Origin of the sequence: Sulfitobacter sp. 1A13679 (assembly GCF_043557115.1) — a bacterium.
Lineage (GTDB): Bacteria > Pseudomonadota > Alphaproteobacteria > Rhodobacterales > Rhodobacteraceae > Sulfitobacter > Sulfitobacter faviae.
The window spans coordinates 1-106911 of sequence record NZ_JBIFFO010000004.1; the positions used below are offsets into that span (position 1 = coordinate 1).

Here is a 106911-nt window from a genome sequence, read left to right on the forward strand (position 1 = left end):
CCCGTCACCACGTTGAACTTGGCCGTGGCATGGCCGCGATCCCGCGCGGCTTCGGCGGGGCCATAGCCCTTGCCCTTCTGCGTCTGGATGTGGACCAGGATCGGCCCGATCGCGCGTTGATGGACGGTGCGCAGCACCGGCAGCAACTGGTCCATGTCATGCCCGTTGATCGGCCCGAGGTAGGAAAACCCGAGGTTCTCGAAGAGCGTGCCGCCCACGGCCATGCCTTTGAGCATATCCTTGGCCCGTTTGGCCCCCTCGCGGAAGGGCTCGGGCAGCAGGCTCACCGCGCCTTTGGCGGCGGCTTTGAAGTCCTGAAACGGCGCTTCGGCGTAGAGGCGGCTCAGGTAGCTCGACATCGCGCCGACGGGCGGGGCGATGGACATCTCGTTGTCGTTGAGGATGACGATCAGGCGTTTCTTTAGGTCGCCCGCGTTGTTGAGCGCCTCATAGGCCATGCCCGCGCTCATCGCGCCATCGCCGATCACGGCAATCGCGTCGCCCAGCCCTTCGGGGATCACGCCGCCCAGATCGCGGCCCACCGCAAAGCCGAGCGCGGCTGAGATCGATGTCGAGCTATGCGCCGCGCCAAAGGGGTCGTAGGGGGATTCGCTGCGTTTGGTGAAGCCCGACAGCCCGTCCTTCATGCGCAGGCTGCGGATACGGTCGCGGCGTTCGGTGAGGATCTTGTGGGGGTAGCATTGGTGACTCACGTCCCAGATGATCTTGTCGCGCGGGGTGTCGAAGACCGCATGCAAAGCGACGGTCAGTTCGACCACGCCAAGCCCCGCGCCCAGATGTCCGCCGGTTTCCGACACGGCCGAGATCGTCTCGGCCCGCAATTCGCGCGCGACTTGGGTCAGTTCGGCATCGGACAGGTGTTTCAGGTCCGCAGGGCGGGTGACCTGATCAAGCAGGGGTGTGGCGGGTTTGTCACTCATCGGGGCCTCTCTGGTGCCGCATTGGCGCATGTGCCGCCCGGCTAGCTGTCGCGGGCAATAACGAAGGCGGCAGCGGCTCGCAAGCTCTGCGCCTCTGGTCCATATTCAGATAGGGCGTCGCAGGCCATGTCCACCAATTCGGCGGCGCGGGTCTTGGCTCCGGCCAGCCCGAGGTGGGACACGAAAGTGGCCTTGCCCGCCGCGTCGTCCTTGCCGACCGCCTTGCCGACCGTTTCGGCGTCGCCTTCGACATCAAGGATGTCATCCGCGATCTGAAAGGCGAGGCCGAGGTGTTTGGCGTAAGTCCCAAGGGCGGTGGCATCAGCACCGGCCATCCGTGGCCCGGCCATGGCGGACCATTCGATCAAGGCACCGGTCTTGCCTGCCTGAAGCGCCGTGATCTCGGCCAGCGACAGCGGCGCGGGGGCGGTTTCGGCGGCAATGTCCAACGCCTGTCCGCCGACCATGCCACCGACGCCTGCCGCTTGGGCGAGGCTGGTCATCAAGGTCAGACGCGCCTCTGCAGGGCAGGGCGCTTGGCCAAGGAGTTCAAAGGCCAGCGTTTGCAGCGCGTCACCGGCCAGAACGGCAGTGGCCTCATCCCATTTGCGGTGCACTGTGGGCTGGCCCCGGCGCAGATCGTCGTCATCCATGCAGGGCAGGTCGTCATGCACCAGCGAATAGGCATGCAGCGCCTCGATGGCTGCCGCCGCAGGGGCGGCCATGCCGGGGGCTTTGCCATGCAGCCGGGCGGATTCGATCACCAGAAAGCCGCGCAGCCCCTTGCCGCCGCCGCAGGCATAGCGCATCGCCTCGGCCACGGGGCCGTCATAGGCGCCGAGTGCTGTGTCGATCTGCGCTTGCGCCAGATCGCGGGCATGGGCGAGCGCCTCTGCCAGGGGACGGGGGGTGGTCTCTTGCATGTGGGCGGTCAAAGCCCTTCGACGGGTTTCAGCCCATTCGGGTTGCCGTCGCCGTCAAGCGTGATCGCGGCGACCTTCTCTTCGGCCTCTTTCAGCTTGGTCTCGCAGCGCGCCTTAAGCTTGGCCCCGCGTTCGTAAAGCGCGATGCTTTCGTCCAATGCGACATTGCCGTTTTCAAGCTGGCCCAAGACTTTCTCAAGCTCGGCCATGGCGGTCTCAAAGTTCATCTCTTCTACGGGTGTGTCGGACATTGCGCGCCTCGTTTTCGGAATTTCGCGCGACAATAGAACTTCGCGCCGCGCATTGCCAGCGGGCTTGCGTGATGAATTTTACCGGCCCGTTTCGGCAGGCGGGGCGGGGTCAGTCCGGGGCCAGCATATAGCCCGCGCCGCGCACGGTTTGCAGGTATTGCGGCTGTTTCGGATCGCTCTCGATCTTGCGGCGCAGGCGGGTGATTTGAACATCGACCGCGCGTTCCTGCGCCTGCCCCCGGTCGCGGCCCAATTCCTCGACCAATTTGGCACGGCTCAGCGCGACACCGGGCTGGGCGGCGAAGATCTTCATCAGCTGCACTTCGGTCGCGGTGAGGCGCACCAGATCGTCGCCCTGCCACATCTCGCCCCGCTCCATGTCATAGCGGATCACGCCGAGTGACAGCACCTTTGGCGCGGCGTCGGCAGCAGAGGTGTCGGGCATCCGGCGTAGGATGGCGTTAATGCGCAGCAGCAGTTCCTTCGGCTCGAAGGGTTTGGGCAGGTAATCATCCGCGCCGGCCTCAAGACCTTCAATGCGGTTGTCGGTCTCGCCCTTGGCGGTCAGCAACAGGATCGGCGTTTGCAGGGTTTCGCGCAAAGCGCGGGTCAGGGCCATGCCGTCTTCGCCGGGCATCATCACGTCAAGCACGATGAGGTCGAACTCCAATCCCGCCAGCACCCGTCGCGCATGGGCAGCGTCGCGTGCGGTGCTGACCAGAAAACCGTTCCGCATCAGGAACTTCTTCAACAGGCTGCGGATCCGCTCATCGTCGTCGACGACCAGCAGGTGCGGGTCGAGATCGTTCATGGGGCGCTTTCGCGCAGCCGGTCAAAGCTTTGGCGCATTTCGGGGTCCATCATGGCCTCCAATACCGTTCTGAAACCGGCCACGGCTTCGGGTCCGGCGGTGCGAAAGGCCAGACGCATCCGCGCGCGCTGCGCGTCCGATAGCTCCTGTTCCAGCTTGCGACCCTCGTCGGTCAGGAACAGATGCCGCTCGCGCTTGTCATTGCGGCCAACCTTGCTCTGCACCAGACCATCGGCGATCAGCGTGCGCAAGACACGGTTGAGCGATTGTTTCGTGACCCCAAGGATATTGAGCAGGTTGTTCACCGTCGTACCGGGGGCGCGGTTGATGAAGTGGATGGCGCGGTGATGCGCGCGGCCATAGGCCATATCGGCCAGAATCCGATCGGGATCGGCAGTGAAACCGCGATAGGCAAAGAACATCGCCTCGATCCCCTGCCGCAGTTGTTCGTCCGTCAAAAACAGCAGGCTGTCGCCGCTGCTAGGGGCCATCATGCGCCCGTCAGCCATAGTATGTCTCATTCTCTCTCGGGCCTGTTGGGGATCAGTTTACGTCAGCGTTGTTGACATTCCAATAGTGAAAGGCTATCGAATCTCGTGTTTTGCGCAATTAAATGTCTGCATCTGCCGATTGTTGCGCAATTTTTGAAAAGATAGCGCGTCATTTGGAGGGGAAACACCATGGCAGGCGGATATGACAACCGGGATGGGCACATCTGGATGGATGGCGAAATGGTGGATTGGCGCGAGGCCAATGTCCATATCCTGACCCATGCGATGCACTATGCGTCTTCGGTGTTTGAGGGCGAGCGTGCCTACAACGGCAAGATCTTCAAAAGCCGCGAGCACTCTGAGCGTCTCAAGCGGTCGGCGGAGATGATCGATTTCGAGATCCCCTACACGATTGATGAAATCGAAGCCGCCAAGGCCGAAGTCCTCGCCGCCTCTGGTCTGCAAGACGCCTATGTGCGTGCGGTCGCTTGGCGTGGTGTGGGCGAAGACATGGGTGTCGCCTCGGCCCGCAACCCGGTCCGCATGGCCATCGCGGCTTGGGAATGGGGTGCCTATTACGGCGACGCCAAGATGAAGGGCGCCAAGCTCGACATCTCCAAATGGAAGCGCCCCTCGCCCGAGACGATCCCGAGCCATGCCAAAGCGGCGGGTCTCTATATGATCTGCACCATGTCCAAACATGCGGCCGAGGCGAAGGGCTGCTCGGACGCGATGATGTATGACTACCGCGGCTATGTGGCCGAAGCGACAGGCGCGAATATCTTCTTCGTCAAGGATGGCGAAGTGCACACGCCGACGCCCGATTGCTTCCTCAACGGCATCACCCGGCAGACCGTGATCGACATGCTGCGCGAGAAAAACATCAAGGTCCACGAGCGCCACATCATGCCCGAGGAACTGGAAGGTTTCGAGCAGTGCTGGCTGACCGGCACCGCCGCCGAAGTGACCCCGGTCGGCCAGATCGGCGACTGGCATTTCGAGGTCGGCGCGCTGACGCGTGAGATCGCCTTGGACTATGAAAAGCTGGTGCGCAGCTAAACGCTGCCGCTGAACTTTGCCAAAGTTACGCCGCCGTCCTGCAAACCCTTGCGGACGGCGGTTGCAATTTGAACGGCCTCTGCGGTGTCGCCATGGAGGCAGATCGTGTCGATCCGGGTGGGAATGTGCTTGCCGCTCTCGGTGATGATCGCGCCTGCCTTGACCATCTCCACCATCCGCGCCGCTGCCGTTTCCGCATCATGGATCACCGCACCGGGCTTGCTGCGGTCGACCAGCGTCGCATCGTCGTTATAGGCGCGGTCGGCGAAAATCTCTCCGGCCCATTTGCAGCCCAGTGATTTCACCGCCCGTTCCTGCGCCGTGGCGGCCAGCACCATGACGATGAGGTCGGGCGCCACGCTCAGCGCCGCCTCATAGAGGTCGCGGGCCAGTTCCTCATCCTCAGACGCCATATTCGCCAGCGCCCCGTGCAGTTTCAGGTGGCGTACCTCAGCGCCGACGCTGCGTGCCATGCCGACGCTCGCGGCGACCTGATAGCGGATCTGGTTCTGCAAGGTGCCGCGCGGCACCGAGAGGCGGTTGCGGCCAAAACCGGCGAGGTCCATGAACCCCGGATGCGCGCCGATGCCGACGCCGTTTTCATCGGCCATGCGCATCGTCCCCGCCATGACGTCGGCGTCGCCCGCATGCCCGCCACAGGCGATATTGGCCGAGGTCACGACGCGCAGAAGCGCCGCGTCGTCGCCCATTTTCCAAGGGCCAAAGCTTTCGCCCATGTCGGCGTTGAGATCGACGGTTGTCATGTCTGCTCCTTCTCGAAGGGGTCGGCGGTGGCCGAAACCACGCCGGAGATCAGTTGATAGCCCAAGAGGTCACGGATGCGCGCCGGATCGCGCAACAGCGGTTGGCGGCGCTTGGGCAGGGCAGCAAGGTCAGCGCGGTGGCGCGTCTCGGCGGCCAGCGCTTCGTCGAGGTCGACGAACGCGAAGTGCAGCGCAGCACCCGGCTGCGCCTGCGCCACGATCGGCAGGTCGCAGGGGATCACCGTGCCGATGCGGGGGTAGCCGCCGGTGGTCTGGCATTCGCACATCAGCACGAAAGGGGCGCCGTCGCCGGTGATCTGGATGTCACCGGGGGTGATGACTTCGGACACGATGGTCAACTGCCCGCCGGTGGCGAAACCTTCGCCGTCATGATCCATCCGTGCGCCCATCCGGTTGGCGCGCGGATCACGGCGAAAGGTGGTTTCGGTGAACCGCTGGCGGGTTGCCTCGTCGAAGGCATCGGTCTGCATGGAGGCCACGATGCGCACCCGCTCGGCCCCGAATCGGCTGTCGCGGGGCAGGGTGAGGTTCGCCTCGCCGCCCTTATCGACCCCTAGCGGCAGGGTCTCACCACTTTGCAGCAGCGCGCCGATGCCAGCGGCCAGATGGCTGGCGCGGGCATTCATCACCGGCGCCACGTCAAACCCGCCGCCGACATGGAGGTAGCCATAGGCCCCGTCCCGCGCGCCGCCGATGGTCAGCTTGGCCCTGGCGGGCAGGAGGTGGCTGGCGTTCCAGGCGACCGGCTCGCCGTCGATGCTCACCTGCATCTGCGCCCCGGTCAGGGCGATGCGGGTGTCCTGATCGACCTCGAAACTGCCGCCGCTCCCGGCCATCTCAAGCGCGGCGCTGTCGGGATCTTGCCCCAGCAGGGCGGCCCCTTCGTGCAGGGAGGTCGGGTCCGCCGCGCCGCCATGGGTTAGGCCAACGGCGCGATAGCCGGTGCGACCAAGGTCTTGGATGGTCATGGCCGGACCGGCTTGAAGGATGGTCAGCGTGCCGCTCATGTCAGCGCCTCCCGCTCCGCGCCGCCGGTGGGGTCGTCGGCGATGCGGTCGAACTCTTGCCGGGTGATGGATGGGAAGATCAACTCATCGCCCGGGGACAGCGGAAAGGGCATATCGCTGCCGGGGCGGAAGGTGCGAAAGGCGGTTTGCCCGATGTGCCGCCAGCCGGTGGGGGAGGCATTGGTGAAGATGATCAACTGCCGGATCGCCGCGACCAGCGACCCCGGCGGCACCGATTTGGTCAGCCCCTGCTGGCGCGGAATGTCCCAATGCGGGGGCAGTTCGCCCATATAGGGCTGGCCGGGGGCGAAGCCGATGGTCAGCACCCGGACCCGCGCCTGTGACAGTTCCGCAATGGCCGCGTCGGGGTCGAGGCCCGCGGCCGCGGCGGCCTCCTCCAACTGCGGGGCGAGGTCGGTGCCATAGACCGTGGGCACATGCCACAGGCTGCGCCCGGCGGGAAGGGCTTCGGCGAACCAGTCGCGGGTTTCGAGCAGGTCGCGCAAGCGGTCGGTCATGGTGGCGATGGCCTCTTGAGAGACTTCGAACTGCACGAAGGTCGACACCAGCGAGGTGCTCGTCTCACTCACCTCGGGCCAGTCCTGTTCCTCCACCGCCGCGCGAAAGGCGAGGGCGGCGCGGTTGGCGGGTTCGGACATCTTCTCGGCAAAGGTGACCAATAGGCCGGAGAGGCCGACACTGCGGATGCGGGGCCAGTCAGTCATTGCGAAGCATCCTTTCGTAAAGGCGCGGCAGCAGCACCGGGGTCAGATACATCGGCAGTTGCCAGCAGCCGATAAAGATCATCAGCGGCGCGATGACCTCCGCAGGCAGCGCCACGAGAAACAGCGCGATATTGCGGTTGCCCGCACCGATCGCCAGTGGTCCGGCCACGGCGCGCAGCGGGCCGCGCCGGGTCAGCAGCAATGTGCCCGCCTGCAACAGATAGCTTAGGGCGAAGGCCAGCAGCGTCCAGCCCGCCACGGCCCATGGATCGCTGCGCAGCGCCGGGTCCAGCGCCGCCATCAACCCCACCACGATGACCGAGAAGGCGAGCACCGATGCGCCATCCAGCGCCTCGGTCTGGCGCGGGGTGGGATGGGGCAGTAAGACATGGCGCAGGGCAAAGCCCAGCCCCGTCGCGCCAAGGATCACCGCCAAGAGCCGCAGGGCGGCGAGGGCGATTTCCGAGGCCGGGCCGAGTTGCGGCAGGGCCGCCAGCACCGGCAGGACGGTCAGCGGAAAAGCAGCGGTGCCCAGCACCATGAGCTGCATCATCCGCCCCGCGTCGAGCCGCATGAGCAGCGCGAGGTTCACGCTGCCCGTCAGCGCCGGGGCCGCCGCGGCAAGCGTCACGGCCAATGCCGCAGGGGTCTGCCCCAGCCCGGCCAGCACGAAGCCCGCCAGCAGCAACAGAGGCAGCAGCGTCTGCAAGGCCAGCACCGAGGCCAGCCCCCAGATGAGATCGCGCACTGCACCAAGGGCCGCGCGGTGCCCGATCCTGAGCGCGGTGATCGTCAGAAGGGCCGCCACCATCTGCGGCAACCACCCGGCCAGCGCCGCCGCAAGGCTGGGCAGGGCCAGCCCCGCCAGCAGCCCGACGATCAGGCAGGCCCGCGCATGGCGCGAGGCCAGTCTCAGCATATAGCGCATGGCCCTTCACCGCTAAACCGGTGCGCTGCGCAGGTTTTCGGGCAGCCATGTCGCCACCTCGGGGAACCAGATCAGCACGAAGACCATAAAGACCATGATCGCGAACATCGGCAGCGCGGCCTTGGTGATATAGCCCATCTCGTGATTGGTCATGCCTTGCAGCACGAAGAGGTTGAAGCCAATCGGCGGGGTGATCTGCGCCATTTCGACGACCACGACCACGAAGATACCGAACCAAATCAGATCGATGCCCGCGCCGCGCACCATTGGCTCGACCACCGCCATGGTCAGCACGACCGAGGAGATGCCGTCGAGGAACATGCCCAGCACGATGTAGAAGACCAAGAGCGCCATCAGAAGCTCGAAGCGCGACAGCTCCATCGCCGCGATCCCGTCGGCCAGCGCGCGGGGCAGACCGGTGAAGCCCATCGACAGTTTCAGGAAGGCCGCGCCCGCAAGGATCAGTGCGATCATCGCAGAGGTGCGCATCGCCCCCATCAGGCTCTCGCGGAAGCTGTGCCAGTTCAGCGAGCCTTGGAACAGCGCCAGCGTGAGGGAGCCGATGACGCCGATGGCCGCCGCCTCGGTCGCCGTGGCAAAGCCGAGGTACATGGACCCGATCACGACCGTGATCAGCGCAAAGACCGGCAGCAAGAAACGCGAGTTGCGCAGCTTTTCGCCAAAGCTCATCCCGGTCTCTGCATCGGGGTTCCAGTCCTTCGACAGCATGCTGGTGACGGCGACATAACCCATGAACATCAGCGCCAGCAGCAGCCCCGGCAGCACGCCCGCGAAGAACAGTTTGGTGATGCTTTCGTTCACCGTCACGCCGTAGACGATCAGCGCCAGCGACGGCGGGATCATCAGCCCCAGCGTTGCCGCACCCGCCAGCGTGCCGATGATCATCTTTTCAGGATAGTTGCGCGCGCGCAGTTCGGGGATCGACATCTTGCCCACGGTGGTCAGCGTCGCGGCGGAGGAGCCGGACACGGCAGCAAAGACCGTGCAGCCGACGATATTGGTATGCACCAGCCCGCCCGGCAGTTTGGCCAGCCACGGCGATAGCCCGCGAAACATGTCTTGCGACAGGCGCGTGCGGTAAAGGATTTCGCCCATCCAGACAAAGAGCGGCAGCGCGGTCAGCGTCCAGCTTGAGGAACTGGCCCAGATCGTGGTGATCATGGCGTCGCCCACGGGGCGGGTGGTGAAAAGCTCCATCCCGACCCAAGCCACGCCCATCAGGGCGAGGCCAACCCAGACACCGGTGCCGAGCAGGAAGAAGAGAACGATCAGAAACAGGGTAATGGCATAGATCTCGGTCATGGCGTCATTCCCCGAAGCTTTGATCGACTAGGTCACGGGTGACGCGGTGGTCGCCCTTGAAGATGAGGTGCAAAAGATTGTCGGTCAGCGCGATGGCAAGGATGCCGCCGCCGATGACCATGACGGATTGCGGTATCCAGAGTGCGGTGGCGTCTTGGTCTTGGCTGACTTCGTTGAACTTCCACGACCAGTAGACGAACCAATAGGCGTAGTAAGTGAAATACCACGCGACCGCAGCCGCCACGGCGAAACACCAGATATCCAGCAGCCGCTTCCCGCCCGCGCTCAGCGCGTTAAGCAGGATCGACACGCGGATATGCGAGCCGCGGTTGAGCGCATTGGCGAAGGCAAGGAAACTGGCCCCGGCCATGGCATAGCCCGCATAGCTGGCAGCGCCCGGAAAGACATTGCCGGTCCAGCGGGCGACCATCTGGGCCACGATCAAGGTAAGGATGGCCACCAGACAGAGCGCGGCAAGCGCCCCCGCCCCGGTATATAGCCCGTCCAATAGTCTGCGCAGCGCCTTCATGCGGCTCTCCCTCCGTCAAATCATGCCCGGGCACGAGAACGGCGGCCCGAGTGACGGGCCGCCGCAGGTTTCGTGATTACTGCATCGCCTTGTAGTCGTCGACGATCGCCTGACCGTCTTCGCCCGCGGCTTCGAGCCACTCTTGCGTCATGGTCTCACCCACTTCGCGCAGGCCCGACATCAGCTCTTCGCTGGCCGGTTCCACGTTCATGCCGCCTTCGCGCAGCCCATCATAGGTGAACTGGGTGTAGTCCTTGGACGCTTGCAGGCCACGCTCTTCGGCCTCGGTCGCGCAGGTGGTGATCGCCTCTTTGTTCGCGTCCGAGACTTCGGCCCAGACATCGGCGTTGATCATCACATAGTTGCGCGGCAGCCATGCGTCGACTTCGTAGAAATGCGTCAGGCTCTCCCAGACCTTCTGGTCGTAGCCGGTGGCGCCCGAGGAAATCATCGACTCGGCCACGCCGGTGGCGAAGGCTTGGCTGACTTCGGCAGCTTCGATGGTCACCGGCGACATGCCGGTCAGTTCCGCCAGACGCGCGGTGGTGTTGTTGTAAGAGCGGAACTTCACGCCCTTCATGTCCTCGACCGAGTCGACTTCTTTTTTGAAGTAGAGCCCTTGGGGCGGCCATGGCACGTTATAAAGCAAGACGAGGTTCTGCTCTTCCAACACGGATTCAACCTTGGGCTTGGCGGCTTCCCAAAGCTGAGCGCTGGCCTCGAAAGAGGGCGCGAGGAAGGGGATGGAGTCAAAGCCGAAGACCGCGTTCTCGTTCTGGTGGCCTGAGAGCAGACGCTCGCCCAGTTGGACCTGCCCGGTCTGGATCGCGCGCTTGATGTCCGCGCCAGCAAAGAGGGCGCCGCCCGGGTGCACGGTGATCTCGATCTCGCCGCCGGTCTTCTCGCCCACGCATTCGGCGAATTGCACGCCGTTCTCGGAGTGGAAGTTCGAGGCCGAATAGGCCATCGGCATGTCCCATTTCTCGGCCGCGAAGGCGGGCATGGCGGTGCCCAGCGTCAGGGCGGTCATCGCCGCGCCGGCCATCAGTCTTGCTGTCAGTGTCATGTGGTTTCTCCCTTGTTGTTGCAGTCCCACGCTTGGCGTCATCCGTCGAAGCGTTGGGGGTGATACGGGGTCAGATCGGTGTTTGGCGTCTGCCCCGTGATCAATCCGGCGATCAGTCGGCCCGTTTTCGGCCCGCCCGTCAACCCGATGTGATGATGCCCGAAGGCAGTGTAGACCCGGCTCGTCCCGATCTGCCCGATCAGGGGCAGCGAGTCGCTGGGGGCGGGTCGGTGCCCCAGCCATTCGATCTCTTCCGTGGCGGTGAGATGGGGGAAGGCGGCCTTGGCCTGTCGGCGCAGCAGCGCCAGTGGCGCTTTGGACGCGCCCGCCTGCAGCCCGCCGAACTCGACGATCCCGGCACAGCGCAGCCCTTCGGCCATGGGCGTGGCGACAAATTTGCCCGCCGCCATCATGGTGGGGCGCGATGGGCCGCCCTCGGCATCCTTGAAGACGATGTGGTAGCCGCGTTCGGATTCCAGCGGCACGTTGATCCCCAGTTTGCGCATGAGCGGTTTCGACCAGACACCAGTCGCCAGCAGCACGTCATCGCAGGGCAGGGGGCCTTGGTCGGTGAGGACCGAAGTGACTTCTTCGTCGGTGATCGCCACGTCCTGCACCTCGGCCTGCCGGATGGTGCCGCCCATCCCCTCGAAAGCCTTGGCCAAAGCCCGGACATAGCCGCCGGGGTCGGCGATGAAACCGTGGTCGGCCAGCCGTGCGATGCAGGTGATCTGCGGGCCATAGGCCGGGTCGAATTCCCTGACCGCGCCGCCTTCGATGATTTCCGGCTCGAAACCCGCCTCGCGGCGCAGCGCCCATGTGTAGGCTTCAGCCTCGAAGGCCGCGCGGTTGGTATAGGCAAAGCAATAGTCACTGTCGCGGACCCAGTCCTCCAGCCCCAGATCGGCGCAGAGAGCTTTGTGCTGCGCCACGCTGTCGCTCACGATGGGCACCAACCCGGCAGAGATGCGGCGGGTATCGCGGTCATTGGCGTGGGCCATGTAGCGGCGCAGCCATGGCAGCAGGCGGGGCAGATAGGGCCAGCGCAGGAACAGCGGAAACTCAGGGTCGCGCAGCATCCCCGGTGATTTGCGCAGCAGGCCCGGGCCGGTCACCGGCGCGACGCCCGCCGCCGCCAGCACGCCACCATTGCCATGCGAGGTGCCGCGCCCCGGCTCGGCCCGGTCGACGAGCGTTACCTCCGCCCCGGCGCGGCGCAGCCAGATCGCGGCAGAGACGCCGACAATCCCGGCGCCGATAACGACGACATGCTGGCTCATAGGTGGCGGCTTTCGATTTCGCGTTGGGTCATGGCTTGTTTCCTTTGGGGCATCTTTTACACAAAAAATCACCACGTCAACAAAATGCTGATAAAATGTCATCGTTAGGGTTTCGCTTGTCTCGCCCTGCCCGCAAAGGCACCCTGCGCCCAAACGGAGGGCATATGACAAACGAGACGGGCGCGCGGCTGGGAATCCTCATGCTGGACACGCGGTTTCCCCGCATTCTGGGGGATGTCGGCCATGCGGGCAGCTGGGATTTCCCGGTGCGCTATGCGGTGGTGCCGGGGGCCACGCCTGAAGCGATCGTGTGCGACGATATCGACCCCTTCGTGCAGGCCTTCATCGCGGTGGGGCGCGACTTGATCGCCGAAGGCTGCACCGGCATTGCCACCACCTGCGGGTTCTTGGCGCTGATCCGGCCTCGCCTCGCCGAAGCGCTGGGCGTGCCCGTTGCCGCCTCTGCGTTGGAGCAGGCGGGGCAGATCGCCGCCTGCCTGCCGCCGGGGCAAAGGGTGGGCATCTTGACGATCTCCGCCGCAACGCTTTCGCCCGCCCATCTGCGCGCGGCGGGGGTGCCCGAGGGCAGCCCGGTGGTGGGGATGGAGGGCAGCGGCTTCGCCCGAACGATCCTCGGCAATCTGCCCGACCTCGACGTGGCGCAGGCGCGGGCCGAGATGGTGCAGGCAGCGCAGCAGTTGGTGGAGGCCCACGCGGATGTCGGCGCGATCCTTTTGGAATGCACGAATATGGTGCCATATGCCTCCGACATCGCGGCGGCGACCGGGCGGCCCGTGCATTCGATCCACAGCTATCTCAACTGGTTTCACGCAGGGCTGCTGCCGCCCCGTTTCGGCTAATGTGGCAGGCGCAGCCAACCGTCGGTGACGCTGATCCGGCTCACCCCGGCCAGCGGGAGGAGGCGGTGCAGCTCTGCCTCGAAGGCCGCTTGCCGGCCCTTGCCCCAGCGAACCCCGCGTTCCGGCCAGAGCGCGGTAACGCGCAAGACGTCCAGATCGCGATGCGCCTTCATATCGACCCGTCCCACCAGCCTGTCGCCCTGTAGCAGCGGAAAGACATAATAGCCGTATTCGCGCTGCGCCTCGGGCACGAAGACCTCGATCCGGTAGTCGAAACCGAAAAGCCGGGCGGCGCGTTTGCGGTCGCGCAGGGCGGGGTCGAAGGGGCTAAGCACCCGGAGCCGTTTGGGCGGTTCGCGGGTCAGGGCGGGGTCATCGGCCCAGCCGGGGCGGGCAAAGGCGGGGCGCAGGCTGCCGTCGGCGGCCTCAATGTCGATCTCCTCCAGCCGCCCCGCGCCTTGTTCTGCCGCGCACCAGCCGCGCGCCTCGGCGGGGGAGATATGGGCCCAGAAGGCGGCCAATTCCCCTGCCGTGGCAAAACCCAAGCGCGCCAGCGCCTGATCGCAGCACCAGTCGATCGTCTGCTCTATGTCGGGGGCATGCGCCGGGTCGCGCAGCGCGGCGGGGACCACCCGCTCGGTCAGGTCATAGCGCTTGCGAAACCCCTCGCGCCCGGTCACAGCCAGCGCGCCGCTGCGCCACAGATACTCCAGCGCGGTTTTCGACGGATGCCATTGCCACCAGCCCCCGCTGCTACGCGGCTCGTCCCGGCCCACGTCGGATGAGGTGACACTGCCCTCGGCCCGGACCTGCGCGAGCACGTTTTGCATCTGTGTTTCGAAGTCGTGCCGCTGCCAATCCTTCCAGCGGCCCAGCAGCTTGGCCGCATCGCGGGTTCGGCGCAGATGCCATTGCGGGTAGAATTCCATCGGGATGACGGCGGCGTCATGGGTCCAATGCTCAAACAGCGCCCGGTCTTTTTCATAAAGCCGCTTGAGCGCAGCGGGGCGATAGCGCGGACGGCGGGCGAACAGGATCAGATCATGCGCCCGCGCCACCGTGTTGATGCTGTCGAGTTGCACAAAGCCCAGATCATGGATCAGCTTGAGCAGTGCCGCGCCCTTGGCCGGGCCCTGCGGCGGATCGGACAGCAGGTGACGCGCCAGAAACAACCGCCGCGCGGCGGCATTGCCGAGCCTTGGGCGGCTCACCCCTGACGGCGGCGGCGCAGGGTATCGCCGAGTGACAGCGTCGGGGTCAGGGTGACCTGGGTTTGCATCTCGAGGTCCGGCTCGGGCTGGGTCTGGTTGAGGATGATCCGCGCCGCCGCCTGGCCGATCTCGTTCCGGCAAGCATCCATCGTTGCCAATTGACGCGGCAGGCCCTGTAGCAATTCGACATTGTTGAACCCGGCAAGGCCTATCTGGCCAGGAATGTCGATGCCTTGGTCGATCAGATGCAGCAGACCGCCCGCACCGATCATGTCGTTGGAGTAATAGAGGAAATCAAGGTCGGGCGAGCGTTCGAGCATCTCTTGCGTCATCTCGCGCCCCTTGGCCAGCGCGGAGCCGCCGGAGTAAAAGGCCCGGTCTTCGATCTCGACCCCCGCTTTGGCGAGCCCTTCGGTGAAACCTTCAAACCGTTTGCGCGCGCGGTGGTCGAGGGGCATTTTCGTGCCCATGAAGCCAATCCGCTCATAGCCCTCGCGCAGGATCGCCTGCGCCATCTCGCGCCCGGCGCGGCGGTGGGAGATCCCCACCATCGCATCGACGGGTTTGCCATCGGTGTCCATGATCTCGACCACCGGAATGCCCGCATTGCGCAGCATGGCGCGGGTGGCGTCGGAATGCTCCAACCCCGCAATGATCACCCCAGAGGGCCGCCATGAGAGCATCTCATAAAGCACCCGCTCTTCCTTCTCGGGCAGGTAGTCCGTCACCCCCACGACTGGCTGCAGCGGCGTGTCTTCGAGCACTTGGTTGATGCCGTTCAGGACTTCGGGGAACACCATATTGCCCAGTGAAGGGATCACGACCGCCACAAGGTTCACGCGCTGGCTGGCCAGCGATCCGGCGATCTGATTGGGCACATAGCCAAGCGCCTTGGCGGCGGCGAGAACACGGTTGCGGGTGGCTTCCGACACGTCACCGCGCTTGCGCAGGACGCGGCTGACCGTCATCTCGGAAACGCCGCAAGCATCGGACACATCACGCAGGGTCAACGGGCGTTTGGGGGGTGTGGTCAATTTGGTTTTCCTGTTTGCCTCACCCATAGGTAGCGCGAAGCGGGAGGCGCGATCAAGCATTGCCGCAGCCCTGCTGCGAGGCGCAGTCATTGGGTTGCTAATCTGCCGATGACATCGCCAGACGCTTGCGCTAAACCCAAGTCTGTCGGCCCCGTGGCTCAACTGGATAGAGCAGCCCCCTCCTAAGGGGCAGGTTGCAGGTTCGAATCCTGCCGGGGTCGCCAGACTTTCATTTTTTCCCTTTCTTTACAGTTGGTTGCAGGGTGAATTTGTCCAACCCATCTGGAGCGTTGGACAAATTATTGAGGTCGAGAAGCGCCAACCCATCGGAAACCATCTTTTCGCGATTGGCCGCTTGCACATAGCGGCGGGCTTCACGGGGATCTTTGTGGGCTAGGAAGGCCATGATCTGAAATTCAGATGCGCCGCGCTCGGCTAAGCGGGTAGCCCCATATTTGCGTAGGCCATGGGCGCGACAAACTTCCGGTAGCTCTGCCGCTACACATTGGTCACGAAACCAATTGCCAAAGCTCTCCACGGTGAAGGGCTTGCCCTTGCTGTGAATGAAAAACTGGGATTGTTCCGCAGGGACCAACAGCAATTCGTCGCGCAGTTCTGGCAGCAAGCAAAGGGGCAGCGATACATCTTGCCCGGTTTTGCCGCGGCGATACCATATCTTTGGCCCTTTGATGTTCTGCCGCCCCATGGCGCAAGCATCCTGACGCGCTGCGCCTGTTCCCAAGATCACCTCGAAGGCCAGCCGCGCCAACGTGCCGGATGCGTGATGAGCACGGAACTGTTCGACTTCTTCAGCGGTCCAAGTGTGAAACCCGGTGGTTTTGGTCTTGCGGCGCTCGACCTGTTCCGCCGGATGCGGCCCTTTGTAGCCCAGCTTCTTCTGAGCATAGCGGTAGAGTTCACCAATTTCTTTATGCAGACGGTTTGCCGCTTCAGGGCCGCCCTTGCGGTCCATCAGGTTTTCGACGTGGTGTGGCTCAAGATCGGCCAAACGGGCGGCCCCGATCAATGCGCGGATCGCATCAAGCCTGCCGCGTTTTGGCTTGCGCGTGCTGGCGCTAAGGCTCTTGAACCCCGTGTTGCTGAGATAGTGGGTGATCACATGGTCGAAGGTGCCGGTAACCGTGCCAGAGGCCGGTGACAGGGCAGGCGGATTGATCGCGGCGTCATAGTCGGCACGGAATGCCTCAGAGCCGTATGGGCCGCGCAGATACACGTCGATCTTACGGCCCTTCACAGTTTTCCGCAGACGCCACCGCTTGCACCCGTGACGGTCAATTGTCGGCTGATTGCCTACGCCGGGAAAGGGGTTTCTGCGCTTGCTCATCCAATCCCCAGCATCTTGTCGATGTTGCTTTTCGCGCTGGTGACAGCCTCACCCTTCGCAAAAACGATGATGTTTCCTTGGCGGTCGATGTAGGCCGCTCCCACTTCCATGTTAGCAGCTACCGCGCCCTTAATGGCGCGGGTCACATCAACCTGTTTGAATGAAGCGGGTGTGTTTGCCATTAGACTTTTGCATCCTCGGGATAGGCCGCGTCCAGCACCTCAATCGGGCTGCACTGCATGCGGTCGCAGACCTCGTTAAAGATCTTCGTCGCGTTGACTGTCAGGAAATGGTCAGCCCCCAGATGGTGCCGCAATTTCGCATAGGTGTCGCGGTCGGAACCCGGCATCCAGATTTCTTCGAATGTCCGCTCACCAGCTACGCCAAAGATGGTATAGCCATGGCTGGGGTGAAACGGCAGCGCCGCCAGACGCAGGGGAAGGCCAGCAATTGGACCTCTCCCGCCATGTGCGAATTGAGCCGCTGCCGCGAATGCTTCTTTTGCACCCATGTGCATTTCCATCAGGGCTTGGGACATGGAAATTTCCATCACATTGAAGAAGGTGAAACGGCGGTGCTTGCCTTGGCTCCCGCCGCCTTCGATCTTGCGATGACCGACGATCAGCTTGCGTTTGACCCAGTTCTGGATGCTCTCAGGGCGAGCGCCGGTGAGGTTCGAAACCTCGGAGGCGCTGAAGATGCCGTTCAGTGTGCTGTCGATAATCGGGTTCATAGCTACGCCTCTAAAGTTCCTTTGACCCTTTATCGCTTAACTCAGATAAAAGGTCAAGAGACTTTATCGAGCTTTTCCGGCCATGCCGCTCATTGCACCACGTCCAATCCATTGATGATTTCACGTGCCATGCTGATCGCCATATCAATGAGGCTTCCGCCGCCATTGTCGGCGAAGGATGTGGCGCTAATCTGCTCGGCTTCGATAGCCATCGACATGATACGCAAGAGGTTTTCCAGCGTGTTGGCCCGGTCTATTGCCGCTTCAATGTGGTCGGGGTGGTTCATCAGTTGGCCTCCTTCTCTGAAAGTTCTGCCTGATGCTCCTTCAGGCCGGTCTGTGCCAGCGCCAGAAAATCCAGCGCGATCTTGGTGCCGGTTGCCAGCGCGTTCTGTTCGGCATCCGGCATTGATCGCGTTGTCATGGACAGCAGTTCGAGCATGTCCCGAACCCGCGAAAGATCGTCCATGGCTTCTAAGAGTGTTTCGTTCGCGCTCATGCCCGCACCCCCTGCGCTACTTTGTAGCTATCGCGGATCATCGCGCGAACATCGCCGAGGAAAATCCAATCCAGTGATGCGCCCGTGTCGATGCAGAAGTTCAGCAGTTCGCGGGCCGGTGCTTCATCATCGCCGATGAGCCTTGCCGGAGCTTCTACTCCAACAACGTCAGCAAAGAACTGCACCCGCGCTTCAGCTTCTACATAATCAATCGGCATAGCCTCTCCGTTCGCCTGAGCGGCGTTATAGTCGGTCATAACTCTGTCTCCTTGGTTTGGGGTTAGGTGGGCGCTATTCGCCCATGCCTTCGGCTTCGAGCGCGTCCGCATGGGCCTGTATCGCGTTGGCCTCCGCCCTGATCGCCTCGATGCTCTCCCGCTGCATCCGCTCACGGATCGCGCGGACAATCTCAGAATTTTGGGAAGCCGCGTTGGCTTCGGCCTGATCCTCGATCCAAGATTTCAGATCGGGCGGTAGCCGTAATTGTAACTGCTTGGTCTTCGACCTCACGTTCACCTCCATAATATCACAACGCGATTATCGCCACTTGCGATCATTGCGTCAAGAGAAAAATCATATCAGATGGCGATGATAGCGAAGGGATAGGCCATGAGTGACGCGCCAAGCCGCAAACAGGAGCAGTTCATCGTTCGGTTTCCAGATGGGATGCGGGACCAAATTAAGGCGGCGGCAGAAGCCAATAACCGCAGTATGAACGCTGAAATTGTACATCGGTTGGAGCTGTCGTTGACAACACAGTCACTGCATGGCGGGCTGGAAAACGTCCCTACAGAACGGTTCATTGAGCTTCTTGGAGAAATGCAGGAAAGGCTTAGAAAGGCCTACGAAGATGAAAAGTAAAATGGGGTGCGACGAGAATGAAGAAGACCGTTACGTTTGATGAACCTATGGAAGCCATCCAATTTCTGGCGGACAGCTTTTACCAACTACAATTGCAGGTACAATCTCTTGAGGAACAGGTGTTTGCTCAGAACTGCATTATTGATCTCCTCCAGAAAGGTGGAACTGACTGCCTAGAATCAAATGAATACTGGATTGATTTACTAGAACGATATGCAAATGAGCTTAGGGACTTCGGACTAAATGCCGGGGAGGCGGAGTATGCCGAAAGAGTCGCAACATTGATTGAGAAATTTGGCGTCGTTCCTCCCAAAGAAAGGCTTAATCTAAAGGTAGTAAAGGGCGGAAAATCGGAGGAATAACCGACCTGTCGATTACCCCCCCCAAGAAAAGTTTCTTTCGCTTTACAGGTATACTGCGATTTAGCGGCCACCTCTTAGGTACTTGGTATCTGCCTGTGAACGGCTGTTAGCTCTCATTTTTGCATCGGTGACTTTCGCCGAGACATTGCCGCTGATCTGCTCAACCTTGGCTTGCCAGCTGCCGTTTTCATCGACGTAAACCCGCACATCCATCTGCCCGCCACCTGTGGAGCCTCGCAAAGCCGCCTGTGCCTGCGGCACGTTGAGGATGCCGCCAGACTGCGAAGGCACGAACACCTCACTATTCGGCGTGTTTTCATTCACCAGATACGCGCCACCAGAGCGCACCGGGCCACCATTCGCCCGCGCCCCGCTGAACGCGCTGATGATGCCGCCGAGTAGACCACCGCCCCCGCCCTTGCCAGCGAATATGCCTTCACCAAAGAGCAGGTATTCCAGCGCAGCCCGCTTGAGGCTATTCGTGAAAGCGTCCATCGCATCTGCGCCGCCCATAGCCGCGTCAATTATGCTGTCTTTCCATTCGCCCTGTATCTTCTCCATCTGGGCCATCTTATCGCGGGCGTTCTCGTACTCACCCGCCAGCTTGCCCACATTGGCCGCTTCGGCGTCGATCTTTTGCAGCAGTTCGTCGGTGATATCCAAGCCGCGCTTCTTGGCCTCATCCAGCAGCTTGTGCTTGACGGTCAGCGCCGCGACTTCTTCTTTCGACTTGCCCAGCATTTCGATAGAACGTTGCAGATTTTCCAGTTCCTTTTCAGCAATGCTGAACAACGGTTCTTGCTCACGTCCACCACGACCACCGCCCGAACGGGACCGACCACCGCCGGACGATCCGCTGCCGCTCTCCAAACCACTCACATCGCCCGAACCGGAAAGGTTAGGCACATCGAAGCGCGTCCGCGATGGCCCCCTGTTGATGAGGTTGCCAAAGCCGAGATTGGCGTTTGTCACGTCATTGGGGATCGGGTTGCGACCACTGCCCTCTAGATTGTAGCCAAGCTTGGGCTTTTCCGGCCCTGCCTGTTCTTTTGCAATCTGCCGCGCGAAGCTAAGCGCGATGCCGAAGTTTTTCGCCAGCTTCGCCGCCTCATCGACCCCTGCTGAAATGCCCCCGGCGAGGTCAACACGGGCGATTTCTTCTGCCGCATCTTGTCCTTCTTGCAGTCGGGCAGCCATTTCGCGGGCCTTCTCCTGCGCCTGCGTGACGCCATCAACAACGTCTTGCGAAACTGTGTCGCCAGCTTCGACTAGCAGATCACGGATTAGGCCAAGCTGAGTTGCCATTGCAGAGAAGTCGCCAGCATCACGCGCAGCCTCTAGCCCCGACTGAGCCTGAGAAATTTGGTTCAGCAGGTCCGGCGATATGTTGATTTCCTGCGCCAGCGAACCGATGTTCGCGAAGTCGCCTTCTACCGCCGCAAGTTCTTCGCGCAGTTCGGCCAATTGGGAAAAAAGGGCAGCAGGAACAGGTTGCCCGGTATTCTCAAACATCGAGATATCGGTCTGTAGCATATCAATCTGGCGTCGAACTTCTTCAGCAGCCTTTCGCCCCGCGTCTGTGTTTGCAGCAGCCATCGCAGCGGCAACAACGCCCGCCGATGCTTCGGACGCCTTCGCAATTTCGCTGGTTACGTCCTCAATGATCCCGCTGACCTTCTCCAAGGCTTCGCGCTTGTCGATCTCAAACAGCGCCAGCGCCATATCCCGAACTTCTTCGGTCAACTCGCCGTATTTTTTGCGCAGCGCCTCAAGGTCAGACACGTCTGCCGCAGTCGCGGACATTGCTGCAAGCGCCGCGTCCGCTTCGCCCACACGGTCAGCGAAGGTCTTGGCCTTTTCTTTGGTTTCCTCGGTTGCATCACCAAGGTTCCAAAGAACAGCGGCCAGCGGCGCTCCTACGGCCAATACAGCGCCCATGATAGCGCCCCAAGGGCCGAAGATGCCCAGAAACTGCGAACCCTGTTGCGTGAAGGCTGTCAGGGCCGATGTGCCGCCCTGCACCTGCACAGCGAAGTCACCGACCTGCCAGCCTGCTTGCTGGAACATGTTGCGGTTGCGGGCCATGAAACCCGTCTGCGCCGCAACCGTGCTATTCATGGCGAGGACCTTGCTTCTCGTGCGCTCGATCTTATCGACGGTCTGGTCATACTCGCGCTGCAAAAGGTCCATGCCCTTGGCGTGACGCGCCGTGGTCAGCGTCCCGGCCTCTAATGCCGCGTTAAGCTGATCCTGCTTGCGCCTCATGCGCTCCTCTGCCGCAGCAAGCGGATTGAACTTGCGCTCAAGGCGGTCAATCTGAGCGGCTGCTGTTTTGGCGTTCTTTTTGAATTCTTCGTTCTTAAGTTCCAGCAGGATCGCGATACGCTCAGTCTGCTCAGTCATGATTTGTCTCGCTTCTGCTGGTGAAAGTTTCGTGCCGCGCCCCGCCTTTGGAGTAGGGCCGCACGATGTCAGGGTTTACCCACTCACTGACTAACGGGCCTGCGTTTTGGGAAACCGTACAAGGCTGCAGGCTGCCGATCTGGCGCTTGGGGGCGAGGTAGGGGACACCCCTGCTTTCGCCACCAGATATTGCGCACGGAGGAGCCGTAGACGGTAAGCGAATTCCGCCCCTCCATTTTTTTATCGGGCGGTACCCCTTAGAAGGTGCCATAGACCAGCGCGTCACCATTCTTGACCGCAAGTGCCAGACGGTTTTCAGCCCGTATCGTGATCAAGTTGCGTGTGAAGTCGTCGTTCTCGAAACCAACCTCGACGCGCGGTGCCCACCGGTCATAGAGCGTCCCTGCCGACATGAAGTCACCGACAAGGAACGACCCTGCTGTCATGCTCTTGGTGACAATGACGGGCAGCCCGAACAGGCTAGGCGCAACAACTGTCTGCGGATCGCCCAACAGATATTTGTTATCATTGTCTTTGAGCAAGCGCATAGCCCACCAGTCAGACGGGTGCAGGACCATGCCTGTGGGCATATAGTCGGCAAGGGTGCATTGCAGGATACCAACGCCAATGGTGTCGATATTGGTCGCGGGTGTGTAGCCTGCCAGCGTGGTCGCATCATAAGCCGTTGCGTTGGGCGTAAGGCCATCGAGGTTCGAGCCTGTGTTGTTGCCAAACAGAAGCTGCTGTTCCTCGACCAATGTCAGACCATATCGCAGCTCACTGTCGATCATGCCCTGCACCTGTGGCGCGTCAGACATGATCTGGTTGCTGGCCTTGGTGAAGTGGGCAATGACCCGCGTGGGGATGTTCTTCAGTTCCCACTCGTATGTGCTTTCAGGCTTGGCCGCGCCCTCTGCTACCGTTGCAGCGTTATTCGTGCGCGTGGTCTGCGAGGCATATTCAACAGTGCCGCTGTCTGTGGCGATGACGTTGAGCAGCGCCCGAACCGGCAGCCGTGTCTGGGGCAGCATGTTCGTCTGATCGCGCATAGGCACGTCGATAGCCCCGCCAGACGTTGCGCCGGTGGTCAGGGCTTTGACGTTCATCTGAACGCTGCCAGAGTTGCGCTGCGAAAGGTCGCTCAGGTCTTCACCCTTGGTCGCAATGAACTGTTGGCCCCATGATTGCGGTGTAGGGTCACCGCCACCGCGCCGGAGCATCTTCTTTTCAACATCGTCCAGGGTGTTGCTCAGCCCCTTGGTGTCCTTCTCAATGCCTTCTAGCCGCGAATTGGTAGCGTCCATCATATCGCCCAGCTTTTGCGCCAGCATGTCGATGGGGTCTTGATCGCCGGATTTGGTGCGCAGGTGTTCGATTGCCTTGCCTGCGGGTGTGATGTGCTTGTCGTGTTTCATGCTCGTGTCCTCATGATGTTGGTTGCCGCGTCGATTGAATCCGCCAGCCGCTTAAGTTTCTGTTCGTCGTAACCGTCTGCCAGCGCAGACCAGCCGCCAGCGGCAAAACGGGCCGCTGCTTTCTTGGACAGGCCACATTCGCGCAGCATGTCGATTGCCTCTGATTTGCTTTCGAGAGATTTGAAGCCTTCGATACGGGCTGCCGGGTTCGCCGGGACCGTAACGATTGAGACTTCGTAAAGCTCGACTTCGACCAGATGGAAGATGCCCCCGCCCGCGTACTTCCGTCCGTCCTTCGATGCCTTGTAGCCGATGGAAAGCCCGCCAGCGTCCCGCGCTTTGATATGCTCGTAAGCGTCACGCCCGCGCTCAGTCTTGAGGTTCAGGAACCCTTCGACCCGCAAGCCCTTGCTGTCCTCGCTCATAGAGGTCCAACGCCCGATTGGCTGTTCCTGCATATGCGACCAGAGCATTACCGGCATTTCGCCGCGCTGCTTTAGGTCTGCCAGCGACTTGGCGAACGCGCCGCGCTGGACAACTTCGCCGTGCCGGTCGGTGTTGCCGAAGATCGAGCCATAGCCCGAAATGCGGCCTTCACTGTCAGCCTTGAGATCAAGCTGAGTTGCCGTGGCGGTGTTTAGATCGTGGTGGAGTTTGATGCTCATAGTTCGACCCGCTGAATACGAAAATTGGAAGGCCGAAGCCCGTCCGTCTGTGTTTTTCGCTTCGTGCGCGGTGTGGTAGCCGCTGCGGTCGAAGGTGAGTTGGCGGTAAGGTGGCCGCTCAATTCACTCAGATAGTAGCATTTGTAACCATCCATAGTCAATGCCCTTTCCCTTCTGGGGCAGGCTCAAGATGGGCAAAAACGCCGCCTTCAATCTGGTCTGCGATGCTGCGGAATGCTTGGGCTGCATGGAATGCGCCATCCACTTTGCAGGCTTGTCCGGCTGAGAATGTCAGCATCCGATCCAGCATCATGCCCATACTCGCCCCTTGTTCGAGCATCAGTTCTGCCGACCGGTGAATGATCTGATCACATGCTTTGCGGGTTTCCTTCGATGCATCCGTCATTGGTCGTCGCCCTCCCGGTGTTTCTTCCCTTCTTTGGCTGCGATCTGATTGAGGTCGATCAGCGTCCGAGTGGCGTTAGCCTGTTGCTGGTACCACTCGGCTTTGCGCCGTAGTGCTTCGATCATGAACTGCTGAAGCTCTGGCGAGTCCTCCGCCATGTTCGCTAGGATTTCGATGAACAGCAGCGGAAACTCTTCGTTTTCCTCGACCATGGGCTGAATGAAGTGCCTCTGGAATTCTGTTAGATCGTTGTCATGCATTTAGGTCATCCTTTTGTTATATTGTAACGTTCTTAATTTTGGACACAGCCGGCCCCCGCATCTGTCCCCCGACATACGCAAAGGATTTTCCTTCGCTTGGGGACAGCCCTACACTTCCATGATCTGTATCCACGCGATGCCCGTGTCGTGGGCCAGCCGCTGTCCCGCTGGGTTTTCTCCAGCCCCGCCCTTCGCAGCTTTGCTCCGGTGCGGTCCCCGCTCTAGGCGGTGGGTTCCTTAGTCGCGCTTCTGAGCCAGACCAGTAGGGGTCGCATTGGCTCGGAGTGGGGTAGTTCCCAGATCATCATCCCCGCCGATATCGCTCGACGGTCAAAAGCTAAGAGCGTGACCCGCGTCCTGTGATTTGCCCCGTATGGGTATGCTCACTATGAACGCAGGCCGATGCTTCACCCGTTACGCCACCGCCGCTCAACAGCAGCGCAACGGGCGGTTAGCTTTCGATCGGGTTGAATTCTCCTTCGCCATCGCTGGCACGGGTGAACAGGTCATTTACCAGCCCGCGCATGACGGGCAGTTGCTTCGCGGAAGGGGTCCAGCCCTTGCGGCGGGACTGCTTCAAAACGGATTGAGCAAACCCCTTAGCCCAAGCTTCCTCAGACCATTGTGCAACGGTTGGCATATGGTGCAGCAGACGCTCTATCTCAGCCCCTGACGCGGCCTTCTGGAACGGTTGGCGGGTATGGTAGGTCATTGCACGGCCTCCCCGTGCAGGGTGCCGAAGATCGCCGCTGAGGCTGTGAGATACGCCTGATCTTCGTCCAACGCCTTCAATGCAGCATAGGCCAGCGCCACGCGCTCAGGAACGCTGAGACGCGCCGCCCATACCGCCGATGCGCTCAACCATGCGTCAGACGTTCCGAGGGTGAGGGCATGACCGGCCACCCGCATAGCCCGCATGTGATCGGGATCGCCCCAATTCAACATTGCGTCGAAGCGGTGTTTCAGGCTATCTTGAGCGGGTAGAATGTCGCGTTTTACAAGATCATTTGCGCCGTTGCGGGGTCCAGCCGCAGCGGCGTTTTCTTTTGGCGGATTGATCCGCTGTCGGTTGGACAACGCGGTATTTTCCGCAATGATATCAATGGGGGGGATTGGTCGGGTTGGACAATCTACAGGGTTGATTTCACAGGGGCTGTTTGCCTCCTGCCGGGGTCGCCATTCGGCGCGTAGGGCGCTGCCGACCACCTCACCCCCTTGTGCCTTGAAATCCCCATCCGGTCTGTCAGATTGCCCCAGATATAATCAGGAATGGCAGAGGCTTTGATGAAAACAGGAACTTTTGTGATCGGTGCGGTCTTGCTGGCCGTTGCCGGATGTACGGTACCGGCGAGTGGGCCGCAGGGCGGCTCGGCCCGTGTGGGCAATCTGCCGGAGGCGGTGGTGAGCCTTGCCGCGCCGAACCAAGATCTGTCGACGGCGCGGTTGCTGCCGGAGGATGGCTGCTATTGGTATCAGCACAACGGCCCGGTCGAGACGACGCTGGTGCCGCTGCGGGCGGTAGGCGGCAATCCGATCTGCACCAAACGCCAAGCCTAACATAGAAACGGGGGCCGCCAAGCGGCCCCCGTTATTCGTTCCAACTTAGCTGCTGGCAACAACGCTTTCTTCCGCCGAATAGAGATAGGCCGTCGAGCCGGTCTGCACATTCGGGTAGAGTTGGTTGATATGTGCCATGATCATCCGCACACAGCCTGAGCTTGCCCGGCCCCCAATGCTTTGTGGCTGCGGGGTGCCGTGGATGCGCAGATAGGTGTCGCGGTTCCCTTCAAAGAGGTAAAGCGCCCGCGAGCCGAGGGGGTTTTCCGGGCCGGGCGGCACGCCGTCTTCAAGGCCCGCGTAAAGCTCGGGATCGCGCTTGATCATGTTTTGGGTGGGCGTCCAATGGGGCCATTGCACCTTGCGCTTGATCGTATAGGTGCCCGGCTCATAAAGATTGCCACGCGCGATCGCCACGCCGTAGCGCATGGCGGTGCCGCCCTCTTCGATATGATAGATATAGCGTGCCACCGCATCGACGTGGATGTCACCGACGCGCAGGTTGTCATTCGCCACGACCCGCTGCGGCAGGAACCGCGGGTGGACGCCCCAAGGGTTGCTGGTCGCCGGATCAAAGCCCGCCGGGGTGACTTGTGCGTCCCAAGCGGCCTTTTCTGCCGCGCTCGGGCGGGTGCGTGCCATCAAGGGGGTGGCAATCGCGCTGGAAAAAAGCGCCGTGGTGGTTTGAATGAAATGACGTCTTGTCAGCATGTGGTCGCTCCGTGGTTGACCTCTCTGCGCAGGGCAGGGTCGTATGCGTGTATGGGAGACTAACGGCCTTTCCTCGCTGGAGGTTCAAGGAAGAAGGCGGTTGCTGAAGAGATTGTGATCTAAAACACACGGTTTTCACGGAAGTACGGGCGCGGGCGGGTGGGCGCGCGCCCCGAATGCTGCGGGGTAGGAGATAGGGAAGGCCCGGTCAGCCGCGCCCGCGGTAGGGCGGCACCCCTTGATCGGGGATCCAGACGCCCTCGGGCAGGGGGCCGGTTTGCCAGAAGACATCGATGGGAATGCCGCCGCGTGGATACCAATAGCCGCCGATCCGCAGCCACTGCGGGTCAAGGAACTCGGCCAACCGTCGGGCGATGGAGATGGTGCAATCCTCATGAAAGGCGCCGTGATTGCGGAAGGAGGTCAGAAACAGCTTGAGCGATTTCGATTCCACCAGCCACGGGCCGGGCACATAGTCGATCACCAGATGGGCAAAGTCGGGCTGGCCGGTCATCGGGCAAAGCGAGGTGAACTCCGGCGCGGTGAAGCGCACGTTATAGGCCACATCGGCCTGTGGGTTCGGCACCCGCTCCAGTTCGGCTTCTTCGGGGCTGGCGGGAATGCGGGTCTCACCGCCGAGTTGTTTGAGATTGCTGTAGATGTCGTCGGACATGGGTGTCTCCATCGGTCAGACGCCGCGCTTGTTGCCCCAGATCAGGACATGAAGCTGCGGCAGGATACGGGGGGCGAACCAGTGATCGGTCATGGCAAGGTCGGTCAGCCAGCCCAAACGGTCGGCCAGCGTCTGCGGGTCCACCGGTGTGGCGGGGTCGACCTCGGGGTTCCCGGGTTGAAGGTAGAGTGGGATATCGAGGTGATGGGCATGCACTTCGCGCGCCCAATGGTAGTCGATCTCGTCAAAGATCACGATCTTCATCACCTGCTGCCGCGCCTGCGCGCCGAGGGTCCGGCAGGCGTCGAATGCGTCCCAGTCGACACGCTCACCGCTTGATGGCGGCTTGGGGGAGAGCACAAGCGTATCGAGATCGGCAAACCATGGCCGCGCGATGGAGCCTTGGGTCTCACAGGCGAAGCGATAGCCCGCGGCCTTGCCCATGCGGATCAGCGGGCCGAAATCCTGTATCGCCGGGTTGCCGCCCGAGAGGGAGACGGTCAGCGGTTGGTCCTTGGAAAGCTTGCGGATCCGGCGCCAGATGTCCTCGGTCGACATGGGGGTCCAGCTATGGCGGTACTGGCTGTCGACGGCATGCAGGCTGTCGCACCAGCTGCACCGATAGTCACAGCCGCCCGCGCGGACGAATACCGTCGGCTCCCCGATCAGCGCGCCTTCGCCCTGAATGGTGGGGCCGAAAATCTCGGCAATGCGCAGGGTCATGGCCGGTATTCCGCCCATGTTTTCGGGGTCTCGCTGACCAGCACGGCAGAGGTCTCGGGCCAGCGGGCGGCGCACCAGTCGTGGAAATGTTTCGCCATGTTCTCGGCGGTGGAGGGGCCGTCCAGCACATCGTTCAGATGCCGGTGGTCGAAGTGATCGTCGATATAGGTCTTGAGCGGTTTCAAGTCGTGGTAATCGCGCACGAAACCATCGGTATTGAGCGTCTCCGCGGCCAGTTCGACCACAACGATGTAGTTGTGCCCATGCAGCCGCGCGCATTGATGATCGTCGGGCAGGTGGCCCAACTGGTGGCTGGCGGAGAAGTGGAATTCCTTGCGAATACGGAACATCAGCCTTTCCCCTGCGCGGCAAGGGCCGTGGTCCAATAGTCGGGGTCGGCGTAGACGGTCGGGTCTGTGACCTCGGCCAGATGAAAGGCTTCGCGCCGCTCGACACAGGTGCCGCAGCGCCCGCAATGGACCGCGCCGCCCTTGTAGCAGGACCACGTCTCAGCGAAGGGCGTGCCATGCTGCGCGCCTTGGCGGACGATCTCGGCCTTGCTGTGCTCGACAAAGGGCGTGTGCAGCCGCACATCGGCATAGCCGTCGAGCGCGGCCTGCTGCATCGCATCGAAGGCGCGGGTGAAACTGGGGCGGCAGTCGGGATAGATGAAGTGATCGCCGCCATGCACGGCGGTGGCCACGGCCTCATCCCCCTGCGCGGCGGCAATGCCAAAGCCGATGGACAGCATGATCGCATTGCGGTTCGGCACGACGGTGATCTTCATCGTGTCTTCGGCGTAATGCCCATCGGGCACGTCGATATCGTCGGTCAGGGCGGAACCCGATAGCGCCGCACCGATCCCGCGCATGTCGATCAGGTGAAACGGCACGCCCAGCCGTTCGGCCGCCGCCCGGGCGAAATCGACCTCTTTGCGGTGACGCTGGCCATAGTCGAAGGAGACGAGCCGGGTGAGGTGATGCACCTCGGCGGTGATATGCGCAAGCGACACGGAATCGAGTCCGCCTGAGCAGATGACAAGTGTTTTCATTTTGGGGCCCTTGTTTTGATGTCCGGGTAGGCTGCGACCGGATGGCGGGGCTTATTTCAGAATTTGCGCGGATTGCAAGCCTCACGCGCGGGCGGGCAGCCGCCGCAGAGGCAGGAGGGTTTCCGCCAAAACCCGATAAAATAAGGATTTTGGCCTTAACGATTAAACCTAAGTTAACTTTAGACAATGCCGAATTCGCGCTATGGTGGGGCTATGTTGAAAAGCACCCAAAGCGTCACGCTCGACGCCAGCCATTATGAATTGATCGAGGCGATGACCGATGAGGTGGTCATTCTTGACGCCACCGGCAAGATTGTCGCGGTCAATATGGCGTGGAAACTGTTTTGCGAAGAGAACGGCGGCGACGCGGGAACGCATTACGTCGGGGCCAATTACTTTGACATCTGCGAAGCGGCGGCCATGGGTGCCGTGGTGCAGGCGGAAACGGTTCTGGAGGGGCTGCGCCAAGCGCTGAAAACCGGGACTTCCTTCGAGGGGGAATACCCCTGCGATGGGCCGGGGGTGCGGCGCTGGTTTCAACTCAACGCCAACCGCTTGACGATCCAAGGCGCGCCTTGCCTGCTGTTGCAGCACCGCAATGTCACGACGCGCCGCATGGCGCATGACGATATCGAACGTGCCCATGTGCAGGCGGAAACCTTTGCCGCCCTCGTGGCCACCACGGGCGAAGCGATCCTGACCTATGACATGGAAGGCCGCATCATCAGCTGGAATCCAGCAGCCGAGCGGCTCTACGGCTATACGGAAGAGGAAGCTTTGGGCCAGTCGGTCGAGCTGTTGTATCCACCGGATTGGCCGACGCGGGTGCTTGAGTATCGCGATCAGATCATGGCCGGCAAGCTGCGCCAGTTCAATGCGGTGCGCGTGGCCAAGGACGGCACCGAGCGCCATGTCACCATCGCCTGCACGCCCATTCGGACACTTTCGGGGGATATCGTCTCGATCTCGAACATCCACCATGATGTGACTGCGACGCGCAAGGCCGAAGAGGTGCGCGATCTCGTCTCGCGTGAGGTCATCCACCGGGCCAAGAACATGCTTTCTCTGGTCACCGCGATGCAGCGTCAAACGGCGAGTTCGGCGGCCTCTCTCGCGGAGTTCAACAAGTCCTTCGGGGCCCGTATTCAGGCGCTGGCCCGCTCCACCGATTTGCTGGTCGATGGCGGCTGGTCTTCGGTGGACCTGGCCGAATTGGTGCGCGCGCAGTTGGACCCGTTTTTGCATTTGCAGGCCAAGGCGGTGGATGTGGATGGCCCCTCTGTCGCTTTGGGACCGCAGGCGTTGCAACTGATCGGCATGGCGCTGCATGAGCTGGCGACGAATTCCACGAAATACGGGGTGATGAGCGACGGCTGCGGCGATATCCAATGCCACTGGTCCCATACCGAAAAGGGGGGGCTGCGTTTTCAATGGATCGAGACCGGCATTACCTTTGACCCTTCTGCCAAAAAAGCCACCGGTTTCGGCAGCAAGGTTCTATCCGTATTGGCCCCCGCCATGGTCAATGGCGCGGCTGAAACGGTGACCAGCGAGAACGCCCTGACCTGGACAGTCACGATTCCCGCCGCGCATTTGGGCAAACTGGCCTGAGCGACGCCGCGCCTGCCGTGCTGCGCAGATGGCCGGTTCACCTAAATCGCCCCTTGGCGGAACTCTCCTACGCTGGAAACTTGTTCCTCCTTTGAGACGTCGTTCGAAAAGCTAAAAGGAGGCTAGGATGGCCGAAGGACAGGGCAAGACCGCGAAACTCTACCGGATGGTGATGGAACAACACCTCTGTCCCTTCGGGTTGAAATCGAAAGACCTGCTGGAGCGGCAGGGCTACCACGTCGAAGATCACCACCTCACGACCCGCGAAGAGACCGATGCCTTCATGGCGAAAGAGGGTGTGGAGACCACGCCGCAGACTTTCATCGAGGGGGAGCGGATCGGCGGCTACGACGATCTGCGCGTGCATTTCGGTTTGGACAAGCCCAAGGAAGAGCAATCGGACACCAGCTATCAGCCCGTCATTGCCATTTTCGGCGTGGCGTTCCTGATGGCACTGGGGCTCTCTTGGTATGCATTCGGCAGCATCTTCACACTTCGGGCTTTCGAGTGGTTCATCTCAATCTCCATGTGTTTCCTCGCCGTTCAGAAGTTGCAGGATATCGAAAGCTTCTCGACGATGTTTCTGAACTACGACCTGCTGGCGCAGCGGTGGGTGCCCTATGGCAAGGTCTATCCGTTCGGGGAGGCGCTGGCGGGTATTCTGATGACCGCTGGCGCGCTGACCTGGCTCTCGGCCCCCGTGGCGATCGTGATCGGCGCAATTGGCGCGGTTTCGGTGATCAAGGCGGTCTATGTCGACAAACGCGAGCTGAAATGCGCCTGCGTCGGCGGGTCGAGCAATGTGCCGCTTGGGTTCGTCTCGCTTACCGAGAACGTCATGATGCTGGGCATGGGGGTCTGGATGCTGCTCAAGGTCTACGGCTGAGTGGAGCAGAGCGATCCGAGTTTCTGGCTTTGGGAGCTGTGGGGGGGGGGGGGTATCTGGTCGGGCTGAGAGGATTCGAACCTCCGACCCCCTGCTCCCGAAGCAGGTGCGCTACCAGGCTGCGCTACAGCCCGACCGATGTGCAGCGCAATAGCGCAGCTTGGCGGGTTTGGCAATTGGTCAGTTGCAGGGATTTTGCGTGGCGTTTGGGGGAAGCGGGGGGAATTGGGGGCGCTGCCCCCGCAGCCTGCGGCTGCTCCCCCGAGGGTATTTGAGAAAGGATGAAGGGGAAGGGGCGGGGCGTGAGACCCCGCCTTAGTTTCTTATAGGCTGGCGTCGAGGGCTTTGAGGATGGCGTCGCCCATTCCCTCGGTCGTGATGGGGGTGCCGCCTTCGGGGCCCATCAAGTCGGGGGTGCGGGCGCCTTCGGCCAGCGCGCGTTCGACGGCTTTTTCCAGACGGGCGGCTTCTTCGCCTTGGTCGAAGGAGTAGCGCAGCGCCATGGCGAAACTGAGGATACAGGCGATCGGGTTGGCTTTGCCTTGGCCCGCAATGTCGGGGGCGGAGCCGTGGACGGGCTCGTAGAGGGCCTTTGGGCGGCCATCGGCATTGGGTGCGCCAAGGCTGGCCGAGGGCAGCATGCCGAGGCTGCCGGTCAGCATGGCGGCGCAGTCACTGAGGATGTCGCCGAAGAGGTTGTCGGTGACGATCACGTCGAACTGTTTGGGTGCGCGCACGAGCTGCATGGCGCCGTTGTCGGCATACATGTGGCTGAGTTCGACATCCGGGTATTCGGCGTCGCGGACCCGTTGGGTGACTTCGCGCCACAGGATGCCGCTTTCCATGACGTTGGCTTTCTCCATGGAGCAGACTTTGTTGCCGCGGCGGCGGGCGAGTTCAAAAGCGGAGCGGGCGACGCGCTCGATCTCGCTTTCGGTGTAGCGCTGCGTGTTGATGCCGACGCGTTCGTTGCCTTCCTCGAAGATGCCGCGCGGCTCCCCGAAATAGACGCCGGAGGTGAGTTCGCGCACGATCATGATGTCGAGGCCCGCGACCACGTCTTTTTTCAGCGAAGAGAAATCGGCCAGCGCGTCAAAGCATTGTGCCGGGCGCAGGTTGGAGAAGAGGTCCATTTCCTTGCGCAGACGCAAAAGGCCACGCTCGGGTTTCACGGAGAAGTCGAGGTCGTCGTATTTCGGGCCGCCCACGGCGCCCAAGAGCACGGCGTCGACTTCGAGGGCGCGGGCCATCGTGTCATCATGCAGCGGGGTGCCGTGTTTGTCATAGGCCGCGCCGCCGACCAGATCATGCTCTACGTCGAAGGCCAGATCGCGCTTTTCGCCGAACCAGTCGATGATGCGCGTGACCTGCGCCATGACCTCGGGGCCGATGCCGTCGCCGGGGAGGATGAGCAAGGATGGGTTGGCCATGGGAAACTCCTGAAAATACGGTTGGAGATTGGGTAGCCTGCGGGTTCCGGAGGGTCAAGATAGGGGGCGTCAGCGGGTGAGGTCGACCCAGACGAGGGCATGGCGGCTGGCGCTTTCGCCCTTGGGCCAGATGAGGCCAGCATCACTGGTTTCCCAGTCGCGCGAGGGCAGGATGTAGTCGACGCGCATCGGGCCGGTTTGGGGCCAGTTGACCGTGGGGCGGTGCGGCAGAGGGTCTTGCAGCGCGGGATGGGAGAGGAGGGCAGCAATGGCTTCGCCGCGCCCGTCGCCGCGCTGCGGGTCGAGATTGGCGTCGCCCAGCAGGACGAAGAGGGGTGTCGGGGGCGTCCCGATCTTTCCGGCGAGGTGGTGGAGCCAGAAGACGGTTTCGTCATGGTTGCGGCGGCCATTGCGGTCTTCGGGGCCGTCGAAGACCGGCGGGGTGGCGTGGTATGTCAGCAGCGTGACGGGGCCCTCCGGGGTTTGGATCGGCAGGGACCAGTGGCCGTTGGAGGAGACGCGCTGTGTGGCATGGGCTTCGGCGCCCGCGAAGGGGGTACCGTCGATCATCGGGTAAAGTGTGTCGGGGAGGTCGCGCCAGAGGAGGGTGCTGAAGTCTTGAAACTCGCCCTCTTGGATCGGGTGGCGTGAGAGGATCGCCATGGCGCCTTGGCCGAAGAAACGGCCATAGCCTTGGGCGTCACGGGGGGTGCCGAGCCTGCCGTCACCGTCGAGGTCGACCCCGCTTTGGCGGCCTGCATTGGGCGTCGCGGCGAAGCGGTGGGGATAGGGCGCGCCCGCGGCGGAGAGGGCATCGGCGAGGGCATTGAGGGCGGCCTGTTCGAGATCGTAGTCGATGCCTTGTAGCGCGATGATATCGGGATCGGCGCTGGCGATGGTTTCGATCACGGAGGCGACGGCAGGGTCATTCCCGCGCAGGATGTCGCGCAGGAGCAGGCCCGGCCCCTTGCGCGACAATTCGGTGTTGAAGGTGGCAATGCGCAGCGGTTCGGCTTGCGCGGTGCCGGTCAGCAGGAGCAGCGCCAGCAGGAAGCGGGTCAGGCGGCCTGCATATGCGCTTCGGCGTAGGCGCGGCGGCGTTTGTCGTGAATCATCTCGGCCACCCGCCCCATGGCGATGCCGCGCATGATCATACTGGCCGGAAGGAATGCCCATGCGCTTATTGTCCAGATCATGGTTTGATGATTGCTCAGTGAGATCGGATCTAGCAGATCGGCGGTGGCCTTGACCACTGCAGGGATGAAGAAGGGCAGAAGGAAGCCAAGCGCGATGTTGATCCGCGCGTCCCGTTGCAGCCGGTAGAGCACATCGCCCCCAGCGGTTGGATCGAAAAGTGGCAGGTTCACCCAGACGTTAAAAGCGCCTTGGCGTGCGGGCCAGCCCATGACACGCACCAGCACCACGAAGGTCGCCAATGCGATGAGCGAGACCAGATAGGCCAGTCCCGCCGCCGTGCGGATCAGGTTGACCGCCTCGAGAGGGGCGTCGGCGGGCATCATCAGCACCACGAGGCGCACCGGGGAATAGGGAAAATCAAGCGCATTGCCCAGTATCGTGCCAAGCGCGGTGAGCGCGCCGGTCAGTAGGGTCGGGGCCGTTTGGCCCCGCGCGATAAGCGAGAGGACGAGGATCGTGAAGAGCAGGCTGATGAAGCGGAGCCGATTGAAAGGCGGCGCGTCGCGAAATTCGACGATGCCGGGCTGGCGGGCGTTGTATTCCATGAAGGTCAGGATCGCCGCGATACAGGCGAGCAGCACGGTGATCTGGCTGGATTCCGCATCGGCCCCCGGCAAGAGAAGCGCCGGGATGGCAATCAATAGCGCCACCAATAGGCCACGCGTCGCCGCGCCTGTCATTCGTCCGATCACTGCTCTGCCCTTTCAAACTGGCCAGCCGCGATACGATGCCGCGTGCTTGTTCCAACTTGATGCCCCCGGTTGATGGGGTGTGCCTCATTCTGGTCCAATTTTTGCCTTCTTTCCGCACATGCCTCAAGGCTCCGCGAAGAGAAGAGCAGGATACTGGGGTATTTTGAGGGAGGGGGTGGTGCCTTCTTGCATCAATTCCGTGGCGGTTTGATGGCAGGCAGCAACATCTTGTGGGCGCGCAGTTTGCGCCCACAAGTTTGATCATGCAGGCCGGGCGTTAGACCCAAGGGCGGCTTTGGCCCAGCGAATCCTCATAGCTGTCGATCGCGGCACCTTTTTCGAGCGTAAGGCCGATGTCGTCCAGCCCGTTGAGAAGGCAGTGCTTTTTGAAGGCGTCCACTTCGAAGGGGAATGTCTCACCATCTGAGGTGGTCACGGTCTGGCCTTCCAGATCGATGGTCATCCGCGCGTTCGATCCCTTTTCGGCGTCTTTCATCAGCACGTCGACCTGCTCTTGCGGCAGGGCGATGGGCAGGATGCCGTTCTTGAAGCAGTTGTTGTAAAAGATGTCGGCAAAGCTGGGTGCGATGACGCAGCGTATGCCGAAATCGAGGATCGCCCAAGGCGCGTGTTCGCGCGAGGAGCCGCAGCCGAAGTTGTCGCCCGCGACGAGGATCTGCGCGTCGCGATATTGCGGTTGGTTCAGCACGAAATCGGGGATTTCGTTGCCTTCGCGGTCATAGCGCATTTCGTCGAACAGGTTCACGCCAAGGCCGGAGCGTTTGATCGTCTTGAGAAAGACCTTGGGGATGATCATGTCGGTGTCGATGTTCACCAGCGGCATGGGAGCCGCGGTGCCGGTGATTTCTGTAAACTTATCCATCGGGGTATCCTTCGGAGAGTGCGGGAACCGCGCCGCCTGACGGCGCGTTCTAGGCAAATGGTGTATCAGGAGGGCATGGCATGTCGTACCAAGCTGGCACGAAAGTGGAATGGGACTGGGGCAATGGCACCGGGACCGGCAAGATCGTCAAGAAATACACGCAGAAGATCACGCTGAAGCTGCAGGGCAGCGAGGTGACCCGCAAGGCGAGCGATGACGAACCGGCCTATAAGATCGAACAGGACGACGGCGGCGAAGTGCTGAAGTCCGGCAGCGAGCTGCGCAAGGCCGACTAAGCTCTGCGCAACGCGCCCGGTATCCATACCCCGGTCGCTCACGCCAGTTCGCGCAGGTCGGTCAGGTGACCGGTGAGTGCGGCGGCGGCGGCCATGCCAGGGGACACGAGATGCGTGCGGCCCTTATAGCCCTGACGCCCCTCGAAGTTGCGGTTCGACGTGGCCGCGCAGCGTTCGCCGGGGGCAAGCTGGTCGGGGTTCATCGCCAGACACATGGAGCAGCCCGCCAGACGCCATTCGAAACCGGCCTCGCGGAAGATGTCCGCCAGCCCTTCCTCCTCGGCCTGCGCCCGGACGAGGCCGGAGCCGGGCACGACCATGGCACGCAGACCGTCCTTGATCTTCTTGCCCTTCAGCACTTCGGCAGCGGCGCGCAGGTCTTCGATGCGGCCGTTGGTGCAGGAGCCGATGAAGACGGTGTCGATCTCGATATCGGTGAGCTTTTGACCCGGTTTCAGGTCCATATACTCCAGCGCACGTTTCACCGCGTCGACTTTGCCGCCCTTGAAGTCTTCGGGCGAGGGGACCGTCGCGTCGATCGGCAGCACGTCTTCGGGCGAGGTGCCCCATGTGACGACCGGTGCGATGTCTTCGCCCTTGAGCGTCACGACCTTGTCCCAATGGGCGTCCTCGTCAGAGAAGAGGGTTTTCCACCAGTCCATCGCCGCTTCCCACTGTGCGCCTTTCGGAGCGTGGGGGCGGCCCTTGCAGTATTCGAATGTCTTTTCGTCCGGCGCGATGAGGCCAGCGCGTGCGCCGCCTTCGATCGCCATGTTGCAGACGGTCATGCGGCCTTCCATCGACAGGTCGCGGATCGCCTCGCCGCAGTATTCGATGACATAGCCGGTGCCGCCCGCGGTGCCGGTGGCGCCAATGACCGACAGGGTGATGTCCTTGGCCGTGACGCCGGGGCGCAGCTTGCCGGTGATCTCGACCTTCATGTTCTTGCCCTTGCGCTGGATCAGCGTCTGGGTGGCCAGAACATGTTCGACCTCCGAGGTGCCGATGCCGTGGGCCAGCGCGCCGAAGGCGCCATGGGTCGCGGTGTGGCTGTCGCCGCAGACCACGGTCATGCCGGGCAGGGTCCAGCCTTGCTCGGGGCCGACGATATGCACGATGCCTTGGCGCACGTCCGAGACGGGGTAGTAATGCACGCCGAATTCACGCGCGTTCTTGTCGAGGGCGGAGACCTGAATGCGGCTGTCCTCGGTCATGGCTTCGGGGTCTTCGCGGCCCTCGGTGGTCGGCACGTTGTGGTCCGGCACGGCGATGGTCTTGTCCGGGGCGCGCACGGTGCGGCCCGACATGCGCAGCCCTTCAAAGGCCTGCGGGCTGGTCACTTCGTGCACCAGATGGCGATCGATATAGAGCAGGCAGGTGCCGTCATCGGCTTCGTGGACGACATGGGCGTCCCAGATTTTATCGTAAAGCGTCTTGGGGGACATGATGGTCCTCTCCCGTGGTTTGGAATGGCTATGGGTGTGGCTGAGAGGGGGTGGCTTATAGTCGCGCCAGAACGCTATGCGTCGCGCCGAAAAAGCGTTCGCGCAGACGCGCACGGTCGCAAAGATCAAACACCAGTATCATGGGGCAAGGGATATAGCGCCTGAGCGAGTCTCGCAAGGTGTCGTGATCGTCTTGGAGGCAGGGGGTGGGCTGCGGGTCATCTTGCCCCGGCGCAAAGCCTGTGCGACCGTGATCCTCCCTAGCTGCAAAGGCCGACCATGATCCCTGAAAGCCACCCGTTTTCGAACTTCCTGCTGTCGCTTCAGGCTCTGTTCGACGGGGTGCTCGGCTTTGGGGAAAGCATTCTGAGCCCCGGCTGGCGGCAAAACCAAATCCTGATCCTGCTGGTGCTGGTGGCGTTGGCGTGGGTGCTGCACCGGGTCAGCGGCGTGATGCTGCAAAACTGGGTCCGCTCGCGCGAGGGGTGGTCCAAGTGGCAGTTGCGGGTGGTGGTGCAGGTCAAACGACGCTTGGGGTTGATCTGGTTCGCGCTGCTGGCGGGGCTTTTGTATCAGGTGATGCAGAACGTGACTTGGCCGTCACGGTCCTATCTCATCGGTTTGGCGGCGACGTTGGCGGCGATCTATGTGGGCATCGCTTTCGCCGCGCGTTTGGTGCGCAACCGTCCCTTGCGCCGCATGGTGACATGGGGGCTGTGGATCTATGCCACGCTCTACATGCTGAACGTCGCCGATGATGTGGCCTTGTTTCTGGACGGCGTCGCGCTGACTGTGGGCGAATTCCGCCTTTCGGTGCTGACCATTCTGACCGCGCTGGTGGTTGTCGGCGCGCTTTTGACCATGGCGCGGCTGGTCAGCACGACCACCGCCGCGACGATCCGCAAGAACGAAGACATCAGCCCCTCCATGCAGGTGCTGGCCGTGAAGGGGGTGCAAATCCTGCTCTACGGGCTCGCGTTCTTTATCGGAGTGCGGGCGGTGGGGATTGACTTGACCGGGCTTGCGGTACTCTCGGGCGCAATCGGTGTGGGCCTTGGTTTCGGTCTGCAAAAGGTGGTGTCAAACCTCGTCTCTGGCGTGATCATCCTGCTCGACAAGTCGATCAAGCCCGGCGATGTGATCAGTCTGGGAGAGACCTTTGGCTGGATCCAAACGCTCGGCGCGCGCTATGCGTCTGTGGTGACGCGGGATGGCAAGGAATACCTGATCCCGAACGAAGATCTGATCACCGGGCAGGTGGTGAACTGGTCCCACTCCAATGACTTTGTGCGGCTCGATATCTATTTCGGCACGGCCTATTCCGACGATCCGCATATGGTGCGCAAACTGGCGGTGGAGGCGGCCAAGGGCGTCGACCGGGTGCTGAGCTACAAGGCCCCGGTTTGCCATATCGTGGGCTTTGGCGATTCGTCGGTGGATTACATCCTGCGCTTCTGGATCAAGGATCCGACCGGCGGGCTGACCAACATTCGCGGCAATGTCTATCTGGCGCTTTGGGATGCTTTCAAGGAACACGGCATCTCCATCCCCTTCCCGCAGCGTGAGGTAAAAGTCATCGAAGACAGTCAACTGGCCCTGTCGCGCGCCGCGGCATCGCGGGATATGCCCGAGTAAGCGGGGATTTGCGCCGTGGTTAACGCTATGGCTACGCGATCCATTGAAAAATAAACCCCGGGTCGCTAAATTGGGGCTGCTCGGCACCGGGGCAAGCGTTCAGCATTGATGGTGCTATTTACGAAGGAGGACAATGTCCTGTCTCTTAACGTTGACGCAGCGCAGGCTGCTGACCATGGGGCTGCAATGACTGCCGCCTCGCAAATCGCAACCAGCGACGACCTGCTGGCGCTTATCCTTTCCTCGCTGAATGACGACAAGGCCGAAGATATCGTGCAGATCGATCTGCGCGGCAAGACGGCCATCGGCGACTATATGGTGATCTGCTCGGGCCGCTCCACGCGGCAGGTTTCGGCGATCTCGGAAAAGCTGGCGCAGGCCGTCAAAGACGCCACTGGACGTACGTCCAAGATGGAAGGCCGCGAAACCGGCGACTGGGTCTTGATCGACACAGGCGACGTTGTCGTGCATGTCTTCCGGCCCGAAGTGCGTGAATTCTACCAGCTTGAAAAGATGTGGCTGGGCGGCGACGACGCGGCCACAGCGGCACCGCACTGATCCCGCTTTGCGGGCCTAGGTCATGCGAGTTCACATCTGTGCCATGGGCCGGCTTCGCGCCGGTCCGGAAAAATCCCTTGTCGATGATTATCTGACCCGGTTCGACCGGACCGGGCGCGGTCTGGGCCTTGGTCCCGCGCGCGTGGTCGAGATGGAAGACAAGAAGAACGGCGGCATGGCCGCCGAAGCCGTGCTGCTACGGCGGGCGATCCCCCAAGGGGCGGTGATCTGCGTCTTGGATGAACGTGGCAAGGTCGAAACCTCCCCCGCATTCGCCGAACGGCTTGGCAATTGGCGTGACGCCGGGCGGGGGGATTTGGCTTTTGTCATCGGCGGGGCCGATGGCATCGACCCCAGCCTGCGGGCAGAGGCGGATCATGCCCTCTCTTTTGGCAAGATGGTCTGGCCGCATATGCTGGTGCGGGTCATGCTGGCCGAACAGCTTTACCGCGCCGCCGCGATCCTCTCGGGCGGGCCTTATCACCGGGTCTGAAAGGGCGCAGGTCAGGGCAGCGGGATCGTCACCAATTCCGAAGACCAGCCGCTGACACTGTCGCGCGCTTGAATGCTGACCTCCGTCATCCCTTCGGGGATGCGCACGCCAGAAAGCGAGCGGGTGAAGGGCTGCTCTTTCACATGCGGATGTGCCAGATTGCGGGTGCCCAAGGGTTTCCCATCGGGGTCCAGAATGCGCCAAGCGTCGGCATAGTGGTCCCAGCCACTGTCGTTGTGCCGGATGGTGACGTCAAACTTCCACAAATCGCCCTGTCGATCGACCGTGACATTCAGAATGGCGGGCGGATCGGCGAAACCCGGCGCGGCAAAGGCCAAGAAGGCGAGAATGAGGCTACGTTTGAACATGAGACACCAATAAAACAACGAACTGAATATAGCGCATTTCGGAAAGGTTCCAAGGTAGGCGGAAGTTGGGCCCGGTGCAATTCACCCTGAAGCCGCAATTTAGTGGTGCAATTGCACCAGGCGCGCGGCAAACTGGCCAAACCCGCGCCATAGGCTCTATGCTGCGGGCCAGAGGAGGGACCGCAATGCAGATGCCAACACCCGATGCCGGGATCATTGCGCGCAAGGCGCGTGTCGTGGCGCGGCTGCGTGCGGCGCTGCCCCGCGATGCCGTGATCGACGATGCGCATGAGACCCGCGCCTATGAATGTGACGCGCTGACGGCCTATAAATGCCCTCCTCTGGCCGTGACCCTGCCTGCCAGTACCGAAGAAGTCTCGTCAATTCTGGCAATCTGCCATGAGGAGGGCGTGCCGGTGGTGCCGCGCGGCTCGGGCACCTCGCTTGCCGGAGGAGCCTTGCCCACCGCTGATAGCGTGGTGCTGGGGGTGGCGCGCATGGCCGAGGTGCTTGAGGTCGATTACGACAACCGTCTGATGCGCGTGCAGACCGGGCGCACCAACCTCAGCGTCACCGGCGCGGTGGAGGAAGACGGCTTTTTCTACGCGCCTGACCCTTCCAGCCAGTTGGCCTGTGCCATCGCGGGCAATATCGCGATGAACTCGGGCGGGGCGCATTGTCTGAAATACGGGGTCACCACCAACAACCTCTTGGGCGTCACCATGGTCATGATGGGCGGCGAAGTGGTCGAGATCGGCGGCGGTTATATGGACGCGGGCAGGCTGGACCTTTTGGGCGTGATCTGCGGCTCCGAGGGGCAGTTGGGCGTGGTGACCGAAGCCACCCTGCGCATCCTGCCCAAACCCGAAGGCGCGCGGCCCGTGCTCATGGGCTTCGACGACAACGCCGTCGCCGGGGCCTGTGTCAGCGATATCATCAAGGCCGGCGTCTTGCCCGTGGCGATCGAATTCATGGACCGCCCCTGCATCGAGGCGACGGAGGCTTTTGCCCATGCGGGCTACCCGATGTGCGAGGCGCTGCTGATTGTCGAGGTCGAAGGCTCCGACGCCGAGATCGACCACCAGCTTGCCCTGATCACCGAGATTGCCCGCCGTCACAACCCGGTGGAACTGCGCGAAAGCAACAGCGCCGAGGAAAGCGCCGCGATCTGGCTGGGCCGCAAGTCCGCCTTTGGCGCCATGGGGCAGATCAACGACTACATGTGCCTTGATGGCACCATCCCGGTGAACGAATTGCCCATGGTGCTGCGCCGCATCGGTGAGATGTCCGATGACTATGGCCTTAAGGTCGGCAATGTCTTTCACGCGGGCGACGGCAATATGCACCCGCTGATCCTGTTTGATGCCAACAAACCCGGCGATCTGGAGAAATGCGAGGCCTTTGGCGCCGACATCCTGCGGCTCTGCGTCGAAGCGGGCGGTTGCCTGACCGGGGAGCATGGGGTTGGGATCGAAAAGCGCGATCTGATGCATGAGCAATACGCCCCCGCGGATCTTGAGGCGCAATTGATGGTGAAGGATGTCTTTGACCCGGCATGGCTGTTGAACCCGGCCAAGGTTTTCCCCCTCGATGTGACGGAAGGGCGGCGCGGCAGCGGCGCGTCGGTGGCGGCGTGACGGTGACTTCCGAGGCGGAGCTGGCCGAGGCGATCCGTGGCGCAGAGGCGCCCCTGTCCCTGCGGGGTGGCGATACGCGCGGCATGGCGGGGCCGGGCGCGGCGCTGTCGCTTGCCGGTCTGCGGGGGATCACACTTTACGAGCCGGGCGCGCTGACGCTGGTCGCGCAGGCGGGCACGCCGGTCTCCGAGATCGAGGCCGATTTGGCCGCCGAGGGGCAGCGGTTGGCCTTTGAGCCGATGGATCACCGCGCGCTCATGGGCCGCAGCGGCACGCCGACCATCGGCGGGGTCTTTGCCGCCAATGTCAGCGGCCCGCGGCGGCTTGCTGTTGGGGCGGCGCGGGATTTTCTCTTGGGGGTGCGGTTCGTCGATGGGCAGGGGGTCATCATCAAGAATGGGGGCCGGGTGATGAAGAACGTCACCGGCTATGATCTGGTCAAGCTGATGGCCGGGTCGCAGGGCACCTTGGGCGCGCTGACCGAAGTCTCGCTGAAGGTGCTCCCTAAACCTGAAACCAGCGCGACGCTCGTGCTGTCCGGGCTGGATGATCCCGCCGCCATCGCCGCAATGGCGCTGGCCATGCGCAGCCCCTTCGAGGTGACCGGCGCGGCCCATGACCCGGCGCAGGGGCTGACGGTCTTGCGGTTGGAGGGGTTCGAGACCTCGGTCGCCTACCGGATCGGGCGGCTGAAGGATTTGCTCGCCGCCACGGGGGGCGAGATCGAGGTGCTTGCAGAAGACCCCTCGGAGACCCTCTGGCGTGACCTGCGAGATGTGGCGCCCTTCCATGGGGCGGCGGGCGATGTCTGGCGCCTGCACTGCCGCCCGACCGAGGCCCCGGCGCTTGCGGCAAAAGCCGGAGCGGAGGCGCGGCTCTATGATTGGGCCGGGGGGCTGCTATGGCTGCGTATGGCCCCCGACACGGACCTGCGCGCCCGCTTGGGGCGGTATGACGGCCACGCGACCTTGTTGCGGGCCGAGGCGTCGGGGACGCTGCCACGACAGGAACCCGAAGCGCCGGGGGTGGCGCGGTTGACGGCGGGGCTCAGGGCCAAGTTCGATCCCCGTGGCCTGTTCAACGCCGAAGCCTTGGCCCGCAGCTCATGACTTTGGTGCTCGTCTTCCTCATCGTCTTTCTGATCGGCCCCTTTCTGTTCAAGGCGCTGATCGCCGTGCCGCCTTCGCTTCGGGCCATCCGCGCGTTGGCGGCGATGGTGCTGGTGACCTTTCTCATCGCGCTCGCCCTGCGCTATGGTCTGCTGCGCTATTGGGGTGACAGCGCTTGGATGTTGGGGGTCATCGCCTTGGCGCTCTGGGCCGCTTGGATCGGGGTGATTGCGCTGGTGGTCCAAGCGCTGCGCCGGGCCGATCCGCGCCCGGCGATGCGCCGGTGGAGCGGGGTGCTGGGGGCCGTTGGCACGACGGTGCCGTGGTTCGGCCTCGTCCTCGCCAATCTGATGCGCAGCACATAGGAACGGAGCCGCCATGCAAACCACCTTTACCCCCGCGCAGTTGCAGGAGCCTGACACGCAGCGCAGCAATGAGATTCTGCGCGCCTGTGTGCACTGCGGCTTCTGCACGGCGACCTGCCCGACCTATCAGGTCTTGGGCGATGAGTTGGACAGCCCGCGCGGTCGCATCTACCTGATCAAGGACATGCTGGAGAACGACCGCGACCCGGATCCAAAGACGGTTCAGCATATCGACCGCTGCCTGTCTTGCCTCGCCTGTATGACGACCTGCCCCTCGGGGGTGCATTACATGCATCTGGTCGATCACGCCCGTGCTTATATCGAGGAACGCTACAAACGTCCCATGGGCGAACGCGCCCTTCGCTGGATGCTGGCGCGGATTCTGCCCTATCCCACACGCTTTCGGCTGGCGCTGCTCGGGGCCAAAATCGGCCGGCCCTTTGCCCGGCTGATGCCCGACGCGCGGCTGCGGGCCATGCTGGAGATTGCGCCCAAGACGGTCCCTCCGGTCAGCCGCAACGACGATCCGCAGAGCTTTCCGGCTAAGGGCAAGCCGCTGCGCCGGGTGGCCCTGATGACCGGCTGCGCCCAAAAGGCGCTGAACACCGATATCAACGACGCCACGATCCGGCTGCTGACCCGCGCGGGCTGTGAGGTGGTGGTGGCCCAAGGGGCGGGCTGTTGCGGCGCGCTGACCCATCACATGGGCAAGACCGATGAGAGCCACGCCCACGCCGCCCGCAACATCTGCGCATGGCGGGCCGAGATGGACGGCGAGGGGCTGGATGCCATTGTGATCAACACCTCGGGCTGCGGTACCACGGTCAAGGATTACGGCCATATGTTCCGCAATGACCCGCTGGCAGAGGATGCGGCGCGGGTCTCGGCCCTTGCAAAGGATGTGACGGAACTGCTGGCAGAGCTCGACTTGCCCTTTGCCGAACCGGCAGAGCCGGGCATGGTCGTCGCCTATCACGCGGCCTGCTCGCTGCAGCATGGGCAACAGATCAAGGCCACGCCGAAGACTCTGCTGAAACAGGCGGGATACACGGTGGTGGAACCGGCGGACAGTCACCTCTGCTGTGGCTCGGCGGGCACCTATAACCTGATGCAGCCCGAGATTTCGGCCAAGCTGAAAGAGCGCAAGATCAAGACCTTGGAGGCCAAATCCCCGGATGTGATCGCGGCGGGCAATATCGGCTGCATGATGCAGATCGGATCGGGCTCCGGGGTGCCGGTGGTGCATAGCGTCGAACTGCTCGATTGGGCCTGCGGTGGGCCAAAACCACCCGCGCTCAGCGCGCCTGCGCAGGTGCCGCGTTTGCGTTAAGCCTGCGCCGTATTTTCGCCGCAACTCCCCTATATCCGCCAAGGAAACAAGGTTTTGAGGTGCATTTTGCGACAATTGTTGGCGGCTATCTTCGGCGTCTTTACCCTTGCCACGGCAGCGCTGGCCCAAGACAGCGCGCTCAAAGCGCTCGACAACGGTGTGGATGCCGCCGCGTGGGAGGCGGTGGGCCGTCTCGACATCGGCGGGACCGGCTTTTGCACCGGCACGCTGATCGCCCCGCGTCTGGTGCTGACCGCCGCGCATTGCCTGTTTGACCGCGAAACCAAGGCCCGGATCGACCATGGTGAGGTGCAGTTCCTCGCCGGTTGGCGCAATGGCCGCGCCGGGGCCTACCGCGACATTCGCCGCGCCGTGGTGCATCCAGATTACGTCTACGACGGTGAGGTCTCTTCGGGACGGGTGCGCAATGATCTGGCGCTTCTGGAACTCTCCCGCCCGATCCGCAACACCACCATCCGGCCCTTCGGCACCGCCGCGCGTCCGCGCCCCGGCGACCGTGTGGGCGTGGTCAGCTATGCCCGCGACCGGGCCGAGGCACCATCATTGCAAGAGGTCTGCAAGGTGCTGGCCCAGCAAGAGGGGGTCTTGGTGACCTCCTGCGCGGTCGATTTCGGCTCTAGCGGCGCGCCGATCTTTAGTTTCGTCGCAGGCGAGGCGCATATCGTCTCCGTCGTTTCGGCCAAGGCCGAGGTTGAGGGCGCGCAGGTCTCGCTCGGCACCGCGCTTGGCGCGCCTTTGGCGCTGCTGCAAGCGGAACTGGTGGCGGGCAAGGGCGTGTTTCTGGATTCCAACCCCGCAGGCAAGCGCATCCGCGTCGGCGAAGAGCGCGGCACCGGGGCGAAATTCATCCGCCCGTAATTCTGCGCGGCAGGACTTGAAAGCGCGCAAACCCTTTCCCACATCAGCTTTGCCGAGGTGCCTCAATAGGGCTTCGGCGCTTGAAAAAACCGGGTCTGTCCAATGGTGGAAGGCCCGATATGTCAATCGCTCACTGATGAGGATGAACACATGCGTAGCTTTGATTTCGCACCCCTTTACCGCTCCAGCGTTGGTTTCGACCAGATCGCCAACATGATGGACCGGGTTCTGACAAATGATGGGGCCACCCCCAGCTATCCCCCCTACAACATCGAAAAGCTCGACAATGATGCCTATCGCATCTCGATCGCCGTCGCCGGTTTCTCGGACAGCGACCTGAGCGTCGAAGTGCGTGAGAAGGCGCTGATCGTTTCGGCCCGCAAGGCGGATGAGGATGAGGCCAAGACCTATCTGCACCGCGGCATCGCCACCCGCGCCTTTGAGCGTCGCTTCCATCTGGCGGACCACGTTCAGGTCATCGGCGCGGCCCATGCCAATGGCATGCTGCATATCGAGCTTGAGCGTCAGGTGCCCGAGGCCCTGAAACCGCGCCAGATCACCATCTCTTCCGAGGTGAAGGCGATCGACAAGGACGTGGTTGACGCCAAATCCGTGAACTAAGCGCGGCCGTTCCAGCGCTTTGCGAAGGCCCGCTTTTGGCGGGCCTTTTTTGTGGGCGGTCGCCTCCCAAGCTCAATCCTTTCGTGGGTGAATATCTGCCGAAGCCTAGGGGCGAAAACGGCGGCTTTCTGCTGCGCGGGGGGCGGGGTGAAACCAAGCAAAAGCTGTCGGGTTGAGTGGGGGACCGGGCAGGCGTGCCCGGACAACAGCGTGCAGAGTACCGCACGCGCAATGAAAGGAAGAACCATGACGACCTATGCAAATTCCCTACGCAAGCTTTCCCTGACCACGGCTGTCGCCGCTCTTATGGCGGCCCCAGTCGCCGCACAGACGCTGGACGCGGGTGTCGGCACCGATGCGACCGCCGATCTGGCGGGCACGGAACTGGACACAACATCCGGGGCCGAGGCGAATGGCACCCTGACCACCGAACAGTCCATCGACCAAACCGCGACCTCGGACATTGATACGGATGCCGATATCGCGCTGGATGGCAGCACCGTGGCCGTCGCCTCAGATGATACGGTCATCGGCACCATCTCGAACGCAGAGCCGCAAGCGGACGGTTCCATGCGCTATTCCATCGATCTGGCCGAAGAATTCGCCGCCGATAGCGACCGTGCGGTCGTGCAGATCGACCAAGATGTCGACGCCGATGGCCAGCTGTTCATCGGCATGACAGGCGAAGAATTCGCCGCGGCCCTGTCCCAGCAAGTGAATGCGGACGGCGCGGCGCAGACCCGGACCAACTAAGACGGGTCACCCTAGGGCGTATCTCTCCCCCGCCCGAAGGCCGGCAGCATGAAAGTGCTGTCGGCTTTTTCATGTTCGGGCTGGGGCCATCGGGTTGCAAACTCTCCGGGACAGGACTACTCCGCGTTGGTTATGATATAACATATCGAATCATGACGCAGGCCAAACCACGGAGAACGACATGCCCCAAACATCCGCATCCCCGCTATTCTTCCTGACGCTCAGCGCGGGCCTTGCCCTTTCGGCCCCGGTCTTGGCTGAGACGAAAGAGGCATCGCATGACCACGATCATTCCCATGCGCATGACCATGCCCACGACCAGAACGACATCTACAAAGGCTACTTTGACGACGCGCAGATCAAGGATCGGCCCTTGTCGGATTGGGCGGGCGACTGGCAATCGGTCTACCCGCTGTTGCAGCAGGGCGCGCTGGACGCGGTGATGCACCACAAGGCCGAGCACGGCGACAAGACGGCGGCGGAGTACAAGGCCTATTACGAGGTCGGCTATGCCACCGATGTGGACCGCATCACCATCGACGGTAATGCCGTGACCTTCTTCCGGGAAGGTGATCCGGTGCAAGGGCGCTATGCCAGCGATGGTTATGAGGTGCTGACCTACAAGAAGGGCAACCGCGGCGTGCGCTATGTCTTTGCCAAAGAGGGCGGCGATGCCGAAGCGCCGGAGTATATCCAATTCAGCGACCATATCATCGCGCCGCAAAAGGCCGATCACTATCACCTCTACTGGGGCGACGACCGCGCCGAGGTTTTGGAAGAGTTGACCAACTGGCCGACCTATTTCCTCGCCGAGCTGAGCGCGTCTGAGATCGCGGCGGATATGCAGGCGCATTAAGGGCGGCCCGCGGCATGACTGGCAAAAAGCGAAACCTGCGCAGCGGGCTGAAACAGCGGCGGCGTCAGGGGAACCCGATGGCGGCCTTTGACCAACTGCCGCCGCCCCTGCGGGCATGGCTTGCGCAGGCGGCGCTGCCGTGGTCGCCCCGTTCGGCGCATCGGCTGTGGTGTCGGGCGTTGCAGCGTTGCGAAGGTGATGTCGCGCAGGCGGTCTCGCATCTTTCGCAGGCGGAGCGCCGGATGCTGGCACAGGACCGGCTGACGCAATAGCCCGATGCAAAACGGGGCGCGCCATGGCACGCCCCGTTTCTTTAACTTCCGCCGGTGCTTAGACCGACAGGCAGACGTATTTCATTTCAAGATAGTCTTCGATCCCGTGGTGCGATCCTTCGCGCCCGAGGCCGGATTGCTTGACCCCGCCAAAGGGCGCAAGCTCGGTCGAGATGATGCCGGTGTTCACGCCAACGATGCCATATTCCAGCGCCTCGGCGACCTTGTAGACGCGGCTGAGGTCCTTGGCGTAGAAATAGGACGCAAGGCCGAAGATCGTGTCGTTGGCCATGGCGATCACGTCATCGACGTCCTCGAACTTGAAGAGCGGCGCGAGGGGGCCGAATGTCTCTTCCTTGGCGACCTTCATGTCCTGCGTCACGCCGGTGACGATGGTGGGCCCGAAGAAGTTGCCGCCCATGTCGTCCTTGGCGTTGCCCAGAATGATTTCCGCGCCGTTCTCGACCGCATCCTTGATATGCTCTTGCACCTTGTCCGAGGCTTCGGGGTTGATGAGCGGGCCCAGATCGGTGCCTTCTTCCAGCCCGTCGCCCACCTTCATCTGGCTCACGCGGTCCTTCAGCTTGGCCGCGAAGGCGTCATAGACGCCCGCCTGCACATAGATCCGGTTCGCGCAGACGCAGGTCTGGCCGTTGTTGCGGAACTTGCACATGATCGCGCCCTCGACCGCCGCGTCGAGATCGGCGTCGTCGAAGACGATGAAGGGCGCGTTGCCGCCCAGTTCCATCGAGCATTTCATCACCTGATCCGCGGCCTGTTTCAACAGGATGCGCCCGACCTCCGTGGAGCCGGTGAAGGTCAGCTTGCGCACGGCGGGGTTCTCGCAGAACTCCTTGCCCACGGCGGAGGAGGAGGAGGACGGCACCACGTTGAACACGCCCGCCGGGATTCCTGCGCGTTCCGCGAGCACACCCATGACGATGGCCGAGAGCGGCGTCTCCGCCGCGGGACGCGCCACAAAGGAACAGCCCGCCGCCAGCGCCGGGGCCGCCTTGCGGGTGATCATCGCATTGGGGAAGTTCCACGGCGTGATCGAGGCCGCGACGCCGATGGGCTGTTTCATCACCATGATGCGCTTGTCGCGCTGGTGCCCGGGGATCATCTCGCCATAGACGCGCTTGGCCTCTTCGCCGAAGAATTCGATGAAGGACGCGCCATAGGCGATCTCGCCCTTGGCTTCGGCCAGCGGCTTGCCCTGCTCGGCGGTGAGGATGGTGCCCAGATCGTCTTGGTTCTCCATCATCAGGTCGAACCATTTGCGCAGCACGGCGGCGCGTTCCTTGCCGGTCCAGCTGGCCCAGTCCTTCTGCGCCTTCTCGGCTTGGGCAATCGCGCCCGCGACCTGCGCGCGGCTGAGGTCGGCGACCTGTGCGATGACATCGCCCCGCGCGGGATTGGTCACGTCAAATGTACCGTCGTCGCCTTCAACCCATTGGCCGCCGATATAGGCGCGGGTTTCAAGCAGGCTGGGGTCTTTCAGCAGTGATTTCAGATCCGTCTTAGCATCAGTCATGTCATCTCTCCGCTATTCTCTATAGCCTCCAAAGCAACAACGAGTATGATTGTCCAGTTAAGTTTGATCAAATCCGGGGTGGGAGACCCAAATGATGCTAGATGACGCCTATGCAAACGCTGCCTATATCGACGGGGCCGACGACTTTCCGCCCCGCTGGGAAAAGGAGGCAGAGGCATTCCGCGCGTCACTGGGGGCGCGGGCGCAGCTTAACGTGCGCTATGGCCCGTCAGACCGTCAAAAGTTCGACTTCTTCCAGCCCGAGGGTGTCTCGCGCGGCACGGCGGTCTTCGTGCATGGCGGTTATTGGAAGGCTTTCGACAAGAGCTATTGGTCGCATCTGGCCGCTGGTCCTTTGGCGCGGGGCTATGCCGTGGCGGTGCCGTCCTATGACCTCTGCCCCGAGGTGCGTATTTCCGAGATTTCCACCCAGATCGCCGCGGCGCTGACCGAAGTGGCGAACCGCACGCAGGGCACCATCGTGTTGTCGGGCCATTCGGCGGGGGGCCATTTGGTGGCCCGCATGACCGACCCGCTGCTGCTGGGGGCCGAGGTGCGCGACCGGATCACGCGGATCGTGCCGATCTCCCCCGTGGCTGATCTGGCGCCCTTGTTGCAAACCGAAATGAACGACACTTTGCGGCTGGATGAGGCCGAAGCCGCCGCCGAAAGCCCGATCAAGATGACCCCGCCCCATGGTGTGGATGTGACCGTTTGGGTCGGCGCGGCGGAGCGGCCCGTCTTCCTCGAACAGGCCGAGAATTTCGCCCGCAGTTGGGGCGCGAAACATGTGGTGGCCGAGGGCAAGCACCATTTCGACGTGATCGATCCGCTGTCAGAGCCGGACAGCGACCTGACCAAAGCGCTGCTGGGCAGCTAAGGTCCGCATTTTGCGACAAATGCCTCGCCTTATTGCGCGTAAGGCATTTGCCGCAGTGCCGCGGAAACACTATGTCAGAAGGGCAAAGGCCCCTGTCCGGCCGCGCGACCTAATGGAAAGGGCCGAAGATGAGAATCGTTAAATGGGTGTTCTGGGTGACCGTCTGGGTGCTGGTGGGGGCGTTCTTCCACTATACGCTGCCGCAGACCGATATCGTCCGTGTCACGGACACCTATGAAAAGCGTATCGACTTCGGCAACAATTCGATCTTCTGGTCCGGCTCATCGACCGATAGCGCGGGGCAGGCGGTCAACCGCGATGTCTTTTTCATCCAGACCCGCCGGGCCAAGGGCGATGTCATGGTCTACCGCAACGAAGACACCGGCTGGGGCTGGCCGCCCTATTTCAAGTTCGACACCGCCAACCTTCAGGCCGAGGCGGCGGATGCGCGCAGCACCACTGGCGCGCCGCAGTACTATGCGCTGAAACACTACGGCTGGCGCAGTGAGCTTTTGTCGATCTACCCCAATGCCATCTCGCTCCGCCCGGTCGAGGGGCCGGAGGCGGGCAAGGGCATCCCTTTCGTGACCATCATCGTGCTGACCCTTGCCGCCGCGCTGTTCTATGCGATCTGGGTGCGCTGGCGGCGGTTCCGCCGGGCGCGGCTGGACCCCAAGATCGAGGCGATCGAGGATGACATCGCCGCGCGGCGGGGCCGTTTTGCCCGTTGGCGCGCTGAGCGGCGCGCCCGCAAGTAACCTCACCACGAACTGTCAGCGCTGAGCGGGGCAAGAAGCGCCCCGCATTCAGATAAATTCTGGTATTCCATCCTATATGGACATCATCCTCGTCACCACGGTCATCGCGTCGCTCTTTGTCGTCATCGGCTTGGCCGAGCCCTTGGCCGCGCGATTGCGACTGCCGTTCAGCGTGATCTTGGCGGTCGTTGGCATCCTCATCGGGGCTTCGGCGATCTTTTTCCTGCGCACTGATCTGACGGATGCGTTGAACCCGGTGGCGGCGGCCATTCTGGGGCTGCCGATCCGGTCGAACGTCTTTCTATACGTCTTCCTGCCGACGCTGTTGTTTCAGGCGACGCTGGGGATGAACCTGCGCCGTATGGTCGACGATTGGATGCCCATTCTGGTGCTGGCGGTCGTGGCCGTGGTGGTGGCGACGGTCAGCATTGGCTACGCGCTGTTTTGGGTCAGTGCGATCCCGCTGGCGGCCTGTCTGCTGATCGGGGCAATCGTCTCAACCACGGATCCTTCGGCGGTGGTCTCGATCTTTCGGTCGATCTCGGCCCCGCGGCGGCTGGCGCGGATCATCGAGGGCGAAAGCCTGCTGAACGACGCCGCCGCCATCGCGCTTTTCGGCCTGTTCATGGGCTATGTCATGCTGGGCATTCCCGACCCGGAACTGGGCAGTGCGCTTGCGCAATTCCCGATGCTGATCGCAGGCGGGGCGCTGGTGGGCTGGCTGGGCGCGCGGATCGCGGTTTGGGTCATGGCGCTGTTTGCGCGGCATGAATTGGCGCAGCAGTCGATCTCGGTCGCGCTGCCCTATCTGGCCTATATCGTGGCCGAGCAAAGCGTCGGCGCGTCGGGGGTGATCGCCGTGGTGGCGGCGGGGCTGACGCTGAACCTCACCGCGCCGGGGCGGCTGCCGCCACAGGCGCTGACCAACCTGCGCGAGCTTTGGGACGTGTTGGCCCATTGGGCCGGGGCGCTCATCTTTATCCTCGCCGCACTGCTGATCCCGCGGTTGTTGGAAGAGGTCCGGCTAGAAGATTTCTTTCTCATCGCCGTCGTGGTGGTGGCTGCCATTTTCGCCCGCGCGGTGATCCTTTTCGGGCTGCTGCCCCTGCTGACCGCGGCCAAGCTTTCGCCCATGGTCGAGCGGCCCTACCGGGTGGCGATCCTTTGGGGGGGCTTGCGCGGTGCGGTGACATTGGCGCTGGCGCTGGCGGTGACGGAAAGCGTGCGGGTGCCGGATGACATTCAGCGGATCGTGGGTATCTTGGCCACCGGCTTCACGCTCTTCACCCTGCTGGCCCAGGGTACGACGCTGCGTTGGATCATCGGACGGTTGGGGCTCGATCAACTCTCGCCCATCGATCACGCGCTGTCGCGGCAGGTCATCGCGGTGGCCTTGCAAACCGTGCGCGAGGACGTGGCCCAAACAACCGAGAATTACGATCTGAACCGCGACATCGTGCGCTCCGAGGCGAAACGGTTTGGCGAGCGGCTTGAGACAGCGGTCAAGACCGCGGAGGAGGCGACCGATATCCTCGACCGCGACCGCATCGCGCTTGGGCTGATCGCGCTGGCGGGGCATGAGCGTGACACGATCCTTGCGCGGGTGCGCGAGCGGACGATCTCGGCCCGGATGGCGGATCTGGTACTCTCGGATGCGGACCGGCTAATCGAAGGGGCGCGAACCCAAGGGCGCAGCGGCTATCAACGCGCGGCGCGGCGCAGCGTGGCCTATGGGCGCACATTTCGCGCGGCGGCGGTGCTGCACGGGCGCTACGGCGTGTCGGGGCCGCTGGCGCGGATGACGGCGGATCGCTTTGAAATGCTGCTGTCGCAACGGTTGATCCTGCGGGATCTGGGCACTTTCATCGATGGCCGCATTCGCCGGATCCACGGGCGGCGGGTGGCGGAATTGCTGCACGACCTGTTGGCGCGCCGCATCGAAGGGATTGAGACCGCGCTGGAGGGGCTGCGCTTGCAGTATCCCGGCTATGCCGAGGAGCTGGAACGGCGTTTCATCCGCCGCACGGCACTGCGTTTGGAAGAGCGTGAATATACATTGATGCGCGAAGACGGTCTGTTTGGGGCCGAGGTCTATACCGCCTTGATGCAGGAACTGGCGACCCGGCGCACCGCGGCAGAGGGGCGGCCGGGCCTTGACCTCGCCGTGCGGCGGGGCGCTTTCATCGAGCAGTTTCCGCTGTTTGCGGATCTGGAGGAGGGCGCGCTCAAACGGCTGAGCCGGGCGCTCAAGACCCGCTATGTCGATATCGGCGACGTGGTTTTGCGCAAGGAAAGCCCCGCGCGCAGCGTGTTTTTTATCGCCTCAGGTGCTGTCGAATTGGAAAGCGCGGGTCAGACTTGGCGTTTGGGGCGGGGGGAGATGTTCGGCCAGATGGCCATCCTGACGAACCGCGTCCGTCGGGTGGATGTGCGCGCCATCGCGCCGACCACGCTTTTGGTTCTGGACGAGGACCGGTTCCGCCGCCTGCTGGAACGGAGCGCGGCCCTGCGCGAGGCGGTGCGTGCCAGTGCGGAGAAGCGCGGGATCGATCCGGTGGATCTGATCTCGGGCGGGCGGGGGTAGCTCGGCGCGTCAAACGCTGGTGGGGCGTTTGGGGGCGGTGTTGTGCAGGGTATTTGAGAAAGGATGAAGATAGGGGGCGGCCGGTAGAGGCGGCCGCACCTTTGGCTGGGGTTAGTCGTCGGGGGTGATTTCGCCGGTGGTGGCGTCGATCAGTAGTTCGCGTTCGCCGGTGGCGTCGGTTAGTTCGACTTCATAGACCATGCGGTCATCTTCATCGTCGAGTGAGACTTCCTCGATCCATGTGCCGTCTTGCCCTTCCAGCTCGGTCAGTGCGGTCATCAGCACATCGCGGGCCGTGCCAGCGGCGCGCAACTCATCTTCTTGGAAGAGGCCGCTGAGGAAGCTTGTGAGCTGCTCTTCGGATTGCTTCATCACATCGCCGGTGGCGGCGTTGACGGTGACTTCGTACACGGATTCGCCGCGGACCAGGTCGATCTCATAGACCAGCGCGTCGCCTTCGGTTTCGATTTCGGCTTCCAGCACGCCGCCATCGATGCTGCTTTGCGCGGATTTGATGGCTTGGGACATGCTGATGCGCTCGGCCTCAGGGGCGGTCTCTTGCGCGAAGAGGGCTGCGGGGGCGAGCAGGAGCGATGTGGCGAGGGCGGTGAACTTATGTGTCATGGAAAACCTCTTGCGTTGTGGTGCGTCGGGCCGCGGGGCGGCGTTCTTGGTTCAACGCTTGGCGCGGGGGGCTGTTCCAACCGGTAGGGGCGGGCGGCGCTAATCTGCGAAGAGGCCTGCGGGCTGGACGATCGCGCGGGCTTCGTCTTCGGTCACCTTGAGGAAGCAGGCGAGGGCTGCGGCGTTGGTTTCGGGGTTGGCGTATTCGGAGAGGCGGCTGTAGTTTGCGAATTGGGCGTCGCGGATTTGGTCGACCTCATGCAGCATGTTCCCGCGGATCGTGGGAAGCAGGCGGGACAGGTTTTCTTGCGATGTTTGCGCGCCGCTCAGGCCGATGCGCCGGGCGTGGCCGCTGAGATAGGCGTCGGTCAGTTTGCATTCGACTTCGAGCATGCGCACCTGCGCGCGGTCCGAGGCGAAATCGCGCAGCAGGTCGAGGTTCGACGTGTCGATGCAGACGATCAGCCGGGTGCTGTCGTAGTAGTCGTAGAGCATCCGCATCAGGGCGCGGCGGTGGCGGGTGCGTTTTTCCAGCGTGGTTTGAATGCCGCCGAGGTCGGGCAGGGGGGTGTCTTCTTCGTTGAAGAGGAAATCCACCGCTGGGAGGCCGGTTTGCTGGCGTATCCGTCCCACGAGCCGTTTTGCCACATGCCATTTCTTGGCGATAATGATCAGCAGTTCACGCTCGCGGCCAAGGCTGGATTCCCTTTCCCAAAAGCGGGGGGCGAAGCGGCGGCCAATGCGGCCCCGCGCGGTGAGGAATTCGAACAGGTTGCGGCCTTCGTCGCTGATCTGGAAAGGCACGCCTTGGGCGGCGTAGAGCAGGCCGAGGCGGCGTTTGAGGTCCAGTGCCTCGGGGCTGATTTTGCGGGCGAAGAGGTGGTTCTGGCCGAGCAGCAGGTCATAGTGGTCATTGTAGAAGGTGACCGGCATGCCGTAGTCGGAAAACAGCAGAAAGGTCGGGCTGCGATTGGCGATTTCACCTTCGGGGACGAGGTGGCGCACGAGGGTTTGAAAGAAGGTCTCATCCGGGATCCACGTGCTGCGGAAAAAGCGGATGACGTCGGGGCGCTCGTGGCTGAATGCCATCAGCGCCTCGACGGTGCGGCGGCGCAGGCACCACCATTGGCTGCCGATCTGCACCTGAAGGTCGCCCGGGATCTTGCGGGTCAGGCCGAGACGCTTTTGCGCCTCGAACATCGCATAAAAGCGTTTGCGCTGTGTGCGTTCGTTGAACCAATGGCGATAGATCAGCCGCTCTTCTTTCCAGCCGGTCTTGATCCAATCGCTTTCGAAGTAATCCACGCTTTCGATGAAATCTGCGTCATTTTCATCGAGGAACCGATGCGCGTATTCGGCGGATTTGATCGCCATGCAATCGCCAGAGAGCAGGTAGAAATGCGTGGCCCGCGGGAAGGCTTCCATCGCGGCGGTGAGCGTGTCGAGCGTGGCTTGCACCAGTGACCATTCGCCCCAGCCGCAGCGGATGCGTTTGCGCGGGAAGGTGACATTGGGGTTGTCGCGCAGGGCCGCGGTGATCTGGGCGTAGTCTTCGGCGCTGGCGGAGGCGTCGAAATGGATCGCCATGCAATCGCCCACGGCGGTCAGCCGCTCGGCTTGCCGGATGATGGCCTCCGGATCCTTGTGGCACAGCAGGATATAGGCAATTTTCGCCATGCAGGATACCGAATGTCCTTGTCGCGGCCCGCTTGCATCGGCCTTTTGTCGTGGATCACCTTTCTAGTTAATCCTGAAGACCGATTGAATAAACAGCATTTCTTTGCTTTTTTGCACCGAGGTCTGACTGTTGCTTAAAACAGCCAGCGCCAGCAGGAGGCAGGACGCGCATGGGTTTTCCCGGAACATGGATGACGGAAAGTGAGAGCATGGTGTACCGCGTGGTGCCGAAATGCGCGTGCTCGACCATCGGGCAGATCATGTATTATTCCGATCATGGAGAGTTCTTTGACGGGGACATTCATGATGCCAAGACCGGGATCCACAAATGGGCCTTGGACGGATCGCAGGGGCCGATCACCGAGAATGTGACGGCGTGCAAGTCCTATGCCTTTACCTGTGTGCGCAACCCTTACACGCGGATCCTGTCGTCTTTCTTTGACAAGATTTGCGGCATTCAGCGCAACGGGCGGCGCTATCGCGGCAATCTGGTGCCGCTGCTGGTGCAGAAATATGGGATCGACGTAGGCGGTGAGGACGGCAAGCAGGAGTTCGACCAGATCGCGAGCTTCCGGCGGTTCCTGCTGTTCGCCCGCGATACCATTCGTTGGCGGCGGCCAATGGACCCGGACATTCACTGGTCGGCGGTCTCGGGCCATGTCAGCACCTTTATCGTCAACGGCGGCACCTACGACCAGATCTTCTGGACCGAGCGGTTCAACGATGGGATGCAACAGGTGCTCGATGCCGTGGACACGCCGCACCCCGTCGATCTGGCGGCGATCCCGCGCTTTAATGAGAGCGAGGGCCATGGGCCCAAGCGGGCGCATCCGGTCGAGGATTACTTCGACGATCTGTCCATGCATCTGATGCGCGAGATCTACAAACGCGACTTCGATCTGTTCAAATATGACTTCGACAACCCCGGCAATAAGCAACCCCTAGGGGAGATCGATTTGGATGAGGTGCACGCCAAACTCGGTGACTGAGCGGCAGCATCTTGCACCGGGGCGGGGGGCGCTCTACATGCTTTGGCATGTCACAGGTCAAATCCAGTTCCAAATCCGATCCGAATTACAAGGTGATCGCCGAAAACCGCCGCGCGCGGTTTGATTACGCGATCGAAGAAGATATCGAATGCGGTATCATCCTTGAGGGATCCGAGGTGAAATCCCTACGCGAAGGCGGGGCGAATATCGCCGAGAGCTACGCCGCCGTGGAGGATGGCGAGCTGTGGTTGGTGAACTCCTATGTGGCGCCCTACAAGCAGGCCAAGACCTTTCAGCATGAAGAACGGCGCCGGCGCAAACTGCTGGTCAGCCGCAAGGAATTGGCCGATCTGTGGAACGCGACGCAGCGCAAGGGCATGACGTTGGTGCCTTTGGTGATGTATTTCAACCATCGCGGCATGGCCAAGATCAAGATCGGCGTGGCCAAGGGTAAGAAGCTGCATGACAAGCGCGAGACGGCGGCCAAGCGCGATTGGTCGCGGCAGAAGCAGCGGTTGCTGAAAGATCACGGGTAAGATGCGCGGCAGGCCCGGAATCAAGCCGTAGGCGCCGGGCCATCGCCTGCCCGCCTATCACGCCAGAGGCGCGCCAGAATACACTAGGCGCACCTTTGGTGCGACCGGGCTGGCGATTTGGTGAGGCGGGCGCCTTCTTGACGGCACACATCAAAGTTGAACCATAAAGTGGTGCCAACAGCCCGTAGCATCGCCACTTCACGGGCAGGGGATGGCCCTCCTTACACCTCTCACCGCCCCCCTTCCACTTGCCAGCATCCCCCGCCGGTTATAGGCATGGGCAACGCCCGCGACGAAGGAGGCCCCCATGGCCGACGATCCCAAGACATTGGTTTCAACCGATTGGTTGGCTCAGCATCTGAAAGACCCGGACCTGCGCATCCTTGATGCCTCGTGGTATCTGCCCGACGCCGGGCGCGATCCGAAGGCGGAGTATGACGCCGCGCACATCCCCGGCGCGCGCTTTTTCGACATCGACGATATCTCGGACGCGCGTTCGGACCTGCCGCATATGGCCCCGCCGATCGAGAAATTCATGTCGCGGCTGCGCGCCATGGGTGTGGGTGACGGGCATCAGGTGGTGGTCTACGATGGCGCAGGCCTGATGTCGGCGGCCCGGGTCTGGTGGCTGTTCCGCCTGATGGGGCAAGAGAATGTCGCCGTGCTGGATGGCGGGTTGCCGAAATGGCAGGCCGAGGGGCGCGAGACCGAAGATATGCCCCCCGTGCCGCGCGACCGCCATATGACCGTGCGCTTCCAGAACCAATTGGTGCGCGATGTGACACAGGTGGCCCATGCCTCCAAACTCGGCGATCCGCAGATCGTCGACGCCCGCGCCGCAGCACGTTTCCGCGGCGATGCGCCTGAACCGCGCGAGGGGCTGCGCGCAGGCCATATTCCCGGCGCGCGCAACGTGCCCTTCACCGAATTGCTCAACGACGACAAGACGATGAAAACCCCCGTAGAGACCCGCGCCATTTTCGAGGCGGCGGGCGTGGACCTGTCGAAACCCGTCATCACCTCCTGCGGCTCGGGCATCACCGCCGCCGTGCTGGCGCTGGCGCTGGAGCGGCTGGGCCACCGCAAATGGTCGCTCTACGATGGCTCATGGGCGGAATGGGGCATGTTCCCTACCGTGCCCGTGGCCACCGGCGCGGCTTAATCCTTTACCGTTACCTTCCAACCGGAGAACCCCATGTTCGAGACGCTCAAGGCGCAACCCGCCGATAAGATCCTCGCCCTTGTACAGGCCTACCGCGAAGATCCGCGCGACACGAAGATCGACCTCGGCGTCGGTGTCTACAAAGACGCCAGCGGCAACACCCCGGTGATGCGCGCCGTCAAAGCCGCTGAGCAGCGCATCTGGGAAAACCAAGACACCAAGGTCTACACCGGTCTTGCGGGTGATCCGACCTATACCAATGCGATGGCTGCGCTTGTTCTGGGCGATGCCGTGCCGCGCGGCGCGATTGCCGCTGCCGCCACCCCCGGTGGCACCGGTGCCGTGCGTCAGGCCTTTGAACTGGTGCGTATGGCCAACCCCGAAGCGCGCGTTTTCGTCTCTGATCCGACATGGCCGAACCACCTGTCGATCCTGTCCTATCTGGGCATGGAAGTGGTGAACTACCGCTATTTCGACAGCGCGACCGGCGGCGTGAACTTCGACGGCATGATCGAAGACCTCAAGACCGCCAAGAAAGGCGATGTGGTCCTGCTGCACGGCTGCTGCCACAACCCCACGGGCGCGAACCTCAACAGCGCGGAGTGGGACGCGGTGATCGAAGTGCTGCAAAGCACCGGTGCCGTGCCGATGATCGACATCGCCTATCAGGGCTTTGGCGACGGGCTGGAAGCGGATGCCGCTGCGACGCGCAAAGTGGCCGCCTCGGTGCCTGAGTGCCTGATCGCGGCAAGCTGCTCCAAGAACTTCGGTATCTACCGCGAACGGACCGGCATTCTGATGCTGGTGGCTGCCGAGGCGGCGCAGGGGCTGAACCAAGCCACTTTGGCCTTCCTCAACCGCCAGAACTACAGCTTCCCGCCCGATCACGGCGCGCGGATCGTGTCGACCATCCTGACCGATGACGAGCTCAAGGCCGATTGGATGGCCGAGCTTGAGGATGTCCGCAACGCCATGCTGGGGCTGCGTGAGCAACTGGCGGGTGAGTTGCAGAAACTCTCCGGATCGGACCGCTTTGGCTTCCTCGCCCAGCACCGCGGCATGTTCTCACGCCTTGGCACCACGCCAGATAAGGTCGATGCGCTGCGCGAAAAACATGGCATCTATATGGTCGGCGACAGCCGTATGAACATTGCCGGGCTGAACCAAAACAGCGTGCCGATCCTTGCTCGTGCGATCATCGACGTCGGTATCTAATCGCGCTCCGGGCCGCGCATGTCGCGGCCCGGTCAGCCTTCGATTGTTGCGGAACAATCGCCCTATGCCTCTATTCTGGCCAGTTTTAATCAAAACTTGGTCGAAATGGCATGTTTGGATAGCTTGAGTGAAAACTCAGGGTCGGGCCAATTTTAGAATCATTCTTACAGTGCATCCGCTTGGATGTGAGCTTGCCAGCGGTAGAGCTGGTGATCGTGACAGCCACGCTTGTCACCGTGTTGGGCTATTGGGTGCGCGGGCACAGCAGCCTACCCGGTAAGCACTGGTTTTTGCTGGCCATTCTGGCCATGGATTTCTGGCTTCTGTCGGTCGGGGTCGAACTTTCCGCCACCTCTGCCGCCTGCGCCTTTGGGGTCAGCCGCCTTGCGTGGATCGGCTTTGTGCTGCTGCCGACCTTCTGGGCTTTCTTCCTCTATGAATATGCGCTCGGGGCCAAGGTGCCGCGGTGGCTCGTGCCGCTTTGCGCGGGGCTTGCGCCTGCGCTGATCACCCTCGCCGCGGTGACGAGCGGTTGGCATGAGACATTCTATGGCCCCGAAACCAAGTGGTTGCTGAGCGCAGAGGGGGCCTATGTCCAATCCGACCACGGCCCGCTGTTCTTCATCGCGATCACCTATCTTTACATGGTCATCATGGCGGCGGCGGTCGTGGCGGGGCGGGCGGTGCGTTCGGCCAACCCGGCGGTGCGCAGCTTTTTCCTCAAGCTTTTTGCCGCGACGCTGATCCCCATGGTGGCCAATCTGGCCTATATCTTGGGCGGCATCACCCTGTTCAATACCGATCCGACGCCTTTCTCATTCGCGCTTTCGCTGACGCTGGTGGTCTGGCTGGTGGCCGATAACCGCTGGATCGACGTGAACGCAATCGCGCGCGAGCTGTTGTTCTACAACAGCACCGATCCGGTTTTTGTGGTCGACCCGAGCGGCGCTGCGATTGAGACCAATCCAGCCGCCGCCGACCTCTTGCGTCGGGAAGCCGATCCCGAGGCTTCGCTGAGCGCTTTTGGGGAGTTGGGGCCGATCATCCGCTATCTCGCGGCCCAAGGCAGCCTGCCCGATGTGACCGATATCCAACTGGGCCACCGCCATTTCGCCGTGCGCGCCCATGCGATTTCTCTGGGGGCGGGGCAGAAACAGGTGGGCTGGGCCGTGGCGCTCTTGGATGTGACCGTGCAAAAGATTGCCGCCGAAAAGGCCATCGCCGCCGAGCAGATGCAGGCGCAGTTCCTCGCCACGGTCAGCCATGAGCTGCGCACCCCGCTGACGGTCATCAACGGCGCGCTTGGCCTGTTGTCGCAGGGCGGGGCCAAGGTGAGCGATGCGCAAAAGGCGCGTCTGCTGGCAAAGGCCGCAGGTAGCTCCAAGACGCTGACGACCTTGGTCAATGATCTGATCGACACCCAAAGCCTCAGCAGTGCCGAGTTCAGCATCGACCTGCAGCCTGCCGCTCTCGCCCCGCTGGTGCAAAAGGCCGTGGCCCGGGCGGAGAGCCTGCAACCGGAGAAGGATATCCGCTTCCGCTGCGAGATGCCCGAGACGGTGCTGACGGTCCAAGCCGATGCAGAGCGGTTGGGGCAGGTCTTTGGGAACGTGCTGTCGAACGCGGTGAAATTCTCTGCCCCGGGCGGGCAGGTGGAGGTCAGCCTTCAGCAGTCCGAAGGCATGGCACATGTGCAGGTCAGCGACAGCGGCTGTGGCATCCCGCCGGGCGCGGAGGAGCAGGTCTTTGCGCCCTTTTTGCAGGTCGACGGCTCCGACACCAAGGTCGCCTATGGCAGCGGTCTGGGAATGCATATCACCCGGCAGATTCTGGACCGGCACGGCGGCAGCATCCGCTATGTCAGCGCCCCGGGTGTCGGCACGACCTTTACGATTTCTTTACCCCTAGTGGCCTAACGCAAACCGCCCGGCCTTTGCTGGCCGGGCGGTCGATTGTTTGGCGATGTCGCCGGGGCTTAGCCCTTGGCGAACTCGGGGTAGGCTTCCATGCCCAGTTCGGACATGTCCAGACCGGTGATCTCAGCCTCTTCGCTGACACGGATGCCACCGGCGGCTTTCAGGATCAGCCAGACGACGAAGCTGACGATGAAGACAAAGAGGCCAACCGCGGCGAAGCCGATGATCTGTGTGACGAAGGATGTGCCTTCGGTATAGACCGGCACGACCAGCGTGCCCCAGAAACCGGCGATCAGGTGAACCGGGATCGCGCCGACCACGTCGTCGATCTTGAACTTGTCGAGCATCGGCACGGTCAGCACCACGATGACACCGCCCACGGCACCGATCCAAAGCGCACCAAACAGCGTCGGGTCAAGCGGCCCTGCAGTGATCGAGACGAGACCGGCCAGCGCCCCGTTCAGCACCATGGTCAGGTCGACTTTCTTGTACATCACCTGCGTCAGGATCAGCGCGGCGACGGCACCGGCGGCAGCGGCCATGTTGGTGTTGGCAAAGATCTGCGCCACGGCGTCCACGTCTTCGATGGTGCCCATGGCAAGCTGCGACGCACCGTTAAAGCCGAACCAGCCCATCCATAGGATGAACGTGCCCAAAGTGGCGAGGGCAAGGTTGGAACCCGGCATCGGCACGACGCGGCCATCCTTGCCGTATTTACCCAAACGCGGCCCCAGAACGATGGCCCCGGCAAGGGCAGCGAAACCACCAGCGGCGTGCACGAGGGTCGAGCCGGCGAAGTCGCTGAAGCCCATGGCGGAAAGGAAACCGCCGCCCCACTGCCAGGACGCTTCGATCGGGTAGATGAAGCCGGTCAGCACAACCACGAAGATCAGGAAGGGCCATAGCTTGATCCGCTCGGCCAGCGCACCCGACACGATGGAGGCGGTGGTGGCGCAGAACATCAGCTGAAAGAAGAAGTCAGAGGCGTTGGAATAGCCGCCCGCGTCGATCTCGGTCTTGATGTCCTTGGTCGCGAAGGTGCCAAAGACGCCTTCCATGATCCAATTGCCGTCACCGGGATACATGATGTTATAGCCCACCAGCCAATACATGACCGCCGCGAGGGCAAAGAGGCCCATGTTCTTGGTCAACTGCGTGGTGACGTTCTTGGAACGCACCAGCCCTGCTTCCAGCATGGCGAAACCCGCCGCCATCCAGAAGACGAGGAAGCCGCCGATCAGGAAAAGCAGGGTGTTGAAGATGAAGGTCGTATCCGCCAGCGTCGCGTATTCCGCGTCCTGTGCCAGCGCCAGCCCGGGCAGGGCGCTGACCGCCGCTGCAAGGGGAAGTATTAAGATGGGTTTCATATGGTCGTTTCCTGTCTGCGGGTCCGAATGCGTGCTTACCGAAGCGGGCGGCTGCCCGTGCAGCATGAGAAAACCGGATATCGGGCGCTCTTGGACAGGTTTGCTTGCCATATTTGCGCCATTGCTTGGCAGTGCCGCTTAAAAATCGGGCGCAGGCTGGAATCTGCCTATAAATTAATCAGACATTTGACGCCGATTGGATCTTGCAGCGCTAAACAAACCGCTGCAGTCAGGCTAAAGTGGCGAAAAATAGGGCCGAGCAGGCGATTTTATGACCGACAAGAACAAGCGCAAACGCCCTTTGGTGGCCGACAAGCGGTATCCCGGTAAGGCCAAACCCAAGGCCAAGACCGCGGCGCGGGGCAAACCGGCGACGCGCAAGGCCGCGCCCGCCCGTCGCAAAGCCGCCCGTCCCAAACGCCCCCGGCGCGGCGGTATCCTCGGCTTTTTCGCGGGGGTGGCCCGTTGGATTTGGCGGCTGATCTGGACCATCACATGGCGGGTTAGCCTTGTCATCTTCCTCGTGCTCGCCTTGGCGGTTGGCTATATCTACACCACGATCCCGCCGCTCGAAACGCTGCTGGATGGCCGCGCGCGCGGGTCTGTCACTATGCTCGACCGTGAGGGAGAGGTCTTTGCTTGGCGCGGCGACCAGTTTGGCGGCGTGGTCTCGGCGGAATCGGTTTCCAAACATCTGAGAAACGCGGTCATCGCCACCGAGGACAAGCGATTCTATCGCCATCTGGGCGTCAGCCCGCGGGGCATCGCCTCGGCGGTGCGCATCAACCTGAGCGAGGGGCGCGGGCCGCTTTCCGGCCACGGCGGCTCGACCATCACCCAGCAGACGGCCAAGCTGCTTTGTCTGGGGGAACCCTATGACCCCAGCAGCGGCATGACGGAAAAGGAATATGAGGCGGAATGCCGTCGTTCGTCCTTGGGTCGCAAGGCCAAGGAAGCGCTCTTTGCCATCGCGATGGAGCTGAAATACACCAAGAACGACATCCTCTCGATCTACCTTAACCGCGCCTATATGGGCGGCGGTGCCTTTGGGGCAGAGGCCGCGGCGCAGCGGTTCTTTGGCAAGCCAGCCGCCGCCCTCTCGCCCGCCGAAGGCGCGATGCTGGCCGGTCTTCTGACCGCGCCCACGACGCTTTCGCCCACTAACAATCTGGACCGATCGCAAAGCCGCGCCGCCACGGTGATCCGCCTGATGGAAGAGCAAGGCTATCTCTCTGCCGCCGAGGCTGATGAGGCCATCGCCAACCCCGCGCAACTGTCCGAGGCGGCAGAGGCCGAGGCGGGCGGTTATTTTGCCGACTGGGTCATGTCTTCTGGGCCGGAATTCTTTACCCGCAACACCACCGAAGACGTGATCATCAAGACCACCCTTGATCAGCGCATCCAACGCGCAGCCGAGGAAGGCTTGAAATGGGTGTTTGAGAATAAAGTCCGCGAAGGCTCCAAGGCGCAGGCGGCGATCGTGGTGATGTCTTCTGATGGCGCGGTGCGTGCGCTTGTGGGCGGGCGCAAGACCAAGGTCGCGGGCGCCTTTAACCGCGCCACGCAGGCGATGCGTCAGACCGGTTCGGCTTTCAAACCCTTCATTTATGCCGCGGCGCTCGATCTGGGCTATTCGCCCGATGACATCATCGTGGATGAGCCCTATTGCCTGAACATACCCGGCTCGGGACAATGGTGCCCCAAGAACTACACCAAGAGTTTCAAGGGGCCGGTGACCCTGACCGAGGCGCTGAAAAGCTCGCTGAACATTCCGGCGGTGAAAGTCTCGGAAAGCGTGGGCCGCGAGACGGTGAGTTCGGTCGCCACCCAGTTCGGCATCAAAAGCGATCTGGCCGCCGGTCCGGCACTGGCGCTTGGCGCATCGGAGAGTACCCTGCTTGAAATGACCGGCGCCTATGCCGGTATCCTCAACGGCGGCTCATCGGTGACGCCCTACGGGTTGGTCGATCTGCGCCTTCTGGGCGAGACGGAGCCGCTGATGGGCACCGGCGGCGGCATCAACGAACGTGTGATCCAAGAAGATGCCGCGCGCCAGTTGGTCTATATGATGGAAAAGGTGATCTCCGAAGGGACCGGCCAGCGCGCCAAGTTTGGCGGGCGGCAACTCGCGGGCAAGACCGGCACCACCTCGGCCAATAAGGATGCTTGGTTCGTGGGCTTCTCGGCGGATTATGTGGCCGGGGTCTGGATGGGCTATGACGACAATACGCCGCTCACCGGGGTCACGGGCGGGGGCCTGCCCGCAGAGATCTGGCGCGAAACCATGAGCCGCGTGCATGAGGGGATGCCCCTCAAGGAGTTGCCGATGCAGGCGCCCGCCCCGCCCAGCAACCTGAGCGAGGCACAGCCCGAACCGCAGCCCCAGCCGCAACCGCAGGGCGGTGGCAACCATGGCGGCGGCGCGGACAATGTGATCGACCGGGTTCTGCGCGATATCTTTGGCGGCGGCAGCAGCGGCAGCGGGGCAAGCGCGCCCGCGCCGAACTTCCTTGACCGCTGAGGCGGTCGGGGGCGGGCCGAAAAATCAATAGCATTGGGTTGTCAAACTCAGTATCAATTCCCCAAAGGCGGGAAGGTGCTGCGCGCGGGCCGGGCAGCGTTGAAAGGGTTTGATGCAAAGCGATGTGGTGAACAGGGGGCTGTCCGAGCTGCGTCGCGTGCGCAGGCGCAGCCGCGGGCTTTATTGGGCGGTGGCCTTGTTCAGCCTTTTTGCCAATATGCTCATGCTCACCGGCCCGCTCTATATGTTGCAGGTCTATGACCGCGTGCTCGGCTCAGGGTCAGAGGAAACGCTGATCGCCCTCTCGGTCCTCGTCGTCTTTCTTTATGCGGTGATGGGGCTTTTGGACTACACGCGGGGCCGGATCATGGCGCGGGTGGGGGCGCGGTTTCAATCCGATCTCGACCGGCGGGTGTTCGACGCGGTGGTGCGCAAATCCGCCGTGGCCCCGGATGTGAAAACCAACGCGGGCCTTGCCGATCTCGAAGCCGTGCAGCGCCTCATGACCTCCCCGGTGCTGATGGCCGCCTTTGACGCGCCATGGACGCCGATCTTCTTTGCCGCGATCTTTCTGTTCCACCCGATGTTGGGCTGGCTGGCCTTGGGCGGTGCCGCCGTGCTGGTGGCAATCGCGGTGGCCAATCAAATGCTGTCGCGCGAAAGCCAAGCCCGGGCTGGCATCTCGGGGCAGGCGGCGGATGCCATGTCGGGCCAGATCAGGGTCGAGGCCGAGATGGTGCAGGCCATGGGGATGCGCGATGCCGCCTTTACCCGCTGGCAGCAGGCCCGGGGGCAGGCGCTGGCGCAGCAGGTGAAATCGACCGACGTGGGCGGCACCTTTACCGCGATGACCAAGACGCTGCGGCTGTTTCTGCAATCCGCCATGCTGGGCCTCGGCGCTTGGCTGGTCTTGAAAAACCAGATGACGCCGGGCGCGATGATCGCGGGCTCGATCCTCTTGGGCCGGGCGCTGGCGCCGGTGGAACTGGCGTTGAACCAATGGCCGGTGGTGCAGCGGGGCCGGGCCGGTTGGGCCAATCTGGCACAGCTTCTGGGTGCGGTGGGGGAGGAGCCCGCGCGCACCGCCTTACCACAGCCAAAGGCGAAACTCGCCGCAAAGGCGCTGACCGTCGTGGCACCGGGTGAGAAGCAGGCGGCGCTCAAGTCAATCAACTTCACCGTTGAGCCGGGGCAGGCGGTTGGCGTGATCGGCCCCTCGGGGGCGGGGAAATCGACCTTGGCCCGCACGCTCACCGGGGTCTGGCCGCCTGCGGGCGGGTCTATCCGCCTCGACGGGGCGGCGCTGGAGCATTACGGGAGCGAGACTTTGGGACGGCATATCGGATATCTGCCGCAGCGCGTTCAGCTGTTCGACGGCACCATTGCCGAGAATATCGCCCGGCTCTCCCCCAATCCTGACGACGCCAAAGTGGTTAAGGCGGCCAAGATGGCGGCGGCCCATGAGATGATCCTCGAATTCCCGCAAGGCTATGACACGCCCATCCGCGCGGGGCAGGTGCGGCTTTCGGGCGGGCAGATGCAGCGGATCGGGCTGGCGCGGGCGCTGTATGATGACCCGGTGATCGTCGTGCTGGATGAGCCGAACTCGAACCTCGACAATACCGGCTCTCAGGCGCTGAATCACGCGATCCGGCAGATGAAGGCCAGCGGGCGGTCCGTGCTGATCATGGCGCATCGCCCGGCGGCCATTCAGGAATGCGACACGCTGCTGGTGCTGGATAACGGCATGCGCAAAGCCTTTGGCCCCAAGGATGAGGTGCTGGCCGGGATGGTGCAAAACCACCGCGAGATCCAGAAAGCGCCCGCGCGCTCGGGGGGCGTGGTATGAACGCCCGCGAGGACAAGCGCTGGTCGGCGACGCGGCCCCTGATCCTTGGGTTCATCGGGCTGCTTTTGCTCTTCGGTGGTTTTGGCACATGGGCGGTGACCAGCCAAATCGCCGGGGCGGTCGTGGCCTCGGGCAGGATCGAAGTCGACCGCAACCGGCAGATCGTCCAGCATGAGACCGGCGGCGTGGTGGCCGACATCCTTGTGGATGAGGGCGACAGCGTCGCTGCCGGGGATGTGCTGCTCCGGCTGGATGCGGAGCAGTTGACTTCGCAATTGGCCATTGTCGAAGGGCAGCTTTACGAGCTTATGGCCCGCAGGGGACGGCTAGAGGCGCAGCGCGATGAGGTCGAGACGGTCACATTTGACGAAGAGTTGCTAACAGCCGGGGCGACGAACCCTGACGTACAGGAATTGGTGGACGGCCAGCGGAACCTTTTTGACGCGCGCCGCGTCAGCGTGGCGCAAGAGCTTGAGCAATTGGGCAAACGCCGGGCGCAGATTAACGCGCAAATCCGCGGGGTCGACGCGCAGGAGGCCGCGCTTTCGCGGCAGTTGGAGCTGATCGAAGAGGAGTTGGCCAATCAGCAATCGCTGCTGGACCGGGGCCTGACACAGGCCTCTGCCGTGCTGACGCTGATGCGGGAACAGGCCCGCCTGCGCGGCCAGATCGGAGAGCTTTCGGCGCAAAAGGCGCAGTCGCAAGAGCGGGTGACCGAGATCGACATCGAACGGCTCAAACTGCGCTCCGCCGGGCGGGAAGAGGCGATCACCCAGCTGCGTGATCTGCGCTACCGTGAGTTGGAGATGGCCGAGCAGCGCCGCGCGCTGAGGGCCGAGATCGACCGCCTTGATATCCGCGCGCCGGTGTCGGGGGTGATCTATGGCATGCAGGTGCAGACCCCGCGCTCGGTCGTGCGCGCGGCGGAGCCGCTGATGTATCTCGTCCCGCAGGACCGTCCGCTGATCATCGCCTCGCAGGTGCAGACCATTCACATCGATCAGGTCGCCGTGGGCCAAGAGGTGAACCTGCGTCTTTCGGCACTAAACCAGCGCACCACGCCGGAGCTAGTGGGCAAGGTCTTGCAGGTCTCTGCCGATTCCATCGAAGATGACGCCACCGGTCAGAGCTATTACCGGGCCGAGATCGCGCTGAACCCCGGTGAGACGGATAAGCTTGAGGCGGGCACCATCCTGCTCCCCGGTATGCCGGTTGAGGCTTTCATCCGCACCGGTGAGCGCTCTCCCATGGCCTATTTGCTGAAACCGATGGCCGACTATTTCGCCCGCGCCTTCCGCGAAAGCTGAGGCGGGGTAGGTAGCAAAGGGGCTTTCCCTTGGCGCGGCGGGCGGTTAGCGTCCGCCCAGAACCGCAACCAAAGGAAGCCCGTCATGTCCCTGACCGCCCGCCTTGCCGATCTCGGCATCACCCTGCCCGACGCGCCCGCACCCGCTGCGAACTATGTGCCCTTCGTGGTCACCGGCAATACCGTCTATGTCTCGGGCCAGATCTCCAACGGGCCGGATGGGTTGATCACCGGGCGTTTGGGCGCCGATATGGATGTCGACGCCGGTGCCGCCGCCGCGCGCAGCTGTGCGCTTAGCCTTCTGGCGCAGGTCCGCGCCGCCTGTGATGGCGATCTGGACCGGCTTAAACGGGTGGTGAAACTGACTGGCTTCGTAAACTCCACCGCCGATTTCACGGACCAGCCCGAGGTGATCAACGGCGCATCCGATTTCATGGTTGAGGCCTTGGGCGATGCGGGCCGTCACGCCCGCTCGGCGGTCTCTGCCGCGTCGCTGCCGCTGGGTGTCGCGGTCGAAATCGAAGGCATCTTTGAGATCGAATGACCCTTCCTGCCGCCTTTTTGAACATTCCGCTGGCGCATCGCGCGCTGCATGACCTTGCCGCTGGACGGCCCGAAAACAGCCGCGCCGCCGTGCGCGCGGCTGTCGATGCGGGGCTAGGCATCGAGATCGACCTGCAACTCAGCGCCGATGGCAAGCCGATGGTGTTCCACGATTACGGGTTGGAACGGCTGACGGCAGAACAGGGGGCGGTTCGGCTGCGCGACGCAAATGCCCTTGCCGCGATCCCGCTGAGGGGCGGTGATGAGGGGATTCCGACGCTTGAGGACATCCTCGACCTCGTCGCCGGGCGCGTGCCGCTCTTGGTGGAGTTCAAGGATCAGGACGGTGCTATGGGGCCGGATGTTGGTGCGCTTGAGGCCGCCGCGGCGGAACTGCTTGGCCGCTACCGCGGTGATCTGGCGGTCATGTCCTTCAACCCGCATTCGGTGCGCGCGCTGGCCCGGCTTTTGCCCGAGGTGCCGCGCGGTCTGACCACCAGCGCCTATCGCCCCGGTGAATGGCCGCTGCCCGCCACGACCTGCGACCGGCTGCGCGAGATTCCCGATTACGCCGACAGCGGGTCTTGTTTCATCAGCCATGAGGCCGACGATCTGAGCCGCCCCCGCGTGGCGGAACTCAAGGCCGAGGGGGCGGCGGTGCTCTGCTGGACGATCCGCAGCCAAGCGGAGGAAGAAATCGCGCGTCAGGTGGCGCAGAACGTGACCTTCGAGGATTATCTGCCGCGCCCGCGCCCTTGATCTGCGAGGCCGAGGCCACACATAGGACCCAAGGCAGGCAAGGCTCAGATGAACGCGCAGGAAATCGAGATTACCGTGGTGCCGGAATTGGCGCAGATCGGCCAAGAGGATTGGGACGCCTGCGCCTGTCCCGAGGCCGCGGATGGGGGCCGTCCGCGCGATCCTTTCACCACCTATCGCTTCCTCTCGGCGCTTGAGCAAAGCGGCTCGGTCGGCCCCGGCACCGGTTGGCAGCCGCAGTATCTGGTGGCGCGGATCGCGGGCCAAGTGATCGCTGTTGCGCCGATGTATGCCAAATCCCACAGCCAAGGCGAATATATCTTCGACCACAACTGGGCCCACGCCTATGAGCGGGCGGGCAGGCGCTATTACCCGAAACTCCAGATCGCGGTGCCGCATACCCCCGCCACCGGGCGGCGTTTTCTAGTGCGGCCCGGGTTCGAAGAGGCGGGCACCGCCGCGCTGGTTCAAGGCGCGGTGCAGCTGACCGACAACAACGCGCTGTCGTCGCTGCATGTGACCTTTTGCACCGAGGGCGAAGTCGCGCGGGCCGAAGAGCTTGGCCTGATGATCCGCAAAAGCCAGCAGTTCCATTGGCACAACCGTGACTATGCGGATTTCGACGGGTTCCTCGCCAGCCTGTCCTCGCGCAAGCGCAAGAACATCCGCAAAGAGCGCGCGCAGGCGCAGGACTTCGGCGGCACGATCCATACCGTCACCGGCGACCAGATCGAGCCGGAACATTGGGATGCCTTTTGGCAGTTCTACCAAGACACCGGCGCGCGGAAATGGGGCTCGCCCTATCTTACGCGGGACTTCTTTGACCATGCGCAGGAAAATCTGCGCGACGATATTGCATTGGTGCTGGCCGAACGTGACGGGCACTGGGTGGCCGGGGCACTCAACTTCATCGGGCGCGAGACGCTCTTTGGCCGCTACTGGGGCTGTACCGAACACCACCCCTTTTTGCATTTCGAACTGTGCTACTATCGCGCCATGGATTTCGCCATTGCCCACCACCTTGCCCGTGTCGAGGCGGGCGCGCAGGGCGAACACAAGCTCGCGCGGGGCTATCTGCCTTCGCCCACATGGTCGCTGCATTGGATGCGCGACCCGGGCTTTGCCGCCGCCGTGGGGGAGTATCTGCAAGCCGAACGCGACGCCGTGGACGAAGAGATCAGCGTGCTGACCGATTACGGACCTTTCAAAAAGACGACGATCGAGGAACAAGAATGACCGAAAGATTGAGCATCGAAACCCGCAAGACCCTGCTTCAGCCGCTGTTCAACACGGGCTGGGAGATGGTGGAAGGCCGGGATGCGATCCACAAGACGTTCAAGTTCAGTGATTTCGTGGATGCCATTGGCTGGATGACAAGGGTAGCAATCTGGGCGGAAAAATGGAATCACCATCCGGAATGGAGCAACGTTTACAACCGGGTGGAGGTAACGTTGATCACCCATGATGTGGATGGGCTCAGCTCGCTCGACGCGAAGCTGGCGCGTAAGATGGATGGTCTCTTTGGGGCCGGCAAAGACTGACGGAGAGACCGGATGCAAGATTTGTTTGAAACCGAGTTGTGGCAGGGCAAGACAGTTGCCGATCTGCTGACGCTGGAGTTCTTGGCCAGCGCGGCGGGCTCGGTGATCGCCGCGATTGCCATTCTGTTGCTGGGTTGGATCATTTCCAGTTGGCTGCAACACCGGGTCGAGAATCTGGGCAAGCGGCACAAGCATCTCGATGAGATGCTGTTCGAATTCCTCGCCTCCATCGTGCGCTATGTGGTGCTGGGTTTCACCGTTCTCTTTGTCCTCAATACCTTCGGGGTCAAGACGACATCGGTCGTGGCAGTCATCGGTGCGGCGGGTCTGGCGATTGGTCTGGCCCTGCAAGGCACCCTGTCGAACGTGGCCGCGGGCGTCATGCTGATCCTGTTCCGCCCTATCAAGATCGGCGATTTCGTTGTGATCGCGGGCGAGATGGGGACGATCAAACAGATCAACCTGAACTACACGGTTCTGGCCGATCTCAGCAACGTGCAGGTCATCGTGCCGAACTCCGAGGTTTGGGGCAATGTGATCACCAACTATTCCGTCAACCCGACGCGCCGGGCGGAGTGGACCTTTGGTGTGGGCTATGGCGCGAACCTCAAGACCGCCGAGGATATCATCCGCAGCACGATCATGTCGGATGAACGCGCGCATACGGATCCCGAGCCCTTCATTCAGGTGAACAACCTCAACGATAGTTCGGTGGATTTCCTTGTGCGGGTCTGGTGCAGCGCGGATGATTATTTTGCCTTCAAGGCCGATATGACCCGCAAGGTCAAAGAGGCGTTAGATGAGGGCGGGGTGGATATCCCCTTCCCCACGCGCACAATCGTTCAGGCGGCGGAGTAAGGCGTCTGAAGGGCGTTGCCTGCTGAAACGAAGGGCATCGCCCTCCCTGGGGGGCGATGAGGGGCTCGCTGTATGGCGGGCCGGTTCACCCTAAATTGAGGTTCCGTCTGCCAGACCCTTGCAAAATCGCCCTCCGGGGGGAGGGAGGGCGATGCCCGGTGTGCCGGGCGGATCGTTGAATGGGCAGCGCCTGATCCGGTCAGCCGCTGCCCATCACTTTACATATTATCCAGCAACGCTTCGCCGCCGGAAATCTCGCAGGTGCCTGCGCTTTCTTCGGGCTGCCAGAGCGTGACCTTACCGTCTTCGACCAGCATCGCATAGCGTTTGGACCGGCCCACCAGCCCGGCGCCCTCGGCGTCGAACTCCATGCCGATGGCGCGGGTGAACGCGCTGCTCGCGTCGGCGAGCATGGTAATCCCGGCCTCGGTTGCGCCGGTCGCCTCGCCCCAAGCCTTCATCACGAAAGGATCGTTGCAGGAAATGCAGATCACCTCATCCACGCCCTTGGCGTCGAACTGATCCTTGGTGCGCACGAAGCTGGGCACATGGGCAGAGTGGCAAGTCGGCGTGAAGGCGCCCGGCACGGCAAAGATCACCACTTTGCGGCCTTTGACCTTGTCGGCCATCTGCACCGGCTCGGGCCCGTCGGCGCCCATCTGAACCAGTTTCGCGTCCGGCAGTGTCGAACCTTGAGAAATCGTCATGGGATAGCCTCTCCTGTCATTGCGGTTGTCTTGGGGCCAGATATAGGCTTTGACCGCGACTGAGACCAGATCAATCGGGGGATGGCAGATGCAGCATGTGGTGGTGATCGGAGCCGGGCAGGCGGGGGCGTCATGCGTGGCAAAACTGCGAAGCGGCGGGTTCGAGGGGAAAATCACCCTCATCGGCGCCGAGCCGTGCCCCCCTTACCAACGCCCGCCCCTGTCCAAAGGCTACCTGCTGGGGGAGATGAGCCAAGAGCGTCTCTTGCTCCGGCCCGAGGCATTCTACGCCGATCAAGGGATCACGCTGAAAACCGACTGCCGCGTCACGGCGATTGACCCCGAGGCGCGGGTGCTGAGCACCTCCGACGGCGCTGTCGCCTATGACGAACTGGTGCTCGCCACCGGCTCGACCCCGCGCCGCTTGCCCGCCGCGATTGGCGGGGCGCTGGAGGGTGTCTTTACCGTGCGCGATCTGGCGGATGTCGATGCCATGGCCCCGCGTTTCGTCGAAGGCGCGAAGGTGCTGATCGTCGGCGGCGGTTATATTGGGCTGGAGGCGGCGGCGGTCGCGGCCAAGCTGGGGCTTGAGGTCACGCTGGTGGAAATGGCCGACCGGATCCTGCAACGGGTCGCGGCGCCGGAGACCAGCGATTATTTCCGCGCCCTGCACGAAAGCCGCGGCGTGCGCCTGCGCGAAGGCGTGGGGCTGGAGCGGCTCTTGGGCGAGGGCCATGTCACCGGCGCACTGCTGAGCGACGGCACAGAGATCGCCGCCGATTTCGTCATCACCGGCGTCGGCATCGCGCCCGACATCGCGCTGGCCGCCAGCGCGGGGGTCGAGATCGACAACGGCATCAAGGTCGACGCGCAGGGCCGCACGAACCTGCCCGGCATTTGGGCGGCAGGGGACTGCACCTCATTCCCCTATCGCGGCGGGCGCATCCGTCTGGAAAGCGTGCCGAACGCCATCGAACAGGCCGAGGTCGTGGCCGAAAACATCCTTGGCGCGGGCAAGGAATACATCGCCAAGCCGTGGTTCTGGTCAGATCAATATGACGTGAAGCTGCAAATCGCCGGGCTGAACGCAGGCTATGACCGCGTCGTCACCCGCCGGGGCGAGGGCAGTGCGTCCTTCTGGTATTACCGCGGTGAGACTTTGCTGGCCGTCGATGCGGCGAACGATCCACGGGGCTATATGGTCGGCAAACGGTTAATTGAGGCCGGCAAATCGCCCGATCCCGCCTTGGTCGCGGACCCCGAGGCGGACCTCAAGGCGCTCCTGCGGGCATGAGGATCATCGCTGGGAAATACCGGGGCCGCCCGCTGGCGGCACTTGGCAAGGGCGACGCCGGGGCGCATCTGCGCCCGACCTCGGACCGGGTGCGCGAAAGCCTTTTTTCGATGCTGACCCATCACGACGTGATCGAAGGCGCGCGGGTGTTGGACCTCTTTGCAGGCACCGGCGCGCTTGGGTTCGAGGCGCTGTCGCGCGGGGCCGCATCGGTTTGTTTCGTTGAGAATGGCCGCAGCGGGCAGCGGCTGATCGGGGAGAATATCCGCAAGCTGGACACGGCGGCGGACACCCAATTGCTGCGCCACGATGCCACGCGGCTGGGGCCGTGGACGCAGGCGGCTTTCGATCTGGTCTTTCTCGACCCGCCCTATGGCAAGTCCATGGGGCAAAAGGCGCTTGTCGCGGCGGCCGAAGGTGGCTGGCTCGCCCCCGGGGCGATGGTCGTCTGGGAAGAAAGCGCCCCCATGCAGGCGCCTGAGGGATTCGCCGGGATCGACACGCGCAAATATGGCGATACCCATGTGACCCTGTTGGAAAGGGCCACCAACTAACGGGGTTCCCTAGGTTCAGCCCGCGTGAGGTTGTACCTTGTATTTTCCGACAAAATAAGTCACCTATTGCCCGAAGGCCCGATACGCCCTGTGTCGGGACCATGGTGATTTTCAAGGAAGGACATCCGATGCGCCTCAAAGCGTCCACGGCCATTGCGCTGATCACATTCGCCGCCGCCCCGGCATTCGCCCAAGGCAAGGCCGAGGTGCTGGACACCTATGCCGACATCGCGCAGGCCGGATACGAAGACAGCCTGACCACCGCGCAGACCCTGCAAGCCGCCGTCGAGACGCTGATCGCCTCCCCCTCTGCGGAGGCGCTTCAGGCCGCGAAAACCGCATGGCTGGCCGCCCGCGTGCCCTACCAGCAGACCGAGGTGTTCCGCTTTGGCAATGCCATCGTCGATGACTGGGAAGGCAAGGTAAACGCATGGCCGCTGGACGAAGGTCTGATCGACTATGTCGACGCCTCCTATGGCGGTGAGACGGATGAGAACCAACTGGCGGTTCTGAACGTCATCGCCAACCCGACATTCACGCTTGGCGGGGAAGAGGTGGACGCCACCGAGATCACGCCAGAACTGCTCGAAGGGCAGTTGCATGAGGCGGGCGCGGTCGAGGCCAATGTCGCCACCGGCTACCATGCCATCGAATTCCTGCTCTGGGGCCAAGACCTGAACGGCACCGACCACGGCGCGGGCGACCGTCCTTGGACCGATTACGCAGCGGGTGACGACTGCACCGGCGGCAATTGCGACCGCCGTGGGCAATACCTCAAGACCGCCACCGATCTCTTGGTCAGCGATCTGGAATGGATGGCCGGGCAATGGGCCGAAGGCGGTGAGGCACGCGCCACCGTGCTGGCCGACGAAGACGCCGGGATCGACGCGATCCTGACCGGCATGGGCTCGCTCTCCTACGGCGAACAGGCCGGGGAGCGGATGAAGCTGGGCGTCATGTTGAACGACCCCGAGGAAGAGCATGATTGCTTCTCGGACAACACCCACAACAGCCACTACTACGACGGTCTGGGCGTGCGTAACGTCTATCTGGGCGAATACCTGCGCGTCGATGGGCGTGTGGTCTCGGGCGCGTCGCTGTCCGATCTGGTGGCCAGTGCCGACGCGGGTGTCGATGAAGACCTGCGCGCCAAGCTGAACGCCTCCATGGTGGAGCTGGGCCAGATCAAGACCGCCGCCGAAGCGGGTTTCAGCTATGACATGATGCTTGAGCGCGGCAATGCCGAAGGCGAGGCGCTGATCATGGGCGCGGTCGACGCGCTGGTGAACCAGACCCGCGCCATTGAACGCGCGGTGACGGCTCTGGGCGGTGACGAGATCGCCTTTGAAGGCTCCGACAGCCTCGACGCGCCGGAGGCCGTCTTCCAGTAATCCTAAACTTTCCCCCGGGGCGCTGCGGCGGCCCGGGGCCAGCCAAGGAATACGCAAAACCATGATTGTTTGTCACTGTCAGAACATCACCGATCGCGACATCAACAATGCCATCGACTGGATGCGCGCCTCGGACGCGCGAACGGTTATTACTGCCGGCAAAGTATACCGCGCTTTGGGCAAAGCAGCCGATTGCGGGGGGTGCATGCCTCTCTTCTTGTCTACCATGCGCGGAAATGGCAACTTTTCCGTGCCTGTGCTGAAAACCACTCTACGTCAGGCGAAACCAAACAAGGAGACAGGTTCATGAAGGGCGACGACAAGGTCATCGAATATCTCAACGCTGCACTGCGCAGCGAATTGACGGCGGTCAGCCAGTACTGGCTGCATTACCGGCTGCAAGAAGACTGGGGCTATGGTCGGCTTGCCGATAAATCGCGCGAGGAAAGCATCGAAGAGATGAACCACGCCGACAAGCTGATCGAACGGATCATCTTCCTCGAAGGGCACCCCAACCTGCAAAAGCTGGACGCGCTGCGCATTGGTGAAACGGTCAAGGAATGCCTTGAGGCCGATCTCGCCGCCGAGCATGAGGCGCGCACACTTTATATTGAGGCGCGCAATCACTGCGATCAGGTGGGCGATTACGTCTCGAAGAACCTGTTTGAAGAATTGATTGCCGATGAAGAAGGGCATATCGACTTCCTCGAAACCCAACTGGCGCTTCAGGCGGAACTGGGCGAGGCCGTCTACGGCCAGCTTCAGGCCAAGCCGACAGACGACAGCAAGTAACTTCGACGGGCAGGCCCGGTTTCGGGCCTGCCGCTTATCCAAGGCATTTCCCATGCGATTCCTTATTCCGATGCTCACGGTGGCCGCCGCGAGCATGGCCGCCGCGGCCCCGCAAGCATTGGAGGAACCGCATCTCAAGGTGATCCCCCGCACCGCGGAAGAGGCCGCCCGGATCGCCAAGGTCACCGCCCCCGCGACCGAATTCGACAAGCCCGAACCCTTTGAGACGAACCCCGCAGGGGCCGCCACGGTCAGCCCGCGCGGCAATGCCGATGCGTTTTCGCTGCCTTCGGGCAACATCCCTTTCGAGCGGGAGTTGGATTTCAAGGTCGGCAATGGGCTGTTCAAAAAGCTTTGGGTCTCTTCGCCCTCGTCGACGCTAGCCTCTGACGGGCTGGGGCCGCTTTTCAACGCGCGTTCCTGCCAGCGCTGCCACCTGAAAGACGGGCGCGGCCATCCCCCCGAGGGACCCGAGGATGACGCGGTGTCGATGTTCCTGCGCATCTCGGTTCCCACGCCCCCCGAAGAGGCGATGAGCGAGATTGAGGCGTTCCTGCTCTCGGTCGGCGACAAGACCCCGCGCACGCGGCCCGATCCGGTCTATGGCGGGCAATTGCAGGATTTCGGGGTGGCGGGCCATCCGGCGGAATACCGTCTCGGCGTGAGTTATGAAGAGGTGGAGGTCGCCCTGTCGGATGGGGAGACAGCAAGCCTGCGCCGCCCAACCTACAGCGCCGAAGACCTCGGCTATGGCCCCTTGGCCGAAGGCGCGATGCTCAGCCCCCGCGTCGCCCCGCCGATGATCGGGCTTGGCCTGCTAGAGGCGATCCCGGCGGCAGATATCTTGGCGCTGGCCGACCCGGAGGACGCCGATGGTGATGGCATTTCGGGCCGGGCGCAGATTGTCTGGTCCTTTGAACACGCGCGTCCGATCCTGGGCCGTTTCGGCTGGAAAGCCGGGGCGCCGACGATCCGCGAACAATCCGCCAGCGCCTTTGCAGGCGACATTGGCATTTCCTCCCCCATTTTCGACGCGGCATGGGGCGATTGCACGGCGGAGCAGACCGCCTGCCGCGCGGCACCCCATGGGGATGGTGACGACCGTGGCACCGAGATCGACGCCGAAGGGCTGGATCTGGTGACATTCTACAGCCGCAACCTGGCCGTGCCCGCCCGCCGCGATGTCGGCGCGCCTGAGGTGCTGCGCGGCAAGGCGGTGTTTCATGAGGTCGGCTGCACCTCCTGCCACCAGCCGAAATTCGTGACCGAACGGTTGGAGGACCAGCCCGAGCAGAGCTTTCAGCTGATCTGGCCGATGACCGATCTTTTGCTGCATGACATGGGCGAAGGGCTGGCCGACAACCGCCCCGAGGGCCGCGCGAACGGGCGCGAGTGGCGCACCGCGCCGCTCTGGGGCATCGGCTTGACCGAACAGGTCAACGGCCATACCCAATTCCTGCACGATGGGCGGGCGCGGTCGCTGCTCGAAGCGGTGCTCTGGCACGGCGGCGAAGCCCAGCCCGCCCGCGATGCCGTGGTCGACATGCCCAAAGCCGACCGTGACGCCCTGATCCGCTATCTGGAGAGCCTCTGATGCGCAGCCTGCTGACCGCCACATTCCTTCTGACCGCCGCCCCCGCCCTCGCTGGGGTGGAAGAGGTGATCCAAGATCACGCGCTGCCCGGCACCGCCCGTTTCGCCTCGGCCACGGCGGCGCTTCATGCGGCGGCGCAGGCCGATTGCACCGATGCCGCCCTGCGCCCGGCCTATCAGGAGGCTTTCGACGCATGGCTCGGCATCGCGCATTTGACCCTCGGACCGCTAGAGGAAGACGGGCGCGGGCTGGCCATCGCCTTTTGGCCCGATACGCGCGGCTTGGTGGGGCGCAGCGTGGCGCGGATGGTGGCCGAAGAAGACCCGATCGCGACAAGCGGGGATTACGCCGAAGTCTCCATCGCCGCGCGGGGGCTCTTTGCGCTGGAACGGCTGCTTTATGACGATGACTTCGCAGGCTACGGGGCCGAGAGCTATAGCTGCGCATTGGCCCGCGCGATGGCGGCCGACCTGGCCAATTTGGGCCGCGAGGTCGACACCGCATGGCGTGAGGGTTTCGCCGCCGCGCTCCGCAGCGCCGGGGAGGCGGGCAATGACCGTTTCCTCAGCCCGCGCGAGGCATCGCAGGCGCTTTACACGGCTTTGGCAACCGGGCTCGAATTTGTCGCGGACCAACGTCTAGGCCGCCCGATGGGCAGTTTTGATGCGCCGAAGCCGCAGGTGGCCGAGGCGCGCCGTTCGGGCCGTAGCCTGCGCAATGTGGTCCTGTCGCTCGAAGCATTGCACGGACTGGCAGACACGCTGTCGGACGCGCCCACCCCCAAGACCGATGCCGCATTCGACCGCGCCTTGAGCGCCGCGCGTGCATTGGAAGACCCCGTTTTTGCCGGGGTGGTCGATCCGATCAGCCGTATCCGGGTCGAGGCGCTGCAAAACGATGTGCGCGCCATTTCCGAGGCGGTGGGGGCAGAGATCGCCCCGGCGCTTGGCGTCTCGGTTGGGTTCAATTCGGCGGATGGGGATTGATGCCCTCACGCCGCCATTTCCTCGCCGGTCTCGCCGCCGCGTCGAGCTTGCCCGCAATGGGCTGGGCCGCCGCGGGAAGCCCCGTCTACCTTGCCGCCGCGCGTGACCCTTCGGGGGCCTATGCGCTTTTCGGGCTGGACGGGTCCGGCCACGACATTTTCCGCATTCCGCTGCCCGACCGGGGCCATGCCGCTGCCGCCCATCCCACCGCGGCCGAGGCGGTCGCCTTTGCCCGCCGCCCGGGCCGGTTCGCGCTGGTGATCGACTGTGAGAAGGGCCGTGTGGCCCATCGGCTCGACGCGCCAGAGGGGCGCCATTTCTACGGGCATGGGGCGTTTTTGCAAGGCGGGGCCATCCTCGCCACCAGCGAGAATGAGATCGACACAGGCGAAGGGCGCATCGGCCTGTGGTCCCGCGCCAAGGGCTATGCCCGGATCGGAGAGATCGCCTCGGGCGGGGTCGGCCCCCATGAAATCCGTCGCTGGGCCGAGGATGTGCTGGTGGTGGCCAATGGCGGCATCCGCACCCATCCCGACAGCGGGCGGGAGAAGTTGAACATTGATGTGATGCGGCCCAATCTGTCTTATGTCAGCCTCTCGGGCGAAGTGCTGGAGCAGGTTTCGCCGCCTGATGACCTGCATAAGAATTCGATCCGGCATCTGGCCTTGGCGCCGGACGGGCAGGTGGCCTTTGCGATGCAATGGCAGGGGGAGCCGGGCGACGGCGTGCCGCTGCTGGGGCTGCACCGGCGCGGGGAAGAGCCCATCTTGGCCGAGGCCGATCTGGCCGAGCAAATCGCGATGCAGGGCTACGCGGGCAGCGTGGCATTTGCCGCCGATGGCGGGGCGGTCGGGATCACGTCACCGCGCGGCGGGTGGCTGCATGTCTTTGACAACAAGGGTGCATTCCTCGCCAGTCATCGCCGCGCCGATGTCTGCGGGCTGGCACCGGGCCGGGGGGGCTTCGTGGCTACGGATGGGCTGGGCGGTATCCTGTCGCTGCAAGAGGCGACGCTGTCGCGGCTGACCACGGCCAAACGGGCGTGGGACAATCATTTGGTTGCCATCGACGCATAGGCGGGCAGGGGCCGTGCCCCCGCCGCATTTAGTCGGTCTTGTAGGTCGGGTGGAACAAACCACCGGGCGAGAGGGTGAAGATCTCCACCCCGTCTTCGGTCACGCCCACCGAATGTTCGAACTGTGCCGAGAGGGATTTGTCGCGGGTGACGGCGGTCCAATCGTCGGCGAGGGTCTTGGTCTCGGCCCGGCCAAGGTTCACCATTGGCTCGATGGTAAAGAACATGCCCGGCTCAAGCACAGCGCCGGTGCCCGGGCGGCCATAGTGCAGCACGTTGGGTGGCGCGTGGAAGACCTGCCCCAAACCGTGCCCGCAGAAGTCGGTCACGACCGACATGCGGTGGCCTTCGACAAATGTCTGGATCGCATGGCCGATGTCGCCAAAGGTATTGCCCGGCTTCACCGCTTCGATCCCGCGCATCAGGCTGTCGTGGGTCACGTTGATCAGCCGCTCGGCCTTGCGCGACAGTTTGCCCGCCACATACATGCGGCTGGTGTCGCCGAACCAGCCATCAACGATGACGGTCACGTCGATGTTCAGGATGTCGCCGTCTTTCAGCTTCTTGTCGCTGGGGATCCCGTGGCAGACCACATGGTTCACCGAGATGCAGCTGGCGTGTTTGTAGCCCTTGTAGCCGATGGTGGCGGATTTTGCCCCGGCGGCGTTGACCTTTTCTTCGATCAGGCGGTCCAACTCTCCGGTGGTCTGACCGGGGAAGACATGCTCTGCGATCTCGTCGAGGATTGTGGCGGCGAGACGGCCCGCTGCCTGCATCCCGGCATGATCGGAAGGCTCGTAAATGCGAATGCCGTCGCGCGTCTGGCGGCCTCGGTGTGCGTTGTTCACCGCTCTCTCCATGCTTGTGTTCGCTCCTACTTAACGTGGCTTTCGGGCGAGGGCCAGAGCGGCTCAGCCCGCGAAGGGGATCGGTTGCGCCAGTGTGACGGCCTGGGGCGTGATATGGGTGCCGATGGCGTAGATTTCCAGCTCCGCCGCCCGCGCGGCATGGGAGGCGGCGGCATAGGTCGGGTCGATATCGGCAGCGAGGCGCATCTGCGAGCAATCGGTGCGCTGCACCAGATAGAGCAGCACGGCGCGGTGCCCGGCCTGCGCCATCCGCGCCAACTCGCCCAGATGTTTCGCCCCGCGGGCGGTCACGCTGTCGGGGAATTCAGCCAGCCCGGTTTCGCGTGACAGGGTGACGGATTTCACCTCGACATAGGCATCGGGCAGGCCATTGCCGCTGAGCAGGAAGTCGATGCGGGAGTTTTCGCCGTATTTCACCTCGGGCCGCACCTCGGTATAGGCGGCGAGCGGGGCGACCTCACCCGCGATCAGCGCTGCCTTCATCGCGCGGTTGGGCAGGGCGGTGTCGACGCCGGTGAAATGGCCGTTTTCATGGTCCACCAACCGCCAGCCGTAGTCCAGCTTTTTCTTTGGATCGTCGTTCGGCTCCAGCCAGATGCGGCTGCCCGGTTCCGCCAGCCCCATCATCGAGCCGGGGTTGGCGCAATGGGCCACCACCTCTTCGCCCGTCTCCTCAAGCCTGCAATCGGCCAGAAAGCGTTTGTAGCGGCGGATCAGCCGGGCGGGGACAAGTTGGGTTTGAAAGCGCATGGGGCGCGGCCTATACCGAAGGGACGCCATCCTCAAGGAGCCGCCCCATGTCAAACCCCACCGCCGCGATGATCGTGATCGGCGACGAAATCCTCTCGGGCCGGACCCGTGACAGCAATATGCATCACCTTGCGGGGGAGTTGACGAAAGTGGGGATCGATCTGCGCGAAGTGCGCGTGGTCTCGGACGATCATGGGGCGATCATCGCCGCCGTGCAGGCGCTGTCGTCGGCCTATACCCATGTCTTCACCTCGGGTGGGATCGGGCCGACGCATGACGACATCACCGCCGATTGCATCGCCGCCGCCTTTAACCGCGACATCGACGTGCGCGACGATGCGCGCGAGATTTTGGCGGCACATTACGCCCGCGCCGGGACCGAGATGAACGCGGCGCGCCTGCGCATGGCGCGCATCCCTGATGGCGCCGCGTTGATCGAGAACCCGGTCTCTGCCGCGCCGGGGTTCATCGTCGAAAACGTGCATGTGATGGCCGGGGTGCCTGCGGTGTTTCAGGCCATGGTCGCCAGTGTCTTGCCGGGGCTGACCGGGGGGGCGCCGCTGATCAGTGAGACCCTGCGCATCGACCGGGGCGAGGGCGATATCGCCGGGCCGCTGGGGGCGCTGGCCGAGGAATATCCGCATTTGTCGATGGGCAGCTACCCGTTTCAAAAGGACGGTGTCTTTGGCGCGCATGTGGTGATCCGGGGCAGCGATCCGGGGATGGTCGAAGCCGCGATGGCCAAGCTCAAGGCCGCCTTCGCATGAGCGAGGCGCAGGCGTTTTTCGACGCGGGCGACGCGACATGGCCCGCTGCGCGGCGCGTCGAGCACGGCCCATGGTCCCTGCGCGAAGGGCAGGGCGGCGGCAAGCGGGTCTCGGCGGCGACAGCGCGTGGGGCGATCTCCGATGCCGACATTCCGACCGCCGAAGCGGCGATGCGCGAGATGGACCAGCGCCCGCTGTTCATGGTCCGCGCGGGGGAGGATGACCTCGACGCGCTGCTGGCCGCGCGGGGGTACGACGTGGTCGATCCGGTCACGGTGCTGAGCCTGCCGATCACCCGCCTCACCGATATACCGATGCCCCCGGTCACCGCCTTTTGCATTTGGGAGCCGCTGGCGATCATGGCCGAGGTCTGGGCCGTCGGCGGGGTCGGCCCCGCGCGCCTTGCCGTGATGGACCGGGCCGCAACCAAGACCGGCATCCTTGCCCGCTGGAACGAGAAACCCGCAGGCGTAGCCTTTGCCGGGGTGCACAATGATATCTGTATGGTCCACGCGGTTGAGGTGCTGCCCCATCAACAACGCCAAGGCGTGGCGACTTGGCTGATGCGGGCCGCCGCCCATTGGGGGCAGGCGCAGGGGGCCACGCGCCTGTCGGTCCTCTGCGTTGATACCAATACCCGCGCGCATGCGCTCTATGCCAAGCTGGGCTTTGCCCCGGTCGGGCACTATCATTATCGTCAAAGCACCGAGTGAAGGATAAGCCCATGGCCAACGACATGCCCACCGCCCTTGATCTGCCGATGGTCGATCCGCTGCCAGAAGCGACGCAGAAGTATTTCGATGTCTGTCAGGAAAAGCTCGGGATGGTGCCCAATGTGCTGCGCGCCTATGCCTTTGACATCGACAAGCTGAACGCCTTTACCGGCATGTATAACGATCTGATGCTGGGCGACAGCGCGCTCAGCAAGCTTGAGCGTGAGATGATCGCGGTGGCGGTGTCTTCGGTCAACAAATGCTACTATTGCCTCGTGGCCCATGGGGCGGCGGTGCGCGAAATGTCGGGCGATCCGCAATTGGGCGAGGCGCTGGTGATGAACTACCGCGTGGCCAAGATCAGCGCCAAACAACGCGCCATGTTGGATTTCGCGGTGAAGCTGACCGAGGCGAGCGCCAAAGTCGAAGAAGCCGATCGTCAGGCGCTGCGCGACGTAGGCTTCACCGACCGTGACATCTTTGACATCGCCAGCGTGGCGGGTTTCTTTAACATGACCAACCGGGTGGCCAGCGCCACCGACATGCGCCCCAACGACGATTACCACGCGCAGGCGCGATGATCCGGGCGCGCGTCGCTGCGGCTCTGGCCGGGGTGCTGCTGGCGGCCCCGGCGGCGGCGCTTGAACTGGCGCTGCCCAGCACCGCGCGGCTGACGGCGGAACGCAACACCGCGCCGGATCGCTACGCCGCGCCCGTGGGTGTCTATGCCGAAGGGCAGGTGGCACGGGTCAATGTCGATGGCGACGTGCGCCGCGCCGCTTGGCGGATGGACACGCCGGGGCTGACCGCCTTGCAAGTGATGCGCCCGCTGCGGCGGCAACTTGAAGGGACGGGCTTTGACATCGTGCTCGACTGCGCCGCACGGGACTGCGGTGGGTTCGATTTCCGCTTTGCGATAGAGGTGCTGCCGGGGCCGAACATGTATGTGAACCTGCGCGCCTTCCACTTCATCACCGCCCTGCGGCGAGATGAGGATGGCACACCGACCGAGGCGATCAGCATCCTTGCCAGCACGGCGGCGACCTCGGCCTATGTGCAGATCATCCAAGCCCGCAGCGGGGATGCGCCGGAAGACGGCACCCCCCCCGTCACGCCCACCCCAACCGGCGCGGTGCCGCTTGCCACCGCCACGGAGGATTTCGCGGCGGTGCTGAAGGCCGAGGGGCATCTGGTGCTCAACCGGTTGGAGTTCGAGACCGGCACCTCCGCGCTTGGCCCTGGCCCCTTTGCGACCCTGGCGCGGCTTGCCGAATTGCTCAAGGCAGAGCCGGGTCTGCGGGTGGCGCTGGTCGGTCATACCGATGCGGTGGGCAGTTTGGAGGCCAATACCGCCCTGTCACGCAGACGGGCAGAAGCGGTGCGGGACAGGTTGGTTCAGAGCTATGACGTGGCCCCCGACCGGCTGGAGGCGCAGGGCGCGGGCTATCTCGCGCCGCGCGACAGCAACCTGACCGAAGCGGGACGCGAACAGAACCGGCGGGTCGAGGTGGTGGTCCTCTCGGTGCAATAGCCTAGGTCGTGACCGTCATCTGGGTGGCCAGCAGCAGGTTCGTCTCGCTTGAACTTACCCCCTGAATCCGGCGGATTTGACCCAACACGCTGTCGAGTTCTTCGACGGTCTCCGTCCCCGTCTCGACAATCAAATCCCATTTGCCATTGGTGGCATGGATCGCCTGCACCGCGGGCATGCCTGCAAGAATGCGTTTGATCCGGTCGGTGCCCGCCCCTTCGATGGCCAAGAGCGTATGGCCCCGGATTGGGCTGTGGCGTATGTCTTCTTTCAGGATCAGCGTGAACCCCAAAATCGCGCCGGAACTGACCAAACGTTCCACCCGCGCGCGCACCGTCACCCGCGACAGACCCGTGGTGGCCGCCAGCGCGGAATAGGACATGCGCGCGTCGCGGCGCAGTTCTGCGATGATCTTGTTGTCGATCTCGTCCATGGGGTTCCCGTTCGCTTTGTTGGACAATGTTTACGGCAGCGCGGGCGGGCTGGCCAGTCTTTGGGGATGCGCAATTGACGACGCCGGGGAAACCCATAATCTGCCGCGGAAAGGAATACCTCCATGCAAAGCCGCGCGCCCCTGTTCACCCCGGTCCTGATGGTCGGATGTATCATCATCATGGTCAGCTTCGCCGTGCGGGCCTCCTTTGGCGTGTTCCAGATCCCCATTGCCGAGGAATTCGCATGGGCGCGCAGCGAGTTCTCCCTCGCCATCGCGATTCAGAACCTCGCTTGGGGCATCGGGCAGCCGATCTTTGGCGCGCTGGCCGAGAAGATTGGCGATAGGCGGGCGATTATCATCGGGGCGGTGGTCTATGCGGTGGGGCTGCTTTTGTCTGCCAATTCCGCGACGCCGATCGAACATCAAACCTATGCTTGGCTCGTGGGCTTCGGCATCGCGGGAACTGGCTTTGGCGTGATCCTCGCCGTGGTGGGGCGGGCGGCCTCGGACGAGAACCGCTCGATGGCGCTGGCCATCGCCACGGCGGCGGGCAGCGCAGGCCAAGTCTTCGGCGCGCCAGTGGCGGAATGGATGCTGAGCTTCATGTCGTGGCAGATGACCTTCGTCAGCTTTGCGGGGGTGATCCTGCTGATGCTGCTCACGCTGCCGATGATGCGCGCGCCCGGCATGGCGAGCCGGGCCGAGCTGGAAGAGTCGATGGGCCAGATCCTCGGCAAAGCCTTCCGCGATCCCTCCTATACGCTGATCTTTCTGGGCTTCTTTTCCTGCGGCTATCAGCTTGCCTTCATCACCGCGCATTTCCCGGCCTTCGTGACCGAGATGTGCGGTCCGATCCTCGCGGGCGGCGTGCTGCACAACATCGGCATCACCACCACCTCGGCGCTTGGCGCGGTGGCGATCTCGCTCATTGGTCTTGCCAATATCGCGGGCACGCTGCTGGCGGGCTGGGCGGGCAAGCGCTATTCCAAGAAATACCTGCTGGCGGGGATCTATGTCGGGCGCACGGTGATCGCGGCGGCCTTCATCATGTTCCCGATCACGCCGATGACGGTGATCCTGTTCTCTGTGGGGATGGGCGCGCTCTGGCTCGCCACGGTGCCGCTGACCTCCGGCCTCGTCGCGCATATCTATGGGCTGCGCTACATGGGCACGCTTTACGGGATCGTCTTTTTCAGCCACCAGCTGGGCAGTTTCCTCGGCGTCTGGCTGGGCGGGCGGATGTACGACATCTACGGCAGCTACACCGCCGTCTGGTGGGTCGGCGTGGCCGTGGGCGCCTTTAGCGCCGTGGTGCATCTGCCGATCCGCGAGAAACGGCTCGAGGGGCTGGTGACCGCTTAACGCGCGCGCCAGCGTTCGAGGATGTGGTTGGCGGTCATCAGGTCCAGATGCGCGCCGCCGCCGTTCTTGAACAGGGTGATTTCGTCATCGCTCTGCCGGGTGAAGGCCGAAAGGTCGTAGTAATCCGCGATCAGGTGATCGCGGGCGATGGTGCCTGCCTCAAGCGGGATGTTGATCTCTCCGATATGGCCGATGGTGGTGTCGAAACTGTCGACGAAGACGCGGGCGCGCAGCAGCGCCGTGTCGTCCACCTCGCGCATGTCGGGGCGGTAGGCGCCGATGAGATCGACGTGCTGGCCGGGCTGCAACCAATCGCCCTTGATCAGCGGGTCGGTCGACATGGTGGCAGAGGTGACGATATCTGCGGCGCGCACGGCCTGCTCCAGATCGGTCGCCACGTTGATCTTGAGCTCTGCGGCCATCGCCTCGGCGTTCTTCGCGGTGCGGTTCCAGACCGTGAAACGGGCGTTCGGGAAAGCCGCGGAATAGGCCGCGTGCAGCGCCCGGCCTTGGGTGCCCGCGCCGACGATCAGGATATTCTCGCTGTCCGGTCGGGCCAGCCGACGCGCGGCCAAGAGGCTGTCGCCCGCGGTCTTCCACTTGGTGACGAGGTGGAAGTCCACGATGGCGGAGAGCGTGCCTGTGACATCATCGAAAAGCGAGACGCCGCCGTTGACCATCGGCACCTCGCGGTCCGGGTTGCCGGGGAAGATCGTGGCGGATTTCACCGCGATGCCCAGCCCGTCGATCCAGGCCGACCGGCTTAAGAGCGTGTCCTTGCCGCGGTAGAGGAACGTGTCGCCGATCTCGGCCTTCGGCAGGTCGTGGCCCGCGGCCAGCGCATCGGTAAGCGCGATCCAATCCAGCAGCGCCTCGCCCGCGTCGAAGGAGATGTTCGGAATGTCGGTCATGCGGCCTCCTCGCGGCTCAGCAGGCCGGCGGCGACCAGACGGTCGGCCCAGCCCTGCGGCCCGGTGAAATGGTGGGTTTGCCAGCCCCGCGCGGCGGCGGCGGCGATGTTGTCGGCGCGGTCGTCGGTGAAAAGCAGGGCTTCGGGCGGCAGGTCGCTGCCCTTTTCCACGGCCTCGTAGATTGAGGGCGCGGGTTTGATCATGCCGAGGTGGCCGGAAATGAAATCACGGTCGAACTCGCGCAGGAAAGGGTAATGGGTCGCGGCCAGATCATAGCTTTGAATGCCGAAGTTGGTGAGCGAGAAGACCGGGACGCCACGCGCTTGCAGCGCATTCTTCAACCGCAGGGAGTGGTCGATCACCGGGGCGGCCATCTCGATCCAGCGGTCGTGCCAGAGGCGGATTTCATCGCCCCACTCAGGCGTCGCCTCGGCCATGGCATAGATCGTGTCGCGGAAATTCTCGCCGCTGTCGACGCGGTCGTTCATGCCGTGCAGGTCCACGGCGTCGAACATGGCGCGGCGGCGATCTTCGCCGATGACGCTGTCGTAAAACCGCTCCGGTTGCCATTCGATCAATACGTTGCCGATGTCGAAAACGACCGCCTGTGGTGTCATATCACTTGCCCTAACAATTGCTTAACGCGGGCCTACCCCCGCGCCGCCGCGCGCAGTTCCCGCTCCAATGCTTCGAGGAAACGGGAGCGGTCGGCCTTTGTAAACCCCTTGCCGCCGCCTTGGCGAAAGGGGTCGGCGGCGCGCAGGTCGGCCATCAGGTCGCGGGTGGCCAGCACGTTGCCGATATTGCGCGCGGTCAGCGCCTCGCCATTGTGTTTCAGCACCCTTGCGCCCGCTTCGACGCATTTGGCGGCCAGCGGGATGTCCCCGGTCACCACCACGTCGCCCGGCCCGCACCGCTCGGCGATCCACATGTCGGCGATGTCGGGCCCGTCGGGCACGATCACCACCTCGACCAACGGATTTTGCGACATGCGCAACCCGCCGTTCGAGACGAGGAACATCTTGATCTTGTGGCGGGTCGCGACCCGCTCGGCCTCGGCCTTCACGGGGCAGGCGTCGGCGTCGATGTAAAGCACGGTCATCGTTCAGCCTGCGTAGAGCGCGTCGGCATGGAAGGCGACGTGATCTTCCATGAAGCTCGCCACGAAGAAATAGCTGTGGTTATAGCCCGGCTGCATGCGGAAGCTGCCCTGTTGCCGTTTGGCGGCCATGGCTTCGGCCAGCGCTTCGGGCATCAAGAGGTCGAGGAACTGGTCGCTGCTGCCTTGGTCGATCAGCACCGGCCCGTCGAAGCCTTTATCGCGCATCAGCAGGGTGCTGTCGTGTTTGGCCCAAGCGGCCTCATCCGTGCCGAGATAGGCGGTGAGTTGCTTTTTGCCCCAATCGCTCGCCGTCGGATGGGTGATCGGCGCGAAGGCAGAAACCGAGAGGAAACGCCCCGGCAGGTTCATCGCCAGCGTCAGCGCGCCGTGCCCGCCCATGGAATGGCCGGTGATGCCTTGACGCTCCATATCGAGGGCGAAGTTTTCTGCCAGCAGGCTCGGCAGTTCCTCGGCCAAATAGTCCCACATCTGATAGTGCGCCGCCCAAGGGTCTTGGGTCGCGTTCACATAAAACCCCGCGCCTTTGCCAAGGTCGTAAGCATCGTCATCGGCCACATCGTCACCACGCGGGGAGGTGTCGGGGAAGACCAATGCGATGCCGTGTTCGGCAGCCCAAGCCTGCGCGCCCGCCTTGGTCATGGCGTTCTCATGGGTGCAGGTCAGCCCTGAGAGATACCACAGCACCGGGACCGGACCGTCCTGCACCTCGGCGGGGAGAAACAGGCCGAATGTCATGTCGCAGCCGCAGGAGTCGGAGGCGTGGGAGTAGACCCCCTGCGTGCCACCGAAACAGGCGTTTTCCGAGATGGTTTTCATGGCAGCGTTCCTTTCGAAATTGGATATGTCACAGGGCCGAGACCCAACCTACGACAAGGCTGACGGTCACGATACTAACTGTGGTTGAGACGAGAATGGCGGCAGAGACCCGCTGAGGGGCGACGCCGTAGTGTTGGGCGAGCATATAGACATTGCCCGCGACCGGGAGGGAGGCCGTGGCGATGATGACCCCGGCTTTATACGGGTCGACGCCGAAGAGAAACAGCGCGCCAAAGGCCACGAAGAGCGGGTGCAGCACCAGTTTGCAGAAAGTCAGCCAGCCCGCGATCTCGATCCGTTCGGCGGATTTAGAGGCCAGCGAGGCGCCGATGGCAAAAAGGGCACCGGGGGTGGCGGCGCCGCCAAGGATGGCCAGAAATTCGTTCAGCGGCACGGGGATCGGGATGCCGAAGCCGGACCAGAGGAACCCGAGTGTAATGGCGACGATCATCGGGTTTTTCAGCAGGCCAATCCCGACGGTTTTGAGTGTCGCCAGCCGCAATTGCCCCTCGCGGGAGCCGGTGATCAGGATCACGATGAGGCTGGAAAAGATGATCATGTCGACGGTCAGCGCCAGCAGCACGGGGCCGATGGCATCCGGCCCTAAGAGCAGCGTCAGCATCGGCACGCCCAGAAAGCCGGTGTTGCCGATCACGGCGCATTGCGCCTCGATCCCATTGGTGGCCACATCGAGCCCGCGCAAAAAACCGACGAGGCTGGCGATGGCATAGACGAAGGCCGTCCCCCAGAGGTAGGCGGCGACAAGGCGGCTGTCCCAGACCTCGGCCAAGGACAGATTGGCGGAAAAGCGGAACAGCATCGCCGAGAGGGCGAAGTAGAAGACGAATTTGGTGAGATAGGCCGTCGCTTCGGCAGAAAAAAACCGCGTGCGCCCGGCCCAGTAGCCAAGGCCGATCAGCGCAAAGAACGGCAGGGTTTTCAGGAAGATCGCGACCATGGGTCAAGCATTAGCCAGCCCGCCCTTGGGGTGCAATGGGGCAGGGCGTGGGTCTTGGCCGAACCGATCGACACCACCTGCGCGCTCAAGGGGTTGCGGCCAGCGGAATCGCCTCGGGCGGCTCCGTGATCTCGCTGCCACAGCAGTCCCATCGGCAGGTTCCAGCAAACGCAAAGCGCCCCACCCTTGGCGGGGCAGCGGAGGGAGCTACCTGTTGCAGGATGGACGCCACCCGAAGAACGAGGTTTGGAATATGAAAGTAGTTTTCTTGGCACCCCTAGTGCTGGCCGGTTGCGCCGAATTATCGACAGCGCCGGTGCAGAACCCGATCCCGGCGCCCGCGCCTGTGGCGACCACGCCCGCGCCGCCACCGGCTGCCTCTGAGCCATCGGCCCCTGCGCGGTCCGAAACCCCCAGCAGCCCGGCCAAGCCCAAGCCGCTGCCGGATTCGGTGGTCAATGCGGTGAATGACACCTCCAGCCCCTCTGAGGACAACGGTCAGGAAGAGCTCGCAGCCGCCGAGCGCCCGACCGACACCTGCAAAGAAGGCAGTTGGTGGGGGCTGATCGGCCGCCCGAAGTCGGCGGCGAGCATCGTTTCCGAGCCCAAGCGCGTTTATACCGAGGGCGACCCGGTGACGATGGACGCCAATCCCAACCGCACCAACATCGTCTTGGACGCGGAAGGCAAAATCGCCAAAGTCACCTGCGGCTAGGGTCTTTCCCTAGCCCTTGGGGCGGTTGTCGAGAATACGCACGGCTTTGCCCTCGGACCGGGCAACGCCGCCCACGTCCATGACCTCAACCGTGACCGAAATGCCGACGGTCTGTTTGATCTGTGCCGACAGCGCTTTGATCGCAGCAGCCCGGGCATCGGTGGTGACGCTGGCGTCAGCGCATTCACACAGCACGCGCATCTGATCCATCCGGTCGGGGCGCGAGAGTTCGATCTGGAAATGCGGAGCCAAGCCCGGCGTGGCCATCAGCGCCTCTTCGATCTGGGTGGGGAAGATGTTGACGCCGCGGAGGATAATCATGTCGTCGCTGCGCCCGGTCACCTTCTCCATCCGCCGCATGGCGCGCGCGGTGCCCGCCAGCAGGCGGGTCAGGTCGCGGGTGCGGTAGCGGATGATCGGGAAGGCCTGTTTCGTGAGCGAGGTGAAGACCAACTCGCCCATCTCGCCGTCCTCAACCGGGGCACCGGTTTCGGGGTTAATAATCTCAGGATAGAAATGATCCTCCCAGATGTGCAGCCCATCCTTGGTCTCCACACATTCCATCGACACGCCCGGCCCCATGACTTCGCTGAGGCCGTAGATATCGACCGCATGCATGTCGAAAGCCTGTTCGATCTCCTGCCGCATGGCGTTGGTCCAGGGTTCGGCCCCGAAAATGCCGACTTCGAGCGAGGATTGGCGCGGGTCGATGCCCTGTTTGGCAAATTCATCCAAGATCGACAGCGCGTAGGACGGGGTGACCGTGATGCCCTTGGGGGCGAAATCTTCGATCAGGCGCACTTGGCGCGGGGTCATCCCGCCCGAGATCGGCACGGTCGACAGGCCAAGCGCATCGGCGCCGAGGTGGATGCCCAAGCCGCCGGTGAACAGCCCATAGCCATAGGCATTGTGCAGCATATCGCCCGGGCGCATCCCCGCCGCGCGTAGGGAGCGGGCGACGACTTGCCCCCAGTTCGCCAGATCGTCCTTGGTATAGCCCACGACGGTCGGCTGCCCGGTGGTGCCGGAGGATGCGTGAATGCGCGCCACCTGATCACGCGGCACGGCGAACATGCCAAAGGGGTAATTGTCACGCAGGTCAGTCTTTACCGTGAAGGGAAAGCGCGAAAGATCGGAAAGCTGTTTCAGATCATCAGGATGCACGCCCGCATCGTCAAAGCTTTGCTTGTAGAAGGGCACGTTGTCATAGGCATGGCGCAGGGACCATTTCAGACGGTCCAATTGCAGGGCGCTGATCTCGTCCCGGCTGGCGATCTCAATCGGGTCGAGCGTATCCTTCGCGGGGGTCAGGTCTTTCATCAGGTCGGCTCCTCCTCGGTAAATAGCTGGCCCTTGATGCTGCGGGAGAGCCCGCGAAACAGGGCCACGACACGGTCATCCTCGCCCGTGACGGTCACGTCATAGATGCCCGACCGACCGCTGCGCGACACTTCGCATGCGGTGGCGGTCAGCCGCTCCTCCGGCTGGCCGGGGCTGAGATAGGTGATCTGGTTCTGCTGGGCGACAGTGGTCTGGTTGTAGCTGTTGCAGGCAAAGGCAAAGGCGCTGTCGGCCAGCGTGAAGATGAAACCTCCGTGACAAATCCCATGCCCGTTCAGCATGTCCGGGCGCACCGACATCGACAAAACCGCGCCGCCGGGGGTGACCTCGTCGATCCTCATGCCCAATCCGGCCGAGGCGGAATCTCGGGCGAACATCACCTCGGCACATTTGCGGGCGCGGGCGTCTGGGGTCATTCCGTCATGCCTTTGTGTTTCATTTTCAAGATTGGTTGCACAATTCTGTAACGCTTTCAAGAAATTTTGAGGGGTGCTTTCGGCCATGTCAGGGCTTGATTTGGCCCCCGTCAGGGTCAACTGTAAAGCCATGAGCATAGAGCCCCCATCGCCGATCACGGCTTTCGAGCGCCCTGCCGAACAGGTCGCCTTTCACCGCACCGAACTGTCGCTGATCCTATCGCTCTACGGGCGTATGGTCGCGGCGGGGGAGTGGCGGGACTACGGGATTTCGCACCTTAAGGACGTGGCCGTCTTTTCCGTCTTTCGCCGCACGGCTGAGATACCGCTTTACCGGATCGAAAAGCGGCCCAAGCTGCGCAACCGGCAGGGGATGTATGCGGTGGTGGGCACGGGTGGGCAGGTGCTGCGCCGGGGCCATGACCTGAAGGCCGTGCTGCGCGTGTTGGAGCGCAAGCTGATCCGAGCAGTAGATTAAACGCCGGGGCGGCGATGTGCCGTCACCGGGCCGTCCCCGCCCGCTTCGATCCGGGCGATGGCCTCGGCGATGTTTTCATAGCTCACGGCCATGGCGTGGGCATTGGCGTGGATCATCGTCTCGCCGTCCACCACCAGCGCCACATGGCCTTTCCAGAACAACAGATCATTGCGTTGATAGGCGTCGCTGACGGGGGCGCCCACGGTCTTTTCCTGTTGGTCGCTGTCACCGGGGCAGGGGATGCCGCAGGCCAGCAGCGCCGCTTGCACGAGGCCCGAACAATCGATCCCCCAACGGCTGTTGCCGCCCCAGAGATAGGGCGTGCCAAGGAACAGCGCGGCGATCTGCGCGGGGTCGGCCTCTCGGCTCTCGACGGGGGCAAGATGGCCCAGCGGAATGTGCCCCTGCGGGGTTTCGGCGAAATCCTTGGTCTCTGCCGTCACCGTGACGCGCGCACCGTAGCTGAGGCTCAGCACGTCCGGCGATTTCAGATCGGCGTCGCGATAGGCATGGGTGGCAGGCACGCAGACGCGGTGGGTGGCGCTGCGCGGGGTGCCAAGGGTGCTTTGCAGAACATGCCCGCAATAGCCATCCTTCTCGGCCTGCACATAGGTCCAGCCCGACGCCTCATGCAGCACGGTCACCTGCTCGCCGAACAACAGCTGCCGGTCGCGTGGCCCGTCAGGGCGGCGGCAGAGGTCGGCCACCGGCACCGCCACCTGCGCAGGGCGGTTCTGGGTCGCCAGCGCCGGGTCCGGGGTAAGACGCGGGTCGCTCATGATTTCAGCAAGGCAGGCAGGGCGGCATAGATCGCGCGGGTGCCTTGGCCGGTGCCGCCTTTCGGGCGGGCGGGGGCGTCGGCAGGTTGCCAGCCGTAGATGTCGAAATGCGCGTATTTGCTGTCGGTTACAAAGCGGCGCAGGAAGAGCGCGGCGGTGATCGACCCGGCAAAGCCGCCCTTGGGCGCGTTGTCGAGGTCGGCGATGCCGGGCTCGATCAGCGCCTCGTAGGCGTCGTGGAAAGGCATCCGCCAGACCGGATCGGCAGACCCGGCAGCGGCGCTTTCCAAAGCCGAGACGAAGGCGGCGTCGTCACTGTAATAGGGCGCAAGGTCCGGCCCCACGGCCACCCGCGCGGCCCCGGTCAGCGTCGCCATTGAGATGATCTGATCGGGCCTGTCTTCATCCGCCAGCGCCAGCGCATCGGCCAGCACCAGACGCCCCTCGGCATCGGTATTGTTGATCTCAACCGTCAGCCCCTTGCGCGAAGTCAGGATGTCGCCGGGGCGGAAGGCGTTGCCGGAAACGGAGTTCTCAACCGCCGGGATCAGCACGCGAAGCTGCACCTCCATGCCGGTGGCCATGATCATATGCGCCAGCCCCAGCACGGCGGCGGCCCCGCCCATGTCCTTTTTCATCAGCGCCATCGACGCGCCGGGCTTGAGGTTCAGCCCGCCGGTGTCAAAACAGACGCCCTTGCCCACCAACGTCAGCTTTGGCCCCGCCTCGCCCCATGCCATGTCGATCAGCCGCGGCACGCGGTCGGCGGCGCGGCCCACGGTGTGGATCATCGGCAGGTTGTTTTCCAGAAGGGCATCGCCGGTGGTCACTTCGATCTTCGCGCGATGCTGCTCGGCCAGGTTGCGCGCGGCGGCTTCAAGATCGGGCGGCCCCATGTCAGAGGCGGGTGTGTTGATCAGGTCGCGGGTCAGCACCTCACCCGTGGCCAGCGCGGTGATCTGTTCGGCGTCGACCCCCTCGGGCGCGACAAGGCGGGCAGTCAGCGGGGACTGCTCGCGGTAGCGGTCGAAACGATAGCCCGCCAGCAGCCAGCCAAGCGCCTCTGTCGCCGCCTGATCCTCGGGCAGGCCGCGTTCGATCCGGTAATCCCCGGCAGGAAGCTTGGCCGCAGCGGCGGCGAGGTGAAAGCGGCCCCTGCGGCGGGCAGCCTCGGACCCGTAGCCCGCCAGTGCCATCACCGGCGCGCCCTCGGCACCCGGCACGACAAGCGCCTGACCAAGGCCGCCCACAAAGCCGCTGGCCTTCACCCATGCCTGCACAGCGCCGGGCTGATCGGCAAGCCAGCCTTCAAGCGCGGTCTCGCTCAAGACATGAAGCGGCAGGGCATTGGCGGAGGGGGCGGCGAATTCGGCGGACATGGCAAACCTTTGCAAATCTGGATTTGCGCGCAGCCTACCTTTTCCATCGCCACCCGCAAGCGATCAGATCGTGATCTCTGGCAAGTCCCATATCGCGGTCAACGACTGTTCGCCGCTGCGGATCAGGCGCGACAGCGTGGCCGCCGTGGCGATGTCATCCCCGGCGTCGATACAGACCATCACATCCGCCGCCACCCGGGCGACGAGCGCCATGCCGATTTGATCGGCGATGGCGATCAGGCGGTGCACGCTTTTGCGCAGCCCGGCGCGGTCTTGGCCCTCGTGCAGCCTTTTGCAATGGGACAGGCGCAGGGCCAATTCCTCCATCGCGCGGCAGAGGACATCTTCGGCCCCCACCTCACCCAGTTGTGTGTAGAGCAGCGCGAGCCGCTCTTGATCGACGCAGACCTGTTCGGTCGGGCGAATTTGCATAAGTTGCATTCCTGTCATCCTTCGATCGCCCCCACGGCCTCAGGGGCAATATGGCGCATGAAGGTGTGCAAAGGGTTGCGATGATTGTGCCTTTTCTCTCGAATTCGTATGGCATTTGCGCTATCTGCGCTAAAACCGCATCACGCATTAGGGGACGTGTACACATGGACAAGGCCAAGGCTCTGCCGTCGTATCTGTTGCAACGCTATCAGGGGTGGAAGGCGACCGGCTATGCCGAAAACCAGTCGTGGTATCGCCGCCTTGCTTCCGAAGGGCAGCATCCACGCGCCATGGTGATTTCCTGCTGCGACAGCCGGGTGCATGTGACCTCGATCTTCGGGGCCGATCAGGGCGAGTTCTTTATTCACCGCAACATCGCCAACCTCGTGCCGCCTTACCAGCCCGACGGCAACCAGCACGGCACCTCGGCGGCGATCGAATATGCGGTGACGGCGCTGAAGGTCGCGCATGTGATCGTGTTGGGCCATTCCAGCTGCGGCGGTGTGGCGGGCTGTGCCGCCATGTGCCGGGGCGAGGCGCCGGAGCTTGAGAAGAAAGACAGTTTCGTGGGCCGCTGGATGGACATCCTGCGCCCGACCTTCGATTCCGTGTCCAGCATCAAGGACAAGCGCGAGCAGGAGCGTCAGCTCGAGAAGCTCGCCGTTGTCACCTCGCTGGAAAACCTGATGACCTTCCCATGGCTGAAAGAGGCGGTCGATAAGGACGAGTTGTCGCTGCACGGTTTGTGGACCGACATCGGCGAGGGCGGGTTGGAGCATTACCTGCCCGAATTGGGCGCGTTTGAGCCGGTCTGACCGTCGATGAATCGTAGAACGAAAAAGGGGGCCGCTTGGCCCCCTTTCTTGTTCCTAAGCTGGGGCTGAACCTCAGCCCTTTTTCAGCACTTCGCGGCCCAGCAGCTCGGCGATCTGCACGGCGTTCAGGGCGGCACCCTTGCGCAGGTTGTCGCTGACGCACCACAGGTTGATGCCGTTGTCGATGGTGCTGTCCTGACGGATGCGGCTGATGAAGGTCGCGAAATCGCCGACGCATTCCACCGGCGTGACGTAGCCGCCGTCTTCGCGCTTGTCGATTACCATGATGCCCGGCGCTTCGCGCAGGATGTCGCGGGCTTCGGCTTCATCGAGGTGGTCTTCGAATTCGATGTTGATCGATTCCGCATGGCCCACGAAAACCGGCACGCGCACGCAGGTCGCGGTGACCTTGATCGACGGGTCGACGATCTTCTTGGTCTCGGCGACCATTTTCCATTCTTCCTTGGTCGACCCGTCTTCGAGGAAGACGTCGATATGCGGAATCACGTTAAAGGCGATCTGCTTGGGGTAGACCTTGGCCTCGTAATTGTCGGTCGGGTTGTAGACCGATTTGGTCTGGTCCCAAAGCTCGTCGATGGCCTCTTTGCCCGAGCCGGAAACCGACTGGTAGGTGCTGACCACGACGCGCTTGATCTTGGCGCGGTCATGCAGCGGCTTCAGCGCCACGACCATCTGCGCGGTGGAGCAGTTGGGGTTGGCGATGATGTTCTTTTTGGAATAACCGTGCACGTCTTCGGGGTTCACCTCCGGCACGATCAGCGGGACTTCGTTGTCGTAGCGGTAGAGCGACGAGTTATCGATCACCACGCAGCCCGCTTTGGCAGCGGCAGGCGCGTATTTCTTGGTCGCTTCAGAGCCCACGGCGAAAAGCGCCATGTCCCAGCCGGTGAAATCGAAAGTGTCGAGGTCTTTGGTCTTGAGGGTCTTGTCCCCGAAGGTGATCTCAGTCCCGAGCGAACGGCGGCTGGCAAGGGCCACGATCTCGTCCACGGGGAACTGACGCTCCGCAAGGATGTTCAACATTTCACGGCCCACATTGCCTGTGGCACCGACGACGGCGACGCGATAACCCATCTGATTACTCCAGTCTGTCCAATTTAATTTGACGCCATTTAACGTGCCTGCGGGGCATTGGCTAGGGCCAGCCGCGTGAGGGCGGGGCAGGGCGGTGCTTTGCCGGGGTCAGAGAACCTTGATCACGTCCTTGTTGATCGCCAGCATATAGCCGCGCCGGGCGATGTTCTTGACCAGCAGTTCCGACACCAGCTGGTTGCCAAGCGTGTCGCGCAGGCGCTTGATCCGCGTGGCACCCGCGGCCTCATCACAGTCGGCAGGGCTGCGGCCCGAGATCATACCTTCGATCTCAGAGCCCGAAAGCACGTCGTCATCCATCCGCGCCTCGGCAAGGATCGACATCGTCTCCATCGCAGCAGCCGTCAGTTTGAAGCCGAGGTTGTTGAGATAGACGGTATTCTCTTCCCGGCTGATCAGCAGAGAGTTCACCTGAATGCCCGTCCGCTCGATCTGGGCCATGCGGCGGTTGAAGCCGATCAGCATGAACAGAAACACCATCGCCGCGACCAGCATGGCGCTGGCAAAGACCAAGAGCACCACGATCACGATGCGATAGCTGGCCAAAGTCTCGGAAAAGGCGGTGCCGGACTGGGCGAGGATTTCCAGCAGCTTGATCTCGGCCTGGGTGGTCAGATCGTCATTTTCGATAAAGATCCGCTCGACCCGCGCGTTAAAAACGTTCGCATCCGGCAGCGCCCAAAGCAGGACAAGCGCCCCTACCAAAAGCACGGCGACCACGGCGGCGATGCCGCCGATCACGAAACGCCCGCCAAATCTGCGCATGTCAGAAGCGGAGGTAGAATGTTCCTGCACTGTCTTTCCTTTGATCCAAGCCTTCGTCATCGAAAACAGACAGCACATTCAACAATGTCCAGCCCTCCGCTGCAAGACGCGGCGTGAGTTCGGTTTCGGCGGAGGCTGGCTCACAGGCCCCGGAGATCTGCGCCACCCCATAGTGAAGGCGCAGCGGATTGTCTTGCTTGGCCTTGTAATCGGCAAAGCATCCGGCTGTTGCCGCGGCGGGCAGGGCCAGAATGACCGCCAGCGCGGTCAGCAAGGAGAGACATGGGTTTTTCATATGTTTTTAATGCGCTTTCGCCCGCTGATATTCAATAACCAAGGCGTTTTGAGTGTCTTGTTATTGGATAACGACCCCCTGTTATTGCCTGTCTTTGGCCCTCATCCCAATTTGGTGGCACCAACAGACACACGGACCGATACGCGGCCCCCGAGTTATGGCCGCAGAGGATCAAGGGCGCAGCGAAACGCGCCGATAACGAGAAGGGACCAGACCCATGTACCGCAAGTTCATTGCTACCATCGCCGCCCTGTCGGTTGCCATCACTGCCTTTGGCGCCCGCCCGGCTGCTGCCGATGAAAAAGAGGTGCTGCGCACGCTCGCCGCGATTGCGGGTGTCGCGATCGTGGGCAAGATGATCTACGACAACAACAAAGAGCGCAAAGAGCGTGAGACCGTGACCCGCCGCCGCGCCGCGCCGGTCTATGAGGCGCCCCGGTATTACCCGACGGTTTCCAAGCGGCCCCATCCGCGCCCCTATGTCGATCCGCGCCCCGCGCCGCGCCGCGACGACTGGACCCGCCCTGATCGCGACCGTGCCACCTACCCCGAGCGCGAAGTGCGCCCCCTGCCTGAGCGCGTGGACCGCAAGCTGCTGCCGCAGCAGTGTTTCCGCAGCTATGAGGGCGATGAGGGCAAGGTCATGATGTTTGGCGAGCCCTGCCTTGAAAAGAATTACGCCTATGCCGATCGCCTGCCTCGCTACTGTGCCAAACGCGTCAGTACCGCCGAGGGCGCGCGCTACGGCTATGACGCCCGCTGTCTGCGCGACTCGGGTTACAGCTTGGCGCGTCGGTAACTCCGACGTGCCTTGACCGAGCGGCACGTCCCTGTCGCTCGGGTTTTGAAAGGGGGGGTGTTCGGGCGCCTCCCCTTTCTCTTTTTTGTTGCACCTTTTGGGCGCATGCGGTTTCACCAGCCCCATGATACCTGACTATGAACTCGAACGCGGGGCGATGACCCGCGGCTTTCGCACCATCGCCGGTGTGGACGAAGTGGGCCGTGGCCCGCTGGCCGGGCCGGTCACTGCCGCTGCCGTGGTCTTTGCCGAAGGGCAGATCCCTCAGGGGCTGAACGATTCCAAGAAACTGACCGCCCGCGCCCGTGAAAAGCTTTATGAAGAGATCATGTCGGTCGCCGTGGTCTGCGTGGCCCATGCCACGGTCGAAGAGATCGAAGAACACAACATCTTGCGTGCCAGCCATCTGGCCATGACCCGCGCCTTGGCCGGTTTGGCCTGCAAAGCGGACTATGCGCTGATCGACGGCAATATGCTTCCGCGTGATTTGGCGCTGCCCGCGCAACCTGTGGTGAAGGGCGATGCGCGCTGTCTGTCGATCTCGGCGGCTTCTATCGTTGCGAAAACCGTGCGCGATAACCTCATGGTGGATTTGGCGCAACAGCATCCGGGTTACGGTTGGGAAACCAATATGGGCTATGGCTCGAAAAGCCACATCGCCGCCCTGCAGGATCTTGGTGTCACCCCACACCATAGACGTTTGTTCAAACCGGTACACAATATCTTGTATCAAGCCAATTTGTTAACCGATTGATTCAAAAAAGAAATTGACCACGATTCTCTGATGGCTCATTTTATCCACAACCAATGAGCGCTTAAGCGCCGGGTAATGAGGCAGAGATATGAAAACGATGACAAAGGGCGCTGCGGCGCTTCCCTTGAACACTATTGTTGCGGGCGATTGCATTGAGGCAATGAACGCCCTCCCAGCAGAATCGGTGGATCTGATCTTCGCGGATCCGCCCTACAACTTGCAGTTGCGAGGTGATTTGCATCGCCCCGACAACTCCAAGGTCGATGCAGTTGATGACGAATGGGACCAATTCGCCAGCTTCAAAGCCTATGACGAATTCACCCGCGCATGGCTTAAAGCCGCGCGGCGTCTGCTCAAGCCCGATGGCGCAATCTGGGTGATCGGCAGCTATCACAACATCTTCCGCGTCGGCGCGGCGCTTCAGGATCAGGGCTTTTGGATCCTCAACGATGTGGTCTGGCGCAAGTCGAACCCGATGCCGAACTTCCGTGGCAAGCGCTTTACCAATGCCCATGAGACGATGATCTGGGCCGGGAAGAGCGAGAACAGCAAATACACCTTCAACTATGAGGCGCTGAAGGCGCTGAACGAAGGCATCCAGATGCGCAGCGATTGGGTGCTGCCGATCTGCACCGGCCATGAGCGTCTGAAGGATGAGTCGGGCGAAAAGGCGCATCCGACGCAAAAACCCGAAAGCCTGCTGCACCGCATCCTTGTCGGCTCGACCAACCCCGGCGACGTGATCCTCGACCCGTTCTTCGGCACCGGCACCACCGGCGCCGTGGCCAAGATGCTGGGCCGCGATTTCATCGGGATCGAACGTGAGGAAGCCTATCGCAAGGTGGCCGAAAAGCGGATCGCGATGGTGCGCAAATTCGATAACGAAGCACTGCAAACCACCACTTCCAAACGCGCCGAGCCGCGTGTGCCTTTCGGCCAGTTGGTCGAGCGTGGCATGCTGCGTCCGGGCGAGAACCTTTATTCCATGAATGGCCGCCACAAGGCCAAGGTCCGTGCCGATGGCACCCTCATTGGCAGCGATGTCAAAGGGTCGATCCATCAGGTGGGCGCGGCCTATGAGAAAGCGCCAAGCTGCAACGGCTGGACCTATTGGTGCTACAAGAAAGACGGCAAGAATGTCCCCATCGACATTCTGCGTCAGCAGATCAGAGCCGAGATGGCGAACTGATCCACCCCGGATAATCGAACACCGCCGGCACCCGTGGCCCCTCTGCGTGAGGGGCATGCACACGGGTGCCTACCTTGACCCCGCCCAATGGCGGGGTTTTTTTTGGTTCTGCCCGTGCGGCTGGGCTAATGCATATGCCGATTGCGACCCTGAAGCTCGCGCAGCGCGGCGGCAAGGTAGCTGGCATCGAAGTCGGATTTATTTACGACATAAAGCACCCCGGCAGAGGCAGCCTTTTCCCACATGATGGGAGAGGGCCAATCGCTGAGCATGATAACGGGGGTCTGCGCATGGCGATTGTCGCAGGCCAGTTCCAGCGCGAAATTCGCGCCCAGCCCATCGGGTAGGTTGTTGTCGAGCAGGATCAGCGCCTTGTCACCGGCGCGGAGTGCCCTGCGGGCGGCTTCGATGCTGGGGGCGAATTCGACCCGCATCCCGCCATAGGCGCGGGCCAGAACGCGGCGCAGTCTTTCTCGGTCAAACTCACTGTCTTCGACGATCAGACAGGTGCCATCATAGGCCGCCCGCGCGGGCGTTTGCTGGTGCTGCATCAGTACCACTCCACTGGTAACAATCGCAGCATATCTGACAGGCAAAGTTTAACTTTGCGTTGCCGTGATCAGAGACGGGGCAGGGGGTTGCTGGCCTTGTTGTAGGCTTTCCAGTCGGTAATCTCGGGGTAATACATCTCGCGCCATTTGCGGACGCGCGGGTTCATGATGCGCCGCCACAGTGGCGGCACCATGGCGGCCATGGTCATCACCGGATAGCCGTAAGGAAGCTGCGGCGCATCGCCCGTGCCATAGGTCTGCAAGACCGGAAAGCGCCGGTCGGGTTTGTAATGGTGATCGGAATGGCGTTGCAAGTTGATCAGCAGCCAGTTGCTGGCCTTATGCGCCGCGTTCCACGAATGGCGTGGCTGGACATGTTCATATTTTCCGCCGCCCAGATGTTTGCGCGTCAGCCCGTAGTGTTCGATGTAATTGACCAGTTCCAATTGCCAGATCGCCACCCCGGCTTGAACAAGGAACAGGCCCAGCCCGCTCCAACCGCCCAAGATCAGCGCCAGCAGCAAAAAGGTGGCTTGCAGCGCCCAGTATTTGAAAAAGGGATTGCCCGGATCAGTCCAAGGCAACCCCTTGCGGGCCAGCATGTTCTCTTCCGCTTGAAAGGCCGAGGTCAGCGAGTCGCGCAGCACGCGGGGGTAGAAGCGATGAAACCCTTCGTTGTAGCGCGCCGTCACCGTGTCGCGCGGGGTGCCGACATGGCGGTGGTGCACCAATAGATGCTCAGACCGGAAATGCGAATAAAGCACCATGGCCAGCAGGATATCCGCCAGCCGCCGCTCGGTCTTGTTACGTTGGTGCATCAGCTCATGGCTGTAGTTGATGCCGATGGTGCCGGTGATAACGCCCACGCCGAAGAACAGAAAGATCCGCTCTGCCGTGCCAAGATGCCCGGCGCGTGTGGCGTAGTAGATCAGGCCAAAGACGGTCAGGAATTGCAGCGGGGTCCAGAGCAGGGTGACGAGGCGGTACCAATAAAGATCATCCTCCGTCGCCTCTAGATCGGCGTTGTCGAGGTTCAGCCCCAGCACCGCGTCGAGCATTGAAAACAGATACCATGTCACCAGCGGCAGCAGCGCGATGGTCCAGCCGCCCTGCACCGCACAGAACCACGCCAGCGGGATCAGCAGCAGGGACATCCAGAAAGGCAGGGCGCGCGACAGGCGGGCGAGGTCTTGGGCGGCGATGATGCGGTTGGCCATGGGGCACCTCATAGTTGCGCGCCAGATATACCGCAGTTTCCCCGAGGCTCAAAGCCTGACGCGGCGCTAGCGCGCGAGGTCGAAGGCTTTGCGCATGACGGTGGGCAGATCGCTGGGGCGGAACTGGTTCTGACCGATGAATTCACCGTTTTGCGGCGCGGCATCATGGCCGACCCGCGCGTGCTGCACCGTCAACATAAGATGGAAATGGGTGAAGGTGTGGCGCACCTCACCCGGCAGGGCGCGCCAATCGGCGGACATGGGCGGTGTGCCTTCGGGGCGCGGCTCGGATGTGTCGACCCAGTCGGAGCCGGGCCAGCCGAGCATGCCGCCAAGCAGCCCCTTTTCGGGCCGCGTCTCTAGCAGCCATGCACCATCCTCGCGCTCTGCCAGATAGACCGTGCCGTGACGGATGGGTTTCGGTTTCTTCGGCGTCTTCTTGGGCAAGAGCGCCGCCGTGCCTTGCGCCCGCGCGGCGCAGGGATCGCGCCAAGGGCAAATGCCACAGGCGGGGGATTTCGGGGTGCAGATCGTGGCGCCCAGATCCATCACCGCTTGGGCATAGTCGCCGGGCCGGGCCGCCGGGGTCAGGGCGGCGGCCCGGGCCATCAACTCGGGCTTGGCGGCGGGCAGGGGCGTGTGGATGTCATAGACCCGCGCCATCACCCGCTCCACATTGCCGTCGAGCACCGCATGGGGCAAATCGAAGGCGATGGAGGCAATCGCCGCCGCCGTATAGGGTCCGATCCCCGGCAGTTTCAGCAGCGCGTCGTGATCCGCGGGGAAGTTGCCGCCATGCTCATCCACCACCACGCGGGCGCATTTCAGCAGGTTGCGGGCGCGGGCGTAATAGCCAAGCCCGGCCCATTCGGCCATCACATCGGCATCCTCGGCGGCGGCGAGGGCGGCGACATCCGGCCAGCGGGCGGTGAACCGCGCGAAGTAATCCTTTACCGTGGCCACGGTGGTTTGCTGCAACATGACCTCGCTCAGCCAGATGCGGTAGGGGTCGGGCATGACCCCGGCGATCCGGTCCTGTGGCGGCACCCGCCATGGCAGGGCGCGGGCATGGGTGTCGTACCACTCTAGCAGGATCGGCGGCAGCTCGCTGACGCGGGTTTTCTCACGCAATGTTTAGGCCTTTCGACGGGGCAGGGGCTGGTGACGCTGGGGCAAATGGTTATGTATGTCAGCACATTCGGGAAACAAAGCCATGCCGCCACGTCGTACGACTACAAAAGGGTTCAAACGCACCAACAGCCTGCTCTCGCAACAGATCCGCAAGGCGAGCGAGACGCGCGGCTTTGCGCAATCCCGCCTGCTGACCCATTGGGCCGAGATCGCGGGCGAGGCAACCGCCGCCATCTCGCGCCCTGTCGAGGTCAGCTATGGCCGCAAGGAGGGCATCGGTGCCACCCTGACCCTGCTGACCACCGGGGCCAATGCGCCCATGCTGGAAATGCAGAAAGAGCAACTGCGCGCGCGGGTCAACGCGGTCTACGGCTACAACGCCATCGCGCGGGTGCGGATCACCCAGACGGCGGCGACCGGATTTGCCGAGGGGCGCGTCGCTTTCGATCACAAGCCCAAGGGCGAGAAGCCCCGCCCCAACCCCGCGTTGCAACAAAAAGCAGCCGAAGCCGCCAAGCCGGTGGCCGATGAGGGGCTGCGCGAGGCCCTTGCACGTCTGGGCGAGAACATATTGAACAAGAACCAAAGCTGACGATCTGATAGCTGGTCAAACGGAAGGAACATCCTATGAATCGCAGAAACGTAATCCTTGGCGGTCTTGCCACCCTTGGCGTCGGCGGCTGGTTCGCTGCCAGCAGCTTTGGCTCGGCCCCCCTCGGCAGCACTGCGCTGACCCCCTTCGTCGGCGCTGCGAATGCGCAAACGACCGAGGGCGAAGTCGACACCTCCGGCATCACCGAGATGGTCTTGGGTGATGAGAACGCGCCGGTGACGGTTGTCGAATACGCCTCTTTCACCTGCCCGCATTGCGCGACCTTCCACAACGACACCTTCAAAAAGCTGAAGGCCGATTACATCGACAGCGGCAAGGTCAAGTTCATCTACCGCGAAGTCTATTTCGACCGCTACGGTCTCTGGGCCTCCATGGTGGCGCGCTGCGGCGGTCAGGAGAAGTTCTTTGGCATCGCTGACCTGATCTACAAATCGCAAAGCGAATGGACCCGCGCGGGCGAACCTGCCGCCATCGTCGATGAGCTGCGCAAGATTGGCCGTCTGGCCGGCCTTGATAACGAGACGCTGGATGAATGCCTGAAAGACGGTGAAAAAGCCGAGGCGCTGGTGGCATGGTACACCGAGAACGCCAAAGAGGATGACATCTCGAGCACGCCGAGCTTTGTCATCGACGGCAAGAAACACGCCAACATGTCCTATGCCGACATGAAGGAAATC

At 63.0% G+C, this 106911-nt stretch carries 121 protein-coding genes and 2 tRNA genes (1 of these 123 only partly in view); 58 read left to right on the plus strand and 65 right to left on the minus strand.

What is annotated here, in order from left to right; all coding sequences use genetic code 11:
- The 5 genes from ACGYLA_RS04265 to ACGYLA_RS04285 form a co-directional block, all read right to left on the minus strand.
- On the minus strand, positions 1-941 hold a 941-nt coding region (locus ACGYLA_RS04265), incomplete at its 3' end, for a 1-deoxy-D-xylulose-5-phosphate synthase N-terminal domain-containing protein (protein WP_394430582.1).
- 41 nt (positions 942-982) lie between these two features.
- Positions 983-1864, minus strand: a complete 882-nt coding sequence (locus ACGYLA_RS04270) for a polyprenyl synthetase family protein (protein ID WP_394430584.1) — start codon at positions 1862-1864, stop codon at positions 983-985.
- Positions 1865-1872: 8 nt separating this feature from the next.
- Entirely contained in the window at positions 1873-2115 is a 243-nt protein-coding gene (locus ACGYLA_RS04275) for an exodeoxyribonuclease VII small subunit (protein ID WP_067264990.1), read from the minus strand.
- Between the two features lie 109 nt (positions 2116-2224).
- A complete protein-coding gene (locus tag ACGYLA_RS04280; RefSeq protein ID WP_394409504.1) occupies positions 2225-2926 on the minus strand; it encodes a response regulator in 702 nt (233 codons plus the stop codon).
- A complete protein-coding gene (locus ACGYLA_RS04285) occupies positions 2923-3435 on the minus strand; it encodes a MarR family winged helix-turn-helix transcriptional regulator (protein WP_067264985.1) in 513 nt (170 codons plus the stop codon). Before ACGYLA_RS04285 ends, ACGYLA_RS04280 begins: the two co-directional genes overlap by 4 nt.
- Positions 3436-3606: 171 nt before the next feature.
- On the opposite strand from ACGYLA_RS04285, the gene ACGYLA_RS04290 reads away from it, so the two are divergent.
- Complete coding sequence (locus ACGYLA_RS04290; RefSeq protein WP_067264982.1) at positions 3607-4476, plus strand: branched-chain amino acid aminotransferase; 870 nt, start codon at positions 3607-3609, stop codon at positions 4474-4476.
- Here ACGYLA_RS04290 and ACGYLA_RS04295 read toward each other — a convergent pair.
- The 8 genes from ACGYLA_RS04295 to ACGYLA_RS04330 form a co-directional block, all read right to left on the minus strand.
- The gene (locus tag ACGYLA_RS04295; protein ID WP_394430587.1) at positions 4473-5240 is read right to left on the minus strand and encodes a LamB/YcsF family protein; all 768 of its coding nucleotides are present in this window, start codon (positions 5238-5240) and stop codon (positions 4473-4475) included. The two genes, ACGYLA_RS04290 and ACGYLA_RS04295, sit on opposite strands and share 4 nt — an antisense overlap.
- The gene (locus ACGYLA_RS04300) at positions 5237-6268 is read right to left on the minus strand and encodes a biotin-dependent carboxyltransferase family protein (RefSeq protein WP_394430589.1); all 1032 of its coding nucleotides are present in this window, start codon (positions 6266-6268) and stop codon (positions 5237-5239) included. The genes ACGYLA_RS04295 and ACGYLA_RS04300 overlap by 4 nt, the downstream gene beginning before the upstream one ends.
- Positions 6265-6993 (minus strand): allophanate hydrolase subunit 1, encoded by a 729-nt coding sequence (locus tag ACGYLA_RS04305; protein WP_394430591.1) that lies wholly within the window; start codon positions 6991-6993, stop codon positions 6265-6267. Before ACGYLA_RS04305 ends, ACGYLA_RS04300 begins: the two co-directional genes overlap by 4 nt.
- The gene (locus ACGYLA_RS04310; protein ID WP_394430593.1) at positions 6986-7921 is read right to left on the minus strand and encodes a hypothetical protein; all 936 of its coding nucleotides are present in this window, start codon (positions 7919-7921) and stop codon (positions 6986-6988) included. The genes ACGYLA_RS04305 and ACGYLA_RS04310 overlap by 8 nt, the downstream gene beginning before the upstream one ends.
- Before the next feature lie 12 nt (positions 7922-7933).
- Positions 7934-9244 carry a TRAP transporter large permease gene (locus ACGYLA_RS04315; RefSeq protein WP_394430595.1) on the minus strand — a complete coding sequence of 437 codons (1311 nt, stop codon included), beginning with the start codon at positions 9242-9244 and terminating at the stop codon, positions 7934-7936.
- A 4-nt stretch (positions 9245-9248) separates the two neighbouring features.
- Positions 9249-9773, minus strand: a complete 525-nt coding sequence (locus ACGYLA_RS04320; protein ID WP_276153815.1) for a TRAP transporter small permease — start codon at positions 9771-9773, stop codon at positions 9249-9251.
- 76 nt (positions 9774-9849) lie between these two features.
- Positions 9850-10839 (minus strand): TRAP transporter substrate-binding protein, encoded by a 990-nt coding sequence (locus ACGYLA_RS04325; protein ID WP_271688759.1) that lies wholly within the window; start codon positions 10837-10839, stop codon positions 9850-9852.
- Positions 10840-10877: 38 nt separating this feature from the next.
- Positions 10878-12119, minus strand: coding sequence for an NAD(P)/FAD-dependent oxidoreductase (locus ACGYLA_RS04330; protein WP_394430598.1), 1242 nt, complete (start codon positions 12117-12119; stop codon positions 10878-10880).
- Positions 12120-12283: 164 nt separating this feature from the next.
- Here ACGYLA_RS04330 and ACGYLA_RS04335 point away from each other — a divergent pair, with 164 nt between their 5' ends.
- On the plus strand, positions 12284-12979 hold the full coding sequence (locus ACGYLA_RS04335) for an aspartate/glutamate racemase family protein (protein ID WP_394430600.1): 696 nt from the start codon (positions 12284-12286) through the stop codon (positions 12977-12979).
- Here the strand turns inward: ACGYLA_RS04335 and ACGYLA_RS04340 are convergent.
- Together ACGYLA_RS04340 and ACGYLA_RS04345 are read right to left on the minus strand one after the other, a co-directional pair.
- A complete protein-coding gene (locus tag ACGYLA_RS04340; RefSeq protein WP_394430602.1) occupies positions 12976-14190 on the minus strand; it encodes a winged helix-turn-helix domain-containing protein in 1215 nt (404 codons plus the stop codon). The two genes, ACGYLA_RS04335 and ACGYLA_RS04340, sit on opposite strands and share 4 nt — an antisense overlap.
- The gene (locus ACGYLA_RS04345; RefSeq protein WP_394430604.1) at positions 14187-15224 is read right to left on the minus strand and encodes a LacI family DNA-binding transcriptional regulator; all 1038 of its coding nucleotides are present in this window, start codon (positions 15222-15224) and stop codon (positions 14187-14189) included. The genes ACGYLA_RS04340 and ACGYLA_RS04345 overlap by 4 nt, the downstream gene beginning before the upstream one ends.
- 147 nt (positions 15225-15371) lie before the next feature.
- Between ACGYLA_RS04345 and ACGYLA_RS04350 the strand changes: the two genes are divergently transcribed.
- A tRNA-Arg gene (locus tag ACGYLA_RS04350) sits at positions 15372-15448 on the plus strand.
- Positions 15449-15453: 5 nt separating this feature from the next.
- Here the strand turns inward: ACGYLA_RS04350 and ACGYLA_RS04355 are convergent.
- The 7 genes from ACGYLA_RS04355 to ACGYLA_RS04385 form a co-directional block, all read right to left on the minus strand.
- Positions 15454-16569 carry a tyrosine-type recombinase/integrase gene (locus ACGYLA_RS04355; protein ID WP_394430606.1) on the minus strand — a complete coding sequence of 372 codons (1116 nt, stop codon included), beginning with the start codon at positions 16567-16569 and terminating at the stop codon, positions 15454-15456.
- Entirely contained in the window at positions 16566-16751 is a 186-nt protein-coding gene (locus ACGYLA_RS04360) for a hypothetical protein (protein ID WP_067627443.1), read from the minus strand. Before ACGYLA_RS04360 ends, ACGYLA_RS04355 begins: the two co-directional genes overlap by 4 nt.
- Complete coding sequence (locus tag ACGYLA_RS04365) at positions 16751-17302, minus strand: hypothetical protein (protein ID WP_394430608.1); 552 nt, start codon at positions 17300-17302, stop codon at positions 16751-16753. The genes ACGYLA_RS04360 and ACGYLA_RS04365 overlap by 1 nt, the downstream gene beginning before the upstream one ends.
- Positions 17303-17391: 89 nt before the next feature.
- Entirely contained in the window at positions 17392-17589 is a 198-nt protein-coding gene (locus ACGYLA_RS04370; protein ID WP_067627447.1) for a hypothetical protein, read from the minus strand.
- Entirely contained in the window at positions 17589-17801 is a 213-nt protein-coding gene (locus ACGYLA_RS04375; protein WP_394430611.1) for a hypothetical protein, read from the minus strand. The genes ACGYLA_RS04370 and ACGYLA_RS04375 overlap by 1 nt, the downstream gene beginning before the upstream one ends.
- Positions 17798-18058, minus strand: a complete 261-nt coding sequence (locus ACGYLA_RS04380) for a hypothetical protein (RefSeq protein ID WP_394430613.1) — start codon at positions 18056-18058, stop codon at positions 17798-17800. Before ACGYLA_RS04380 ends, ACGYLA_RS04375 begins: the two co-directional genes overlap by 4 nt.
- A gap of 34 nt (positions 18059-18092) precedes the next feature.
- Positions 18093-18311 (minus strand): Arc family DNA-binding protein, encoded by a 219-nt coding sequence (locus ACGYLA_RS04385; protein WP_394430615.1) that lies wholly within the window; start codon positions 18309-18311, stop codon positions 18093-18095.
- 99 nt (positions 18312-18410) lie between these two features.
- Here ACGYLA_RS04385 and ACGYLA_RS04390 point away from each other — a divergent pair, with 99 nt between their 5' ends.
- The gene (locus ACGYLA_RS04390; RefSeq protein WP_394430617.1) at positions 18411-18662 is read left to right on the plus strand and encodes an Arc family DNA-binding protein; all 252 of its coding nucleotides are present in this window, start codon (positions 18411-18413) and stop codon (positions 18660-18662) included.
- Between the two features lie 17 nt (positions 18663-18679).
- Entirely contained in the window at positions 18680-19024 is a 345-nt protein-coding gene (locus tag ACGYLA_RS04395; protein ID WP_394430619.1) for a hypothetical protein, read from the plus strand.
- A gap of 60 nt (positions 19025-19084) precedes the next feature.
- Here the strand turns inward: ACGYLA_RS04395 and ACGYLA_RS04400 are convergent, their stop codons facing one another.
- The 7 genes from ACGYLA_RS04400 to ACGYLA_RS04430 all read right to left on the minus strand — a co-directional run bounded on the left by ACGYLA_RS04400 (position 19085) and on the right by ACGYLA_RS04430 (position 25379).
- Positions 19085-21427, minus strand: a complete 2343-nt coding sequence (locus ACGYLA_RS04400; RefSeq protein ID WP_394430621.1) for a hypothetical protein — start codon at positions 21425-21427, stop codon at positions 19085-19087.
- A gap of 257 nt (positions 21428-21684) precedes the next feature.
- Complete coding sequence (locus ACGYLA_RS04405; protein ID WP_394430623.1) at positions 21685-22842, minus strand: phage major capsid protein; 1158 nt, start codon at positions 22840-22842, stop codon at positions 21685-21687.
- Positions 22839-23507: an HK97 family phage prohead protease gene (locus tag ACGYLA_RS04410; RefSeq protein ID WP_394430626.1), complete on the minus strand. Its 669-nt coding sequence runs from the start codon at positions 23505-23507 to the stop codon at positions 22839-22841. The genes ACGYLA_RS04405 and ACGYLA_RS04410 overlap by 4 nt, the downstream gene beginning before the upstream one ends.
- Before the next feature lie 157 nt (positions 23508-23664).
- The gene (locus tag ACGYLA_RS04415; protein ID WP_394408246.1) at positions 23665-23913 is read right to left on the minus strand and encodes a hypothetical protein; all 249 of its coding nucleotides are present in this window, start codon (positions 23911-23913) and stop codon (positions 23665-23667) included.
- On the minus strand, positions 23910-24173 hold the full coding sequence (locus tag ACGYLA_RS04420; RefSeq protein ID WP_394430629.1) for a hypothetical protein: 264 nt from the start codon (positions 24171-24173) through the stop codon (positions 23910-23912). The genes ACGYLA_RS04415 and ACGYLA_RS04420 overlap by 4 nt, the downstream gene beginning before the upstream one ends.
- 451 nt (positions 24174-24624) lie before the next feature.
- The gene (locus tag ACGYLA_RS04425) at positions 24625-24885 is read right to left on the minus strand and encodes a hypothetical protein (RefSeq protein WP_394430631.1); all 261 of its coding nucleotides are present in this window, start codon (positions 24883-24885) and stop codon (positions 24625-24627) included.
- Positions 24882-25379, minus strand: a complete 498-nt coding sequence (locus ACGYLA_RS04430; RefSeq protein WP_394430633.1) for a hypothetical protein — start codon at positions 25377-25379, stop codon at positions 24882-24884. Before ACGYLA_RS04430 ends, ACGYLA_RS04425 begins: the two co-directional genes overlap by 4 nt.
- A gap of 78 nt (positions 25380-25457) precedes the next feature.
- Between ACGYLA_RS04430 and ACGYLA_RS04435 the strand changes: the two genes are divergently transcribed.
- A complete protein-coding gene (locus tag ACGYLA_RS04435) occupies positions 25458-25730 on the plus strand; it encodes a hypothetical protein (protein ID WP_394430635.1) in 273 nt (90 codons plus the stop codon).
- Positions 25731-25775: 45 nt separating this feature from the next.
- On the opposite strand, the gene ACGYLA_RS04440 is transcribed toward ACGYLA_RS04435, so the two are convergent.
- From ACGYLA_RS04440 to queC, 5 genes are all read right to left on the minus strand, one after another.
- Positions 25776-26441: a L,D-transpeptidase gene (locus tag ACGYLA_RS04440; protein ID WP_394409554.1), complete on the minus strand. Its 666-nt coding sequence runs from the start codon at positions 26439-26441 to the stop codon at positions 25776-25778.
- A 208-nt stretch (positions 26442-26649) separates the two neighbouring features.
- Complete coding sequence (gene queF / locus ACGYLA_RS04445) at positions 26650-27114, minus strand: preQ(1) synthase (RefSeq protein ID WP_067268534.1); 465 nt, start codon at positions 27112-27114, stop codon at positions 26650-26652.
- Between the two features lie 15 nt (positions 27115-27129).
- A complete protein-coding gene (queE, locus tag ACGYLA_RS04450; protein WP_394430637.1) occupies positions 27130-27837 on the minus strand; it encodes a 7-carboxy-7-deazaguanine synthase QueE in 708 nt (235 codons plus the stop codon).
- On the minus strand, positions 27834-28187 hold the full coding sequence (gene queD / locus ACGYLA_RS04455) for a 6-carboxytetrahydropterin synthase QueD (RefSeq protein WP_394430639.1): 354 nt from the start codon (positions 28185-28187) through the stop codon (positions 27834-27836). Before queD ends, queE begins: the two co-directional genes overlap by 4 nt.
- Complete coding sequence (gene queC, locus ACGYLA_RS04460; RefSeq protein WP_394430641.1) at positions 28187-28888, minus strand: 7-cyano-7-deazaguanine synthase QueC; 702 nt, start codon at positions 28886-28888, stop codon at positions 28187-28189. The genes queD and queC overlap by 1 nt, the downstream gene beginning before the upstream one ends.
- A gap of 213 nt (positions 28889-29101) precedes the next feature.
- Between queC and ACGYLA_RS04465 the strand changes: the two genes are divergently transcribed.
- A complete protein-coding gene (locus tag ACGYLA_RS04465; RefSeq protein ID WP_394430643.1) occupies positions 29102-30499 on the plus strand; it encodes a sensor histidine kinase in 1398 nt (465 codons plus the stop codon).
- A 127-nt stretch (positions 30500-30626) separates the two neighbouring features.
- Positions 30627-31385: a MauE/DoxX family redox-associated membrane protein gene (locus ACGYLA_RS04470; RefSeq protein WP_394430645.1), complete on the plus strand. Its 759-nt coding sequence runs from the start codon at positions 30627-30629 to the stop codon at positions 31383-31385.
- Positions 31386-31442: 57 nt separating this feature from the next.
- Here the strand turns inward: ACGYLA_RS04470 and ACGYLA_RS04475 are convergent.
- The 5 genes from ACGYLA_RS04475 to leuD form a co-directional block, all read right to left on the minus strand.
- Positions 31443-31519, minus strand: a tRNA-Pro gene (locus tag ACGYLA_RS04475).
- A 189-nt stretch (positions 31520-31708) separates the two neighbouring features.
- On the minus strand, positions 31709-32815 hold the full coding sequence (gene leuB / locus ACGYLA_RS04480) for a 3-isopropylmalate dehydrogenase (RefSeq protein ID WP_394430647.1): 1107 nt from the start codon (positions 32813-32815) through the stop codon (positions 31709-31711).
- 69 nt (positions 32816-32884) lie between these two features.
- Positions 32885-33991, minus strand: coding sequence for an endonuclease/exonuclease/phosphatase family protein (locus tag ACGYLA_RS04485; RefSeq protein ID WP_394430649.1), 1107 nt, complete (start codon positions 33989-33991; stop codon positions 32885-32887).
- A complete protein-coding gene (locus ACGYLA_RS04490; RefSeq protein ID WP_271688770.1) occupies positions 33874-34704 on the minus strand; it encodes a hypothetical protein in 831 nt (276 codons plus the stop codon). Before ACGYLA_RS04490 ends, ACGYLA_RS04485 begins: the two co-directional genes overlap by 118 nt.
- A 277-nt stretch (positions 34705-34981) precedes the next feature.
- Positions 34982-35587, minus strand: a complete 606-nt coding sequence (gene leuD, locus ACGYLA_RS04495) for a 3-isopropylmalate dehydratase small subunit (RefSeq protein WP_271688771.1) — start codon at positions 35585-35587, stop codon at positions 34982-34984.
- A gap of 80 nt (positions 35588-35667) precedes the next feature.
- Between leuD and ACGYLA_RS04500 the strand changes: the two genes are divergently transcribed.
- The gene (locus tag ACGYLA_RS04500) at positions 35668-35883 is read left to right on the plus strand and encodes a DUF2945 domain-containing protein (protein ID WP_394430651.1); all 216 of its coding nucleotides are present in this window, start codon (positions 35668-35670) and stop codon (positions 35881-35883) included.
- Between the two features lie 38 nt (positions 35884-35921).
- On the opposite strand, the gene leuC is transcribed toward ACGYLA_RS04500, so the two are convergent.
- A complete protein-coding gene (leuC, locus tag ACGYLA_RS04505) occupies positions 35922-37328 on the minus strand; it encodes a 3-isopropylmalate dehydratase large subunit (protein ID WP_067268511.1) in 1407 nt (468 codons plus the stop codon).
- 279 nt (positions 37329-37607) lie between these two features.
- Here leuC and ACGYLA_RS04510 point away from each other — a divergent pair, with 279 nt between their 5' ends.
- The 3 genes from ACGYLA_RS04510 to rlmH all read left to right on the plus strand — a co-directional run bounded on the left by ACGYLA_RS04510 (position 37608) and on the right by rlmH (position 40014).
- The gene (locus tag ACGYLA_RS04510) at positions 37608-38963 is read left to right on the plus strand and encodes a mechanosensitive ion channel family protein (protein WP_394430653.1); all 1356 of its coding nucleotides are present in this window, start codon (positions 37608-37610) and stop codon (positions 38961-38963) included.
- A 186-nt stretch (positions 38964-39149) separates the two neighbouring features.
- Positions 39150-39521 (plus strand): ribosome silencing factor, encoded by a 372-nt coding sequence (gene rsfS / locus ACGYLA_RS04515; protein WP_067268516.1) that lies wholly within the window; start codon positions 39150-39152, stop codon positions 39519-39521.
- A 22-nt stretch (positions 39522-39543) separates the two neighbouring features.
- Positions 39544-40014: a 23S rRNA (pseudouridine(1915)-N(3))-methyltransferase RlmH gene (gene rlmH / locus ACGYLA_RS04520; RefSeq protein ID WP_067268518.1), complete on the plus strand. Its 471-nt coding sequence runs from the start codon at positions 39544-39546 to the stop codon at positions 40012-40014.
- An 11-nt stretch (positions 40015-40025) separates the two neighbouring features.
- Here rlmH and ACGYLA_RS04525 read toward each other — a convergent pair whose 3' ends face one another.
- A complete protein-coding gene (locus ACGYLA_RS04525) occupies positions 40026-40382 on the minus strand; it encodes a hypothetical protein (RefSeq protein WP_271692826.1) in 357 nt (118 codons plus the stop codon).
- A 185-nt stretch (positions 40383-40567) separates the two neighbouring features.
- Here ACGYLA_RS04525 and ACGYLA_RS04530 point away from each other — a divergent pair, with 185 nt between their 5' ends.
- The 9 genes from ACGYLA_RS04530 (at position 40568) to ACGYLA_RS04570 (ending at position 48204) form a co-directional block, all read left to right on the plus strand.
- Entirely contained in the window at positions 40568-42019 is a 1452-nt protein-coding gene (locus ACGYLA_RS04530; RefSeq protein WP_394430656.1) for an FAD-linked oxidase C-terminal domain-containing protein, read from the plus strand.
- Positions 42016-43128, plus strand: a complete 1113-nt coding sequence (locus tag ACGYLA_RS04535) for an FAD-binding protein (protein ID WP_394430658.1) — start codon at positions 42016-42018, stop codon at positions 43126-43128. Before ACGYLA_RS04530 ends, ACGYLA_RS04535 begins: the two co-directional genes overlap by 4 nt.
- Entirely contained in the window at positions 43125-43493 is a 369-nt protein-coding gene (locus tag ACGYLA_RS04540) for a hypothetical protein (protein ID WP_394430661.1), read from the plus strand. Before ACGYLA_RS04535 ends, ACGYLA_RS04540 begins: the two co-directional genes overlap by 4 nt.
- Before the next feature lie 13 nt (positions 43494-43506).
- The gene (glcF, locus tag ACGYLA_RS04545) at positions 43507-44823 is read left to right on the plus strand and encodes a glycolate oxidase subunit GlcF (protein ID WP_394430663.1); all 1317 of its coding nucleotides are present in this window, start codon (positions 43507-43509) and stop codon (positions 44821-44823) included.
- A 75-nt stretch (positions 44824-44898) separates the two neighbouring features.
- Positions 44899-45702 (plus strand): serine protease, encoded by an 804-nt coding sequence (locus ACGYLA_RS04550; RefSeq protein ID WP_271689910.1) that lies wholly within the window; start codon positions 44899-44901, stop codon positions 45700-45702.
- Positions 45703-45852: 150 nt separating this feature from the next.
- A complete protein-coding gene (locus ACGYLA_RS04555) occupies positions 45853-46323 on the plus strand; it encodes an Hsp20 family protein (protein WP_067268529.1) in 471 nt (156 codons plus the stop codon).
- 246 nt (positions 46324-46569) lie between these two features.
- On the plus strand, positions 46570-47076 hold the full coding sequence (locus ACGYLA_RS04560; RefSeq protein WP_394430665.1) for a hypothetical protein: 507 nt from the start codon (positions 46570-46572) through the stop codon (positions 47074-47076).
- Between the two features lie 181 nt (positions 47077-47257).
- Entirely contained in the window at positions 47258-47932 is a 675-nt protein-coding gene (locus ACGYLA_RS04565) for a metal-binding protein ZinT (protein WP_394430667.1), read from the plus strand.
- A 14-nt stretch (positions 47933-47946) separates the two neighbouring features.
- Positions 47947-48204 carry a DUF6525 family protein gene (locus ACGYLA_RS04570; protein ID WP_394408456.1) on the plus strand — a complete coding sequence of 86 codons (258 nt, stop codon included), beginning with the start codon at positions 47947-47949 and terminating at the stop codon, positions 48202-48204.
- 58 nt (positions 48205-48262) lie between these two features.
- Here ACGYLA_RS04570 and ACGYLA_RS04575 read toward each other — a convergent pair whose 3' ends face one another.
- Entirely contained in the window at positions 48263-49738 is a 1476-nt protein-coding gene (locus tag ACGYLA_RS04575; RefSeq protein ID WP_394430670.1) for an NAD-dependent succinate-semialdehyde dehydrogenase, read from the minus strand.
- Between the two features lie 91 nt (positions 49739-49829).
- Here ACGYLA_RS04575 and ACGYLA_RS04580 point away from each other — a divergent pair, with 91 nt between their 5' ends.
- The 3 genes from ACGYLA_RS04580 to ACGYLA_RS04590 all read left to right on the plus strand — a co-directional run bounded on the left by ACGYLA_RS04580 (position 49830) and on the right by ACGYLA_RS04590 (position 53960).
- Positions 49830-50618 (plus strand): alpha/beta hydrolase, encoded by a 789-nt coding sequence (locus tag ACGYLA_RS04580; protein ID WP_394430672.1) that lies wholly within the window; start codon positions 49830-49832, stop codon positions 50616-50618.
- A 128-nt stretch (positions 50619-50746) separates the two neighbouring features.
- Positions 50747-51376, plus strand: a complete 630-nt coding sequence (locus tag ACGYLA_RS04585; RefSeq protein WP_394430674.1) for a DUF1523 family protein — start codon at positions 50747-50749, stop codon at positions 51374-51376.
- A 76-nt stretch (positions 51377-51452) separates the two neighbouring features.
- Complete coding sequence (locus tag ACGYLA_RS04590) at positions 51453-53960, plus strand: cation:proton antiporter (RefSeq protein WP_394430676.1); 2508 nt, start codon at positions 51453-51455, stop codon at positions 53958-53960.
- A gap of 111 nt (positions 53961-54071) precedes the next feature.
- On the opposite strand, the gene ACGYLA_RS04595 is transcribed toward ACGYLA_RS04590, so the two are convergent.
- Together ACGYLA_RS04595 and ACGYLA_RS04600 are read right to left on the minus strand one after the other, a co-directional pair.
- Positions 54072-54584, minus strand: a complete 513-nt coding sequence (locus tag ACGYLA_RS04595) for a PepSY domain-containing protein (protein WP_394430678.1) — start codon at positions 54582-54584, stop codon at positions 54072-54074.
- 99 nt (positions 54585-54683) lie between these two features.
- Positions 54684-56261 carry a DUF5928 domain-containing protein gene (locus tag ACGYLA_RS04600; protein WP_394430680.1) on the minus strand — a complete coding sequence of 526 codons (1578 nt, stop codon included), beginning with the start codon at positions 56259-56261 and terminating at the stop codon, positions 54684-54686.
- A 170-nt stretch (positions 56262-56431) separates the two neighbouring features.
- Here ACGYLA_RS04600 and ACGYLA_RS04605 point away from each other — a divergent pair, with 170 nt between their 5' ends.
- From ACGYLA_RS04605 to ACGYLA_RS04625, 5 genes are all read left to right on the plus strand, one after another.
- Positions 56432-57250: a sulfotransferase family protein gene (locus ACGYLA_RS04605; protein ID WP_394430682.1), complete on the plus strand. Its 819-nt coding sequence runs from the start codon at positions 56432-56434 to the stop codon at positions 57248-57250.
- A gap of 47 nt (positions 57251-57297) precedes the next feature.
- On the plus strand, positions 57298-57786 hold the full coding sequence (gene smpB, locus ACGYLA_RS04610) for an SsrA-binding protein SmpB (RefSeq protein WP_209218524.1): 489 nt from the start codon (positions 57298-57300) through the stop codon (positions 57784-57786).
- A gap of 307 nt (positions 57787-58093) precedes the next feature.
- Positions 58094-58948 (plus strand): 3-mercaptopyruvate sulfurtransferase, encoded by an 855-nt coding sequence (gene sseA, locus ACGYLA_RS04615; RefSeq protein WP_394430684.1) that lies wholly within the window; start codon positions 58094-58096, stop codon positions 58946-58948.
- A gap of 33 nt (positions 58949-58981) precedes the next feature.
- Positions 58982-60163: an amino acid aminotransferase gene (locus ACGYLA_RS04620; RefSeq protein ID WP_067266822.1), complete on the plus strand. Its 1182-nt coding sequence runs from the start codon at positions 58982-58984 to the stop codon at positions 60161-60163.
- A gap of 215 nt (positions 60164-60378) precedes the next feature.
- Positions 60379-62079, plus strand: a complete 1701-nt coding sequence (locus ACGYLA_RS04625) for a histidine kinase N-terminal 7TM domain-containing protein (RefSeq protein WP_394430686.1) — start codon at positions 60379-60381, stop codon at positions 62077-62079.
- Positions 62080-62138: 59 nt separating this feature from the next.
- On the opposite strand, the gene ACGYLA_RS04630 is transcribed toward ACGYLA_RS04625, so the two are convergent.
- The gene (locus ACGYLA_RS04630; protein WP_067266825.1) at positions 62139-63446 is read right to left on the minus strand and encodes an ammonium transporter; all 1308 of its coding nucleotides are present in this window, start codon (positions 63444-63446) and stop codon (positions 62139-62141) included.
- A 271-nt stretch (positions 63447-63717) separates the two neighbouring features.
- On the opposite strand from ACGYLA_RS04630, the gene ACGYLA_RS04635 reads away from it, so the two are divergent.
- From ACGYLA_RS04635 to ACGYLA_RS04670, 8 genes are all read left to right on the plus strand, one after another.
- Complete coding sequence (locus ACGYLA_RS04635) at positions 63718-65967, plus strand: transglycosylase domain-containing protein (RefSeq protein WP_394430689.1); 2250 nt, start codon at positions 63718-63720, stop codon at positions 65965-65967.
- A 112-nt stretch (positions 65968-66079) separates the two neighbouring features.
- Positions 66080-67816: a type I secretion system permease/ATPase gene (locus ACGYLA_RS04640; protein ID WP_394430691.1), complete on the plus strand. Its 1737-nt coding sequence runs from the start codon at positions 66080-66082 to the stop codon at positions 67814-67816.
- Positions 67813-69123: an HlyD family type I secretion periplasmic adaptor subunit gene (locus tag ACGYLA_RS04645; protein ID WP_394430693.1), complete on the plus strand. Its 1311-nt coding sequence runs from the start codon at positions 67813-67815 to the stop codon at positions 69121-69123. Before ACGYLA_RS04640 ends, ACGYLA_RS04645 begins: the two co-directional genes overlap by 4 nt.
- A gap of 84 nt (positions 69124-69207) precedes the next feature.
- Positions 69208-69666, plus strand: a complete 459-nt coding sequence (locus tag ACGYLA_RS04650; protein WP_394430695.1) for a RidA family protein — start codon at positions 69208-69210, stop codon at positions 69664-69666.
- A complete protein-coding gene (locus tag ACGYLA_RS04655; RefSeq protein ID WP_394430697.1) occupies positions 69663-70424 on the plus strand; it encodes a glycerophosphodiester phosphodiesterase family protein in 762 nt (253 codons plus the stop codon). Before ACGYLA_RS04650 ends, ACGYLA_RS04655 begins: the two co-directional genes overlap by 4 nt.
- A 48-nt stretch (positions 70425-70472) precedes the next feature.
- Positions 70473-71660, plus strand: coding sequence for a GNAT family N-acetyltransferase (locus ACGYLA_RS04660; protein WP_394430699.1), 1188 nt, complete (start codon positions 70473-70475; stop codon positions 71658-71660).
- Positions 71657-71965, plus strand: a complete 309-nt coding sequence (locus ACGYLA_RS04665) for a 4a-hydroxytetrahydrobiopterin dehydratase (RefSeq protein WP_209218515.1) — start codon at positions 71657-71659, stop codon at positions 71963-71965. The genes ACGYLA_RS04660 and ACGYLA_RS04665 overlap by 4 nt, the downstream gene beginning before the upstream one ends.
- Positions 71966-71977: 12 nt before the next feature.
- Positions 71978-72823, plus strand: a complete 846-nt coding sequence (locus ACGYLA_RS04670; RefSeq protein ID WP_394401907.1) for a mechanosensitive ion channel family protein — start codon at positions 71978-71980, stop codon at positions 72821-72823.
- Positions 72824-73041: 218 nt separating this feature from the next.
- On the opposite strand, the gene ACGYLA_RS04675 is transcribed toward ACGYLA_RS04670, so the two are convergent.
- A complete protein-coding gene (locus tag ACGYLA_RS04675; RefSeq protein ID WP_209218513.1) occupies positions 73042-73530 on the minus strand; it encodes a peroxiredoxin in 489 nt (162 codons plus the stop codon).
- 88 nt (positions 73531-73618) lie between these two features.
- Here ACGYLA_RS04675 and ACGYLA_RS04680 point away from each other — a divergent pair, with 88 nt between their 5' ends.
- The 8 genes from ACGYLA_RS04680 to ACGYLA_RS04715 all read left to right on the plus strand — a co-directional run bounded on the left by ACGYLA_RS04680 (position 73619) and on the right by ACGYLA_RS04715 (position 81217).
- Positions 73619-74824, plus strand: a complete 1206-nt coding sequence (locus ACGYLA_RS04680) for an NAD(P)/FAD-dependent oxidoreductase (RefSeq protein WP_394430701.1) — start codon at positions 73619-73621, stop codon at positions 74822-74824.
- Positions 74821-75378, plus strand: coding sequence for a 16S rRNA (guanine(966)-N(2))-methyltransferase RsmD (rsmD, locus tag ACGYLA_RS04685; protein WP_394430703.1), 558 nt, complete (start codon positions 74821-74823; stop codon positions 75376-75378). Before ACGYLA_RS04680 ends, rsmD begins: the two co-directional genes overlap by 4 nt.
- Before the next feature lie 128 nt (positions 75379-75506).
- The gene (locus ACGYLA_RS04690; protein WP_394430705.1) at positions 75507-76769 is read left to right on the plus strand and encodes an imelysin family protein; all 1263 of its coding nucleotides are present in this window, start codon (positions 75507-75509) and stop codon (positions 76767-76769) included.
- A 61-nt stretch (positions 76770-76830) separates the two neighbouring features.
- On the plus strand, positions 76831-77079 hold the full coding sequence (locus tag ACGYLA_RS04695; protein ID WP_271692854.1) for a bacterioferritin-associated ferredoxin: 249 nt from the start codon (positions 76831-76833) through the stop codon (positions 77077-77079).
- Positions 77076-77561: a bacterioferritin gene (gene bfr, locus ACGYLA_RS04700; RefSeq protein ID WP_136720255.1), complete on the plus strand. Its 486-nt coding sequence runs from the start codon at positions 77076-77078 to the stop codon at positions 77559-77561. Before ACGYLA_RS04695 ends, bfr begins: the two co-directional genes overlap by 4 nt.
- A 52-nt stretch (positions 77562-77613) precedes the next feature.
- A complete protein-coding gene (locus ACGYLA_RS04705; protein WP_394430707.1) occupies positions 77614-79155 on the plus strand; it encodes a di-heme oxidoredictase family protein in 1542 nt (513 codons plus the stop codon).
- Positions 79155-80141, plus strand: coding sequence for an imelysin family protein (locus ACGYLA_RS04710; protein WP_394430709.1), 987 nt, complete (start codon positions 79155-79157; stop codon positions 80139-80141). The genes ACGYLA_RS04705 and ACGYLA_RS04710 overlap by 1 nt, the downstream gene beginning before the upstream one ends.
- Positions 80141-81217 (plus strand): DUF1513 domain-containing protein, encoded by a 1077-nt coding sequence (locus ACGYLA_RS04715; protein ID WP_394430711.1) that lies wholly within the window; start codon positions 80141-80143, stop codon positions 81215-81217. The genes ACGYLA_RS04710 and ACGYLA_RS04715 overlap by 1 nt, the downstream gene beginning before the upstream one ends.
- Positions 81218-81245: 28 nt before the next feature.
- Here the strand turns inward: ACGYLA_RS04715 and map are convergent, their stop codons facing one another.
- Positions 81246-82076: a type I methionyl aminopeptidase gene (gene map / locus ACGYLA_RS04720; protein WP_271688803.1), complete on the minus strand. Its 831-nt coding sequence runs from the start codon at positions 82074-82076 to the stop codon at positions 81246-81248.
- A gap of 51 nt (positions 82077-82127) precedes the next feature.
- Positions 82128-82835 carry a DNA/RNA nuclease SfsA gene (gene sfsA, locus ACGYLA_RS04725; RefSeq protein WP_394430713.1) on the minus strand — a complete coding sequence of 236 codons (708 nt, stop codon included), beginning with the start codon at positions 82833-82835 and terminating at the stop codon, positions 82128-82130.
- 47 nt (positions 82836-82882) lie between these two features.
- Between sfsA and ACGYLA_RS04730 the strand changes: the two genes are divergently transcribed.
- From ACGYLA_RS04730 to ACGYLA_RS04745, 4 genes are read left to right on the plus strand one after another with little or no spacing between them, the layout of a single operon-like run.
- Positions 82883-83602, plus strand: coding sequence for a competence/damage-inducible protein A (locus tag ACGYLA_RS04730; protein WP_394430715.1), 720 nt, complete (start codon positions 82883-82885; stop codon positions 83600-83602).
- Positions 83599-84315 carry a GNAT family N-acetyltransferase gene (locus ACGYLA_RS04735; RefSeq protein WP_394430717.1) on the plus strand — a complete coding sequence of 239 codons (717 nt, stop codon included), beginning with the start codon at positions 83599-83601 and terminating at the stop codon, positions 84313-84315. Before ACGYLA_RS04730 ends, ACGYLA_RS04735 begins: the two co-directional genes overlap by 4 nt.
- A gap of 11 nt (positions 84316-84326) precedes the next feature.
- Positions 84327-84896, plus strand: a complete 570-nt coding sequence (locus tag ACGYLA_RS04740; RefSeq protein ID WP_209218503.1) for a peroxidase-related enzyme — start codon at positions 84327-84329, stop codon at positions 84894-84896.
- Positions 84893-85846 carry an OmpA family protein gene (locus tag ACGYLA_RS04745; protein ID WP_394430719.1) on the plus strand — a complete coding sequence of 318 codons (954 nt, stop codon included), beginning with the start codon at positions 84893-84895 and terminating at the stop codon, positions 85844-85846. The genes ACGYLA_RS04740 and ACGYLA_RS04745 overlap by 4 nt, the downstream gene beginning before the upstream one ends.
- A gap of 1 nt (position 85847) precedes the next feature.
- Here the strand turns inward: ACGYLA_RS04745 and ACGYLA_RS04750 are convergent, their stop codons facing one another.
- Positions 85848-86279 (minus strand): Lrp/AsnC family transcriptional regulator, encoded by a 432-nt coding sequence (locus ACGYLA_RS04750; RefSeq protein WP_271688809.1) that lies wholly within the window; start codon positions 86277-86279, stop codon positions 85848-85850.
- Positions 86280-86402: 123 nt separating this feature from the next.
- Between ACGYLA_RS04750 and ACGYLA_RS04755 the strand changes: the two genes are divergently transcribed.
- On the plus strand, positions 86403-87644 hold the full coding sequence (locus ACGYLA_RS04755; RefSeq protein WP_322328485.1) for an MFS transporter: 1242 nt from the start codon (positions 86403-86405) through the stop codon (positions 87642-87644).
- On the opposite strand, the gene ACGYLA_RS04760 is transcribed toward ACGYLA_RS04755, so the two are convergent.
- Genes ACGYLA_RS04760 through ACGYLA_RS04780 form a run of 5 tightly spaced genes read right to left on the minus strand, consistent with a single transcriptional unit; the run spans position 87641 to position 91452 of the window.
- The gene (locus ACGYLA_RS04760; protein WP_394430721.1) at positions 87641-88555 is read right to left on the minus strand and encodes an ornithine cyclodeaminase family protein; all 915 of its coding nucleotides are present in this window, start codon (positions 88553-88555) and stop codon (positions 87641-87643) included. The genes ACGYLA_RS04755 and ACGYLA_RS04760 overlap by 4 nt on opposite strands.
- A complete protein-coding gene (locus ACGYLA_RS04765) occupies positions 88552-89172 on the minus strand; it encodes an HAD-IA family hydrolase (RefSeq protein ID WP_394430722.1) in 621 nt (206 codons plus the stop codon). The genes ACGYLA_RS04760 and ACGYLA_RS04765 overlap by 4 nt, the downstream gene beginning before the upstream one ends.
- A gap of 32 nt (positions 89173-89204) precedes the next feature.
- A complete protein-coding gene (locus ACGYLA_RS04770) occupies positions 89205-89657 on the minus strand; it encodes a YaiI/YqxD family protein (RefSeq protein WP_394430724.1) in 453 nt (150 codons plus the stop codon).
- A gap of 3 nt (positions 89658-89660) precedes the next feature.
- A complete protein-coding gene (gene fghA, locus ACGYLA_RS04775; RefSeq protein WP_394430726.1) occupies positions 89661-90494 on the minus strand; it encodes an S-formylglutathione hydrolase in 834 nt (277 codons plus the stop codon).
- 28 nt (positions 90495-90522) lie between these two features.
- A complete protein-coding gene (locus tag ACGYLA_RS04780) occupies positions 90523-91452 on the minus strand; it encodes an AEC family transporter (RefSeq protein WP_271688814.1) in 930 nt (309 codons plus the stop codon).
- Positions 91453-91705: 253 nt separating this feature from the next.
- Between ACGYLA_RS04780 and ACGYLA_RS04785 the strand changes: the two genes are divergently transcribed.
- Positions 91706-92167, plus strand: coding sequence for an I78 family peptidase inhibitor (locus ACGYLA_RS04785; RefSeq protein WP_394430728.1), 462 nt, complete (start codon positions 91706-91708; stop codon positions 92165-92167).
- 9 nt (positions 92168-92176) lie between these two features.
- Here the strand turns inward: ACGYLA_RS04785 and paaK are convergent, their stop codons facing one another.
- Positions 92177-93487, minus strand: a complete 1311-nt coding sequence (gene paaK / locus ACGYLA_RS04790; RefSeq protein ID WP_394430730.1) for a phenylacetate--CoA ligase PaaK — start codon at positions 93485-93487, stop codon at positions 92177-92179.
- On the minus strand, positions 93487-93924 hold the full coding sequence (paaI, locus tag ACGYLA_RS04795; RefSeq protein WP_394430732.1) for a hydroxyphenylacetyl-CoA thioesterase PaaI: 438 nt from the start codon (positions 93922-93924) through the stop codon (positions 93487-93489). The genes paaK and paaI overlap by 1 nt, the downstream gene beginning before the upstream one ends.
- 130 nt (positions 93925-94054) lie before the next feature.
- Between paaI and ACGYLA_RS04800 the strand changes: the two genes are divergently transcribed.
- Complete coding sequence (locus ACGYLA_RS04800; protein WP_209218493.1) at positions 94055-94402, plus strand: DUF2794 domain-containing protein; 348 nt, start codon at positions 94055-94057, stop codon at positions 94400-94402.
- Here the strand turns inward: ACGYLA_RS04800 and ACGYLA_RS04805 are convergent.
- The 3 genes from ACGYLA_RS04805 to ACGYLA_RS04815 form a co-directional block, all read right to left on the minus strand.
- The gene (locus tag ACGYLA_RS04805; RefSeq protein WP_394430734.1) at positions 94399-95181 is read right to left on the minus strand and encodes a C40 family peptidase; all 783 of its coding nucleotides are present in this window, start codon (positions 95179-95181) and stop codon (positions 94399-94401) included. The genes ACGYLA_RS04800 and ACGYLA_RS04805 overlap by 4 nt on opposite strands.
- Positions 95178-96560 carry a leucyl aminopeptidase family protein gene (locus ACGYLA_RS04810; protein ID WP_394430736.1) on the minus strand — a complete coding sequence of 461 codons (1383 nt, stop codon included), beginning with the start codon at positions 96558-96560 and terminating at the stop codon, positions 95178-95180. The genes ACGYLA_RS04805 and ACGYLA_RS04810 overlap by 4 nt, the downstream gene beginning before the upstream one ends.
- A 63-nt stretch (positions 96561-96623) precedes the next feature.
- The gene (locus ACGYLA_RS04815) at positions 96624-97001 is read right to left on the minus strand and encodes a hypothetical protein (protein WP_394430738.1); all 378 of its coding nucleotides are present in this window, start codon (positions 96999-97001) and stop codon (positions 96624-96626) included.
- Positions 97002-97156: 155 nt separating this feature from the next.
- Between ACGYLA_RS04815 and ACGYLA_RS04820 the strand changes: the two genes are divergently transcribed.
- Complete coding sequence (locus ACGYLA_RS04820) at positions 97157-97807, plus strand: carbonic anhydrase (protein ID WP_322328477.1); 651 nt, start codon at positions 97157-97159, stop codon at positions 97805-97807.
- Positions 97808-97879: 72 nt separating this feature from the next.
- On the opposite strand, the gene ACGYLA_RS04825 is transcribed toward ACGYLA_RS04820, so the two are convergent.
- The 3 genes from ACGYLA_RS04825 to ACGYLA_RS04835 form a co-directional block, all read right to left on the minus strand.
- The gene (locus ACGYLA_RS04825; RefSeq protein WP_067266005.1) at positions 97880-98902 is read right to left on the minus strand and encodes an aspartate-semialdehyde dehydrogenase; all 1023 of its coding nucleotides are present in this window, start codon (positions 98900-98902) and stop codon (positions 97880-97882) included.
- Positions 98903-99010: 108 nt separating this feature from the next.
- Entirely contained in the window at positions 99011-99685 is a 675-nt protein-coding gene (locus ACGYLA_RS04830; protein ID WP_394430903.1) for a transcriptional regulator, read from the minus strand.
- A 1-nt stretch (position 99686) separates the two neighbouring features.
- Positions 99687-99980, minus strand: coding sequence for a hypothetical protein (locus tag ACGYLA_RS04835; RefSeq protein WP_394430740.1), 294 nt, complete (start codon positions 99978-99980; stop codon positions 99687-99689).
- Between the two features lie 217 nt (positions 99981-100197).
- Here ACGYLA_RS04835 and ACGYLA_RS04840 point away from each other — a divergent pair, with 217 nt between their 5' ends.
- The 3 genes from ACGYLA_RS04840 (at position 100198) to ACGYLA_RS04850 (ending at position 102722) form a co-directional block, all read left to right on the plus strand.
- Positions 100198-100779 carry a hypothetical protein gene (locus ACGYLA_RS04840; RefSeq protein ID WP_394430742.1) on the plus strand — a complete coding sequence of 194 codons (582 nt, stop codon included), beginning with the start codon at positions 100198-100200 and terminating at the stop codon, positions 100777-100779.
- 124 nt (positions 100780-100903) lie between these two features.
- Positions 100904-101533, plus strand: coding sequence for a ribonuclease HII (locus tag ACGYLA_RS04845; protein WP_394419555.1), 630 nt, complete (start codon positions 100904-100906; stop codon positions 101531-101533).
- Between the two features lie 88 nt (positions 101534-101621).
- On the plus strand, positions 101622-102722 hold the full coding sequence (locus ACGYLA_RS04850) for a site-specific DNA-methyltransferase (protein WP_394430744.1): 1101 nt from the start codon (positions 101622-101624) through the stop codon (positions 102720-102722).
- 125 nt (positions 102723-102847) lie between these two features.
- On the opposite strand, the gene ACGYLA_RS04855 is transcribed toward ACGYLA_RS04850, so the two are convergent.
- From ACGYLA_RS04855 to mutY, 3 genes are all read right to left on the minus strand, one after another.
- Positions 102848-103273, minus strand: a complete 426-nt coding sequence (locus tag ACGYLA_RS04855) for a response regulator (protein ID WP_394430746.1) — start codon at positions 103271-103273, stop codon at positions 102848-102850.
- Positions 103274-103341: 68 nt separating this feature from the next.
- Positions 103342-104490, minus strand: coding sequence for an alkane 1-monooxygenase (locus tag ACGYLA_RS04860; protein WP_394430747.1), 1149 nt, complete (start codon positions 104488-104490; stop codon positions 103342-103344).
- Between the two features lie 66 nt (positions 104491-104556).
- Entirely contained in the window at positions 104557-105621 is a 1065-nt protein-coding gene (gene mutY / locus ACGYLA_RS04865) for an A/G-specific adenine glycosylase (protein WP_394430749.1), read from the minus strand.
- An 82-nt stretch (positions 105622-105703) separates the two neighbouring features.
- On the opposite strand from mutY, the gene ACGYLA_RS04870 reads away from it, so the two are divergent.
- On the plus strand, positions 105704-106213 hold the full coding sequence (locus ACGYLA_RS04870; RefSeq protein ID WP_271688827.1) for a DUF721 domain-containing protein: 510 nt from the start codon (positions 105704-105706) through the stop codon (positions 106211-106213).
- Between the two features lie 35 nt (positions 106214-106248).
- Positions 106249-106911, plus strand: partial view of a DsbA family protein gene (locus ACGYLA_RS04875; protein ID WP_394430751.1) — the 5' portion only. Its footprint extends 24 nt past the window's final position; the window shows 663 of its 687 coding nt (coding positions 1-663); its start codon is at positions 106249-106251; its stop codon lies beyond the right edge, outside the window.

Coding starts and splice junctions, on each gene's coding strand:
- ACGYLA_RS04270 (WP_394430584.1), bottom strand. CDS start 1,864: ATGCAAGAGACCACCCCCCGTCCCCTGGCAGAGGCGCTCGCCCATGCC.
- ACGYLA_RS04275 (WP_067264990.1), bottom strand. CDS start 2,115: ATGTCCGACACACCCGTAGAAGAGATGAACTTTGAGACCGCCATGGCC.
- ACGYLA_RS04280 (WP_394409504.1), bottom strand. CDS start 2,926: ATGAACGATCTCGACCCGCACCTGCTGGTCGTCGACGACGATGAGCGG.
- ACGYLA_RS04285 (WP_067264985.1), bottom strand. CDS start 3,435: ATGGCTGACGGGCGCATGATGGCCCCTAGCAGCGGCGACAGCCTGCTG.
- ACGYLA_RS04290 (WP_067264982.1), top strand. CDS start 3,607: ATGGCAGGCGGATATGACAACCGGGATGGGCACATCTGGATGGATGGC.
- ACGYLA_RS04295 (WP_394430587.1), bottom strand. CDS start 5,240: ATGACAACCGTCGATCTCAACGCCGACATGGGCGAAAGCTTTGGCCCT.
- ACGYLA_RS04300 (WP_394430589.1), bottom strand. CDS start 6,268: ATGAGCGGCACGCTGACCATCCTTCAAGCCGGTCCGGCCATGACCATC.
- ACGYLA_RS04305 (WP_394430591.1), bottom strand. CDS start 6,993: ATGACTGACTGGCCCCGCATCCGCAGTGTCGGCCTCTCCGGCCTATTG.
- ACGYLA_RS04310 (WP_394430593.1), bottom strand. CDS start 7,921: ATGCGCTATATGCTGAGACTGGCCTCGCGCCATGCGCGGGCCTGCCTG.
- ACGYLA_RS04315 (WP_394430595.1), bottom strand. CDS start 9,244: ATGACCGAGATCTATGCCATTACCCTGTTTCTGATCGTTCTCTTCTTC.
- ACGYLA_RS04320 (WP_276153815.1), bottom strand. CDS start 9,773: ATGAAGGCGCTGCGCAGACTATTGGACGGGCTATATACCGGGGCGGGG.
- ACGYLA_RS04325 (WP_271688759.1), bottom strand. CDS start 10,839: ATGACACTGACAGCAAGACTGATGGCCGGCGCGGCGATGACCGCCCTG.
- ACGYLA_RS04330 (WP_394430598.1), bottom strand. CDS start 12,119: ATGAGCCAGCATGTCGTCGTTATCGGCGCCGGGATTGTCGGCGTCTCT.
- ACGYLA_RS04335 (WP_394430600.1), top strand. CDS start 12,284: ATGACAAACGAGACGGGCGCGCGGCTGGGAATCCTCATGCTGGACACG.
- ACGYLA_RS04355 (WP_394430606.1), bottom strand. CDS start 16,569: ATGAGCAAGCGCAGAAACCCCTTTCCCGGCGTAGGCAATCAGCCGACA.
- ACGYLA_RS04360 (WP_067627443.1), bottom strand. CDS start 16,751: ATGGCAAACACACCCGCTTCATTCAAACAGGTTGATGTGACCCGCGCC.
- ACGYLA_RS04365 (WP_394430608.1), bottom strand. CDS start 17,302: ATGAACCCGATTATCGACAGCACACTGAACGGCATCTTCAGCGCCTCC.
- ACGYLA_RS04370 (WP_067627447.1), bottom strand. CDS start 17,589: ATGAACCACCCCGACCACATTGAAGCGGCAATAGACCGGGCCAACACG.
- ACGYLA_RS04375 (WP_394430611.1), bottom strand. CDS start 17,801: ATGAGCGCGAACGAAACACTCTTAGAAGCCATGGACGATCTTTCGCGG.
- ACGYLA_RS04380 (WP_394430613.1), bottom strand. CDS start 18,058: ATGACCGACTATAACGCCGCTCAGGCGAACGGAGAGGCTATGCCGATT.
- ACGYLA_RS04390 (WP_394430617.1), top strand. CDS start 18,411: ATGAGTGACGCGCCAAGCCGCAAACAGGAGCAGTTCATCGTTCGGTTT.
- ACGYLA_RS04395 (WP_394430619.1), top strand. CDS start 18,680: ATGAAGAAGACCGTTACGTTTGATGAACCTATGGAAGCCATCCAATTT.
- ACGYLA_RS04400 (WP_394430621.1), bottom strand. CDS start 21,427: ATGACTGAGCAGACTGAGCGTATCGCGATCCTGCTGGAACTTAAGAAC.
- ACGYLA_RS04405 (WP_394430623.1), bottom strand. CDS start 22,842: ATGAAACACGACAAGCACATCACACCCGCAGGCAAGGCAATCGAACAC.
- ACGYLA_RS04410 (WP_394430626.1), bottom strand. CDS start 23,507: ATGAGCATCAAACTCCACCACGATCTAAACACCGCCACGGCAACTCAG.
- ACGYLA_RS04415 (WP_394408246.1), bottom strand. CDS start 23,913: ATGACGGATGCATCGAAGGAAACCCGCAAAGCATGTGATCAGATCATT.
- ACGYLA_RS04420 (WP_394430629.1), bottom strand. CDS start 24,173: ATGCATGACAACGATCTAACAGAATTCCAGAGGCACTTCATTCAGCCC.
- ACGYLA_RS04425 (WP_394430631.1), bottom strand. CDS start 24,885: ATGACCTACCATACCCGCCAACCGTTCCAGAAGGCCGCGTCAGGGGCT.
- ACGYLA_RS04435 (WP_394430635.1), top strand. CDS start 25,458: ATGAAAACAGGAACTTTTGTGATCGGTGCGGTCTTGCTGGCCGTTGCC.
- ACGYLA_RS04440 (WP_394409554.1), bottom strand. CDS start 26,441: ATGCTGACAAGACGTCATTTCATTCAAACCACCACGGCGCTTTTTTCC.
- queF (WP_067268534.1), bottom strand. CDS start 27,114: ATGTCCGACGACATCTACAGCAATCTCAAACAACTCGGCGGTGAGACC.
- queE (WP_394430637.1), bottom strand. CDS start 27,837: ATGACCCTGCGCATTGCCGAGATTTTCGGCCCCACCATTCAGGGCGAA.
- queD (WP_394430639.1), bottom strand. CDS start 28,187: ATGTTCCGTATTCGCAAGGAATTCCACTTCTCCGCCAGCCACCAGTTG.
- queC (WP_394430641.1), bottom strand. CDS start 28,888: ATGAAAACACTTGTCATCTGCTCAGGCGGACTCGATTCCGTGTCGCTT.
- ACGYLA_RS04465 (WP_394430643.1), top strand. CDS start 29,102: ATGTTGAAAAGCACCCAAAGCGTCACGCTCGACGCCAGCCATTATGAA.
- ACGYLA_RS04470 (WP_394430645.1), top strand. CDS start 30,627: ATGGCCGAAGGACAGGGCAAGACCGCGAAACTCTACCGGATGGTGATG.
- leuB (WP_394430647.1), bottom strand. CDS start 32,815: ATGGCCAACCCATCCTTGCTCATCCTCCCCGGCGACGGCATCGGCCCC.
- ACGYLA_RS04485 (WP_394430649.1), bottom strand. CDS start 33,991: ATGGGCATTCCTTCCGGCCAGTATGATCATGCGCGGCATCGCCATGGG.
- leuD (WP_271688771.1), bottom strand. CDS start 35,587: ATGGATAAGTTTACAGAAATCACCGGCACCGCGGCTCCCATGCCGCTG.
- ACGYLA_RS04500 (WP_394430651.1), top strand. CDS start 35,668: ATGTCGTACCAAGCTGGCACGAAAGTGGAATGGGACTGGGGCAATGGC.
- leuC (WP_067268511.1), bottom strand. CDS start 37,328: ATGTCCCCCAAGACGCTTTACGATAAAATCTGGGACGCCCATGTCGTC.
- ACGYLA_RS04510 (WP_394430653.1), top strand. CDS start 37,608: ATGATCCCTGAAAGCCACCCGTTTTCGAACTTCCTGCTGTCGCTTCAG.
- rsfS (WP_067268516.1), top strand. CDS start 39,150: ATGACTGCCGCCTCGCAAATCGCAACCAGCGACGACCTGCTGGCGCTT.
- rlmH (WP_067268518.1), top strand. CDS start 39,544: ATGCGAGTTCACATCTGTGCCATGGGCCGGCTTCGCGCCGGTCCGGAA.
- ACGYLA_RS04525 (WP_271692826.1), bottom strand. CDS start 40,382: ATGTTCAAACGTAGCCTCATTCTCGCCTTCTTGGCCTTTGCCGCGCCG.
- ACGYLA_RS04530 (WP_394430656.1), top strand. CDS start 40,568: ATGCAGATGCCAACACCCGATGCCGGGATCATTGCGCGCAAGGCGCGT.
- ACGYLA_RS04540 (WP_394430661.1), top strand. CDS start 43,125: ATGACTTTGGTGCTCGTCTTCCTCATCGTCTTTCTGATCGGCCCCTTT.
- glcF (WP_394430663.1), top strand. CDS start 43,507: ATGCAAACCACCTTTACCCCCGCGCAGTTGCAGGAGCCTGACACGCAG.
- ACGYLA_RS04555 (WP_067268529.1), top strand. CDS start 45,853: ATGCGTAGCTTTGATTTCGCACCCCTTTACCGCTCCAGCGTTGGTTTC.
- ACGYLA_RS04560 (WP_394430665.1), top strand. CDS start 46,570: ATGACGACCTATGCAAATTCCCTACGCAAGCTTTCCCTGACCACGGCT.
- ACGYLA_RS04565 (WP_394430667.1), top strand. CDS start 47,258: ATGCCCCAAACATCCGCATCCCCGCTATTCTTCCTGACGCTCAGCGCG.
- ACGYLA_RS04570 (WP_394408456.1), top strand. CDS start 47,947: ATGACTGGCAAAAAGCGAAACCTGCGCAGCGGGCTGAAACAGCGGCGG.
- ACGYLA_RS04575 (WP_394430670.1), bottom strand. CDS start 49,738: ATGACTGATGCTAAGACGGATCTGAAATCACTGCTGAAAGACCCCAGC.
- ACGYLA_RS04580 (WP_394430672.1), top strand. CDS start 49,830: ATGATGCTAGATGACGCCTATGCAAACGCTGCCTATATCGACGGGGCC.
- ACGYLA_RS04585 (WP_394430674.1), top strand. CDS start 50,747: ATGAGAATCGTTAAATGGGTGTTCTGGGTGACCGTCTGGGTGCTGGTG.
- ACGYLA_RS04590 (WP_394430676.1), top strand. CDS start 51,453: ATGGACATCATCCTCGTCACCACGGTCATCGCGTCGCTCTTTGTCGTC.
- ACGYLA_RS04595 (WP_394430678.1), bottom strand. CDS start 54,584: ATGACACATAAGTTCACCGCCCTCGCCACATCGCTCCTGCTCGCCCCC.
- ACGYLA_RS04600 (WP_394430680.1), bottom strand. CDS start 56,261: ATGGCGAAAATTGCCTATATCCTGCTGTGCCACAAGGATCCGGAGGCC.
- ACGYLA_RS04605 (WP_394430682.1), top strand. CDS start 56,432: ATGGGTTTTCCCGGAACATGGATGACGGAAAGTGAGAGCATGGTGTAC.
- smpB (WP_209218524.1), top strand. CDS start 57,298: ATGTCACAGGTCAAATCCAGTTCCAAATCCGATCCGAATTACAAGGTG.
- sseA (WP_394430684.1), top strand. CDS start 58,094: ATGGCCGACGATCCCAAGACATTGGTTTCAACCGATTGGTTGGCTCAG.
- ACGYLA_RS04620 (WP_067266822.1), top strand. CDS start 58,982: ATGTTCGAGACGCTCAAGGCGCAACCCGCCGATAAGATCCTCGCCCTT.
- ACGYLA_RS04630 (WP_067266825.1), bottom strand. CDS start 63,446: ATGAAACCCATCTTAATACTTCCCCTTGCAGCGGCGGTCAGCGCCCTG.
- ACGYLA_RS04635 (WP_394430689.1), top strand. CDS start 63,718: ATGACCGACAAGAACAAGCGCAAACGCCCTTTGGTGGCCGACAAGCGG.
- ACGYLA_RS04640 (WP_394430691.1), top strand. CDS start 66,080: ATGCAAAGCGATGTGGTGAACAGGGGGCTGTCCGAGCTGCGTCGCGTG.
- ACGYLA_RS04645 (WP_394430693.1), top strand. CDS start 67,813: ATGAACGCCCGCGAGGACAAGCGCTGGTCGGCGACGCGGCCCCTGATC.
- ACGYLA_RS04650 (WP_394430695.1), top strand. CDS start 69,208: ATGTCCCTGACCGCCCGCCTTGCCGATCTCGGCATCACCCTGCCCGAC.
- ACGYLA_RS04655 (WP_394430697.1), top strand. CDS start 69,663: ATGACCCTTCCTGCCGCCTTTTTGAACATTCCGCTGGCGCATCGCGCG.
- ACGYLA_RS04660 (WP_394430699.1), top strand. CDS start 70,473: ATGAACGCGCAGGAAATCGAGATTACCGTGGTGCCGGAATTGGCGCAG.
- ACGYLA_RS04665 (WP_209218515.1), top strand. CDS start 71,657: ATGACCGAAAGATTGAGCATCGAAACCCGCAAGACCCTGCTTCAGCCG.
- ACGYLA_RS04670 (WP_394401907.1), top strand. CDS start 71,978: ATGCAAGATTTGTTTGAAACCGAGTTGTGGCAGGGCAAGACAGTTGCC.
- ACGYLA_RS04675 (WP_209218513.1), bottom strand. CDS start 73,530: ATGACGATTTCTCAAGGTTCGACACTGCCGGACGCGAAACTGGTTCAG.
- ACGYLA_RS04680 (WP_394430701.1), top strand. CDS start 73,619: ATGCAGCATGTGGTGGTGATCGGAGCCGGGCAGGCGGGGGCGTCATGC.
- rsmD (WP_394430703.1), top strand. CDS start 74,821: ATGAGGATCATCGCTGGGAAATACCGGGGCCGCCCGCTGGCGGCACTT.
- ACGYLA_RS04690 (WP_394430705.1), top strand. CDS start 75,507: ATGCGCCTCAAAGCGTCCACGGCCATTGCGCTGATCACATTCGCCGCC.
- ACGYLA_RS04695 (WP_271692854.1), top strand. CDS start 76,831: ATGATTGTTTGTCACTGTCAGAACATCACCGATCGCGACATCAACAAT.
- bfr (WP_136720255.1), top strand. CDS start 77,076: ATGAAGGGCGACGACAAGGTCATCGAATATCTCAACGCTGCACTGCGC.
- ACGYLA_RS04705 (WP_394430707.1), top strand. CDS start 77,614: ATGCGATTCCTTATTCCGATGCTCACGGTGGCCGCCGCGAGCATGGCC.
- ACGYLA_RS04710 (WP_394430709.1), top strand. CDS start 79,155: ATGCGCAGCCTGCTGACCGCCACATTCCTTCTGACCGCCGCCCCCGCC.
- ACGYLA_RS04715 (WP_394430711.1), top strand. CDS start 80,141: ATGCCCTCACGCCGCCATTTCCTCGCCGGTCTCGCCGCCGCGTCGAGC.
- map (WP_271688803.1), bottom strand. CDS start 82,076: ATGGAGAGAGCGGTGAACAACGCACACCGAGGCCGCCAGACGCGCGAC.
- sfsA (WP_394430713.1), bottom strand. CDS start 82,835: ATGCGCTTTCAAACCCAACTTGTCCCCGCCCGGCTGATCCGCCGCTAC.
- ACGYLA_RS04730 (WP_394430715.1), top strand. CDS start 82,883: ATGTCAAACCCCACCGCCGCGATGATCGTGATCGGCGACGAAATCCTC.
- ACGYLA_RS04735 (WP_394430717.1), top strand. CDS start 83,599: ATGAGCGAGGCGCAGGCGTTTTTCGACGCGGGCGACGCGACATGGCCC.
- ACGYLA_RS04740 (WP_209218503.1), top strand. CDS start 84,327: ATGGCCAACGACATGCCCACCGCCCTTGATCTGCCGATGGTCGATCCG.
- ACGYLA_RS04745 (WP_394430719.1), top strand. CDS start 84,893: ATGATCCGGGCGCGCGTCGCTGCGGCTCTGGCCGGGGTGCTGCTGGCG.
- ACGYLA_RS04750 (WP_271688809.1), bottom strand. CDS start 86,279: ATGGACGAGATCGACAACAAGATCATCGCAGAACTGCGCCGCGACGCG.
- ACGYLA_RS04755 (WP_322328485.1), top strand. CDS start 86,403: ATGCAAAGCCGCGCGCCCCTGTTCACCCCGGTCCTGATGGTCGGATGT.
- ACGYLA_RS04760 (WP_394430721.1), bottom strand. CDS start 88,555: ATGACCGACATTCCGAACATCTCCTTCGACGCGGGCGAGGCGCTGCTG.
- ACGYLA_RS04765 (WP_394430722.1), bottom strand. CDS start 89,172: ATGACACCACAGGCGGTCGTTTTCGACATCGGCAACGTATTGATCGAA.
- ACGYLA_RS04770 (WP_394430724.1), bottom strand. CDS start 89,657: ATGACCGTGCTTTACATCGACGCCGACGCCTGCCCCGTGAAGGCCGAG.
- fghA (WP_394430726.1), bottom strand. CDS start 90,494: ATGAAAACCATCTCGGAAAACGCCTGTTTCGGTGGCACGCAGGGGGTC.
- ACGYLA_RS04780 (WP_271688814.1), bottom strand. CDS start 91,452: ATGGTCGCGATCTTCCTGAAAACCCTGCCGTTCTTTGCGCTGATCGGC.
- ACGYLA_RS04785 (WP_394430728.1), top strand. CDS start 91,706: ATGAAAGTAGTTTTCTTGGCACCCCTAGTGCTGGCCGGTTGCGCCGAA.
- paaK (WP_394430730.1), bottom strand. CDS start 93,487: ATGAAAGACCTGACCCCCGCGAAGGATACGCTCGACCCGATTGAGATC.
- paaI (WP_394430732.1), bottom strand. CDS start 93,924: ATGACCCCAGACGCCCGCGCCCGCAAATGTGCCGAGGTGATGTTCGCC.
- ACGYLA_RS04800 (WP_209218493.1), top strand. CDS start 94,055: ATGAGCATAGAGCCCCCATCGCCGATCACGGCTTTCGAGCGCCCTGCC.
- ACGYLA_RS04805 (WP_394430734.1), bottom strand. CDS start 95,181: ATGAGCGACCCGCGTCTTACCCCGGACCCGGCGCTGGCGACCCAGAAC.
- ACGYLA_RS04810 (WP_394430736.1), bottom strand. CDS start 96,560: ATGTCCGCCGAATTCGCCGCCCCCTCCGCCAATGCCCTGCCGCTTCAT.
- ACGYLA_RS04815 (WP_394430738.1), bottom strand. CDS start 97,001: ATGCAACTTATGCAAATTCGCCCGACCGAACAGGTCTGCGTCGATCAA.
- ACGYLA_RS04820 (WP_322328477.1), top strand. CDS start 97,157: ATGGACAAGGCCAAGGCTCTGCCGTCGTATCTGTTGCAACGCTATCAG.
- ACGYLA_RS04825 (WP_067266005.1), bottom strand. CDS start 98,902: ATGGGTTATCGCGTCGCCGTCGTCGGTGCCACAGGCAATGTGGGCCGT.
- ACGYLA_RS04830 (WP_394430903.1), bottom strand. CDS start 99,685: ATGCGCAGATTTGGCGGGCGTTTCGTGATCGGCGGCATCGCCGCCGTG.
- ACGYLA_RS04835 (WP_394430740.1), bottom strand. CDS start 99,980: ATGAAAAACCCATGTCTCTCCTTGCTGACCGCGCTGGCGGTCATTCTG.
- ACGYLA_RS04840 (WP_394430742.1), top strand. CDS start 100,198: ATGTACCGCAAGTTCATTGCTACCATCGCCGCCCTGTCGGTTGCCATC.
- ACGYLA_RS04845 (WP_394419555.1), top strand. CDS start 100,904: ATGATACCTGACTATGAACTCGAACGCGGGGCGATGACCCGCGGCTTT.
- ACGYLA_RS04850 (WP_394430744.1), top strand. CDS start 101,622: ATGAAAACGATGACAAAGGGCGCTGCGGCGCTTCCCTTGAACACTATT.
- ACGYLA_RS04855 (WP_394430746.1), bottom strand. CDS start 103,273: ATGCAGCACCAGCAAACGCCCGCGCGGGCGGCCTATGATGGCACCTGT.
- ACGYLA_RS04860 (WP_394430747.1), bottom strand. CDS start 104,490: ATGGCCAACCGCATCATCGCCGCCCAAGACCTCGCCCGCCTGTCGCGC.
- ACGYLA_RS04870 (WP_271688827.1), top strand. CDS start 105,704: ATGCCGCCACGTCGTACGACTACAAAAGGGTTCAAACGCACCAACAGC.